Raw genomic sequence first — 115343 nt, 5'->3', positions numbered from 1 at the left:
CCCCCTGAGCAAATGTCGGGCCGGACACCCCAGCCCCCTCGCTCCCCGTGCAAGGCGCCCGCGACCGTCTCCGGCCTCGTCCTCACCGTCTCCTTCCGCGGCAACCACGTTCTCGAGACTCACCACCCTGCCCTGGGCGTAGACAATGCAATGGGACCGTGGAGCCGTGCTCAGGAGTGGCTGTCGTCCGGGCCGTGGCGAGGCAAGGCTTCGCGGAGCGCGGCCGGAACGTGACGGCGCATGTGAGCCTCCGCGGAGACGGCGGCGGCGCAGACGTTGGCGTCGCGTAGCACGTGGGGCACATCCACCAGGGCTTCGGGATTGATGGCGACCACCTCGCGGCAGGTCTTCGCGTCACGCAACGCAAAGGGAATGTGGTCCAGCAGCCGTATTCCACGCCATCGGCTCTCCTGGCCTCCCCCCGGCATGGCGGCTCGGCATATCTCCTCGTCCCGCAGCTCATCCGGAACGTCACTCAACTCACCGCGCATGGCCTTGAATGGCGTCCCCCTGTAGCGAACGGCCTCCAGGCAGAGCGCGCGGTCTCGGAGCGCGAAAGGGACATGGGACAGCGCCTCGCTCGCGGAGGCGACGGCGGCGCGGCACATCTCCTCGTCCCTGAGTGGCTCGGCGACGAAACACAGTTGCTCGCCAAACCCGCGCACGGCCGCCAGGCACATCTCACGGTCGCGCAAATCCTCGGGAACGGAGGCGAGCGCGTAGGGATCTCGCGCCACATTCGGAAGACAGACCTCACGGCTCCGGAAGTCCTCGGGAACCTGGTCCAATAGGATCCCCCTCGCCGCGATCTCCAGGCACGTCTCACGATCGCGCAGGACGTCGGGCGCCTGGCCGGCTTCGAACTGCTGCTCCCGAGCGGCTTCCAGACAGCGCTCGCGCGTCCGCTCGGCGAGCGGGAGGAGCGCGAGCCCGCTGAACATCACTTGGAGCTGCTCAGCATCCAGGTCCACGCCCGTGGCGGCGGCGAGCGCCGGACGCAGTTCCGGGGGAGTGAAGCGCCAGGCGTGTATCTCCGAGCGCACCGCCTCCACGCAGACGTCGAAATCCCGCATCGCGAGCGGCACGAACTCCAGGGTACAGCCCCGCCGTTGGACCGCCCCGCGGTAGAGCTCGAGGTCCCGGTGGCGCTCGGGCACGAAGGCGAGCTGATACCCATCGCTGTCCAGTGCACGGACGCAGGTGTCCCGGTCGCGCAGCGCCCAGGGGATGTGCTCGAGCCGATCCGGGCCGGACTCCATCGCCCGGCGGCACAGCTCCGCATCACGCAAGGCGAAGGGAACGAACTCCAGCACGCCCCCACCACGCCTCGCCGCCGCCAGGCACACCTCCTGGTCCCTGATGGTATCGGGAACGTCGCTGAGCCTGGCCCCATGCTCGATGGCAGTGAGGCAGAGTTCGTGGTCCCGCAGGGAGAAGGGGACATATCGCAGGGCTCTGCCATGACTCGACACAGCCAGGCCGCACAGCTCCCGGGTGCGGAGCGCATCGGGAACGAAGGAGAGGCCTTCACCGTCACGCATGACGGCCAGGCGGCACAGCTCCGCGTCGCGGTGCTCCTCGGGAACGAAGCACAGGGGCATTCCCCACTCGGTGATGGCCGAGCGGAGTCTCTCTCTTGGAAGGATTCCCAGCTCCTGGGCCAGGGGATCCAGGGCAAGAACGAGGCTCTGGAGCCCCGCCGCCTCGAGTCTGGGGAAGAAGGGCGCGAGCACGCCAGCCTCCACCGGCCCGTCGGCATCGTCGTGGAAGCTGTCCGAGGGCGCATGGAACTGGAACTTCGCCCCGTTCGCGATGAAGACAACGAGCGGCCCCTGCCGGTGGTACGCCTCGAACGCATTGTCCTCCTCCGCTGCGGTGCACCACCGCGTCCCCCTGCCCCACCACTGGGCTGAGGCCCGGGTCAGCGGAACGGCAACGATCAGCTCCCCGTCTTCGTACAGGACCCGGCTCTCCGCGCGGGCCTTCTCTCGCTCCCCGGCCGAGCGGGTGCGCTTGGAGGGAGACCGGGCATGGGGAGCGATCGTCCGCCACAGCGATGGTAGGTCCTCGTAGGTGTTGAGCTGGCGGGCACGCTCGGGAAGATGGCGTCGCACGCGCCGGAACTCCTGGAGCGTCTCCGTTACCTTGTAGAGGTCCTCGGCCCGGAGACGGCCCGACAGATACAGCCGCAGCACCCACTCGAGATGCGGCTTGCCCGCTGCCGGATCGGCTTCGGCGAAGCGGGTGAAGAGCGCCCCCTCGCCTCCGGAAGCCCAGCTCCGCTCCGGCCCGTGCTCCCGGGACAGGAACTCCCGGAACAGCGCCGCCGCATGGGTCCCGCGAAGACGCTCGAGACGGTTCATACCCGGGTCCTCATCATGGCCGGATGGGTGAGAGGGGCGACTGGTCGAGCCGCGAGCCGAATTACCAGGGCGTTCAACCCTTCATCCGTGATCGACATCCAGGACGGCTCGCAGGAGCAGACTCTCTTCGGAAGAAGCCATGGCGGGAGGATATCCCGCCCCGGCCCGTCCTACTTCCCCGCCTCAGTCGAGGAAGAAGTCCTGCATCGGCTCCGTGCCAGGCTTCACCAGGTACTTCGAGAAGTCCGTCACGCCGTTCTCGCGGAGCAGGTCCTCGTCGATGAAGAAGTTGCCGGTGGCCGCACGGCTGTCGCGGGTGAGGATGAGGTGGGCCGCATCGGCCATGATCTCCGGAGTGCGGCTGGCCTCCATCATGTCCTGGCCGCCGATCATGTTGATGGCCGCGGTGGCGATGACGGTGCGCGGCCAGAGCGCGTTGAAGGCCACGCCCTGGTCACGGAACTCCTCCGCCATCCCGAGCACGCACATGCTCATGCCGTACTTGGCCATGGTGTAGGCCACGTGGTTCTCGAACCACTTCGGCTTCATGTTGAGCGGCGGCGAGAGGGTGAGGACGTGCGGGTTCTTCGACTTCAGCAGCTCGGGCAGACAAGCCTGGGTGGTGGCGTAGGTGCCGCGCACGTTGACGCCGAACATCAGGTCGAACTTCTTCATCGGCGTCTCCAGCGTGCCCGTCAGGCTGATGGCGCTGGCGTTGTTCACGAGGATGTCGATGCCGCCAAAGCGCTCCACCGTCTGCTTCACCGCGGCGTGGATCTGATCCTCGTAACGGATGTCCACCATCAGGGGCAGCGCCTTGCCGCCCGCCTTCTCAATCTCCTCGGCGGCCGAGTAGATGGTGCCGGGCAGCTTGGGGTGGGGCTCAGCCGTCTTGGCGGCGATGACGACGTTGGCGCCGTCTCGCGCCGCGCGCGTCGCGATGGCCAGGCCAATACCCCGGCTCGCGCCGGTGATGAACAGGGTCTTGCCCTTCAGCGTGTTCACAGCAGGTCCTTTCTCCCGCCCGGAGGAGCGGGCCATTCAGTGCCTTGCGTACTTCGTCCCGACGTGGAGCGCCAGCACCATGGGCGGAGCCCCTCCCGCGGCCATGCCGGGACCGGGACAGGGCTCACCGCCGCGCGCCTGGAGCCTGGCGGCGGGCGAAGCCCATGGCGGTGTGGATGAGCGCCACGTGGCTGGAGGTATGGGGGAAGGCACCCACTCCGCGCCGGCGCTGGAGGTTGTACTCCTCGGGCAGCAGTCCCACGTCGTTGCGCACGAGCAGCAGTCGCTCGAAGAGAGCCTGGGCCTCCTCCCTCCGGCCAATGAGCTGCAGGCAGTCCGCCAGCCAGAAGCTGCACGGCAGCGAGAGTCCGCTGTCGCGCGCGCTACCACGGCGCACAAAGTCCCCCTCGCTCAGCTCCCGCTCAATGGCATCCACGGTGCCACGCACACGCGCATCCTCTGGCGGCAGGAAGCCCTCGAGTGGAATGCGCAGCAACTGCGCGTCGAGCGCCCTACCTCCGTACTCCTGCACGAAGGTGTTGCGGCCTGCGTCGAAGCCATCTCGGCACACCTCGGCGTGAATGTCCGCTCGCAGCTGCTTCCAACGGTCCACCGGCGCGTCCAGGCCGAAGCGCGCGGCGCTCGCCAGGGCCCGGTCCACTGCCACCCACGCCATCACCCCGGAGAGCGTGGTGGGACGGCCTTCGGGCGGGCGCTTCCAGGCGCCTTCCAGATGCTCCAACAGGGCGCGCTGCAACGACCACATGTCACCGGCAGGCGACAGTCCCAGGCGCTCGGCCTCGTGGAAGCAGTCCATCAACTCGCCGAGCGCCTCGACGTGGAGCTTCCGCTCGGCTCTCCGGCCAATGCGCACCGGAGCGTGGCTCTCGTAGCCGGGCAACCACGGCAGCTCCTGCTCGGGCAGGCGGCGCTCACCGGCCACGCCATACACTGTCTGCACTTCGTCCGGCTCACCGGCCACGGCCAGCACCAGCCAGTCACGCCAGGCGCGGGCCTCGTCCAGGTAGCCCGCGTCCAGGAGCGCCTGCAGCGCCAGGGTCGCATCGCGCAGCCAGCAGTAGCGAGCGTCCCCCCCAGCGCCTCCTGGCAACGAAGTGGTGGGAGCCGCAACGATGCCACCGGTGGGCGAGTACGTGAGGGCCTTGAGGGTGATGAGCGAGCGTTGGACGTGCTCGAACCAGGGAGTGGTGGCGGGCAGGCGCGAGGACCACTCCTTCCACCAGGCCTCGGTATCGTCGGCGGCAGCGAGGCCATCGATGACGCGCGGCATGGGCTGGTGCGAGGGGAACCAGGAGAGCACGAAGGGGACGCGCTCCTGCGGGTTGACGGGGAAGTCCGCGCTGAGGACGGACTGGCTGCGCCTCATGACCACGGGGGTGTGCAGGGCCACCGCGTCCGGGCCAGCCTTGACGACAGCGTGGTTGTCTCCGAAGCGCAGCCAGGGCGTCCGGTCGCCATAGCCAAAGCGGACGGACAGTTCCATGCGCATGGGGACGGTGCCTTTCAGCCCATGCACCACGCGGACGACATCCGGCTCGGCACCCCGCGGGGGCATGCAGTCCACCACGCGCACCGAGCCGTAGTCTGTCTCGAAGTCCGTCTCCAGCACGAGCGAGCCGGGACGGTAGCGACGCGTCACCTTGCGGATGTTGCCCACCGGCGCGAGCAGCCATCGTCCGTGCGAGGAGTCTCCGAGCAGCGCGGCGAAGCACGCATCCGAGTCGAAGCGCGGCCAGCACAACCAGTCGATGGAACCATCCTTGCCCACCAGGGCAGCACTCTGGGTGTCACCAATGAGGGCGTAGTCTTCGAGAGGCAGAGGCATGGGCAGGGCTCCGCGGGCTGGAGACGCGCCCGGAGTGTAGACCGGCACCGGCGGGCCGGTTTGACGAAAGCAGGAATGTGACTACGTTAGGGCTCAATGTCCGGCCCTCTGCACCACATGGCTCGCTGGCTGAGGCTGGCGCTGGCGTGCCTCGCGCTCGTCGGGGCCAGCGCGTCGGCGCATGCGCCTCCGACCGCCGCGGCCGTGGTGTCCGTCTGGGTCGAACGGCACGAGCCCGAGAGGCCTCGCCTGGTGGCCCAGGCTCCCGTGTATCTCGGGAAGGAGACCTCGGAGAGGGCACGGCCCGCCTCGCCTCCTTCCTCCACGGGTGGCATCCACGAGGCCCGAGCACCCGGGCCACCGCGCCGCCTCTTCATCGCGCATCGCGCGCTCCTCCACTGAGCCTCTCCGAAGTCCGCTTCCTGGAGAGTCTCTCAGCTGGAGGAGTACGCCATGACCTTGCTTCCCAAGGCCGTGCGCACCTTCGTGCGCGCCTGCCTGCGCTTTGCCTTTCGTCTGATCCGCTTCCTCTTCATCCTCGGCCTCATCGCCCTGCCCGCCCCCCTGACTGCCTGGGTGGTCATCATCCTGGAGCCACTCCGCCGCAACCTGCCGGCCGAGGTGCTCCGGAAGGAGGATCTGCCTCCTCAATGACCTGCGACATCGGCGCCTTCGGACCGCACTCCAGGTACGACCCTCACCCCTTTCCCTCGCCCAGAGGGAAAGGGAGCAGGCGATTCCTGAGGCCGCCTGCCCCCCCATGCCCATATATGTAGAGCATGCTCCATGTGATTCCCCTCGGAGGACTCGGCGAGATTGGCCTCAACGCGATGGTCATCGCCTGCCGCGGGGAGATGCTCCTCATCGACTGCGGTCTGATGTTTCCCCCCATCGGCACCCTGGGTGTGGACATCATCCTCCCGGACTTCACCTACCTCCGGCGGAATGCCGCCCAGCTCAAGGGCATCGTCCTCACGCACGGCCACGAGGACCATGTCGGAGCCCTGCCCTTCCTGCTCAACGAGGTGTCCGTCCCGGTCTACGCCACCCGCTTCACGCTCGGCCTGGTGCGCCACCGGCTCCAGGAGCTGGGGGTGAAGGCGGACCTGCGGGAGATAGAGCCCCGCAATCCCTTCCCCGTGGGCACTCAATTCAAGGTCGAGGCCACCCGCGTCACCCACACGGTGCCCGACGCCGTGGGGTACGTCGTCCACACCCCCGAGGGCCCCATCATCCACACCGGGGACTTCAAGCTGGACCCGGACCCCATCGACGGCCTGCGCACCGACCTGGAACGCTGGGGCGAGCTCGGAGACCAGGGCGTGCTCTGCCTGCTGTCCGACTCCACCAACTCCGAGCGCCCCCATGAGACGGGCAGCGAGCGGCTGGTGGAGCAGACCTTCGAGCGGCTCTTCCGCGATGTGCGCGGCCGCATCGTGGTGAGCATGTTCGCCTCCCACCTGCACCGCATCCACCACGTGCTGGACCTGGCCCGGACGCTGGAGCGCAAGGTGGTGATGATGGGGCGCAGCCTGATGCGCAACATCGAGATGGCCCGCGAGCTCGGCTTCCTCCCCTCCGTCACCGACGGGCTCTTCGTCCCGCTCGAGAACGCGGCCACCCTTCCTCCAGAGCGCCTGCTGGTGCTCGCCACCGGCTCCCAGGCCGAGCCCCGTGCCGGCCTCTCCCAGCTCGCCGCCGGAGAGGGCCCTCTGCGCCTGGGCCCCGGGGACCTCGTCGTCCTCAGTGCCCGAGCCATCCCCGGCAATGAGCGCGCCGTGTCCGGCCTCATCGACCAGCTCCTCTGGCGCGGCGCCCGCGTCGTCTACCCGGACGTGGAGCCCGGGGTGCACGTGTCCGGCCACGCCGGCCAGCCCGAGCAGCGGCGCGTGCTGGACCTGGTGCGTCCCAAGAACTTCGTCCCCATCCATGGCGAGCTGCACCACCTCCACCGACACCTGGCTACCGCCAAGGACTCCGGGCTCTCCCCCGCGCAGCTCCTGCTGGCCCAGGATGGAGATCTGCTCGTCTTCGAGGAGGGCCAGGGCCGCTTCTCCGGCAGCGTCCCCACCGGCCGCATCTACCAGGACCGCTTCGGTCAGGGTGTGGTGACGCCCGACATCCTCCAGGAGCGCACCCGGCTGGCCGAGACGGGCTTCATCGTGGCCGCCCTCGTCATCGAGCGAGCCAGCCTGTCCCTCCTGGCGGGCCCCCAGCTCACGGGCCAGGGGCTCAACCTGGACGAGCAGGTGCTGCTCTCCCGGGTGGCCGAGGACGCCCGGGGCTTCTTCCTGGAGATGTCCCACCAGCTGAGGGGGGATGACGCCCGGGTGCGGGAGGAGCTGGCCAAGGCGGTGCGCCGGGCCTTCAAGCTGTATACATCCAAGCGGCCCGTCGTGGTGCCGATGGTCATCAAGGTGTGATAAGGGCGCGAACTGCCATGCCTTCCTTCGACGTCGTCTCCAAAATCGATATCGCCGAGCTCGACAACGCGGTCAACCAGGCCAAGAAGGAGATCTCCACCCGTTACGACTTCCAGGGCGTCAACGGGGACATCGTGCTCGCGCCGGATAAAACCTCCATCACGGTGAAGGCCAACAGCGAGGACAAGGTCCAGGCCGCCAAGGAAGTCCTCCTCAGCAAGCTGGCCAAACGCGGCATCTCGCTGCTGGCGCTGGAGTACGAGCCCATCGAGAAGACGGGCCTGTCCAACGTGAAGCAGCTCATCAAGCTGCAGCAGGGCATCCCGGTGGAGAAGTCCAAGGAACTGGTGAAGCTGCTCAAGGACTCCAAGATGAAGGTCCAGGGCTCCATCCAGGCGGATCAGCTCCGCGTGACGGGCAAGAACAAGGATGACCTGCAGGCCGCCATGGCGCTCTTCCGCAAGGAAGCGGACCGGCTGCAGCTCGACATGCAGTTCACCAATTTCCGGGACTAGCCGTGCGCTCACTCGTCGTCTCTGCCCTCCTCGCGGCGCTCATCCCCGGGGCCGCCTTCGCCCAGGAGCAGGAGCAGGCCCCCCCGAAGCCCCGCCCGGTGAAGTCCGTGCCCTCGCTGTCGCGCGCGCCCAAGCTCGACGGCAAGCTCAAGGACTTCTCCTCCTCGCTCACCCTCAAGCCGCCTGCCTCCGTGGACGCGAGCGCCTCCTTCACCGCCCGGGCCGGGTGGCGCAAGGACACCCTCTACGTGGGGGTGGAGGCCACGGATGATCAGCTCCAGGCGGGAGATCTGCTCACCCTCTCCCTCTTCTTCCCGGACGCCGGAGCCACCGCCACCGGCCATGTCTTCCGCTTCGCCTTCGATGGCAAGCGCGCCTCACCGCCGGAGAGCGGCACCTCCCGGTTCGCCCAGCAGCTGGTGGAGGTGGGCGTGCAGCGTCAGGACAACACCCTGGCACTCGAGGTGGCCATCCCCGCCCGCGCCCTGCCGCGCTTCCCCGCCGAGGATCCGCTCGTCCTCGATCTGTGCCTCACCTACGAGGACGTGGACGCGGCGGGCTCCAAGCCCCCGGCCGTCTCCAACTGCAAGGACGGCGGCATGGTGGGCGAGGCCCTCCGGCTGCCAGACGACTTCCGCAAGGGCCTCAAGCTGAAGCCGCCCAAGGGAGTGATCGCGCTCGAGGGGCAGCCGGACGGCTGGTTGGGCTATGGCGTCCTCCACTACCCGGACTGGGTGGAGGCGGACGAGCCCCTGACGCCTGATCTGCTGGAGGTGCTGGTGGCCCCCAGCACGGTGAATGCGGCGTCGGCCGGGGTGAATGTCCCGGAAACGCTCATGCTGCCGAATGGAAAGACCCTGCTGGTGGTGTTGTCGGGCGACAACCCCTACACCTCGGCCGGCACATGTGACTCGGACAAGGAATTGCGCCTCGGCCTCTACCTGGTGAAGGGGAAGACAGCGCAACGGGTGCTCGAATGGCCGGCCGCTACGTGTGCGCTGGGACGAGCCACCTCTGTAGTGCTCGATGAAGAGGGCGCGTTGAGCATTGGTTACTCGAACGGCCCGACCATCAACTTTGCTTGGAGTGGAGACCACTTCGAGCGGACCGAACTCGGAAAGCGGTAAGCGCTGTGCAGAAGACCCCCCAAGAGACCAAGAGCCTCTACATGATGACCCTCGGCTGCCCGAAGAACCGGGTGGACTCCGAGGTGATGCTCGGCACCCTCAAGCAGCGGGGTTACTCGCTGGTGCAGGACCCCGCCGAGGCCCAGGTCATCGTCGTCAATACCTGTGCCTTCATCGGGCCCGCCAAGCAGGAGTCCGTGGACTCCATCCTGGAGATGGCCGAGTACAAGAAGTCGGGGGAGTGCAGCACCCTCGTCGTCACCGGTTGCCTCTCGCAGCGCTACGGCGCCGAGCTCTCCAAGGAGATGCCCGAGGTGGACCACTTCCTGGGCACGAGCGCCTATGCGCAGATTGGAGATCTGCTCGCCGCCGAGGCCAGCCCGCGCCAGGTGATTCCGGACCCGGACTACATCCACGACGCGCAGACGCCGCGTGAGAACTCGATGCCGTCCTACACGGCATACCTGAAGATCTCCGAGGGCTGCGACAACGCGTGCGCCTTCTGCATCATCCCCACGCTGCGCGGTGGCCAGCGCTCGCGCCCCATCGCGGACGTCGTCACCGAGGCCCAGCGCCTCTCCGAGCAGGGCGTGCAGGAGCTGAACCTCGTGGCGCAGGACCTGACGGCCTACGGGCATGACCTGCCCGGCAAGCCCAAGCTGCATGATCTGCTGCGCGAGCTGGTGAAGGTGGACGTGAAGTGGATCCGCCTGCACTACGCCTACCCGCGCGTCTTCACCGACGAGCTCATCGAGCTGATGGCGACGGAGAAGAAGATCGCCCGCTACCTGGACATGCCGCTGCAGCACGCCAGCGACAAGCTGCTGCTGTCGATGAAGCGTGGCCGGGACAGCAAGTTCCTCAAGGAGCTGCTGACGAAGCTGCGCGCCCGGGTGCCGGGGCTGGTGATGCGCACCTCGATGATCGTCGGCCTGCCGGGCGAGACCGAGGAGGACTTCGAGCTGCTCAAGGAGTTCGTGAAGGAGCAGCGCTTCGAGCGGCTCGGTGTGTTCCAGTACTCGGACGAGGAAGGCACGGCGGCGTACGATTACGAGAACAAGGTGCCGAAGCAGACCATCGAGCGCCGCTGGCGCGAGGTGATGGCCATCCAGAAGCGCATCAACCGCGAGCAGAACAAGAAGCTCGTGGGGCAGCGGATTGAAGTGCTGGTGGAGGGCCCGAGCGAGGAGTCCGAGCACCTGCTGGTGGGCCGCTACGAGGGCCAGGCGCCGGAGATCGACGGTCTGGTCTACATCAACGACGGTCTGGCCTACCCGGGCGAGTTCGTCACCGTGGAGGTGACGGAGGCGCACGACTACGACCTGATCGCCAAGGTGGTCGAGCGCCCCAACCCGAAGGACCGCGTGCTCAAGCCCCGCGAGTCCTTCCCCATGCCCGTGGTGACGTCGCAGCGCTGACGTCTCCCGAGCACCCATGAAGTCGCCAGGCCCGGTGTCTCCTCGAAGCCACGAGGAGCCCGGGCCTGTTCGCTTCTGGGATGCCGCGTGTCACATCCGGACACGCTCTGGCGCCCGGGGGCGGGCCATGCCGTAGGCCGAGGGGTGGCGCTAGAGTTGCACGGGCCAGTCCATCCCCATGTCCCAGCTCCTCCAGGATGTGCGCTTCTCCCTGCGCCAGATGCGGCGCGAGCTCGCCTTCACGCTGGTGGTGGTGGCCACACTCGCCCTGGCCATCGGCGGCGCCACCGCCGTCTTCAGCGTCGTCTACCAGGTGGTGCTGCGGCCCCTGCCCTACTCCGAGCCAGAGCAGCTCGTGCGCCTGTTCCAGTCCACGCCCCAGCGCGAGCGTGGAGGGGTGTCCTATCTGTCCCTGCAGGCCTGGCGTGAGCGTACTCATGCCTTCCAGGGCCTCGAGGGAATCACCCTGACGGATTTCACGCTCACCGGAGAGGGGGCCGCGGACCGGGTCTTCGCGGCACGCGCGACGGCCGGTCTGCTGCCCCTGCTGGGAGTGAGGCCGGTGCTCGGGCAGGCCTTCGGCGCGGAGATGGAGGTGCCCGGGAGGGATCTCGTGGTGATGCTCTCGCATGGGCTGTGGCAGCGCCGCTTCGGGGGAAGCCGGGACGTCGTGGGCCGGACGCTCACCCTCAACGGACAGCCCCACACGGTGGTGGGAGTGCTGCCCGCCTCCTTCCGTTTCGCGCCCGATGTGGACCTGTGGAAGCCCCTGGCCCCCAACCCGGCTGAGACGGAGGGCGGCCCCCGGCACATCTTCATGCGCGTGGTGGGGCGGCTGCGGCCCGGTATTTCGGTGGAGCAGGCGCGGACGGAGCTGGAGGGACTGGCCGCGGCCCTGGTGCGCGAGCCCGAGTACGCCGGGGAGGCGCCGGGGGTGCGTGTGATGCCGCTGCACGCCCATGTGGTGGAGGGCTCTCGGCAGCAACTCTGGTTGCTGGCGGGAATCATGGCCCTGGTGCTGCTCGTGGCCTGCGCCAACGTGGCCAACCTGATGCTGGCCCGCGCCAGCGCTCGCGAGCGGGAGGTCTCCGTGCGTGCCGCCCTGGGCGCGAGCCGGTTGCAGTTGATGCGGCAGTTCCTCGTGGAGAGCGGGCTGATGGCGCTCCTCGGTGGGGCCGCGGGCCTGTTGCTCGCACTGTGGGGAATGGACTTGATGCGGGCCCTGGTGCCTCCCGAGGTGCTGTCACCGGAAGCGGCGCGGCTGGATGGGCACGTGCTGACCATCGCCGCCGGCCTGTCCCTGCTCACCAGCCTCTTGTTCGGGTTGGTGCCTGCATTGAGGGCGGCTCGGGCCGATGGACGTGGGGTGCTCGGAGGACTGCGAGGAGGCCGGGGCGCCACGGGGCGCGGCGGTGCGATGGCTCTGCTGGTGATCGCGCAGGTGGCGCTGGCGCTCGTTCCATTGGTGGGAGCGGGGTTGATGCTGCGCACCCTTCATTCGCTGCAGACGGTGCCGCTGGGCTTCGAGCCTCGGGGCGTCACCATCGCGAACATGTACCTGTCCAAGGACAAGTACCTGGACGACGAGCGCCAGCGACTCTTCTTCTCGGAGCTGCTGGAGCGGGTGCGGGCGCTGCCCGGGGTGCAGTCCGCGGGCGTATCCAGCACGGTGCCGCTGTGGGGTCGCACGGGTGTCGCGCCGGTGCTTCTGCCGGGCGAGCCCGACTCGGTGGCTGATGCCCGCGAGCTCACCAACTTCCGCACGGCGAGCGAGGATTACTTCGTCACGATGGGGATTCCGTTGAAGGCGGGGCGGCTCGTCGAGGCCATGGATGGTGCGGGCTCGCCCCCGGTCCTGGTCGTCAACGAGGCCTTCGCACGGCGCTATTTCCCCGGGGGGAAGGCGCTGGGGCAGCGGGTGCGGCTGGCGCTCGACGGAGAGTCCTTCCGCGAGGTGGTGGGCGTGGTGAGCGACGTGCACCACGACAGCCTCGGCGAGGCGCCGTCCTCCGAGGTGTACATGCCGATGGGACAGTTCTCCGTGCTGCGCATGCTGCTCGCGGTGCGCTCCACGCAGGACGCGGAGGCGCTTGCCCCCATCCTGCGCGAGCAATTGCGCGCGGTGGATCCGAATGTGCCGCTCATCCAGGTGCGCACCATGGAAGACCTGGTGGATGCGAGCCTCGGGCGCACACGGGTGATGGGGGCACTGTTGTCGGCCATCGCCGTGCTGGGATTGGGGCTGGCGGGGCTGGGGTTGTACGGCGTGCTGGCGTACTCGGTGAGCCAGCGCACCCGCGAGATGGGCATCCGCATCGCCCTGGGCGCGAGGGACAATCAGGTGCTGTGGTTGGTGGTGGGGCGAGGCCTGCGACTCGCCGCTGCCGGTGTGGCCCTGGGCCTGGGAGGAGCGGTCGTGCTCGCCCGCGGCCTGTCCAGCATGCTCCATGGAGTGGGGGCGCTCGACGCCGTCACCTTCATGGCGGTGCCCGCACTGCTCGGGGCCGTGGCGCTACTCGCGAGCTGGCTGCCCGCCCGGCGCGCGCTGCGCGTACCGCCCCACGAAGCGCTCCGCTCGGAAGGGTGAGCCCTCTCAGCGCCGCTCCAGGCGGCGCCACGAGCCCGCGCGCCCGGTCTCCTCGAAGCCCGCGAGGGCCCCGGGCAACGACCCATCCCCGTACACCAGGAGGCTGTTGAAGGGAGCCACCTGCTCCACGGAGACGGAGCTGGCGTCCATCCACATCGGCAGCGATCGACCTGGGCGGAAGCGCACCGGCAGGTGGTCCGCATCGGCGAAGAAGTGGTGCCCCACCCCGCCCTGGGTGGCCGTCCACCACTGCCCGAGGTGCTCCAGGTAGACGAGGCGGCTGCCTCGAGACCGGTTCCCGGCGAGCGAGAGGTAGCCGTGCACCCCCGGTGGCGGAGGACTCGCCACCAGCGTCTCGAGTCCCTCCACCTCCTGCTTGAAGCGCCAGTGGTAGCGCGCCGTCTCGGCGAGCGAGGCCACCACCACGAGCAGCATCAGGGCCCGCACCGGCCGGGCAATGCGCGCCGGGTCCACCAGCACGAGGGCCACAACGCCCGCGAGGACAGGCAGGCGCACGTGGATGAGCCAAGCGCCCGAGATCGCCTTGGGCGTCACCAGGAAGAGGGCCCCCAGCGAGAGGAAGAGCAACCACGGCGCCCGGGGCTCCTCACGGCGGTGGCGCAGGTACGCCACGACGAAGACCAGTGTGATCAGCACCGGGCCCACGACGGCGAGACGGCCCTCGGGGCGGTAGTTGCGCAGGAGCCAGTTGAAGTGAGAGCCCCACCCGTAGTCCGTGGGTAGGTGGTTGCCGGGAGTGACGGCTCTGGATGCGAGCGTCACCACGCGGGCCGCACAGAGGGCCAGGGGAAGCGCCAGGCCCGCGGCGGCGAGCCCCACCGCCCGGCGCCGGGAGTCGGAGGTGAGCGCGAGCGCGGCCACGCCGACACAGAGAGCCCCGAAGGCAACCAGGTGCGAGAGCATTGCCGCCGTGGACAGGAGCGCGAGCCCCACCACCGCGCCCACCGCGCCCACCGCGCGCCCGGTGCCGCGCAGCGCGTGCAGGTAGAGCGCGAGCGAGAGCAAGGCGAGCGGCAGGGAGAAGAAGCTCGGCAGGAAGCCGAACCAGTAGGAGATGTTGAAGGCGAGCGGGAACCCGAACACCACTGTCCACGAGGGCCGGCGCAGGACACGCGCGAACGCCAGGTGGGACAGGGGGAAGAGCATCAATCCCGTCCAGGCGGCCAGACGCGCCGCGAAAGCCCCATTCGTCAGCAGCGTCACCGGCAGGAAGAGCCAGATGGGCAGCCCATAACCGAGCGGGATGTGCGCCTCGTACAAGGCAGACACCTGGGGATTGCCCCGGACAAGCTCCGCGAGCGTCTGCATCTGGGCCGCGTGGGCGGGCAGATCGACGGAGGGAGGAATGCCGTTCATGCACCAGGCGGCGAAGCACCCCCAGGCCACCAGCAGGATGACGGTCTTCCAGGGCTCGTGTGAGGAGACGGGTGCGGCCTGCGGCTCTTGGGACATGTTCCGGGCCCCTTATAGCGCCGTTCCGCTACTTCGGATCCTCGGGCTCCTGCTCGCGCTCCTTCTTCGTCGGCGGCTTCGACGTCTTGCTTCGCTGAGGCGTGGCCACCGCGTCTCCCAGTGGCGTCGGCTGGCACTCGCAGAGCGTGCGCCGAGTGCTCCCCTGGTGCACGAAGATGCAGGCATTCGGGCACTCCTGGAACTGCCCTTCCTCGAACAGCGCCAGCGCGTACCCGTGCACCGACTTCAGGGCCTCACTGCACTCGGGCATCGACTGCGCCAGCCTGGGCCATGGCACCAGGTGCTGCGTCGTCACGCCCCGGCTCGTCGGCGAGAACGAGAAGCCCACCTGGCAGTCCTGCGTCAACGGCTTGCCGTCCTCGCCCAGTAGCTCCAGGTGCAGTCGCCCGCCCTCGGGCAGGTCGCGGAACACCGCCCCCGTGAGGGCCACCCGCCCGTCCGCCCCCCGCCGCACGTGCAACCCGAAGCAGGACTCCTCGCGCGCCTCCTCGGGATTCTGGGAGCCCGGACGTGCGCAGCGCTGACGGCCGTCGACGGTCTGCACGCGCGGCCGTCGCAACACCAACGTGTCGCCCTGCACATCCACCGTGGTACGGAAGCGGCCCCAGACGTCTGGCCCCAGCCGGCCCAGAGTGGTTGGGTTCCTCCACCCCACCCCGGCCTCCAGCACCATGGGACTCACGCCCACGCCCGAGGTCACCTCCACCGCATCCACCAGGTAGGCCCTCGGCGGCAGGTTGGCGGCCGTCTCCAGCGGTTGGAGTCCCTGCGCCTCCGCGGCCCCCATGGCGAGCCGTGAGAAGGGCTCGCGCGAGCCCAACACGAAGGGACCCGTGAGCGCCAACTCCCCCTGCGTCACCCGCGCCACCAGCAGAGGCCAGTCGCCCACTGGGTCTCTCGCGAGCTCGAGCCGGTGCACCTCCTCGGCCGAGTCCGAGCCAGGAGCAGTCGCTTCAACCAGGTGTTCCGCGCGCGGGCGCGATTTCTCGAAGGTCACCTCGCGCCGCAGCGGGTCCACCGTGAAGGCATAGGCGGAGAGCACGTCAGCCCCTAGCGTCACCGCACAGGCGCGCTCGTCGGTGAGCCCTATGCCCCGAGGCCCCAAGGGAACACCGCCCACGCGCAGACCCGACAGGCGAATCAGCGGCCAGTCCCGCAGGCCTCCTGGGACGGCATAGACGTCCGGCACGCGCGCCGAGCCCACCACGGGAGGAGGAGGCCGCTTCTCATCCCAGCAGGCCGAGGACACCGCGGAGAGCGCCCGGGCCACATCCATCACCACCGGCACCGGGCGCCCGTTCAACTGGCCCTCCACCACGAGCCTCAAGTTGGGCGAGGGCAGCAGGGGCAGCGTCTGGCCCGCGAGACTGCCCGGGGCCTCGGGCGCGGCGGGGCCCGCCCCCCGGTGACACCCGGCGAGCAACAGCAGCAGGGCCCCGAGTCGCGCGCTCCGCACAGGCTACTTCCGCGGCTTGGTGAAGTCGTCGATGCGCGTGCCGTCGGGGGGATTGATCTTGAAGGCATCCGCCCCGACGCCCACGTTCGTCTTCAGGTTGAGGAAGGCGATGGCGTTCTCGCTGCCGTCCGGATCCACCACCGTGCTCTTCAGCACCTGCGCCGTCTTCGAGTCCACCTCCAGGCGCACCTGGCGGAAGCGCGGATCCTCCTTGAGGGGATCCAGCACCAGCAACGTGCCCTTGCAGTCCTTGCACGCGCCCTTGCTGATGGAGAACTCGTCCGCCAGCTTCCCCTGACCGAAGAGGAACGTCACCGACGCGGAGAGCTGGCTGGTGTCGATCCGGCCCACGCTCAGCGTCTGCGCCTCGGGGTCGTACGCGTACACCTTCTCACCGGCCAGCACGAAGGTGCGCGTAGAGGGCTTCTGGTACTCCCAGCGCATCAGGCCCGGCTTCTTGTAGATGACCGTGCCCGTCGAGGTCTGCGTGCGCCGCAGGGCCTTGTACTTGTAGTCCTGCTTGAAGTCGGCCGAGAAGTCCTGCGTCTTCTCGTAGAAGGCCTGCATGCGCTCCACCAGCTCCTTCACCTCCGGAGCGACCTTCTTCTCAGGGGCCTTGGGGGCCGCGGTGGCCTTCGGCGCTTCCGCCTTGGGGGCCGCAGGGGCAGGGGCCGGCTGAGCGGGCGCCTGGGCAACCACCTGGTGAGCAACAGTGGTGGGTACCGGAGCAACCACCGGCGCGGCGAGCAGGGTCACGAGCAGCTTCTCGAGGTACATGGCTTGAGCTCTCTCCAGGCGGGCGAGCCGCCCGCGATTCCAACTGTACCTACAGACGGCCCCCCCGGGCCGGCATTCAAGGCTTGGAGGGGGGTGGCTTCTTGAAGATGCGCCGGCGCTGTTTCACAGCGAGCATATAGAAGCGGTCGCGCAGCACCTGGGCCTCCGCCTCGGTGAGGTCTCCCACGCGCCCGAGGTGCTCCTCGCGCCAGGAGATGGCCCGGGTAACACAGGCCGATGCCGCGGCGGAGATATTCAGGCTCTGGCTGAAACCGCGCATCGGAATCCAGAAGGTGCCGTCCGAGCCGTCCAGCACCTCCTGGCTCACCCCATCCCGCTCGTTGCCGAAGATGAGGGCGACCTTCGAGTCGAAGCGCATCGTGTAGAGGCTGGTGGCGTCCTCGCGGATGGCCGAGGCGTACAGCGAGAAACCTCGGGACTTGAGGTGCTCACGGCACGAGGCGAAGTCCTTGTAGAGCTTCACATCGAGCCACTTGTCGCACCCCTGCCCCACCCGCGAGTTGGGCATGAAGGGCGCCGCGGGGTTGACGATGACATGCACCTCCTGGAGGCCATTGGCCTCGCAGGTGCGCAGCACCGCGGCGATGTTGAAGCTGTCCTCCAGCCGATCCAGCACGATGGTGAAGGTGCGCGTGCGCTGGGAGATGACCTTGTCGATCTTCTCCTTGCGCACATCGAGCAGGAGGGACTCCGCGTCGATCGGAGCCTTCTCGAGCTTCTCGTAACGGGGGCCGCCACCAGCCATCGCGTCAGGACCTCCGGGCCCGCTTCGGCGCGGCCTTCTTGGCCGCCGCCCCGCGCGCCGGAGCCTTCTTCGCCGCGGCCTTCTTCGTCACTACCCGCTTCGCCGCCGCCTTCTTGGCGGGAGCCTTCTTCGCAGGCGCCTTCTTGGCAGCGCTCTTCTTCGCCGCCGCCTTCTTGGCGGGAGCCTTCTTCGCCACCACAGGTGCCTTCTTGGCGGGAGCCTTCTTCGCAGGAGCCGTCTTCGCCGCTGCAGCGGCCTTCTTCGCGGGGGCCTTCTTCACCGCCGCCGCGGCCTTCTTCGCGGGGGCCGCAAGAGCCTTCTTCTCCGCCCGGGGCTTGGGCGGCGGCTCCACGTGCAGCTTGTCCCTGCGTCCGGTGAAGAGCACCTCGGCCACGGCGTCCAGCAGCGGCTGCATGCCCAGGCCCGTGGCGCACGAGACGGGGAACACGGCGATGCCGCGCTTGCGCAGCTCCTCCGTCAGGCGCCCGAGCCGATCCTGCGCGTGCGGCAGGTCCAGCTTGTTGGCCGCCACCACCTGGGGCTTGCTCGACAGCTCCTCGCTGTACTTGCGCAGCTCCTCATTGAGGATGTCGAAGTCCTTGAGTGGCTCGCGGTCCTCGGTCTCGGTGCCCATGTCCAGCAGGTGGATGAGCACCTTGCAGCGCTCCACGTGCCGCAGGAACTGGTGCCCCAGCCCCACGCCCTCGCTGGCGCCCTCGATGATTCCGGGGATGTCCGCCATCACGAAGGACAGGCCGTCCTTGTACTGGACCAGGCCCAGGTTGGGCACGAGCGTGGTGAACGGATAGTCGGCGATCTTCGGCCGAGCCCGGCTCACGACGGAGATGAGCGTGCTCTTGCCCGCGTTGGGGAAGCCCAGCAGCCCCACATCCGCCAGCAGCTTCAGCTCCAGCCGCAGGGTGCGCTCCTCGCCCTTGGTGCCGTCCTGGGCGAAGCGCGGCGTCTGCCGGGTGGAGGTGGCGAAGTTCATGTTGCCCAGCCCGCCCCGGCCGCCCTTGCACACCACCATGCGCTCGCCGGCCGTGTTCAGGTCCGCCAGCACCTCCTCGGTGTCCACGTCACGAACGAGCGTGCCCACCGGCACCTTGAGGACCAGGTCATCGGACGCGCGGCCATTGCAGTCGCTGCCCATGCCGTTCTCGCCGCTCTTCGCCCGGTGGTGCTGTTGATAGCGGTAGTCCAGCAGCGTGGTGAGTTGGGGATCGGCCTCGAAGATGACCGAGCCGCCGTTTCCTCCGTCTCCACCATTGGGGCCGCCGCGATCGACGTACTTCTCCCGGCGGAACGCAACGGCCCCGTTGCCCCCGTCCCCGGCCTTCACGAAGATGCGGACTTCATCAACGAATTTCATCCCAGACCCCAGAAATGCGGAACGGGCCGCCTCCACGTCCAGCGCCAAAAGGCGTATGGACCGGGAGCGACCCGCTCACGAGGCAACTGGGGAGCCAGCGAAGACCGGCTCCCCTTTCAAACGAAACGCGAACTAGGCGCTCGTCTGGGCCGGGTACACGGAGACCTTCTTGCGGTCCCGGCCCTGGCGCTCGTACTTCACCACTCCGTCCACCGTGGCGAAGAGCGTGTAGTCACGACCGAGCTTCACGTTGGAGCCCGGGTGGATGACCGTGCCGAGCTGCCGCACGAGGATGCTCCCCGCGCTGACGGTCTCGCCGGCGTACACCTTCACGCCACGGTACTGCGGATTGGAATCGCGACCGTTGCGCGAAGAACCTTGTCCCTTTTTATGAGCCATGACACCGATTCCTGATGAGGCCGGCGCGCCTCACAGCGCTCCGGGAAGTTGTGACCCGGACTAGCCGGAGATGGAGGTCACCTTGACCTCGGTGTAGGGCTGACGGTGGCCACGGCGGCGCGTCCAGCCCTCCTTCTCCTTGCGGAAGTGCAGCACCTTGCGGTGCTTGTCCTGGGCGAGAATCTTGCCCACGACCCTGGCGCCCGACACGGTCGGCTGCCCCACCTTCGGGCTGTCCGAACCACCGAGCATCAGCACGTCGTTGAAGGTCACCTCAGCGCCGACAGCTCCCGTGACCTTCTCGATCCGGAGCACGTCGCCCTCGGCCACGCGGTACTGCTTACCGCCCGTGCGAATGACTGCGTACATCGTTGAACCCCTGAGTTTGTTCCGGGTTGATTCAACCCGTGAAAGGCCGGCGTGCATTTCGGACGTGAAAAACCGTCCTACGATGCAAAGGTCGCCCGATCTACGGGAGAAGGACAGGGGAGTCAAGGCAGATAGCAGGGGGTGGTGCATAGGGAGCACGCCCCAGCCTCCCCCTCTCCCCCCTGCCCACCCGTGGACACGCGACGCCCCTGGCCCGCCCGACCGCCTGCCCGGCCGGTAGGATGGGCCCTTTCCCCTCTCTTACAAGGAGTGCTCCCAATGCGAAAGTCCGGATGGATGCTCGCCCCCCTGGCGGCAGCGGCGGTCCTCAGCGGGTGCCGGAGCACGGCCTGCGAGGATCTGGCGGCGGCCTACGCCGACGTGGCCCAGAAGTCCCAGCCCTGCGTGGAGCGTGCCCCCCTCCCCGCCTTCGATGCGGCCCGATGCGAGCAGAACCTCCAGGCGTGCGGCGGGGAGGACCTGGATCAGCTCGACGCCCAGATCGAGTGCTACCTGCGGCTCGGCACCTGCCAGCCCGGACAGCAGGAGGCCTTCTTCCAGAACATCACCAACTGCGACAGCAACGTCCTCAGCAACACCTGTGAGGCGGCAATTTTCTAAGCAACCTGTCCTCTGCGAAGGAGCGGCCCCGAGATACCCGCTCGGGGTGGAGACATGCCCTCTGGCGATCCTCCATCGGGCCGCTAGGATGCGCCCCTCTCTTCACGCCATGCGTGAAGCACCAGAGGGGGAAGCACACATGAAGACGAAGATTTTCGGAGTGGTGGCCGTGGCGATGCTGGCCCTGACCGGCTGCGGCAACGTCTGTGACGAGTTGGATAACGCCTTCGAGGCGGTCGAGGAAAAGGCTCGGCCCTGTGCTTCGGCGGGCGAGGAGCCGACGTCCTTCAACACCAACCAGTGTTCGGACAACCTCGAGGACTGCACGGACTCGGAGAAGAAGGCCATGTCCGACTTCGCCAAGTGCCTCCGGGAGCTGCCGGAGTGCACCCCGGCCACCCAGGAGAACTTCTCTAACGCGACGCTCGGCTGCCTCCTCAGCCTGTCCGGCAAGGTCGGCGAGACCTGCGGCAACGCCATCATCGGCGGCTAGTCAGCCCTCGCGCGGATCGGGGTCCAGAGTCTGGCCCCGGTCCGTGTCGTTCACTGTCAGGCAGTTCCCGTCACACCCAGATGACGGCTAGAGTGCGCGCGCTATGTCCCGCTCCACTCGCCGCATCCCCCTCGTCAACCTGTCCCACTATCGCTCCGGCAGCCCCGAGGAGCGTGCCCGCTTCGTCCGGGTGTTCGGAGAAGCCCTCAAGGAGTTCGGTTTCGTCTCCGTCGAGGGTCACGGCATCGACGACGGGCTCATCCGCCGCACCTACGCGGACGTGGAAGCCTTCTTCCGCCTGCCAGAGCAGGTGAAGCAGCGCTACCACGTGCCCGAGTTTGGCGGCCAGCGCGCCTACACGCCCTTTGGCAAGGAGCACGCGAAGAACCGCACCGTGGGCGACCTCAAGGAGTTCTGGCACGTGGGGCGTGACCTGCCCGAGGGCCACCCGCGCCGCCCGGATACCGCCGCCTACAACGTCTGGCCGGAAGAGGTTCCGTCCTTCCGCCCGAACACGCTCGCCCTCTTCAACGCGCTGGACGAGGCGGCGGCGCTGATGCTGCAGGCCGTGGCCGAGTACTTTGGCATCGAGCGCAACACCTTCAGCGACATGGCGCAGGACGGCACCTCCGTGCTCCGCGTCATCCACTACCCGCCCCTGAAGGAGAAGTTCATCCCCGGTGCGGTGCGCGCCGCCGAGCACGAGGACATCAACCTCATCACCCTGCTGTGCGAGGGGACCGCCTCGGGTCTGGAGCTCCTCACCCGCGACGGCGAGTGGATTCCCGTGGACACGCTGCGCGGGCAGATCGTCGTGGACTCGGGCGACATGCTGAGCCGGGTGACCAACGGCGTCATCCCCGCCACCACCCACCGCGTGGTCAACCCGCCCTCGGCCGCCGAGGACAACACGCGCTACTCCATGCCCTTCTTCGTGCACCCCTATCCGGAGTGCGTGCTCCAGCCGCTGCCGGGCACCGTGACGCCGGAGAAGCCGGGCCAGCCCCCCATCACCGCTGACGCGTTCCTCAAGCAGCGCCTGCGGGAGATCGGCCTCATCAAGTAATGCTGGGCAGAGGGGTCCGCGCAGGAGCGAACCCGAACATGTCCCTCCCCGCCCTCTCCCACTGCCGGACCCTGCTCCTGCTCGGCGGGTGGGTGCTGGCCTCCGGTGGGGCCGCGGCCCAGGAACGGCCCCCTCCCCTCCTGCGCCCGGGCAACGTCGACCTGCGCGTCGAAGGCGCGGCCTCGCTCCTGCCGCTCTCCCTCGAGGCCGGTGCCACGGTGGACGTCGGCGTGCTTCCGCTCGCCACCGGCACGCTCTCCCTCGGCGCGGAGCTCAGCGGCAACCTGTGCGCGCTCGCGTGCTGGGTCCCCAATCTCTTCCTCGACCGAGACACCTCGCGCTGGGAGCTCTCCGCCGTCGGCCGCCTGGGCTACCACTTCACCCTGGCGAATCGGAACTACAGCAAGGTGGACCTCTTCGGCGTCCTGCTCGGAGGCGTGCTCGAGCCACACACCACCGTCACCACGCCCGCCTACCGCTTCGAGGGCCGCGGCCGGGGCCCCGTCTTCGGCCTCGGCATCGGTGGGAATTACTTTCCCTCCTCCTCCCGCCTCTTCGTGGGCGGTGAGGCCCGGCTGCGCTTCTCCACCGGCGCCTATGAGTTCACCCTCAGCCGAGGCACGCACGAGTTCACCGACGACGAGCGACGGTGGGTTCGACTCGGCCTCAGCACCGCCTTCTTCGTGGGGGTCCGCCTTTTCTGACGCACGAGGTCAACCCAAGCGCCCCGTCCTCCGTCTCAGTGCACGAGTCTTCCGGGCGAGGATGACGGCTCCTCGTGCACGGAAGCACCTCCCGTTTCGAGCAGCTGGAGCAGGTCCTTCGTCGTCAGCCGCGCCGCGGCGTTCGACCCCTCGAGAATGCCCGCGACGAGAGCGCGCTTGTCCGCGTGGAGCGAGAGAATCTGCTCTTCAATCGTTCCGCGGGTGACGAGCCGATACACCGTGACGGGCCGCTCCTGCCCGATGCGATGGGCTCGATCGGTGGCCTGATCCTCCACCGCCGGGTTCCACCACGGATCGAGGTGGATGACGTAGTCCGCCGCGGTCAGGTTGAGTCCCGTTCCGCCCGCCTTCAGCGAGATGAGGAACAGGTCGCCCTCGCCCCGCTGGAAAGCCTCCACCCGCTTCGCCCGTGCACCCGCCGGGGTCGAGCCCTCGAGGTACTGGTAGCTGAACCCCGCCCGGTCGAGCTCCTCCCGCACCAGGGCGAGATGTGAAGTGAACTGGCTGAACACGAGCGCGCGATGGCCCGCGCCACGGAGTTCCTCGACCAGCTCGAGCAGGCGGCGCATCTTGGAAGAACCGACACTCGACTTCCCATCGTAAAGCCGCGGATGGGAAGCCAGCAGCCGCAGGCGCGTCAGGGCCGCGAGCACCTGGAACTGCTGCTGCTCGTTGCGCACGCCCCTGCCCTCCTTCGAGACCTCAGCCACGGCGGCGAGGCGCGCATCCTCATAGAGCGCCCACTCCTCCTCTGAGAGTGCGATGGGGACCTGGATCTCCGTGCGCGACGGCAGCTCGCGTGCCACTTCCGCCTTCGTGCGCCGAAGCAGGAAGGGCTTGAGCACACGGGCGAGCGCCTCGCGCGCCTCGGGGTCCTTGCCGCGCTCGATGGGCCCGGCGAAGCGCTCGCGGAACTGCTCCCAGCTTCCGAGCAGGCCGGGGAAGACGATCGAGAAGAGGCTCCACAGCTCCCCGAGATGGTTCTCCAGGGGCGTACCCGACATCGCGAGCCGGAAATCAGCCTTCAGTTTCCGTGCAGCGCGAGCCCGATACGTGGTCGGGTTTTTCAGCGCCTGCGCCTCGTCGATGACGAGGGTGGCGAAGGTGACCTCGCTCAGGCTGGCGATATCACGCGTGAGCAGGCCGTAGCTGACGATCAGCACGTCCTTCTTCGTGAGCTTCTCGAGACAACCCGCACGCTCCGATTGCTCGGCATAGAGGATGGGACGCAGGTCCGGTGCGAACCGGCGCAGCTCCTCCACCCAGTTGAAGCCAACCGACGTGGGGACGAGGATGAGCGCAGGCCCCAGGCGAGACCGGTCGACCAGCACCGAGATCGCCTGCACTGTCTTCCCCAGACCCATGTCGTCGGCGAGGCAGGCTCCGGCCCCCCACGCGGCAACCCGGCTGAGCCACGCATGTCCCTCCACCTGATAGTCGCGGAGGGTCGCACGGAGCGCGGCAGGAGGCTTCGGCCGAAGCGACAACGAGGCCGCGAGCCGCTCGGTGAGCAGTTGCCAGGAAGGCGCTGCCTCCACCTCCGCCCCCGCACCGCCGAGCGCCTCGATGGCGGGGACCGCGCCAGGTGACAGCTCCACCCTTCCATTTCGAGCGAAGGAATGATCGGCGACGGCCTGGAGGCGGTGGCGCAACGTGTCGCTGAGCTCGACCCAACGCCGCTCATCCACCCGCACGAAACGCAGCTGCCGCCGCGCCGCATCGAGCAACACCGCGAGCTCGATCCGACCCAACTCGACCTTCAGCTGGCCGTTGATGCCAAACCAATCCCGCTTCCGTTCGATGTGGACCTTGAGCGCCTCGGGGCCAACAGCCGCCGAGACCCTCGGCTTCTCATCGAGCCACTCGACGGCGAGTCCACGGGGTGGATTCTGCAGGGCGGCGACGAGCGCCAGCGCCGAGTCGGTGTCCCGCATCCGGAAGCAGAAGGTGGGACCCTCCTCGGCGTCGGCGAGCGGAAGGGTCGCGAGCATCGCGCGCGCCCGCTCTTCCTCGGTGAGCAGGGAACGCCGCACGTACGCGCGCTCGGCGCCTCGCAGCAACAGGACGTCCCTCGGACCCACGCCCGGATGGTAGAGCGGTGCTCCGGGACCCGGACGCACGAGCAGCTCGAGCTCGAGCGACACGTCCGGCAGCAGCCTCAGCCGAACCACCGTCTCGGACTCGGAGACGAGCTCGCGGCCCTTGAGGGACTCCGGGACGACCAGCGGGAGGCGGGCCTCCAGCCGAGAGAGCCGCTCGAGCAGCGGCTGCTGCGCCTCGGGTGGAAACCGCGTGCCGTGCTTTTGCAGGAGCTCGAAGAGCTGGCGGGCCTCGTCGCTCACGTCGATCAGCAGGCACCTGCCACGCTGCTCCTCGGCGGTGAAGAGCGGCTCGCCCGGCACGAACGACTTCATCAGCGATGTGAGGAGGCGTGCGTCGAAGACCTCGCCGTCAACGGAGGGCTCGAGCCGGATGTGATCGCCGGCCGGGACCGCGATGAACCCCAGCCGTACCCGCTTCAGCTCGAGCGGCTCTTCGGGCGCGACATCGAGCGCCACCCTCGGGTGCCCCACCAGCGCAAGAAAGGCACGCGCCGCATACGTGCTGCCCCTGGCGCCCGCTCTGGCCGACCACGAGGCGAACAGCTCGGCGACACGCAGGTCCTGCTCGGAGAGGGAATCGCGGTGCTCGTCGAGCAGGCGCGCCGGGGTCGTGCGCGCACCAGAGGTCAACATGCCGCGGCGGTTGCGCTTCTTCACCGACGGCACCGCGGTGAGCGTCCCGAGCTCATGCTCGATGCGCCACCACACCTCAATGAAGGCACGGGGCTCGGCGAGCTTCGCCTCGAACAGGTCGAGCGCCTTGAGCGCGCGAGCCCAAGAGGGCCTCAAGAGCTCATCGGCCAGCACACGCGCCTCGTCGCGCCGCGAGGGGTCCTCAAGGAGATCCAGCGTGGCATCCACCAGCGCGAGGGCATGCGTGCAGCCCCCGCGGGCCTCACAACTGCACTCGAGCCGGGGCTCGCCATCATTCGGGAACGACAGTCTCGATTCGGCCGCGAAGGAGCCGTACGTCGGCCCCCCGCGGACACGCCGCCACCGCTCCTTCCAGGCTACGGCGCAGGGCTCGGCGAGAAACGACCAGGTCCCGGAGGCACGCGCGGCACGGGAGCGAGGAGTTGCACGCGCGCGCAGGCCATGCCGGAGCTGCAGCAGCCGCGTCCAGAACACCGCGAGTGAGGGATCCTCGTTCGACTCCGGGCGTGACGCTTCCTCGAGAACTCCGAGCCGAACGGACTCCGCCTCATCGGCCAGGAACGCGACTGCCGCGAGGGGCACCGCCTCCACGAGGACGCCGCGAGCACGAGCACCCAGGTAGCGCGAGGCGCCCTCACGAGAGCCAACATCCCGAACCGACAGGCCGCTGAGCGCATAGCGAAGGTTGTTCTTCTGTGCCTCATCGACGGCGAGCGCGGGCAGCAACACCTCCGCCGAGGTCGTGAGTGCATCCTGGAGCGAGTGGGACTCCGCCCATTGCTCCAGCTCCTTCCGGGTCCCGAAAGGCGGAGGAAGAACGAGCGGTTCTGGGGCAGCGGAAATGCGCGGTGTGGGGAGTGACACGGAGGCGGCGGAGTGTAATCGCGAGGGAAGACCGGATCAGCACCGGTTCTGGGGCCTGGAGAGCGAGGGAGCAAGCCTGCCAGGGCGTGGATGCCATGGCAGCCGCGTCATGCTGGGGGCCCCGCGAACCGAGGCACGTGCAACCCCTCGGAAATCCAGAGGAGCGGAAGTGGCCTGGGGGCTGCAAGGGCGGCGGCCAACAACAGGAGGATGTACCCATCATGAAGAAGCTCTCCCTCGTTCTCACCCTCTCGCTCATCGTTGGCTGTGGCGCCGTGCAGAACTGGTCGGGAACCTACGAAGGCACCTCGAAGCGCGCGGCGAGTGCCACGGAGCTGGAGGCCGCGACGGCCGTGAAGGAGACCTGGAAGATCAGCGAGGACGTGAACAAGGACGTCCTCTCAATCACCCGCGAGCGGGCCGGAGACGCGGCCTGCGCCCTGCTTGGGAGCCGCGCGGGCTCGGAGCACGGCGGATACGGTGCAAGACTCAATGCGGACCAGAAGTGCGTCATCAACGGCACCGAGCACATCCTGGTCAGCGGCGAACTGCAGTACCTGGGCCCGGATGTCGAGTTCGATCTCCAGTGGAAGACGTCCGCCGCCGGAGGCGTCGTCCTGGTCGAGCAGGGCACCTTCGCGAAGAAGTAGCCCCCCTCCGCGCGACGGCGTTGGCGCAGGATCCGGGCGCGCCCAGGAGCAACTGGTCCGACCATCGGACCAGTTCGCTCGGCGCGCGCGCCTACAGGTCCTGGTAGGCGCAGGGCACGGACTACTCGCCGATCTTCTTCTTCAGCAGCTCGTTGACGAGGGCCGGGTTGCCCTTGCCCTTCATCGCCCGCATCACCTGGCCCACGAAGAAGCCGAAGATGTGCTTCTTCCCGGCCTTGTACTTCTCCACCTCGCCCGCGTTCTTCGCCAGCACCTCGTCCACCACCGCCTCGATGGCGCCCGTGTCGCTCACCTGCGCCAGGCCCTTCTCCGCGATGATGGCCTCCGGGTCCATCCCCGTCCGGAACATCTCTCCGAACACGTCCTTGCCCGCGTTCGCCGAGATGGTCCCCTTCTCCACCGCCGTCAGCAGGTTGGCGAACTGCACCGTCGAGAAGCGCAGCGTGGTGACGCTCCCGCCCTCCTCCTTCAGCAGCCGCAGCAGCTCTCCGAGGAACCAGTTAGACAGCCGCTTGTAGTCCTTGAAGTGCTGCGCCACCGCCTCGAAGTAGTCTGCCAGCGGGCGCTCCGCGCACAGAATCTTCGCGTCATACGCCGGCAGCCCGTACTGACTCGTGAAGCGCGACACCTTCGCCCGTGGCAGCTCCGGCAGGGACTTCGCCACGTCGTCGATCTGCGCGTCCGTCAGGTGCAGCGGCGGCAGGTCCGGCTCCGGGAAGTAGCGGTAGTCGTGCGCCTCCTCCTTCGAGCGCATCGAGCGCGTCACGCCCTTGTTCGGGTCGTACAGCCGCGTCTCCTGCTCCACCTTCCCGCCCGACTCGAGCAGGTCCACCTGCCGGGAGATCTCGTACTCGGTGGCCTGCTTGATGAACCGGAACGAGTTGATGTTCTTCAGCTCCACCCGCTGGCCGTACGCCGTGGCGCCCTTGCGCATCACCGACACGTTGACGTCGCAGCGCAGCGAGCCCTCCTCCATGTTCCCGTCGTTCACCCCGAGGTACACCAGCACGTCCCGCAGGGACTTGAGGTACTCCACCGCCTCGTCCGCGCTGCGCAGGTCCGGCTCGCTGACGATCTCCAGCAGCGGTACGCCCGCGCGGTTCAGGTCCACCAGGCTCTCGGCCGCCGAGGCGTCGTGCACGCTCTTGCCCGCGTCCTCCTCCATGTGGATGCGGCGAACGCGGATGACCTTCTCACCCTCGGGAGTATCGATGGTGAGCTGGCCCCACTCGCAGATGGGCTGGTCGTACTGCGTAATCTGGTAGCCCTTGGGCAGGTCCGGATAGAAGTAGTTCTTCCGGCTCCACACGCTCGTCTTCTTGATGGTGCAGCCGAGCGCCAGTCCCGTGCGGATGGCGAACTCCACCACGCGCGCGTTGAGCACCGGCAGCACCCCGGGCAGGCCCAGGCACACCGGACAGGTGTTGTGGTTGGGCTCCGCGCCGAAGCTGGTGGAGCAGCCGCAGAAGATCTTCGTGTGCGTCAGCTGTTGGGCGTGGACCTCGAGCCCGATGACCGGCTGGAAATCGCTCAGGGGCATGGCGTCTCCGGAAGTCCTCTCTCAGATGGGGGCCAGGCGGCGCACGTAATCGTGCTCACGCTCGAAGGCCCGGGCGATTCGCAGCAACTTCGCCTCGTCGAACGGGCGGCCCATGAGCTGCAACCCGATGGGCAGGCCCGCCTTCGTGAAGCCGCACGGCAGAGACAGGCCAGGCAGTCCCGCCAGGTTGCACGGCAGCGTGCACACGTCCATGAGGTACATGGACAGCGGGTCATTCACCTTCTCGCCCAGCTTGAAGGCCGGCACCGGCGAGGTGGGCGTCACCAACGCGTCCACCTGCGTGAAGGCCTTCGTGAAGTCCTCGCGGATGAGCGTCCGCACCTTCTGCGCCTTCAGGTAGTAGGCGTCGTAGTAACCCGCGCTCAGCGCGTAGGTGCCCAACATGATGCGGCGCTTCACCTCGGGGCCGAAGCCCTGATCGCGCGTCAGGCCGTACATGTCCTTGAGGCCCTTGGCCTCGCGCGCCCGCAGGCCGTAGCGCACGCCATCGTAGCGGGCCAGGTTGCTCGACGCCTCCGCCGGGGCGATGAGGTAGTAGGTGGCCAGCGCGTACTTCGTGTGCGGCAGCGAGACGTCCACCAGCGTGGCGCCCAGCCGCTCGTAGGCCTTCAAGGCCTCGCGCACCGACGCCTCCACCTCGGGGTCCATGCCCTCGACGAAGTACTCGCGCGGCACGCCCAGCTTCAGCCCCGCCACCCCGTGCTCCAGGTCCGCCAGGTAGTCCGGCACGTCCGCCGGGGCCGAGGTGGAGTCCAGCGGATCATGCCTCGCCAGCACCTGCATCAGCGCCGCCACGTCTCCCACCGTGCGCGCCATGGGGCCCGGCGCGTCCAGCGAGGAGGCGTAGGCGATGACGCCGTAGCGAGACACGCGCCCGTAGGTGGGCTTGAGGCCCACGGTGTTGGTGAGCGCCGCCGGCTGACGGATGGAGCCGCCCGTGTCCGTGCCCAGCGTGCCAAACACCTCGCGCGCCGCCAGCGCCGCCGCCGAGCCTCCCGAGGAGCCTCCTGGCGTGCGCGTCACGTCCCACGGGTTGTGGCAGGGGCCATAGGCGCTCGACTCGTTGGACGAGCCCATCGCGAACTCGTCCTGGTTGAGCTTGCCCAGAATGGGCGTCCCCGCCTCCTTCAACAGCCGCACCGTGGTGGCGTCGTACGGGGGGCGGAAGCCCTGGAGAACGTGCGAGGCACACGTCGTCTCCACGCCCTCGGTGAGGAAGATGTCTTTGACGGCGACGGGCACGCCATCCAGCGGCCCGAGCGGGTTGCCTTGCTTGCGGCGAGCGTCGCTGGCCTCGGCGGCCGCCAGCGCACCGTGCTCGTCCAGCCGCAGGAAGGCCTTCACCTTCCCGTCCACCTGGGCGACGCGCGCCAAGCACGCCTGGGTGGCCTCTACGGAGGTGGTTTCCCCCGAGGCCAGCTTCGCCGCCAGCTCCAGCAGGGTGAGGTCGGTCAGCTGCATGGCTTCACTCCAAAATCTTCGGAACGGCGAAGCTGGTGCCCACCTTGGCCGGCGCATTGGCCAGCGACTTCTCCGGTGGCAGCGAGGGCCGCATCACGTCCTCGCGCAGCAGCGAGGACGCGAGCGTGGCGTGCGAGGTGGGCTCCACTCCGCTCACGTCGAGCTCCTGGAGCTGCGCCACTGCATCGAGGATGGCAGAGAGCTGCGTGGCATAGCGCTCCTCCTCCTCGGACGAGAGCGACAGCCGGGCCAGGGTGGCCACATGACGAACCTGCTCGACGGTGAGCTTCATGGAGCGGGCCTCCTACCGAACTACTTGCCCTTGAAGAGGTTGAGGACGGCGCCCATCCACCGGCCATCCTTCTCGTGCGACATCTGGTGCTGGAGCCGCTCCAGCTCGCCCCCGTCCAGGAAGATGCCGTGGCAGTTGAAGCAGGTGTCGATCTCGACATCGCCCCGCTTGAGCGCCTGCAGGTCCATGCCGCACTTGGGGCACTTCATGTAGTGCAGCTTCTTGAGCTCCTCGCGCTGCTGGGCGGCCAGCGACTGGGACTGCTCGATGGCCAGCTTGCGCTTCTTTTCAATCTCCTCGCGCGCGAAGTACTCCTCTTCGGTCGACGACGGCTTGTCCTGGGTGGCCATGATGTAGGTCTCCTTGGCTTGGTACTCGGCGAGGGCACCATACATGCTCCGCCCCCCGCTGGTGCCTCAAAGTGGTAGCGACGTGTACCTCTGGACGACCAGCCGGAAAATTGACCGGCCCCCCTCCCTCCCTACACTCCGCGGACGGCTGCTACAGCCCGCTACGGGGAGTGTGAGGAAGTCATGGCGGAACGGAAGGCCAGAGCGGAGAAGTCGGTCCTTTCGCGGCAGGAGATCGCCACGCGCCGCAAGGCACTGGCGGAGAAGAAGGCGCAGAAAGGAATGGAAGAGGCAGGGCCCGGCCAACGGGCGCTGCTGGGCCTGTTCCTGCTGGCCGTCTCGATACTGTCGTTGGTGTCGGTGGCCACCTTCAGCGCGAAGGATCGCAGGGGCCCCGGCTTCGAGAACGCGGTGGGACCCATGGGCCACCTCGTCGCCGAGGGCCTGCGGGGCATGCTCGGAATGTGGGCCTATCTGCTCCCGCTATGTGGCGTCTATGCCGCCATGGTCGTCTTCGTCGGCAGCCGGGAGCGGCGCCGCTGGCCGCAGCTGGTGGCCTTTGTCCTGCTCACCCTGAGCGGCGCGGTGCTGGCCCAGCTCTTCATTGGTACCCAGCCCGGCCAGGCCCATCCCCCTGGGGGCTTCGTCGGCGCCACGCTCGGCGGCATGCTGGTGGGGCTGTTCTCCACCGTCGGCACCATCATCCTGGTGACCACGGTGTGCGCCGCCGCGCTCATCGTTGGCACCCAGTACACCTTCCTCAAGCTGTGCTCGCTGGCGTGGGCCGGGGCCAGTGTGCTCGGCCGGCGCGTGCAGGAAAACGCCCTCGTCTTCTGGGAGCAGCAGAAGGAGGCCTACAAGGAGCGCCAGGAGCGCGCCGCCAAGGATAAGGAGGAGGAGGACGCCTTCCTCGCGCAGCTCGAGGAGGAGGAGGCCGAGCTGGAGGAGGCCGAGCGTCTGGCTCTCGAGGCCGAGGAGGCCGAGCAAGAGGCCATGGCCGAGGAGGCCGTGCGGCTGGCCCGCCAGGAGGAGAAGGAGCGCACCACCGCGGCGAAGCAGGCTGCCAAGGACGTGCGCGAAGCCACGAAGCAGGCCGCTCGCGAGGCGCGGGAGAAGAAGCTCGAGGCTCCCGTTGGTCAGCCCGTCATCGTGACCCCTCCGGCCGCGCCCGCGCGCCCGGCGCAGGGAGCAGATCCGGTATGGGCGTCCTTCTTGTCGCCCTCGACTGCCGCCAACGCGGTGCCCAACGTCCCCGCCGCGCCTACGGCGACTCCGGCCGACGCCGCGAAGGGCAAGCGTGGCAAGCTGCCGAACATCGTCACCGGCCCGGCCTCCGAGACGCCCGCCGCCGCGCAGGTCTCCGAGCCCGCGGTGGCCGCTCCGCCCGTAGCTGCGGCGCCCGCTCTGGCGGCCCAGGCTCCGGCCTCGCCCGCTGCCATCATACCGGCTCCGCCCTCGGCGCTGGCGGCGCGTACACCGCTCATCGTGGAGCCCAAGGCTCCGCCCAAGCCCACCGCTGTCGTCAAGAAGAAGGACCAGGAGCAGTTCCAGTTCGTGGGTGGCCGCACCAGCTTCTCGCTGCCCCCGCTGGACGTGCTGGAGATCGAGAAGAAGGAGCGCTCGGCGCTCGACAAGGAGGCCTTCCTCACCACGGCGGAGAAGCTGCGCGCCAAGCTGGCCGACTTCGGCATCTCCGGCGAGGTGGTGGAGATCCGTCCCGGTCCCGTGGTCACCATGTACGAGTTCCTCCCGGGGCCCGGCATCAAGGTGAGCAAGATTGCCGCGCTCCAGGACGACCTGGCCATGGCCATGGAGGCCATGCGGGTGCGCATCGTCGCGCCCATCCCCGGCAAGGGCGTGGTGGGCATCGAGGTGCCCAACCGCGACCGCGAGACGGTCTACCTGAAGGAGATCGCCGAGCAGGACGTCTTCCAGAAGTCGGCCAGCAGGCTGACCATGTGCGTGGGCAAGGACATCGAAGGCATGCCGTACGTCTTCGACCTGGCCAAGGCGCCCCACCTGCTCATCGCAGGTACCACCGGCTCCGGTAAGTCCGTGGCGGTGAACTCGATGATCATGAGCATCCTCCTGAAGTCCACGCCGGAGGAGGTCCGCTTCATCATGGTGGACCCGAAGATGCTTGAGCTCTCGGTGTACGAGGGCATTCCGCATCTGCTGCTGCCGGTGGTGACGGACCCGAAGAAGGCGGCGCTCGCGCTGCGCTGGGCCGTGGAGGAGATGGAGCGGCGCTACCAGATGCTGTCCGAGGCGGGCGTGCGCAACATCGCCGGCTTCAACAAGTTCGTGGAGACGCAGGACGCCGAGAAGTCCTCCGCGAAGCCGGCCGAGGAGTCCGCGAAGAAGGCCGCGCCGAAGAAGCCCAAGAAGGTGGTCGTGGTGGACGTGGCCACCCCGGAGGACGCCATCATCGAGGAGCCGGTGTCCGCCAGCGCCAGCACGGGCCCTGGAGTCGCCGCGCCCAAGGATGACCTGGAGGACCTGCGCGAGGCCCTGCCCGAGCCCGAGGAGGAGCCGGAGAGCGTCCAGGCTGCGGGCGAGGACGAGGACGACGATGGGATGTCGGACGCCGTGGAGGCCGCGCTCGAAGCCGCCGGGGAGTCGGAGTCGTCGCGGGAGGAGAAGAGGGAGTGGAAGAAGCTGCCCTACATCGTGGTCATCATCGATGAGCTGGCGGACCTGATGATGGTGGCCAGCCGCGAGGTGGAGACGTACGTGGCACGCCTGGCGCAGATGGCTCGAGCAGCCGGCATTCACTTGATGGTGGCCACGCAGCGCCCGTCCACGGACGTCGTCACGGGCATCATCAAGGCCAACTTCCCCACGCGTATCAGCTTCATGCTGCGCTCGAAGCCGGACTCGATGACGATTCTGGGTACGGTGGGTGCCGAGGCGCTGCTGGGCATGGGCGACATGCTCATCATGCCGCCCACGAGCGCGCACCTGCAGCGCGTGCACGGCGCCTTCGTCTCGGAGCATGAGATCAAGCAGGCGGTGGACCACCTCAAGGCGCAGGGCAAGCCCGTCTACGACGAGTCCATCCTCAAGCCGCGCGAGGAGGAGGGCGAGGGCGGCGGTGGAGAGGAGGACGAGCTGTCCGACGAGCTGTACGACCAGGCACTGGCGACGGTGAGCGAGATGAGGGCGGTGTCCATCTCGATGCTCCAGCGCAAGATGCGTATCGGCTACAACCGGGCGGCGCGAATGATCGAGCGCATGGAGCGCGACGGAGTCGTGGGCCCAGCGGACGGGGCCAAGCCGCGCGAGGTGCTCATCCGTGGCGTGGGCGAAATGCCCGGAGCCGGGGCCATCTAACCCGGAGCCCCCCTACTCTCTCTCCCAACTTCTCCCTCTCCCCTCGGGAGAGGGTCGGGGTGAGGGTATCTGGACCCCAGGTTGGCTCACTGTAAACCCCCTCTCCCTCTGGGAGAGGGTCGGGGTGAGGGTCAACCTGGGCCTACCCCGTCCGGCGCACGCTGCGAGCCGCCGACTGCATCTGCGGCAGCATCTCGTTCCTCGCAACCGCGCTGGCCCGGCCCTGGACGAGCACGAAGCCCGCGGGGCCCGCCAGCAGGAGCTGATAGACGACGAGGGCACGGCCCGTATCGCGCTCCCTGCCGAGGGCCACCAACTCGTACCCGCGCATTCCGCTCGCCAGCACGGGCCCGGCCGACTCGAGTTCCACCGCCTCGACGCCCGGCATGCGCTCCAGCGATAGCTCAGACAGCTCGCGTGGGGAGATCGAGCTCGAGGGAACAGACAGCGGGGTGACGATGAGATAGGGGGCCTCACTGCCGGGACCGGGCACCCGGCCGCTCTGGGTGAAGAGCACGCCATGCTGGATGCGCTGGGCGGGCTGGAAGCCAGAAGGCGCGTCGAGCAAAAAGGGCGGAAGGCCGGGCGAGTCCGACTCGGGCTCCCAGCGGGCCGCCATGACCAGGGCGCGCAGCCAGGAAGAGAGCGAGGAGGCACGCTCCGCACGGCAGCTCGCCACCACCATCACCGAGCTGCGCATACCGCCCAAGACAGCCATCCACTTGTCGAAGAGGATGCCCCGCTGCTCCTGCTCGACGTGAAGGAGCGTCCCCTCATGAACTCCCGCTCGCAGTGGCTCACGGGTGAGCAGCCGGATCCCCTGGGACGCCAGCTGCTCACCTGTGAGCCCCCTGGCGAGCGCTGAGTACGGATCGGGCAGCTCCGTCACCGCGATGACGGCGCCGCTGCGCGGGTCACCCATTCCGGGGAACTGGGGGGTGTCGACGAACCCCTCCGGCCGGGGCAACCAGACGTGCGTGCCGTGCACGCGGGCCATGGGAGGGAGGACTTGAAGGCTCATGCGCGTGGGGGAGTATAGGCAGGATACAAATCCCGCTCATGACCGTTGCTTCCACGATGATCGTCACCATCAATCGCTTCCGGACGTCCGCGGAGGAGGCCGAGCGCCTGGAAGCCTCGTTCCGGGAACGCTCGCGCAAGGTGGACCAGTACGAGGGGTTCCTCGGGCTGGAGGTGCTGCGCTCCTTCGAGCCGGAGCCCGAGTTCCTGCTGGTGACGCGCTGGAGGGACCGCGAGTGCATGAAGGCCTACTTCCAGTCGGAGGATTTCAAGGCGACCAAGGCGGCCAGCGCCCGGCAGGACGCCACCTTCAGCATGTACGAGGTGGTAGCGCGGTGAGCAGCTTGATAAGGCGAGCGCCCTATGGCTGAACGTCTCGCCCTCTTTGCGACCACCGCCCGCGGTACCGAGGACCTCCTTGCCGAGGAGCTGAAGGAGCTCGGAGCGCGCCGTATCCGGCAGGACCGGGGCGGGGTGCGCTTCCTGGCCTCGCTCGACGAGGCGCTGATGGTATGCCTCTGGTCGCGCATCGCCATGCGCGTGCTGTACCCACTGGGTGAGTTCGAGGCCCATGGCGCCGAGGGCCTGTACGAGGCGGTGGCCAGCGTCCCTTGGGAGGAGCACCTCACGCCGGAGACCACCTTCGCGGTGGAGGCGACGCTGAAGGACAGCGAGCACAGCCATACGGGCTTCGTGGCGCTGAAGGTGAAGGACGCGGTGGTGGACCGGATGCGCGACAAGATGGGAGCGCGGCCGGACGTGGACCCTCGGAATCCGGACGTGCGCGTGGTTGCCCACCTGGTGCGCGAGCGGCTGTCGCTCTCGCTGGACCTGTGTGGTGAGCCCCTGCACCGCCGAGGCTACCGGGTGCGCCCCACCCCGGCGCCGCTGAAGGAGACGCTGGCCGCGGCCCTGCTGCGTGCAGCGGGCTACACGGGCGAGGAGGCGCTGGTGGACCCGATGTGCGGCTCGGGGACCATCCTCATCGAGGGCGGCCTCATCGCCCGCAGGCGCGCGCCGGGCATCGCCCGGGACTTCGCGGTGGAGAAGTGGCCGCACCTGGGTGCACGGGCCCGGGAGCTGCTCGAGGATCTGCGCGCGGATGCCCGCCGCAACGAGCGCAAGGTGACCGTCCCGATTCTTGGCTTCGACAAGGACCCCGAGGCGCTGGAGGCGGCACGGCGCAACGTGAAGGCGGCGAAGCTGGCCGAGGAGATTCAACTCGAGGAGGGCGATGCGACGAAGCTGCCTCCCCTCCCCGCCTCGGGCGGCCTGCTCATCACCAATCCGCCCTATGGAGACCGGCTGGGCTCGGGCGGGCAGAAGGGGATGAAGAGCTTCTACTTCAAGCTGGGGGACAGCCTGCGGGCGCAGGCGGGCTGGCGCGTCTGGGTGCTCTCGGGCAACCCGGCCTTCGAGAGCGCATTCCATTCACGGCCCCGGAGCCGCCGCGATCTGTGGAACGGCCCCATCGCCTGCACGCTGCTGGGCTATTCGCCGCGCGGGGGCACCGAGAAGTCAGAAGCGCCGCTCGGTGCGCCGGAGGAGCCGCTGAATGTTGCTGCGGTGCGTCCAGAGGATGAGGGCGAAGAGCAGCGCTGAGAGCCACGCGTACTCGGGGGCACGGGCGGTGAGGGAGGCGACGGCGACGGCCGTGACGCCCCCAGCCAGGGAGCCGATGGAGCTGACGCGCCAGGCCGCCACGAGCCCGGCGTAGACGAAGGCCCCGGCGAGCGCCCCCAGCGGCACGAGCACGGCGAGCACTCCGAGCGCGGTGGCCACGCCCTTGCCACCGCTCAGCTTGAGCCAGACGGGGTAGACGTGGCCGAGGAAGGCGGAGAGCCCCACCGCGGCGTGAACGCGAGGAGCCTCGGGCATGAGCCAGAGCGCCAGGGCTACCGCCAGGGCCCCCTTGAGCGCATCCAGCAGGAGAACTACCGCGCCGAGCTTCTTGCCGGCCACGCGGGTGACGTTGGTGGCGCCGATGTTGCCGCTGCCGCTCTGGCGGACATCCACGCCGCGGAACCAGCGGGTGAGCAGCACGCCGAAGGGCACGGAGCCCGCCAGGTAACCAAGCAGGAGGAGGGCGGCGGCGTGCACGGGAGCGTCCTAGGCGAGCAGGTGGGGGAACTTCGTCTTCACCACCACCCAGGCGTAGTTGAGCAAGATGACGGTGACGGCGGCGATGCGGGCCCGGTGCCACTCGGTGGGAGACAGGTGAAGCTGGGGGATGGGCATGGCGAAGACGAGGTGCAGTACCGTCACCACGACCATGAGGGCGAAGAAGAGGGCGGCCAGCGTCCCGAGCGGGTTGGCATCCCAGGCTCCGGGAAGGTTGAAGTGGGCCACCCGGTCGGCCACCCGCGTCAGTCCGCAGCCGAAACACGGCCAGCCCGTCGTCTCGCGCAGGGCACAGCCCCAGAAGGGGATGAGCCTGGCCACAGGGATGTAGCGGGCGATGAGCAATCCAACGAGGCCCACGAGACCGAGCATGTCGGCCGGGCCGAAGGTGCGGTTGGGCTTGGGGAGGGTGACCTTCACGTTGGGTAGTGTAACCGGGATGGCGGGCGCCTTGCCCGGACAAAGGCTTCGAGCTATCGGTGGGGGATGAAGACCTTCCGCTCTGCCCTGCTGACGCTGTTGGCCCTTCCTCTCGTGGCTCTCGCCGAGCCTCCGGCCGCGAAGCCCGCCGTTCAAGAGGACTGCCCCCACCCACCGCCGCCCGCCGAGGCGAAGCCCACCGCGGGCTGGACGCTCACGCGCGGCGAGGCGTTGAAGGGGGCTCCGGCGGTGAAGCTCTCCGAGCTGCTGGCGAAGCCGCAGACGCATGAGGGCAAGACGGTTCGCGTGGAGGGGGAGGTGCGCAAGGCGTGCGCGAAGAAGGGCTGCTGGATGGAGCTCGCCGAGGGCGCGAAGGGCGCCGGGGTGCGGGTGACGTTCAAGGACTACGGCTTCTTCGTGCCGCTGGACTCGGCCGGCTCGTCGGCGCGGGTGGAGGGGGTGGTGAAGGTGACGGAGTTGAGCGAGCCGATGGCGAAGCACTACGAGGCAGAGGGCGCCATCGTGCCGCGCGGCACGGACGGCAAGCCGCGCGAGGTGCAGCTGGTGGCCACGGGTGTGGAGCTGCGCCGCTGAGCGATGGCGCGCGGCTTCAGCATGAGGGGCGTGATGGGCGCGGCCGATCGGGCCGTGCAATACGCCCGGAACTGGTTATTGGCGACCGAGCCCAGCTCCCGCGTCCATGACGTGCAGGACGACCCGCGCTTCCAGCACCGCGGGGTGGACCTGCTGTGGGAGCTATCCTCGGGAGAGGTGCGCGGCATCGAGGTGAAGGGAGACCGGCAGCCGCGCCGCCGGCGCTACTTCTTCGAGCTGGTGTCCAACCTGGAGCGGGACACGCCGGGCTGCTTCCTCTACAGCGGCGCGGATCTGCTGGTGTACGTGTTCCTGGCGCAGGGGGAGCTGCACGTGCTGCCGTTGAAGACGGTGCGCGAGTGGTTCCTTCCGAGGGCGAAGTCGTACGAGCTGCGGCACACCTTCACGCAGACGGGAGCCATCCGCTACACGACGGTGGGGGCGGTGGTCCCGGTGAAGGACGTGCAGGAGGCGGTGCCGGAGGTGAAGTACATCCCCCTGCCCCGCCGGGGACAGACGGCCGAGGACATCCAGGCCGCACAGGCCGCCGGAGAGGCACAAGCGGCTCAACCGCCCCCGGAGGAAGACGTCCCGTATTGAGGACGACCCTCACCCCAACCCTCTCCCAAAGGGAGAGGGAGCCTACACGGTGAGCACTCGGGTCAGACCCTCTCCCCTCGGGAGAGGGACGGGGTGAGGGTATCGGGACTCCGAGGTTGAACCCGTGGCCCCACTTGGGGACCACGGATGGGAACACCGTGACGGGTACCCTCACCCTGACCCTCTCCCGAAGGGAGAGGGGATATTGGGGGCAGAGGGTATGACTCCCGGTCAGTGCTGATGCTGGTGACGGCGGTGGCCCGGGTGGGCCTCGTCGTGGGCCTTCTCGACGCGGGCGCGGTCCTGGGCGAGGGTCGCGAGTGCGGTGCTATCGCCGAGCTGCTTGTAGGCGTGCTCCAGGCGGGCGACGAGATCCAGCGCGAGGTGCCAGTCCTGGATGCGCTCGGCCTCCTCGAGGAGGGGGCGGCCCACTGCGGCGACCTTGTCGTTGGCCTTGAGGTGCAGCAGGCCCTCCACGGCGAGCACGCGCGAGATAGGCGTACGCGAGCTGTCCGTGGCCGCCTTCTGCAGGTCCTCGAGCGCCGCGTCGCGCTCACCGCGGGAGGCCCGGATGATGGGCTTGGCGATGCCGCGGCGATCCGGCAGGAGGAACTCCTCCAGGTCGGCGAAGGCCTCGGCGTGCTCGGCGTGGCCCGCCTTGGCGAGCATCTCGGCCAGGTCGTCGAAGGTGCGGGCGGCGCGCTCGTCGAACACGCTCAGGGCCTCCTGCATGAAGCCGAGGTCGGGCTCGCCCTTGTCATTGACGGGCACGCTCTTGCGCACCTCGTTCATCCGCTCGAAGGAAGAAGCAACGGGAGCCTGCTGCAGGCCCTGGAGGAGCTGCCCGAGGGCGCCCATGAGCTGGGCGAGGCTCTCGGAGAGCTCGTACGGGGCGAGCCGACCGGACTGCCAGCGCTTCCACAGCTCTCCTGCGGCGGCATACGGGAAGGGGGCGAACTGACCGGTGCCCTTCCACTGAGGCAGCCACGCCTCGGCAATACTGGCCGGGTACTGCTTCTCGGCGAGCTGGCGGAAATCCGCCTCGCTCACCGTCACGCCGTAGTGGCCGAGCGTCCCGACAATGGCCTCCGTCGAGTAGTCCTTCAGCCCCTTGCGCTGCCACGCCTTGTCCACGCGATCCGTGCTCACTGCCGCAGAAGCCTCCTGGCGCCTGGAAACGGCGCATGCGGCCTTCTAGCAGACAGCGGGCGGCCCGGGGCAAGGACGGGCCGCACCAGTGTCAGACGTAGGGCGGAGCCACGTTCTCCACGGTGGGCCATTCGGTGGGCCGGCGCCGTCCATCCTCCACCCGGCGGGCGACGAAGGGTTGGCAGTCACGCTCTTTGAACGCGCGCTTGAAGGCCGCGAAGCCGCCACCGGCCTTCCAGGCGTCCATGGCGGCCAGACCCGCCTCGGGGCCGCACTGGGCCAGCATGTACTCCACCCAGGCCCAGCGCGCCGACGTGGGCCGCACCTCGGCGCGTCCCTTGAGACCCTTGCGCAGCCGCTCCAGCCGGCCCTCCACCTCGCGAATGCCGGCAAAGGGGGCCCCATCCAGGGGCGTATTGCGCTTGGCCACAAAAGGCGCCACGCCCAGCGCCACCGGGAGGATCTTCGACAGCTCCACGGTGAAGCGAGCCAGCTCGTCGACGTCCGCGTCCTCCTCCAGCGGCAGGCCGACGACGTTGTACACCTTGAGCTGCCGCATCCCCGCCGTCTTGGCGAAGTTCGCCGCGCGGATGATCTGCTCCTCGGAGTGCTTGCGGTCCACCAGCTCGCGCATGCGCTGCGAGGCCCCATCCGCGGCCACGGTGAGGTTGGTGGCGCCTCCGCGCCGCAGCTGATCCACCAGCTCCTGGGTGAGTCGGTCCGCACGCAGCGAAGACACGCCCACCGCCCGGCCCGAGTCCACCAGGGTGCGAAGCAACTCAACGATGCGGGGATGGTCCGTCACGGCGGCGCCCACGAGTCCCACGCGCTTCGCATGCTCGGGGATGAGCGACAGCACCCGCTCGGGCGGAACGGTGCGCATGCCGCCGTTGGTGGTGCGCCGCATGACGCAGTAGTGGCACCCGCGCGAGCAACCGCGCTCGGGCTCGATGAGGAACATCGAGCGCAGCTCCGTGTGCGGGGTGACGATGGCCGAGCGCGCCGGCAGCCGTGAGTCCGTGGCCTTGGCGACGTGGTAGCGCTTGCCCCCTCGCCCGGCCACCCGGAAGCCAGGGATGCTCGCCAGATGTGTCAGCAGCGCGTCCTTCTCCATGGACGCCGCCGCCTCCAGCAGAACGTGGATGAGATCATCGGCCTCACCTTGCACGAGCACGTCCACGAAGGGCTCGAGCGGATCCGGATTGGAGAAGGTCAGCGGCCCGCCAGCCACCACGAGGGGATGGCGCTCGTCCCGCTCCTCCTTGAGGACGGGGATGCCGGACAGCTCCAGCATGGAGAACAGGCCAGTCAGCTCCAGCTCATAGGCCACGGAGAAGGCCAGCATGTGGAAGCTGGAGACGGGGGTCTGCGACTCGAAGGTGAAGAGGGGCGTACGCGTGCGCCGGTACACCTCCACGTCATCGGGCAGAAAGGCTCGCTCAGCGGTGGCCCCTGGGTGGGCGTGAATCTCGCCGTACATGGCCTGGTAGCCGAGCGAGCTCATGCCGACGTGGTAGGGGCTCGGGTAGCAGAGGGCCACCCGGTAGGGCGCTTCCTTGTGGAGCGTCCCCTGTTCATCGCCCAGCAGCGCCTGGACGCGTTCAATCAGTGTGTAGCGACCCTCCATGCACCTTCCCAAAAAGCCCCCACGCGGGGCATCAACCGTCCATAAACACCGCGGCCCCGGGCCGCCACTCCCACGTGGGGGAGGAGCAACCGGGGCCGCGATGGACTTCAGATCAGCCTCGGAGAGGCCGAGCCCTTACTTGAAGGAGGGAACCTTCTTGGAGGGCACGCAAGCACCCTTCCAGACGAGCTTGTTGCCGTCGTCGTCCACGTCCTGGAAACCATTGTGATCGTCGTCACGCATGGTGTCCGGCTGGGACTCGTCGCACCGCACGTCGAAGTCCGGGTTGATGCCCGAGCCTTCGCCGCACTTCTCAGCCGAGTCCTCCGCGTCTGCATTGCAGAGCACCTGCGGCCAGATCGCGTTCACCTCGTACTCCACCGTGCAGCCAGGACCGTCCGAGTAGGTGAACGTGCCAGTCAGCTGGGTGCCAGGTGCCGACGCGGCCGAGTACACCTGCACGTTGCTGTACGTGTAGGTGATGGTCTCCGCAGGCGCGAGCAGCGCGTTGGTCTCGTGGTGGCGCGCCTCTGCCGCGTTCACAGTGGCCGGCCGCGAGAAGTCCTTCGCCGTGCACAGACCTTCGGAGTTGGCCTCCATGTCCAAGGATGCAGGACCGGTGTTGGCCGCCTTCATGACCTCGAGGGCCTGCCCCTCCCGCTCCTCTTCCAGCGCATCCAGATCGACGCGCGTGATCTCCTTCAACTTCTTGACCGGGTTGCCCTTGGCGTCCGTCGCCATGTACTCGTACGTGTAGGCGAACCGGGAGGCAGTCCCTTGCGGCCGGATGACCAGCACGTTCTTGGGGGTCCCGAGCGGATCCTCCACGTACTTCCAGACGCCCAGCGCCTCACCCTTCAGTTGGCCGCACGACTTGGTCGCGTCATCGGCGTTCTTCAGGGTGTACACGGCCTGCCAGGGAACGTCGGAGTCCTGGACCTGGCACCCGGGCGAGGGCTGCTCAAGGACACAACCGGAAATGACGCCGGCAGCACCGAGGACAGCTACAGCAGTTGCAATACGGTTGCTCATTTCTTGAAGTCCCAATCCGGCTGGAGGTCTTAGAACGTGTACTTCAGTCCGACGCGAATCTGCCGCGGGGCCTGGTACTGGGTCGGGTTCTTGTAGTTCAGGTTGCGATCAGCCTCGGTCAACGGGCCCGAGCCATCCGCCTTGTTGACCTGATCCGGCGACAGCTCACCATTCGCCTTGCCACCTTCGATCGGCAGAACGGCCACGTTGGTGTAGATCTGATCGACTGCGGTGACTCCCTGGAAGTTGAAGATGTTGAACACGTCCAGGCTGAGCGACACCACGTTCGTCTTGGAAACGCGGTAGTTGACACCCAGGTTGGTGTCGATGTTGTTGACCCATGGGGTCCGGCCCATGCTGCCGCGGTTAACGATGAACGCCTCGCTCGGACCGTAGAGCTCGTGGGCTCCGATGGCGCTGATGGGCGTACCGGAGTTGCCGCGATAGGACAGACCGATGCTCGCGCTCAGATCATTGGTGAAGCTGAACTCCTTGGCACCGAAGATCTTGATGGCGTGGGTCCGGTCGTAGGGCAGCAGACCCGAGCGGTTCTTCAGCAGGGAGATCAGGTCGAAGTCCGAGAGAATGTTCGGATCGAGCTGGGAGTTCTCCGGCCGGAAGAGGCCAGGGTAGTTACCCTCGAGGCGGGACCAGGTGTAGCTCGCCTGGGCCAGCCAGCCGTCGCTGAAGGTGCGGTTGAGGAACACCGTCACCGCGTCGTAGTTACGCACCGGCTTCGGGAACTCCTTGGCGAAGCCTTGGCCCGGGTTGCCCAGGAAGTAGGTGTTGCCATCGTCACGGCTCATGTCCTCGATGACCGAGTTCATGTAGCGGTGCGTGTAGTTGGCACCCAACCGGATGTTGGCCAGCACCTCGTACTCGGCGCCGAGGAGCAACTCGTCCGAGGACTGGGCCTGGAGGTTGGGGTCCACCGGCGACCGGTCGACCTTACCACCCGCGTGCGTGAAGCTCGGGTTGAGCTCACCGGGCCCGTGCTGATCGAGCAGGTTGCCTTCCTGGTTCTTCGGGTCGGCCTCACCCGTCCGCGGATCGATATAATCCGGGTCGTAGAGGCACTCCTGCTGGCCATCACGCGTCGCCATGGTGGCCGGATCGCAGGAGCCGGCACCGGTGCCAGCAGCGCGGAAGACGGAGTAGCGGCGCTCACCCGGGAACTGGCGGTCCAGGAGGTTGAGCGGAACCTGCTCGTAGTAGCGAGCGAAGTTCGCGTACACCTTCATGCGGCCGTTGGCGAACGGATCGACGATCACACCCAGGCGCGGCGAGAGCTGGTTGCCGAGCACGAAGGCCAGGCTGTTGTCCGCACCGTACAACCACTGGGTGTCATACCGCACACCCACGTTGAACGTCACCCGGTTGGCGATCGTCCAGCTGTCCTGGATGAAGCCACCCACCGTGGTGCTCGTGGTGGAGGAGCTCTGCAGGAACTCGGAGACCGCGCTGTCCGGTCCTTCCTGGTAGCCGTAGCGGCGGAAGTCCTGCCAGTAGGAGCCGTCGGTCGCCTCGCGCAGGAAGATGCGGTTGGTGTAGGCCTTGTCCAGCTTGTAGCTGAGCAACTCCACGTCACCGCCCGCCTTGATCACGTGGCTGCCGAGCAGGTCGAGCAGGTACGTGCCCTTGGCGTTCATCTGCACGCGATCCAGCGTGCCATCGGTGACGAGACCCGGACCACCCTCACGGTAGTTCGTGGTCGGGCAGGCAACCGTTCCAGAGCTCGCTTCCGAGACGCCCGGCACGTTCTCGTTGCAGTAGGCCCGGATGCCCTCGATGTCGCTCTCGTACTGGTAGTACCAGATGGGGCGCCGCTGGCGGTACTGCACGGCCGCCAAACCCGACATGCCCTCCTCGGAGCCCAGCTGCGAGCCGTCCGACGGCAGCGTGGAGGCCGTCTGGTGGAACCAACCGACGTTCGCGTCCACCAGGACCTTCTTCTCCGCGAAGGCACCTGCGTACTTCAAGGCCACGGACGTGGCGCTCGACAGCTCCACAAGGTTGGCCAAGCTCGCGGGGTTGCCGTTGAGCGTGGCGAACAGACCGCCCGTCTGCGGGTCGATCGACAGGACCCCCGTGGAACCGGACGTGCTCGGCGTGCCCGCGACGGACAGCGACACGTTGTGGTCCTGGTTGACGAGGTAGGTCAGCTTGCCCATGTACTGCAGGCTCTGAGCCTGGGCCCCGAAGGTGCGCTCGGACCCGGGGATGGTGGTGTACTTGTTGAAGCCGTTGGCGTCCTTGACGACACGGGCCCGGATCACGTCGTCCGGAGTGCCCGCCACGCCATCCGTGCCATTGGCGGTGTAGAGCTCCGTGTCGAACCGGTTGAGGGTACGCGTGTGGGTGTAGTGGCTGTAGGACGGGGCCACACCGGCGAAGAACCAGAGCTTGTCCTTGATGATCGGACCGCCCAACGTGGCGCCGACATCACCCATGAAGTCCAGCGCGTTGCGGCCGCTGACGACCGACTGGGCGCTCACCACCTGCTGGCGCCGACCCTCGAGGAAGCCAGGGGTGACGGTGCCATAGACGGAGCCATGGAACTCGTTGGAACCGGACTTCGTCACCGCGTTGAGCACGCCGCCAGTGGAGCGGCCGTACTCCGGCATGTAGCCACCGGTGATGATGTTGACATCACCCACGAACTCCACGCTCAGCGGGCTGGCGTTGATGCCGAAGGCCGGGTCGTTCGTGGACAGACCGTCCACCACGTACCCGTTCTCAGGCGACGTGGTGCCGTTGATGGACACGCCGTACGCGTCGCTCTGCGCGCCCGGGGCCAGCTCGGCCAGGGACTCGAAGGAGCGGGTCGCACCGGCCTTGCCGCCAGGGCGGTTCACCGAGATGCGCTTGATGAAGTCCTGGTCGACGTTCATGCCGACGCTGGTCGAGCCCACGTCGATGGTCGGCGGCCGGGCCGTCACCTCGATGACCTCGGTGAAGGCCTCGGGCAGCATCTCCACGTTCACGCGGATGGTGCGGTCCAGACGTAGCTGGATCTCACCACGCGAGAACGGCTTGAACGATTCCTTGTCGAACCGGAGGGTATAGATACCCGGCGGCAGTTGGGGAATGCGGTACTGACCCTGCGCGTCTGTCACCACGACCTGCTCGCCCTGAAGATTGGGCGATGTAGCCGTGACGACCACATCAGAGACCGGCTTCTTGGTGTCGGCGCTGACAACCGTACCGACAATCACGCTATCCGCATAGGCCGCAGTCCCGTACGACAGACCCGCGACCACAACCACTCCAGTTGCCCGGAGCATCCGTCTTACTTGCATGCTGGGAACCCCTCCAAGGTGGGCTTGCACTGCAACTAAAATGGTACGGGAAAATACCTGGGGTCCTCCAGTTGTCAATATGCCGTTGCTTTTTGGTGACTTGTGGGGCATTGGCCGATCACGCAGGTGGCCTTCCAGGGTGGGGTCACTTGCACCCGTCCCCGGTTTTTGTAATGTAGCGCGCCTTTTGTGATCCGGGCGGGACGTGGTGGGTGTCCACCGGAGTTCAGGAGCGTTACGCATGTTCGACTCTGTCCTTGACCGCGGACAAGGCCCCAAGACGCGTTTCGGCGTGGGCACCTTCATCTCGGTCGTGCTGCATGTCGGTCTCTTCGTGTTCGCCGTCTGGATTTCTGCGCGGCCTGCCAAGGAGAAGGAGAAGGAGGTCGAGGTGACCTTCAAGCAGGCGATGGCTCCGCCGATGGCGGCTGCCCCGCCGCCGCCTCCGCCTCCTCCACCGCCTGCGTCGAAGAAGAACCCGACCAAGAAGCCGGTGGTGAAGAAGCCCGACGTCATCGTGCAGCCCAAGGAGATCCCCCAGGAGAAGCCGCCCGAGGTGGAGCCTGATCCGAACGCTGGCGAGGAAGAGGAGGCCAGCGAGGAAGAGGTGGAGGGTGGCGTCGAGGGTGGCGTGCCCGGCGGTGTGATCGGCGGCGTGGTGGGCGGAGTGGTTGGTGGAGTGCTCGGTGGCCAGGTGGGCAGCACTGGAACGGACGTGCTTCCGTTCGGCGCGGGAATGACCCGCCCGGAGAAGATGTCTGGTCCGGCACCCCAGTACACCCGCGAGGCCCTCGAGGCGCGCGTTCAGGGCCTGATGATCGTCAAGTGCGTCATCACCACCGAGGGAGCGATCGAGCGCTGCCGCATCATCAAGCCGTTGCCCCACATGGAGCAGGCGGTGTTGGATTCGCTGTATGCTCAGCGCTACAAGCCCGTGACGTTCCAGGGCCGGCCCGTTCAGGTCGACTACACCTTCAACATCCGTCTGAGCCTGCCCCGCTAGTCTGGGCTCCGCCACATCTGCCGTAACTGACGTACCCTTACCGCGCTCGAGGAGGAGCGCATTCCCCCACCATGGATCATTCAGCTAATTTCACGCTTGCTGGCATCTGGGCATCCACGGGTCTTTTCGCCCGTTGCATCATCTTCGCCCTGGCGATCATGTCCGTCGCGTCGTTGGTCGTGATGGCGGAGCGCATCATCGTCTTCCGCAAGACCCGCAAGGACTCGCGTAACTTCGCGGCCAAGATGGGCGCCATCCTGGCCAAGGGCGATCTCCAGCAGGCCGCCAACACCAACATGGGCAAGGACATCGGCCACCTGGGCCGCGTGATCGGCTCCGGCCTGACCGCGTACCGGATCAGCCCTTCCGACAAGGAAGTGGCGGTGGAGTCGGTGGCACGCGCCCTCGAGCGCCAGGCGCAGCGTGAGGTGCAGAGCCTCAAGCGCGGCCTGGGCGTGCTGGCCACGGTGGGCTCCACGGCTCCGTTCGTGGGTCTGCTGGGCACCACGATGGGTATCGTGAACGCCTTCCAGCTCATGGCGGCCGCTGGCTCGGGTGGTCTGGGGACCATCTCTGCCGGTATCGCCGAGGCGCTCATCACCACGGCCTTCGGTCTGCTGGTGGCCATCCCGGCGGTTATGGCCTACAACTTCCTGTCGGGCTGGGTGGACGCTCGCTCGGTGGACATCTCCGAGTCCTCCAACGAGTTCCTGGACGTGGTCGCGCGCAACCTGGGTGGTTCGCACGCCCCCCAGGCCTAGTCCTCCCGAGAGCCAAAGGCCCGCCTCCTCGTGCAACGGGTCTCCGCGTAACGGAGACCCCACGTGGGGCGGGCGCTCTCTTCTCCAGGAACAGGTGCACGCATGGGAATGTCCACAGGCGGCTCCCAAGGGGGCCCGAAGAGCGACATCAACGTCACGCCGCTGGTAGACGTGGTGCTGGTGCTCCTCATCATCTTCATGGTCGTCACGCCCATGCTCCAGCGTGGCAAGTCCGTCACCCTGCCCAAGGCAGCCAAGGTGGAGGACGACAAGGGCAGTACGAATGATCCGGATCCGATCATCCTCTCCGTCACCACGGACAAGAAGATGTTCGTGGAGCAGGACGAGTACGACGTGGCGGGGCTGGAGGCGAAGCTGAAGGACACGCTCTCCTACCTGCCCAACAAGAAGATCCTCCTCAAGGGTGACAGCGCCCTCACCGTTGGCGATGTGCGCCAGGTGATGGAGGTCACCCGCAAGGCGAAGGCCAAGAAGATCTTCCTGGGTGTCGAGGAGCAGAAGAACTAGCCATGAGCACCAAGCGCAAGTTTGTCAAAGCTTCGACTCCTCCCAACTCGGAGATCAACGTCACGCCCCTCGTGGACGTGGTGCTCGTGCTGCTCATCATCTTCATGGTCGTCACGCCGCTCCTCGAGAAGGACATCGAGGTGCGCATTCCGGAGACGGAAGACGTGCCGGTGGAGCAGATGCCGCAGGACAACAGCCAGCTGATCGTCAAGCTGGACGCCGACGGCACCTACTCCATCAACACCGAGCCGGTGAAGAAGGACGAGTACGTCAACAAGCTCAAGCGCATGCTGGCCGCCAAGACGAAGGAGGACCGCATCGTCTTCTTCGTGGCGGACGACAAGGCGAACTACGGTCTGCTGGTGGCCGCCTTCGACGGCGCCAAGCAGGCCGGTGCCTTCGTGCTGGGCATGGCCACCGAGGACATCCCGGCCGCCGCCGCAGGTGCCCCGGTGGATCCGAACGCGCCCCCCGCGCCGGCTCCGGCCCCGTAGTCATAGTGGGATTCACAACTACGGAGCTCGTCGGCTAGAGTGTAAAATTCTCATGGCCGACGAGCTCCTGGTATTTGAACAGACCATCGAGGCGGTCTTCGTGCGGGCGCTGCACGGACGCCTCACGCCCGCCTGCAAGACGCGTCTGCGCCAGGCCGGGCTGGACCTGAATCAGAAGCTGCGCCCCGCCTACCCGTTCGACGCGTGGATGATGTTCCTGCGCATCGCGGCGCAGGAACTCTACCCCAACGAGCCGCTGGACGAGGGAGCCTTCAAGATTGGCGAGGCCTGCATCGACGGCTTCCGCGAGACGATGCTGGGACGCGCGGTGCTCTCGCTGCTGCGCGTGCTGGGGCCGCGGCGGGCCCTCATGAGGGCCACGCAGAACTTCCGGGCGGGCAACAACTACACCGAGTCCCGCCTCAAGGAGCTGAGCCCGCGCCAGTTCGAGCTGTGGATGAACGAGGTTGGCCCACTGCCCACGTTCACCGCGGGCATCCTCCACGCGGGCCTGCGGACGGCCGGTGCGGAGAACATCCGCATCGACCTGTCCGGCCATGACGGCCACGCCTGCACCTACTGCATCAGCTGGAGCGAGGCCTCCGTCTCCTCGGGCGTGGCCGGCAAGGGCGACTCCAAGGCCGCCACCAGGTCCGGGTCCATCAACTCCCTGTAGATGAACTCCGCGATCAGCCCCGTCACCATCCAGATGGGCAGGATGTAGAGCGACGTCATCTGCCAGAGGATGGCGCCGCTGTCCGCGTAGTACCAGATGCGGTAACCCGTCAGCTTCTCCAGGAACAGCCCGCTGAGGCCCTCGAAGAGGAGGATGGCGAGGCCGTAGAGCACCGCGCGCAGCAGCGTGTTCTGGCGGAAGGTGCGGCGGTAGATGGCCTCGATGAAGTAGAAGCAGGCCACGCCATAGATGAGGAACATCCACAGCGAGCACTGGCCGTACGCCGCGACGATGGGCGTGTCCCACATGTCGTTGAGGGGCAGCCGGTCATCCACCCGCCACTGGAAGCGGAAGAGCATCTCGAGCAGCGGCACGTGCCGGGCGATGCGGACCAGGTTGTAGAAGAAGATCTCCGACGACAGGCCCACCATTCCGTAGAGGCAGAAGCGGAAGATGGCGAACGTCAGCTTCAGCCGGGCGTTGCGCTTCAAATCTGCGCGGCGGACGTGGACGGACCGGGAAGCGCTTCCCGAGTGTGGGGCCTGAGCGGTGTGTTCCATGGCGCCCTAGAATAATCGATTTCCACGTTGGCTGTCCGCTTCCTCTCCTACGGTACGAGCGAGGCGACGGATGAGGCCCCTCCACCCTGAGACGTGCCATCCCGGCCCGGGGACCCAGCGGCATGGGGTCTTCCTCGAAAGAACGCCGGTACGCGCATTGCTCCTGCCTGGTGAGAACCATTTGGAGGGCAGAACATGCTGGCGCGGGTGAGGTCGGGCGCGTTGATGGGAATCGACGCGGTGGTGGTGGAGTGCGAGGTGGATATGGCGCTGGGATTGCCCTACTTCAACGTGGTGGGGCTCCCAGAGGGGGCGGTGCGCGAGTCCAAGGTGCGCGTCATCTCCGCGCTGAAGAACTGTGGCTTCGAGCTGCCTTCCAAGCGCATCACCGTGAACCTGGCCCCGGCGGATATCCGCAAGGAAGGCGCGGCCTTCGAGCTGCCCATCGCGCTGGGGGTGCTGGCGGCGGCGAAGCTGATGGAGGAGGAGCCCCTGTCGCGCTACCTCTTCGGCGGGGAGCTGTCGCTGGACGGGGGCGTGAAGCCCATCAAGGGCGTGCTGCCCCTGGCGGTGGCGGCGCGGGACGAGGGCTACCAGGGAGTGATGGTGCCCGCGGCGAACGCGGCCGAGGCGGCGCTGGTGGCGGGCATCCACGTGCTGGCCGTCCATCACCTGCGCGAGGCGGTGGACCACCTCACCGGGGAGAAGCCCCTGGCCCCCTTCACCCGCGAGGAAGGCGCCCCTGCCCTCTCGCGCGGGCGCCTGGCCCCGCTGGACATGTCCGACGTCCGGGGTCAGGCGGACATCAAGACGGCCATGGAGCTGGCCGCAGCGGGTGGCCACAACATCATGCTGTGCGGTCCTCCGGGCTCGGGCAAGACGATGCTGGCCCGGAGGCTGCCCGGCATCCTCCCCGCGATGACGTTCGACGAGGCCTTGGAGGTGACGAAGATCTACTCCGTGCTCGGACTGCTGGGAGACGAGCAGACCCTGATGCGCGAGCGGCCCTTCCGCGCACCCCACCACACCATCTCCGACGCGGGGCTCGTGGGCGGCGGCCCAGCAACGAGACCCGGCGAGCTGTCCCTGGCACACCACGGAGTGCTCTTCCTCGACGAGCTGCCCGAGTTCCGCAAGAACGTGCTGGAGGTGCTGCGACAGCCACTGGAGGAGGGCACCATCCATCTGGCGCGTGCGACCCAGCACGTGACCTACCCCTGCCGGGTGATGCTGGTGGCGGCGATGAACCCGTGCCAGTGCGGCTACTTCAACGTCCCCGGACGCAAATGCACGTGCCTGGAGAACCGCGTCCACGACTACCACGCGCGGGTGAGTGGGCCGCTGCTAGACCGCATCGACATCACCCTGCAGACGCGCCCCGTGGAGTACCACCACATCGCCCGGAACGAAGGGGAAGAGCCAACGAGCGCCCACTACCGTGAGCGAGTGGAGGCCGCCCGCGAGCGGCAGCGGTTCCGATTCCGCGACGCCCCTGGGGTGTACTGCAACGCGCAGATGCCGACGCAGCTGCTGCACCGCTACTGCAAACTGTCTTCGAAGGCTGGCACGCAGCTGGAGAGGGCCATGGAGCAGTACGGCCTGTCCGCGCGCGCCCATGACCGCATCCTCAAGCTGGCGCGGACCCGGGCGGACCTGGAAGGGCGCGAGCACATCGCGGATGCGGACGTGCGCCTGGCCATTGATTGCCGGCAGATCGACCGGCGAAGCTGGCTGCACACCAATACCCTCGGAGGCCCGCCGCCCTGGCAGGGGGCCGTCAACCCACCGCCGCGTCCCCAACGGGACTCTCAGCCCCCGGATGACTTCTGAGTGAGCCCTCCCCTGCTCTTCCCGGCCGCACCAACTCGGGCAAGGGGCCGGTGATGAGGCGGGCCGAGCGCTTGAAGGCAATGAACGAGTACGCCCAGTTGATGAGCACGGCCAGCTTGCTGCGGAATCCGATGAGGAAGAGCACGTGGATGCCCAGCCAGGCCAGCCATGCGCTGAAGCCCGAGGACTCGAAGCGCCGGAAGGCCACTCCCACCGCCTTGCCACGCCCGATGACCGCGTAGGTGCCGCGGTCCCAGTAACGGAAGGCCTCCATCGGCTTGCCTTGCAGTTGAAGGCGGAGGTTGCGCGCGGCCTGCTTGCCCTGCTGCATGGCCGCGGGCGCCACCCCCGGAATGGGTTCGCCATCCTGGATGAAGTGCGCCAGATCGCCGATGACGAAGACATCCTGACGGCCAGGAAGCGTGAGCTCGGGCGCCACCTTCACACGGCCCGCTCGGTCCAGTTCCACGCCCAGCGAGCGAGCCACCGGAGAGGCCGCCACTCCCGCGGCCCAGATGATGCTCCGCGCCCGAATGTGCTCCTCACCAATGTACACGCCCGTCTCGTCGATGTGGGTGACCCGCGTGTCTGTGCGGACCTCCACTCCCAGCTTCTCCAACGAGCGGCGGGCCTTCTCCGAGAGGTGTTCCGGATAGACGGGCAGCACGCGCGGCAACCCCTCCAACAGGAGGATCCGAGCCTGCGAGGGGTCGATGTTGTGGAAGTCCCTCGTCAACGTGTGACGGGAGATCTCCGCGAGCGCCCCGGCCATCTCCACCCCCGTCGGCCCCGCGCCGATGATGACGAAGGTGAGCAGCTCGCGGCGGCGCACCGGGTCGGTCTCACGCTCGGCCATCTCGAAGGCCAGCAGCACCCGGCGGCGGACCTCCAGCGCGTCGTCCACCGTCTTCAGTCCCAGGGCATGCTTCGCCCACTCGTCATGGCCGAAGTAGGAGTGCGTCGCTCCCGTGGCGATGATGAGGAAATCGTAGGTCAGCTCACCGTCCGCCAGCAGGACACGCTTGCCCGCCACGTCCACGCCCGTCACCTCGGCGAGCAGCACCGTCACCTCCCTGCCCAACAGGCCACGGATCGGCGAGGCGATCTCTCCCGGGCTCAGCGTGGCCGTGGCCACCTGGTACAGCAACGGCTGGAAGAGATGGTGGTTCTGCCGGTCCACTACGGTGACTCGCACCGGAGCGTTGCGCAGCGAACGCGCCGCGTACAGGCCGCCAAAACCACCACCGAGGATGACCACGTGGGGAAGCGTCTCGCGTGAGCCTGTCATGTTCAGGAAGTTCCTCCCAGCGGGGGGAAGTTCAAGGCAATCAACGTCCCCTTGTCTACCCCGTACCCGGCGGCGGTTGGGCGAGCTAGAAGACCGGGTGATGAAGCTCCTGTCACCCCTCATCGCACTCTTCCAGGCCGTCTTCCTCACGTTGTGGCTGGTGTTCTGGATTACCGTGTCCGGGCTGGCGGCCATCCTCACCCTCAACGGAGAGGTGCCGCTCATGATGGCGCGGCGCTTCTGGGCTCCCATTCACTGGCGCATCACCGGCTCGCCCCTGCTCGTCGAGCCCCTGCCTGACGTGGACTGGAGCAAGCCCCACATCTTCTTGATGAATCACCAGTCCGCCTTCGACATCCCCGTGGCGTTCGCGGTGATTCCCGTGAACATCCGCTTCATCGCCAAGCACGCGCTCAAGTGGATTCCCTTCCTCGGCTGGTACATGGCGGGAACGGGGATGATCTTCCTCAACCGCTCCAACCGACGAGAGGCCATGCGCAGCCTCAAGCTGGCGGGCGAGCGCATCCGCGCCGGATCCAACATCCTCGCCTTCCCCGAGGGCACTCGCTCGCTGGACGGGCGCATCCTCCCCTTCAAGAAGGGCTCCTTCGTGCTGGCCGTGGAGGCAGGCGTGCCCATCATCCCCATCGCCATCGAGGGCACGCGAGGAATGCTCCCCCGAGGCAGCGTCCGACTGCAGCGCCACCCCATCCGGGTGAAGATGGGCCAACCCATCGCCACCGTGGGGCGCAAGGGGCCCCAGCGCGAGGTCCTCATGAACGAGGTGCGCGACATCATCATCCAGCTCCACCGCGACATCGGCGGCGAAGGCGGCGTGCCCCTGGACTCTCTCCCGGCTGGAAGCGACGAGAGCCTCTCCGAGACTCCTGCCTGAACCGCCCTCCCCTCGTCCGTGAGTCACATGGCTCCGCCGTGCGAGACGCCTCGCGCGGAATGAGACGCCCGCGCACCACTCGCTCCGAGTGAGCCGGGTGCGGCACGGCTGTTGCTCATGCTCCCCGCGGCACGCCCGGGCCATTCCGGCTCCGAGGCGAAGCCCCACTCATCAAGGGCGGCGAGGAGCGACGATGAACAAGCTGACGGAGAAGCTGAAGGCAGTGGCGGCGGCGGTGGCGGCGATCGAGAAGCAGTTCGGCAAGGGCGCGGTGATGCCCCTGGGCGGAGAGGTGCGCGAGCAGCGGGTGGCTGTCATCCCCACGGGCTCGGTGGGGCTGGACCGGGCGCTCGGGGTGGGCGGCTACCCGCGCGGACGCGTGGTGGAGCTGTTCGGCAACGAGTCCTCGGGCAAGACGACGCTCACCCTGCACGCCATCGCGCAGGTGCAGGCGCAGGGCGGCGTGGCGGCCTTCATCGACGCGGAGCACGCGCTGGACGTCAACTACGCGCGCAAGCTGGGCGTGCGCGTGGAGGAGCTGCTCATCTCCCAGCCGGACACCGGTGAGCAGGCGCTGGAGATCACCGAGCAGCTCGTGCGCTCGGGGGCGGTGGACCTCATCGTGGTGGACTCGGTGGCGGCGCTGGTGCCGCGCGCGGAGATCGAGGGTGAGATGGGAGACGCGCACATGGGCGTGCAGGCGCGGCTGATGAGCCAGGCGCTGCGCAAGCTGACGGGCGCGGTGAGCCGCTCGGGGTGCTGCATCATCTTCATCAATCAGATCCGCATGAAGATCGGCGTGGTGTTCGGCAACCCGGAGACGACCACGGGCGGCAACGCGCTGAAGTTCTACTCCTCGGTGCGCATGGAGATCCGCCGCACGAGCAATCTCAAGGACGGGGAGAGCGTGGTGGGGACGCGGGCGAAGGTGAAGGTGGTGAAGAACAAGGTGGCCCCGCCCTTCCAGGAGACCGAGTTCGATCTGCTGTACGGCGTGGGCATCAACCGCCCGGGCGAGGTGCTCGACCTGGGAGTGCAGGCGGGGCTGGTGGACAAGTCCGGCAGCCACTTCAGCCTGCGCGGGGAGCGCATCGGCCAGGGCCGGGAGCGGGCCTCGGAGTGGCTGCGCGAGCACCCGGAGGCCCTGGAGGCGCTCGCCCGTGAGGTGGTGGGGATGACCCTGCCCGGCCCCGTTCCGAATCCGGCGGCCGAGCTGGAGGCCCCAGCCGCGATGGCCTAGGCGCCCAAGGCTTCGAGCGCCACAGGCACCGCGAGACGGCGCTGGCCAGCGCGCAGGTACAGGTGGCCACCCTCGTCTTGTTCCATCAGCTCACCGAGTTGGTACTGGGCATCCCGGGAGAAGCGCGCCTTCGCCCGGCCGCCCTTCACCCGGCAAGTGAGGACGCCCTCGGAGTCCACGGCGAGAGTGACTGGGTCGAGCGCCTCGGCGGTCCGGTCACTCAGGCGCACGGACACCCTCTCGTCCGGCGTGACGTCCACGGTGCGCACCTCGTAGGCGGCGTCCTCCACCTGGACGTAGCACCAGTCCTGGCCAATCTGGAGTTGGTAGCGGCCTTGCTCGTCCAGCACCAACGAGGTGTTGAAGAGCTCGATGATGCGCGGGTGCTGGATGGGCTCGTCGTCATGCCACCAGCGCAGCCGTGCATCGAGCCGAATGCCGCTGTCCTCGCGGGTGTGCCAGCGCTTACCGGGAGGCGGCGGTCCCGAGGGGGGAGTGGGTCCTGAGGGCGGTTGTGTCACATCCCGTTATCTGCTCGCCCAAGGGCGGCTGGTCAAGCCAACGTGCCCAGCCCTACCAGTTCCGGACAAGCTCGGTGTAGCCGCGGAAGGCCACCGCGCCCCAGAAGTTCACCAGCACCCCGAGCGTCACCGCGGCCAACACCGCGCGCTGGCGCAAGGACCAGCCACCGATGGCGAAGAGGAGCAGCAGGTAGGGCGTGTAGTCGAGGCTGAACCGGAAGCCGAACTGCATGTACCCGGTGTTCTGGTAGAAGAGCCCGGGCAGCGCCGTCACCGCCACGGTGAGCCACAGCGGCCAGTGCAGACGCGGCCTCAGCTTCGGCACCACCAGGAAGACGAGCAGCGGCAGCGTCAGCAGCAGCGTCAGGCCGTGCGGGTCGTACCCCAACCGCAGCGGGTTGAACGAGACCTTCGGCAGCTTGAGGAAGGCCGCCTCCAGGTTGCGCGACAGGTACGACAGGTCGAACAGGCCCCAGCGGTCAATGTCCACGTTGACGCGGTTGTTGTAGAGGAATGCGTGGCCGAACTCGCTCGGGCTGCCGAAGCGGTAGAGGTTGTAGGCCGCCGCCAGCAGCGCGAGCGGCGCGGCCCCAAGGGCGAACAGCCCCAGCTTGCGCAGCGCGGGCTTCCAGTGGGCGCCCAGCGCCTTGAGCTGTCCGAGCCGGTCCGGACCAGGACACAGCGCCTCCAACACGAAGAAGAGCCCGGCAAACAGCAGCGGCGTGCGGGTGAGCGTGGCCATGGAGAAGAAGAGGCCCGCGAGCACCGGGCGGTGTGCCCGCACCGCGTTGCGCACGTAGAGGCACGTGAAGGCCACGCCCATCACTTCCGCGCTGAACCACACCTCACCCCGGATGGCCGCGTAGAAGAAGAGCGTGCCGAAGGCCAGCACCAGCGCCAGGCCCACGTTCTCCGTGCGCTCTCGCCCCGTCTCCCCCTCCTTCGCGAGGAAGCGCAGCAGCGAATAGAAGAGCGCCACCGCCAGCGCCCCGACGATGACCCCAAATGAGGTGTCGTTGAACTGGTAGCCGTGCAGCGCCACGAAGGGCAGCATCACCACCGCGGGGAACGACGGGAAGCTCACGAACCAGCGATCCCCCGGCCTCACCCGCCCCTCGCACCGCACCTTCTTCCCCTCCACCTCGCGCACGCACGCCCAGTCCTCCAGGTTGGGCAGCACCTCGGGGTCCAGGTCCAGCCGCCCCTCCAGCCACGCCTTCGCCTGGTACACGAAGTGCGGCGCCTCGCTCTGCCGCAGGAAGCGCTGCGAGCTGAAGCTGGCCAGCACCGCGAAGCTCACCAGGAAGAGCACCACCTCCACCCGGTACGCCGCGAGCCAGATCCTCAGCGCGGCTCCCACCACCCCGCCTCGCCCCCCTGTGGACCCGGAGGACTCCACGGGCCGCTCCGACGCCCCCGGGACAACGGGACGCTCGGGAGCGGGAGACTCGGGTGGGGCCGTCCGAGACTCGCTGGCCGACGCGGGAGATGACTCGGACACGTGAGCCTGGACGGGGGACTGCTTGGGATGCTTGGACTTGGAGCGGCTCATGGGGCGGAAGGCGGGGTCAACAGGCGCTCACGCAGCAGCTCGAGCGCGTAGGAGGCGGCGAACAGACGCACAAGGTCCCGATCGCCAGAGATGGAGAAACGCTCGCAACGGGTGGGGGCTCCCTCCGCGGCGAGCGCACAGTAGACAGTGCCCACGGGGTCCTCGGCGGTCCCTCCCGTTGGGCCCGCGAAGCCCGTCACGGACAGGCCGTAGGTCGTCTCGCAGGCCGCGCGAATGCCCTCGGCCATGGCTATCGCCACCGGACTCGATACCGCGCCATGACGGGCCAGCAGCTCGGCCGGCACCCCGGCCCAGGCCGTCTTCATCTTCTCGGTGTAGACGACCGCGCCGCCCAGCAGAAAGCTGCTCGCACCGGGCACCCCGGTGAGCTGCGCCGCGATGAGGCCCCCAGTACAGCTCTCGGCGAGCGCCAGCGTGGCCCTCGCCTCCGTCAGCAGTTTCGCCAGCACGATGGGATAGGAGTCCCCGTCCGAGCCGTATACCGCCAGGCCCAGCTCCCGGCGCGCGGCGGTCTCAGCAGCGGCCAGGGCAGCCTCGGCCTCGGCCTGGGAGGGGGCCTCCGCCATCAACTTGAGCTGGTTCTCCGGCGCGTGCGTGCGGAAGCCGAACACCACCCTCGGGTGCGCCGCAGCCAGCGGGGCCACACGCGTGTCGAGCACGGACTCGGGGATACCCACCGTGCGCAGCAGGCGGAAGGCCCGGTACGTGCGCTCCGGCCGTTTCTCCAGCTCCTCGCGCACCCGAGGCAACACTGCGCCGTCCACCAGCGCCCGGTACTCGCGCGGCACGCCCGGCAGGAAGAAGAGCCGGCTCCCCCCCACCCGGACGATGAACAGGGGCGCGGACCCCACCGGGTTGGGCACTACCTCCGAGCCCTCGGGCACAAGCGCCATGCGCGCCACGTTGGGCGTCAGCTCCCGGCCCCGCTTCTCGGCGCGCTCGCGGAGGAAGCGGAGCGTCCCGGGGTCCTCCACGAGCGGCACACCCGCGGCCACCGCGGCACACTCGGCGGTGAAGTCATCCGCGGTGGGGCCCAGCCCCCCCGAGACGATGACCACGTCCGAGCGGCTCGCGGCCTCTCGCAAGGCCCGGGTGATGTCCTCACGAACGTCCCCTACCAGCACCACCCGCGTCACCTTGATGCCCAGCTCGAAGAGCCGCGCCTCCAGGTACGGACTGTTGGTATCGGGGGTCAGTCCGGTGACGAGCTCGTCACCGGTGCACAGCAGCTCGACGCGCATGGGCGGCGCATCCTAGCCGCACGCGCCGCCTCCGGCACGTGCCACGAGACGCGCGCGGCTTACGCTACCTTCTGCTCGTCCTCGTCCTCGTCGTCCAGCTCGTCGTCCTCCGCCTCCTCCTCGAGGACGGTCGCGACGCCCGCGCCCGTCCGCACCTTCCGGGCCACGAGGCGGTTGCGCACCAGGAAGGCGGACTCCACCAGACCGAAGGCCAGGTAGGCGAACGAGTAGGCCACCAGCACATAGGCCGGGTGGAAGCGGGTGCCGATGACCACGCCACTGGCGAGCACCAGCAGGAGAATGAACGCCGAACGGCGGGACAGGCGCAGGTCCTTGAAGGTCCGGTACCGGACGGTGGACACCATCAGCAGCGCGAGCAGGGTCGCCGCCACCGCCACAGGACCCCGAACCGAACCCTCGAGCACCTCACCGCCCGTGGCAGCGTGGTGGGCGATGATCATCGAGACGAGCACGCCGGCGGCCAGCGGGATGGGCAGACCGACGAAGAAGCTCCCGCCACCGCCCTGGGGGCTGCGCATGGCGATCACGTTGAACCGCGCGAGCCGCAGCGCGCCGCAGGCGGCGAAGGCGAAGGAGAGGAAGAGGCCCAGGAAACCCAGGGGCTCGAGTGCCCACTTGTAGACCAGGAGGCCAGGTGCGGCGCCGAACGAGATGACATCCGCCAGGCTGTCCAGCTGCATCCCGAAGTCGCTCTGGGTCTTCGTCAGGCGGGCGACACGGCCGTCGAACCCGTCGAAGAACATGGCGAAGAGGATGGACAGGGCCGCCTGGTTGAACTGCGCCGGGCCCGGCTGCCCCGCACAGAGGATCATGGCGTAGAAGCCACAGAGGATGGAGGAGACCGTGAACAGGTTGGGCAGGACGAACATCAACTTGTGGGGTCTCATCGTTCTCCTGACTCCAGGTGTCGGCCACTGGCTGTTCCAGTGAAAGCCGAGGGGAAACGGAGCATATCAGGGTTTTATTTGCCCGGTCTTCGGGAGGGTTGATGGACGCGGTGCGTTGGACCCTGTGGATATTGCTCGCGGTGCTTGCCCTGTTGGGTGTGAATGGTCTGTGGGTGCTCGCCGTGCGCCGGTGGTACCGCCTGCACACGGCCGAGCCCGAGCTCCTGAAGGTCCGCTGTCAGGATGGTTGGGAGCTGACCGTGCACGTGCGGCGCGCCGCGAACCGGCGCTTCGAGGAGCCGGTGCTGCTGTGCCACGGGCTCGCCGCCAACCGGTGCACCTTCGACTTCGAGCCGCCCTACTCCCTGGCCCACGCCCTGTCCGAGGCCGGCTTCGACTGCTTCAGCGTGGAGTGGCGCGGCATTGGCCACTCGCGTCTCCCACCCCGGGGCCGCCGCTGGCCCGACGTCACAGTGGATGACCTGGTCACCCAGGACGGGCCCGCGCTCATCGAACAGGCACTCGCCCAGACAGGAGCCCGGCGCGCCTTCTGGGTCGGCCACTCGCTGGGAGGACTGGTGGGCTACGCCGTGGCGCAGGGCCCCGCGGGGCCAAAGCTCGCGGGACTGCTCGCGCTGGGCTCGCCGGTCTTCTTCCCGGCGGATCCTCTCATCCGCCGGCTCATCTATGTGGGCAGCAAGGCGGCCTGGCCGCGCGGCTTCCGCAACGAGTGGATCAGCCGCACGCTGGCGCCCTTCCTCGGCTATGTCACCCTGCCCCTGTCCGACGTCATCATCAACCCGAAGCACATCCTCCCGCCCACCCAGCGCAAGGTCTACGCGAACATGATGGCGTCGATGAGCCGCAACGTGCTGCGGCAGTTCCAGGATTGGATCGACCACGACGCCTTCCGCTCCTTTGATGGAAGCGTGGACTGGCGCGCGGGGCTGGCACGGCTCTCGATGCCGGTGATGGTGATGGGCGGGAGCCTGGATCGGCTGGCCTCGCCGAAGAACCTGCGCGCGCAGTACGAGCTGGTCGGCTCGCCGGACAAGCACCTCCACGTCTTCGGCTGCGAGCGCGGCGACAAGATGGACTACGGGCATGGAGATCTGCTCTTCGGCACGGGCGCCCCGCTCGAGGTCCACCCGGAGATCCGCGGCTGGCTGGCCGCCCACGCCACGCCCCTGCGTCAGGGAGAGGGACTTGTCACGACACAGGCCAGCCCGGGCCCCGTTGCCGTCCCCACGCCCTGACCCGTCACGCGACTCAGCGTCACCCCCGTCGCGCCCTGACAGTCCGCCTTCACGAGCCCCGCGGCGTTGTCCCGCGCCGTGAGCGCGTCCACCCGCAGCACCCCGTCCTCCAGGGCGACCAGCGCGGGCCCGCCCGAGCCGCGCACCTCCAGGCCCACCGCCGTCACCTGGCCCAGCGTCTCCGCCCAGACCCCGGCCTCCCGGCAGGCCTCCAGGGATACCTCGCGCAGCACCACCTGGGAGCCCTGCGCCGCCAGCACGCCCACGCCCGCGACCTCGCGCACCAGGAGGCCCTCCACTTCCACCTGGGCATCGCGCAAGTGCAGCCCATCCCCTGCGTCTCCGTCGCGCGTCTTCAGGCCGGTGATGACCGCCCGCTCCAGCTGGAGCCGCCCGCGCGAGACCGAGACGCCATACTCCTCGCCCCCCTCCACTCGGAGGCCGCGCAGCACCGTCTCCGAAGCCAACAGCGACACTCCACCGAAGCCGCCACTGTCCAGCACCACCGTGTCCTCCAGCTCCACCTGGGAGCCGACGAGCGCAAGGCCCGCCCGGAGCGCTCGCACAGAGGTGAAGCCCCGCCCCTCCAGCGTGGCCTTCATGGACTGGAGGCCATACTCGTGCCCGGTGACGGTGACGTCCTCGAGCCGCAGCGTGCCCCTCTGGACGAAGAGCCCGGCCTCACTCCCTCCCTCCACCGACACGTGCCGCAGCCGCACCCGTCCTGCCTCCTGGTAGAGCGCCGTCACGAGCCCTCGGAAGCGCACGGACTCCAGCTCCACCTCCGCGTCCCGAGCCTCCACCCCCTTCTTGAAGGCGCCAGTGAACGTGGCCTCACGCACCTCCGCTCGCGAGCCCCCCACCAGCAGCACCCCCACCGCCCCCTTGCCCTCCGCCTCGAACGCCAGGTCCTTCAAGAGGACTCCGCCAGGCGCCCGGATCACCGGCTCCGCCCCCTCCCCGTACAGCACCGAGCCCTCACCCGCCCCCACCAGCTCCAACCCGGCGGGCAGGACGAAGGGTCCCCGGTAGCGCCCCGGCGCCAGGTGCACCCGGACAGGAGGTCCCCCTTCCTGCACCCGTGCCAGCGCCTCGGACAGGGAGGCGAAGGGCCGTGTCCGCGAACCGTCTCCCGCCTCGCTCCTCGTCCCGTCCACCCACACCTCAGCCCGCCCGGCTGGCTCGCCGGTGGGGATCATCCCGGAGGATGCACAGCAGGGCACAAACGTCAGGCAGGCGATCATCAGCAGGCAGCGGAGCATTCGATCGCACACACTATTACCTGCCAGCCTTCCATGCCCATCTGGATCAGCGGAAGCCTCGCAAATGATCGAAATGACAAAGAAAAACCTGCTCAATCGATCACATCCATCCCCCACGCGACACCAGGGCCTCACGGCGCTCGGGCCCGAGCAGCGGAGCAGGCTTCTCCTCTCTAGAGGAGCCAGGCGATCCGTCAAATTCCTCGCGAACCGCGCGCAGGCCGATCTACCGGCCTCGCAACGGTTGTCAGCATTGACAGACAAAAGAGCGATTTGTTACCAACCTCGGACTTTCGAATTCGCTGACGGAGGAGAGCGCGGATGACCAAGGCAGAGCTCGTGGAGGCGGTGGCGGCGCAGTCGCGGCTGACGAAGAAGTCGGCGGCGGAGATTCTCGACATCGTCTTCGCCAACATCGGCAAGGCGGTGAAGAAGGACCAGCGCTTCAGCTACCCCGGCTTCGGCACCTGGTCGGTCCGCTCTCGCAAGGCGCGGAAGATCCGCAACCCGCAGACCAACGAGATGATGAAGCTCAAGGCCTCGAAGACGATCGGCTTCCGGCCCGCCAAAGAGCTGAAGAACTCGCTGTAGTCCGCAGGCGCTCGCGAGCGCGCTCCGACCTCACCGGGGGCGTCGTCCGATGGGACGGCGCCCCTCTCGTTTGGAGGCCTCAGCCGACGTCTCCCGCTGCACGAAGGAGGGCTCCTCGCCAGACTCGGTGGGGCCCAGCTCGTCGAGCGGATCACACGGCCGGCCATTACGCCACAGCTCGAAGTGCAGATGCACCCCGGTGGCCAGGCCCGTCCTGCCGGCCGCGCCCACCACATCCCCTTCCTCGACCACCTCTCCAGGCGTCACCAGCACGCGCGACAGGTGGCTGTAGCGGGTGGTGATGTCCCCGTCGTGCTCGACGACCACCTGGTTGCCATGGGCGCCGTTCCACCCGGCGCGCACCACCACCCCTCGCGCCGCTGCCGTGACAAGCTGGCCCCGCTTCGCCGCGAGATCCAGGCCCAGGTGGTCCCGCTCCTCGCCAGTGATGGGATGCACCCGGCTGCCGAAGACGCTGGTGATGACGACCGGGTCCACCGGCCAGGCGAACTGAATGGGCTTCTTCGAGGGCTTGAGTTGCAGCATGCGCAGCTCGGCCATGCGCACCGCGAGCTGATCCATCCGGGCGAGCACCGCATCGGCCAGGTCGGCGGGCATATCCCCGTAGGCGCGCGCGTCCTCCTCCAGCTCGGCCTCCAGCGTCACCCGGGCTCGCACCACATCCAGCGAGGACGTCTTGCGCGCGGACTGCGCCAGGAAGGCGTCCAGGGTGGTGTTCATCTCCCGCCAGTTGAGCACCTGCTCGTCCGGCATGGCACTGCCCCGCTGCACCTGTGACCGCGCGGCTCGCGCCTGCGTAGCGAAGGTGGCCAGGGCCGCTCGGAGCTCCTCGGAGATCGGCGCATCCACCAGCGGCGCACTCTGCCTCCTCGCCCGCTGCGACTTGCCGGAATTTCCACCCGGGGACGCAGCGGCAGCCCCCGCGTCCACCCGTGATGGCGCGGGCTTGGACGCGTACAGCTCGTCGAAGCTCATCTTCTGCCGTGCGCGAGGAGAGGCACACGCCGACAGGATGAGCAGCATGAGGGCGGCAAGACGACGCAAAGCGCTGACCAGTCTACCAACCTCCCGGGATTCGGCCAGCCAACGCCCGGCGGAGGTGTCGCGACCCCTCGTCGAGTGCGTCAGGACAGCTCCCTGTGTGTCACCCGGCGGACGGAACGGAGCCCGGCCTCCGAGGTTCCATGCAAGAGGGAAATCAGGTGACATGTCCTGAGAGGTAGTGGAAACCCCTTTACGTCGGAGGTCGGTTTGTCATACAGAGTCCCTGTGTCGCGCGAGTCGATGGAGTCGAGGCGGAAGCGGGCAGTGGACGTGCTGGACCGGCTGGAGGAGTCCATGCCGGACGTGCGCATCGAGCTGAACTATCGCAACCCCATGGAGCTGCTGGTGGCGGTCATCCTCTCCGCCCAGTGCACGGACAAGCGGGTGAACATGGTCACCCCCGCCCTCTTCCAACGTTTCCCGGATCCGTACTCGTACGCCCGGGCGAGCCCGGAGCAGCTGGAGCCGTTCATCCAGACCTGCGGCCTGTACCGCGCCAAGGCGAAGAACATCGTCGCCGCAGCGCGGGCGCTGGTGGACGAGCATGGGGGCGAGGTGCCGTGCTCACGGGCCTCACTCGAGGAGCTGCCAGGTGTAGGCCGCAAGACGGCGGGCGTGGTGTGCATCCATCTGGGCGGCGACGATGCCTTCCCCGTGGACACCCACGTGAAGCGGCTGGCTCACAGGCTGGGCTTCTCCCGCCACGAGGACCCGGACAAGGTGGAGCTGGACATGCAGGCGCTGCTGCCGCCGGAGCGGTGGGCCAAGGGCCACCAGCTCCTGGTCTGGCACGGGCGGAGGACCTGCTTCGCGCGGGCGCCCGAGTGCGAGCGCTGCCACGTGGCGGACCTCTGCCCCAAGAAGGGCGTGCGGACTAGACCGACGGCCGGTCCTCGCGCGAGGCCTTGACGCGCTTCATCCGCTTGCGGATGAGCTCCCGCTTGAGCGTGGAGACGTGGTCCACGAAGACGGTGCCATTGAGGTGGTCCGTCTCGTGCTGCACCGCGATGGCCAGCAGCCCGTCGCACGTCAGCGTCTGCTCCTGGCCCTCGGGGTCCAGGAACTTCACCGTCACCACCGCGGCGCGGTCCACGTCCTCGGCCTCGCCGGGGATGGACAGGCAGCCCTCGGTGTAGGTCATCTTCCCCTCCAGCGCGATGAGCTCCGGGTTGATCATCGCCAGCGGCTGGGACTCGGGCTGGCGCGGCCGGGTGTCCAGGACGATGACGCGCTGCAGGACGCCCACCTGCGGCGCGGCGAGCCCCACGCCATCGGCGGCGTACATGGTCTCGAACATGTCCTTGACCAGGGTACGGATGGAGTCGTCCACCCGAGCCACGGGCCTGGCTTTCTGCTTCAGGATGGGATCGGGCCAGATGAGGATTTCGCGAACCATGGCGCCCCTCTTAACTCCGCGGGAGAGGACGGGCAACCAACCCGGGCAGCCCGTCCGCCTGCTCTGTCACCCGGCGGCAGTACCCCACGCGCCCCCCTCTGCTCCGACTCCTGCGAGGGAGCTCATCCATCGACTGCCGGACAACGCGTTCTTTTCTTCTCCACTCTGAGTTCAATTTTTCAGTACCGTGGCTCTGTTGGGGAAGCGCGACACGAAAGCGCCACCGGGTCACTTTCCACCGAGCCAGGGGAAAGGCACACTGGCGTCAGTCTGTATTCCCCGGTAGACCGGTTCAGGAGGGATTAGCCGTGCTCCGGAAAATCACCCTGCTGTCGACCTTGTTGCTCTGCGCTTGCGAGCCCTACGCGTCGCCCGCGCCGAACATCGTCTCCATCGAGCCCGAGGAGGTGGTGAGCGGCGAGGCGGCGACCATCGTGGTCACGCTGGATGCCCCTCTCCCGGTGAAGGTGGACTACGGCCAGCAAACGGCGACTCTGGTGACGCCGACCCTGCTCATCGGCGAGCAGGAAGTGACCATCACCCGCGTGGAACAGGATGGGACCCTGCTGGCCAACGTGCCCGGGAGCCTGTCGGCCGGACCGCAGGATGTCCGGCTGGAGCTGGGGGACGGAAGCGGCTCGGTCAGCGAGCATGGCCTCACGGTGCTCCCGCTCCCCCCGGAGCTCGAGTCCCGGACCGTGGACGGCGGCCCGGAGAACCCTCAGCCAGAAGAACCAGGCCAGGGTGGTGGCAAGGACAAGGAGCCGCTCGTCACCGGCCTGCGTATCGATCGCATCTCGGAGCAGGTCCGCGGCGTCCCCTTCACCATCACCCTGCGGGCCGAGGGACCGGAGGCGGCGCTCTTCGAGGGACAGGTGCAGCTCTCCGCCAACAAGGGGCGCGTCGAGCCGAACCTGAGCAACCCCTTCAGCAAGGGCGTGCGGCAGGAGCAGGTCGTCATCTACAAGCAGGGCGGCAACGTGGTGCTCACCGTGCGCGTCGGGCGCCACATCGTCGCCCAGTCCAATCCCTTCAAGGTCTCGGCCAGGTAGGGCGGACCGGCGGCACGCGGCCGCCCCTCAGTCCAGCAGGCTGCGGGCATACTCCTCGCGCAGCCGGTCATCCGCGAGCGCCCGCGCCGCCTCGGCCAGGGCCGTGGAGATCTGCTGGGCACGGTGCTGGAGCGCAGGATCCGGGTGCCCCGCGAAACGCAGCGGGTGGAACTCGGTGGTGAGCAGCGCGTAGGCGCGCTTCACCTCCTCGCCACCAGCGGAGCGCGAGAGCCCGAGCACGGTGAAGTAGTCCGCCTCTTGGATCTCCTCGAACTTGGACTCGAGCCGGCGCACGTCCAGCTCCCCTGGAGCCTCCTGCTCGGAGCCGGAGGCCGTGGCAGCGGGACGCAGGGTGATGAGGCCCAAGGCCCGGGCCACGGCGAGCACCTTGAGCGCCGTGTCCTGCGGCATGCCCGCCCCCAGCAACAGCTGATCGAGCGTCTGCTCGCCGTCGATCTCCTCGAGGAGCCGCAGCTCACGCGAAGAGAGTCCGAAGGACTCCGGTGAAGGCTCGGGCTCGCCACGGACAACCACGGCGCGCAGCCCTCCGGCGGCCTCCACGAAGGACTCGCTGGAGACACCGTTGCGCAGGGACTCGGCCAGCAGGTGCAGCAGAGGCCGGGTGGAGGCGGCGAGGGCCACCTCGTGCGGAGGCGGCTCCTCGGTGAGTCGGTACAGAGAGGAGGACTCCGAGAGCGCGTCCAGAGCCACCTGCTCGGTGTAGCGCTGCACGAGCGGGACAAATTCGTTCTCGCGCAGGTAGCCGCGGCTGCGCATGGCGTCGAGGAGCGCCCCCGTGGAGGCGCTGCGCACCAGCCGCAGCTCATTCTCCTGGCGCGCATCGATGAGCCCATCCGCCCGGGCCCGGTCGACGAGCGACTCGTCCGGGGCGGAGGAGACCGCGCCCACCAGCGCCCCATCCTTCAACCAGAGGATGCGCAAGGCCCCGGCCACCTTGAGCTCGAGCCGGACCTGGGCACGCGCCTCCTGGAGACGGGTGACGAGCCGCGCGAGCCCCTCCTGGTTGACGCTCCCGGAGCGGGGGATGTCCACCTCGAACCGGCCAGGCACCTGGATGGAGACGATTGCCGCCCGAGCCCGGGCCGCCAGCTCCTCGGCCTCGGCACGGGCCTTCGCGAGGGCCGCCTCCGTCTCCGCGCGCACCCTGGAGACAGTCTGCTCGGCCTCGCGCAAGGCCTTCTCCTCGGCCTCGCGGCGGGCCTGCTCGGACCGGGCGAGGCGCTCGACCGTCTCCGCCTGCGCCTGCGCCCTCGTCGCCTCGAGCCGCTCCACCTCCTGGGCGAGGAACTCGCGCTCCTCCCGCTCCTGGACCAGCGCCTGCGTCAGCCGCTCTGCCTCAGCATGTGCCTCGCGGACCTGCGACGCATGCAGCGCCGCCTTCTCCTCGAGGTGGGCCAGGCGCGACGCCAGCTCGGCGCGCACGCGGGATAGCTCCTCGCGCGCCTGGGACGCCGTGCCGGAACGCGCCTCCGCCTCGGCGCGCGCCTGCTCCGCGGCCTCGACACGCTCCTCCGCCTCGGTCCGAGCCAGCTTCTCCTCCGCGGCCCTGGCCTGCGCGGCAGCACGCGCCTTCTCCGCGCGCTCGAAACGGGCCTCCAGCTCGATGCGCAGCCGCTCCGCCGTCGTGGCCCGCGTCTCCGCGTCCACCCGCGCACGCTCCAGCTCCTCGGCGTAGCCGTCCGACGTGCTCCGCTCCTTCTCCGCACGCGCGACGCGGGCCTCCAGCTCGACACGCAGCCGCTCTGACGTCTCCGCGCGAGTCTCCGCCGCGGCACGGGCGCGCTCCTGCTCCTCGGCACGCGCGAGCGCCTCGGTACGCTCCTGCTCCGCCTTGACGGCACGCGCCTCCGCCCGAGCACGGGCCTTCTCCATCGCCTCGACGCTCAGCTCCGCCTTGGCCCGGGCACGCCCCTCCGCCTCGGCTCGCGCTTCCGCCTCGGAGCTCGCCTGCTCCGCTGTCTCGGCGCGAGACTCCGCCTCGGTGCGAGCCTTCATCTCCGACTGCACGCGCGCATCCGCGCTCGAGCGCGCTCGGGCCTCCACCTCGGCCCTCGCCTTCTTCTCGGCGTTGACCCGGGCCTCGGCATCGGCCAGGGCCTTCTCCACGGCGGCGAGGCGCTCCTCGGCCTCCACCCGAGCCTGGGACTCGGCCTGCAGACGGGACTCGGCCTGGGTGCGCACCTGGCGCTCCGCCTCGGCTCCCGCCTCCGCTTCCGCCCGAGCCTTCGCCTCCTTCTCGGCGCGCGCCGTCACTTCCTTGCGCGCCTTCGCCTCCCCATGCGCCCGCCCTTCCCACTGCTCGCGGGACTTCGTCTCCTCCCGGGCCCGAGCCTCCACCTCCGTCCGCGCGGCCTTCTCCGCCTCGAGCCGCGCTTCCGCCCGAGCGCGCGCCTCCGTCTCGGACGCGGCACGCTGCTCCTGCGCCTCGGCCTTTGCCCGCCACTCCGAGAGCTGCTGCTCGAGCGCCTCGACCTGCTTGCTCAGTTGGGAGAGCTGCTCCTCACGCCGCGGCTGCAGCCGGGCCTCGCGCTCACGTACCTCAGCCGCCTCGGCCTCCAGCTCCTGGCGCCGCCGAGCCTCGTCCGTTCGCGCCTGCTCGAGCTCCGCCGCTCGCGCCCGCGACGCCTCCAGCTGCCGCTCCACCTCGAGCCGCAGCGAGGCCTCCTGTCCCCGCACCTCCGTCAGCGCCGTAAGCTGGGTCCGCTGGGCCTCGGCCTCGCGCCGCAGCGACTCCTCCCGAGCCAACGCCTCCTGCTTCAGCCGCTCCACCTCGGAGCGCAGCGAAGTCTCGCTCTCGCGCGCCGTCTCCAGCTCACGCCGCAGCGACTCCAGCCGCTCCCGGGCCTCTCCGGCCTCGCGCCGAAGCGCCTCCTCCTGGGCGTTCGGCACCTCCACCTGCGTCGGCGGCGAGGCACGGAGCTGTGCCACCTGCTCCTCCAGCTCCGCAATCCTGCTCTCCGCCTCGCGCCGGCGCGCCACCACACCATCCCGCTCGGTCAGCACCTGGGAGATCCGGCGCTCCGCCCGCATCAGGCGCACTTCCAGGACCGCCACCGCGTCATCCGCCGACAGCGCAGCCACATCCGACGCATCCGCGGCCCCTGGCACGGGCCTCAACGGGAACTTCGCCGTGGTCTCGAGCGCCTTCTTCGACGCGGATCTGTCTCCCTCCCCGTCCTCCCGCTCCCCCTCCGGTTCCGGCCCAGCCTTCACTGGCTCCGCGTCCGAGGACTCGGCCTTCAAGGGCGCGGCCTTCACCGACTCGACTTCCACCGGCGCGGCCTTCACCGGCTCGCCGCGAGGCGCCCCGGCGGGCTCCGCCGAGTCGAACCAGTCCGAGCCCACACTCTCCTGGTGCGGCTCCTCCCACCCTTCCGGCGCGTCGCCCTCGGGCAGCGGCGCATCGGCCGGCACGGGCTCCAGGTCCGAGCCATCCAGTTGCCGCGCGGACGTGGGCTCCGTCTCCTCCCGTGGGAGGGCCGGAATGGGCGCGATCGGGGTCGGCTCCACGTCGAAGAAGCCTTCGTCCCCGAGCTGCGGCACCCCCTTCTTGGGCGGTTCAACGAGAGGCGTCGCCCCCGTCCCTCCCGACGACGCCCGCTCGCGCGCCAGCGCCGCTTCAATCTCCTGCTGCGCGAGGTGCTCGGCCTCCGCGCGAGCCTCCGCCTCGACATCGACCACCTTCACCGCGGGCAGCGGAGGCAGCGAAGCCAGGGGCGCAACCGGCTCCGGAGCCATCCCCGCCACGGACCCCAGCTCGACGGGAGTCGGGGCCGTGATGAGGGGAATCGCCATCCCCATCGCGGGAGTCCGCGCGAAGAGCCCCGCCGGAGACGACTCGGGCAACGAGGCGTCCTCCTGCTTCAGCCGGCGCCGGGCGGAGGCCTCACGGCGCACCTCCTCCTCCATGCGCCGCATCTCGCTCTCCTCAGGGCCAGCGGGCGCCTGCAGCGGAACCTGGACCGAGCCGGTCACCGCCTGCTCCGTCGCGCCAAAGAGCGACTCCGCCTCGACACCCGGGTCCAGCTCGGCCACCGCTGGAGCCTTCGGACTCGGAGCCTCCACCCCAGACGCGGGCACCGAAACGGTGGACACCACCGCCTGCTCCGTCTGCGAGAAGAGTGCCTCGGCATCGAGCGAGGACTGGGCCCGCCGAGGCTCGTCCACCTTCGGCAGGTCATCGAAGAGCGCGTGCTCCAGCGCGGCGTTGCGGCCTGGCGCGGAGGACTTGTGGACGAGTCCCGGCGGACCGGACGGCACGGGGGCCGGCGCCACCACCTCCACCTCGTCCTTCACCGCGAACCAGGCCTCCGGGCCCGCGGGCGAAGCGATGACCGTGGCCACCTGCTCCACGAAACCCGAGCCATCCAGGGGCAGTGGCACCATCGGAGCGGCGCTGCCGGGAACGGACTCGCCGAGCAGCAGCACGCGGGCGAGCCGCATGTCCGGGTGCAGGCCGAGCTCATCCAGCACGAGGTGGCCGCGTCCCCCCTCCATGCCTGGTGCGAGAATCATCAGCACGGGCAGGTGGTGGCCAAAGGCAATGAGGGCATCCGCCACGGAGGTAGCGAGAATGACCTCATAGCCCTCGCGCGCGAGCAGGCGGCGCACGGTGGCGATGGTGGCAATGTCGTCGTGGACGAGGAGGACCGATTCGGCCATTGGAATCGCGGGCGAGTCTACAGCATGGCTGCCGGATCCACGTCGATCGTGACACGCACGGAGGAGGGAATGTCGACCAGCTTCGCCTCCAGGCGAGCGAGCAGCGGGGCGAGGGCCGCGTGGGTGGGGGCCTTCAGGAGCAGCTGCCACCGGGTACGGCCCCGAATCCGGGAAATGGGCGCCACGGCGGGCCCCAGCAGGCGCACGCCCCAGGAGGCCGGGGGCATCTGGCGGGAAATGAAGTCCCCGAGCTGCCGGGCCACGCTGGCCGTCTGCTCGGCGCTCTCCCCCTCGAGCCGCACCGCCGCCATACGGGTGTAGGGCGGCCAGGCGAGCACCTTGCGCCGCTCCAGCTCTCGCTGGGCGAAGCCGTCGAAGTCATGGACGAGCATGCGCTTCACCGGGTCCGCCTCCGGGTTGTACGTCTGCACGAGCACCCGCCCCGGGTCCTTTCCGCGCCCGGCCCGGCCCGCCACCTGGGTGAGGAGGTGGAAGGTGCGCTCGGCGGCGCGGAAGTCCGGAATGGCCAGTGAGGTGTCCGCCATCACCACGCACACCAGTGTCACCCCGGGAAAGTCGTGCCCCTTGGCCACCATCTGCGTGCCCACTAGCACGTCGATCTCCCGGCGGGCGAAGGAGGCCAGCAGCTCGGTGAGGCGCTCGGCGCTGGTGGCCGAGTCCCGGTCCAACCGGGCCACGCGGGCCTGGGGAATCCGCTCGGCAACCTCGGCCTCCACGCGCTCGGTGCCGACGCCCAACTTGAGCAGGGGCCCGGTGCACTCATGGCAGTGCTCGGGCACGGAGTGGGCCACGCCACAGTAGTGGCACACCACCCGGTTCTGCGAGCGGTGGTAGGTGAGGCACACGTCGCACTCGGTGCACTTCACCGAGGTGCCGCACACCTCACAGATGAGGAAGGTGCTGTGACCGCGGCGGTTGAGGAAGAGGATGACCTGCTGGCCCTTCGCGATGGTCTCCGCCATGGCGTCGAGCAGCGGCGGCGAGAGGATGGGCGACTCCTCTTGCACGAGCGGCTCGCGGGGGCGCTCCTGGCGCAGGTCCACCAGCGCGATGGTGGGCATGGGCCGGTCATCCACGCGATTCTTGAGCTCCAGCTTGCGGTAGCGCCCGCGGCGGGTGTTTTCCAGCGTCTCCAGCGAGGGCGTGGCCGAGCCGAGCACCACCACGGCCCCCGCCTGCTTGGCGCGCACCACGGCCAGGTCGCGCGCCTGGTAGCGCAGCTTGTCCTCCTGCTTGAAGGACGGATCGTGCTCCTCGTCCACCACGACGAGCCCGAGGTTCTCCACGGGAGCGAACACCGCCGAGCGCACCCCCACGGCGATGCGCACCGTGCCCTTGCGCAGGGCCTGCCAGTGGAAGAGCCGCTCGCGGTCCTTGAGGGCCGAGTGCAGCACGGCCACCTCCGCGCCAAAGCGGCTGCGGAAGCGGCCCACGAGCTGCGGCGTGAGGGCGATCTCGGGCACCAGCACGAGGCTGCCCTTGCCCCGCTCGAGCGTGCGCTCCACGGCGCGTAGATACACCTCGGTCTTGCCGCTGCCGGTGACGCCATGGAGGAGGAAGGGCTGGAAGCCGCCGGTATCCACGGCCGCGTGGAGCTCTTTCACCGCGGCATCCTGCTCAGGGGTGAGCAGCTCAGGACGGCCCTGGGCGAGCCCCTCCTTTACGCCGGGGGCGATGACCTCCTCGTCAATGCGGACGAAGCCCCGCTCCACCAGCTTGCGCAGCGTCTCGCGCGCACCGGGGATGGCGTGGGCCACCTCTTCGATAGGGGCCCGGCCCCCCACCGCGAGGAGATAGGCCAGCGCGGCGGACTGGGCGGGAGCACGACGGAGGACCGCAGGCGCCTCGGGGACGAGCGCCACGGCGAACTCCTGCACGTCCGGCTTCGCCTCCTTCTCCACCTCGGCCTTGGTGAGCCCGGGAGGCAGCGCGCTCTTGATGACCTCGCCGAGTGGATAGCGGTAGTGCTCGGCGGCGAAACGCAGGAGTGCGATGAGGTCCGGCGGGAGGGAGGGCGAGTCCTCCAGCACCTTCATGATGGGCTTGAGCTTGACGCTCTCAGCCTCGGGAGGAGGCGTGGCGGGCCCGAGGAAGAAGCCGAGCGACATGCTGCGGCCGAAGGGCACGAGGATGCGCTGACCCGGCGATAGCCTCCCAGAGAGACCATCGGGGACGACATAAGTGAACTCGCCCCGGACGGGACGGCCGACTGCGACGGAGGCGAGGTTCGAGGGGCTCACGGCGACCAGGGAACCACTGTAGCGGCGCTCCCTGACACCGGTAGTTTCTGGCCGGAGAGAGCACAGTGGGCGCACGGGTGCGCTGTCCGGGACCGCACTGCGGGTGCTGGAGGCCGCAGCGCTGCTACGGAAGTCCGTAGGAGAACGAGATCGGCGCCAGTGTGCCGGCGTCGACATCCCAGGGCCAGTACACCCTCGCCTCTCCTCCCTCGGCGATCACCTCCCCCTCCACCTCACGAACCTGCATGGAGTGGAGGACGTACAAGGCCATCTTGCTCTTGTTGCACCTTGCGAACTCAACCTCGCTGCTGGTCAGCAGGACACGAGCGCCGCCCGACTGGGTGCCCTTCACCTCGATGAAGACCTCGCGCTCCACGTCCTTCCCATGAAGATCAAAGGACTCCTTGCGCGAGACATCCTCAATCCTCGTGAAGCCCGCTCTTTGGAAATGCTCCCGAGCCCGCCGCATGGCCTCAAGCTCAACGGCCTTGCGAATCCGTGGGTCGGAAGAGAACCCCTGTCCCTCGGACCTGATGTCCTCGGCCGCCCATGGTACCTCCATGGAATCAGCCTCCAGTTCCACGGAAGCAGAGGTGTTGGCTCCCTGAACCCATGCGGTCCAGCTCGCGGGGGCTCCTCGCAAGGCCTCCTCGGGAGAGCCCGCACTCCTTCGTGAGTGCAGCCATGCGACCGGGACCTGATCCGGGCCAAGGATACGAAGCTGACAGCGGTAGTTGGCGACGCGCTGCCCCTTCTCCTCGAAGTGGCTTTGCGACAGCTCCGTCAGCTCACAGAGCCCCGTGAAGGTGACCCAACCACTCTCGTACTTCATGAAGTGGAGAATCGGTGGCAGCTCGTCCCGCCTGCCCTCATTGACGGCATCCCAGAGTTTCTTGAGCGTGCGGTTGCCAGGAAAGTCGGTGAAGTGCTTCTCCGGATGCAGCTTCGCGTCACCCCAATAGGTGACCGTCTTGTGCTCCGGATCGAAGTTGTCATCCCAGGGGTTGTAGCTACCGCCCGTGGATGACTTCTTCGTCACCAGAATCAAGAAGGCGGGGAGGTCCGTAAACGGCCGCCGGGAGAGATACCGAAGCGGTCGAATCCCCGGAGCGTTCGCCATCCCGCTGCTCGGAAGATTGATCCACCGCATGAACTGGTCCTCGGGGTCCTTTGGGGCTCCCTTGTCGCGGTAGCGATGCCCCGGTCTGAAGAATTCGTCCCTGGCCATGTTCCTGGTGGAAATCGGGCCTGACCTTAGCCCGACCCGCCAGTGCCGCAAACCCACGTAGGACCTACTGCGTCCTCACGGGCTGTCCCATGCCTGAAAACGCCGACGCGGCGAGCCAGGCTCCGAAGAGCCCAACCCGCCGCGCCCGAAGCGACCCGCGCACGGGCCGCACTTTCACTTCGTCATGCCCTCAGCGGCTTCACGTTCTGCGGGCACTCCCAATAGGTGTACTCGCACGTGGACGCCGAAGGATCGCACGGCACCCGCATCACCGTGACGAGCTCGCACGGGTGCTTCGGCTCGTCGAGCACTGGGCTCGCTGGCACCTCGACCGGCGAGAGCGGCTCGGTGGCATGGCCATCGAAAAGCTGGCCGGCCTGCCGCGACACGCCTCCTCGCGGCTGCTCCTCCTTCGTCTCTTGCGCCGGAACCTCCGGCAGGCACACCACCGGCAACACCGACGCCGTCCCCAACACCGCCCCCAACACGCACAGCTTCGTTCGCATGAAACCCCCTTGCCGACTGACACCCTCCTTCACGCCCATGGCGCGTCGGTTCCGGTTCAGCGGCAAGGACGCAAACTACTCGATGGGTCTGACATACCCTCCGGCATTCGACACCGGAGAGCCGCCCCCTCCCACGGGCCAGATGGGACCCACAATCCCTGTACTTCCAGACACTTATGAACCAACCCCAAGAGGGCGGGCTCACATCACCCCACTCCAGTGGTCATGTCCTTCGTCGGCTGGCTGACGGTGAGCCGCGTTGAACGCCCGGCCATGGAGAGCATGCACTGGACACGCGCCCGGCTCCCGCGCCACTCGTGACATGGTGGGCCCACAGCCAGGACACAAAGTGCACCGCGCATGACCCTCCGCCCAACTCCGAGAAAACTCGTTGCCGCAGCCCTCAGCGTGCTGCTCGTCTCATGTAGCGCCACTCGCTACACCACGCCTACCAGCGCGGAAGAGCTCGCCGGACTGGTGCTCATCCTCAACGAGCTGCCTGACGGCCAGATGACCCACTCCTGGCAACGTGCCGAGGATTTCGATCTTGCTCGCTACAGGCCTCAATCGAGCAACCACAGCCCTTACGGGCGCATCGTCCTCGTTGCGGCCCGGCCACGCGATTGCGACCAGGAACTGCAGGACTGCTACCAGGATTGCATGCGTCGGCCTTTGGCCCCGGGTTACGGACACGTCAAGACCCCGCGCAAGGGAGGTGGAAAGTCAGAGTATTGCCGCGACGCGTGCTGGCAGGCCTATCAGGACTGCGTAGAACTGCAGAAACTCCAGCCCCAAGAATTCACGGCCGTGGACAGCGCCATCGATTGGTTGAAGCGCAACCACAAGATGATCCTGGTGGGCAGCGCCGTCATGATCGCTGGGGTAGTTTTCGTCGTGGTGTCTGCCGGTGCGGGCGTCGTCGTCCTCGCTCCCATCGCACTTGTGGCCTCGCCAGCCATCCCCTCCGAGCCCTACATCGTGGGGGTATTGCCATGAACAAGCGCCTTCTCACCACGGAGGTGATGGACCTTCTCGCGCGGATTCGCGCCAATACTCCATCCGCAGAAGAACAAGCGCTCCTCGAGACCGCCATCAACGCGATTCTCTTCATCACTTCGACGGGCCAGCGGTACGCCTTCGCGGACTTTCTCAAGTACCTCGAGTCCAACGCCCCACCGCCCGTGGTGGCCTCGTTCAAGACACGCCAGGAGGCGGAATCCTGGCTGAACAGCCACCCGGAACCACCCGATTCGACGCTCGTGCTGATTGCGGACCAGTACCACACCGTCGCGTACATCCGCGAAATGAACCACCGTCGCCTGCTCCCCCTCGCCGTGCTCGAAGCCCATCTCGGCAGGCTCAAGCGCGAAGGTCTCCCTCCAGCCGCAGCCTCTTTCAATACACGCGAGGAGGCAGAGGAATGGTTCATGAATCAGTCCGCGCCGCCTGAGCAGACCTTCATCAAGATCGCGGGTAACGACTACCTCGCGGTGTACCATCGCAACGTCAACCACCGCGCGATCTACCCGTTCTCGATTGCCCTGGATGAAGAGGAGCAGGAAGAGGACAACTCCTGAGCCCCCTCACCCCCGGAGCATCGCGAGCGCACGCTGGAAGTCCTCGGGCAGCGGCGCCTCGACGCCCACCACCCCACTCGTGGCGGGGCTCGGCAGGGACAGCCGGACCGCGTGCAGCGCATGACGGCCAATCTCCTTCGCCGCCGGGTGCGCCCGCGTCTCCTCCGTCCCGTACAGAGAGTCGGCGAGCACGGGGTAACCCGCCTCGGCCATCTGCACGCGAATCTGGTGCGTACGCCCCGTCTCCAGCTTCACCTCGACCAATGTCGCGCCCTTCAGCCGCTCGCGCACCTCGTACGAGAGCGCCGCTCGCCGCGCCGAGCGCACCTTCGTCGTGAAGAGCCTCGGGTTCTTCGGGTCCCGCCCATACGGCGCCTCGAGCCTGTCGCGCTCGGGCGTCTCGCCCAGCACAATCGCCCAATAGCGCTTGTCCACGCGCTTCTCCTGGAACGCCCTGTCCAGCGCCGCCACGGCCTCATCCGTGCGCGCCAGCACGAGGCAACCGCTCGTCTCTCGGTCCAACCGGTGCACCACGCCGGGCTGCGCGAGGCCCTCCACGTCGAACGGCGGCAGCCTCGCCGCCAGCAGCTCCACCACCGAGGGCACACTTCCCCCCGCGGGCTCCACCACCAGGCCCGTCGGCTTGTTCACGATGACCAGGGAGGCATCATCGTGGAGCACGGGCAGCGTGGGCCCCTCGGCGGAGCGGCTCATCGAGGCGCGCGTCGGGGGTCGCGGAGGGGGACGGCTGAGCTCAATCTCCTCTCCACCCCAGAGCTTGCGCGTGACCTGGCACTTCTTGCCGCGAATGAGCACGTGGCCCTTCTCAATGAGAGCGCGCGCCCGCTCCAGCGAGAGCCCGGGCACGTGCGCCGATAGAAACTTGTCGAGCCGCTCGCCGGCGGCCTCGCGAGGGACGGAAATCTTCTGGGGCGACATGGAGCCCCCCTTCTACGGCGGAGCCTTCCGAGAAACCACCGGGACCGCCGGACACCACACGACTTGGGTGGGTGGAGGCGAAAGAAGGGCCGCCGGCCTAACATCCTGGGCTACGACTGGGGCCTCAACGGCCGTCAGGAGAGGGGCATGGCACGCGGCATCGGGCGATGGGCAGCGGCGGTGGCGGCAGTGACGGCGCTGGTGCTCGCCATCACGCTGCTGCCCGTGGACACGTGGTTGTTGGGGCTCGTCGAGCGAATCCGCGGCATGGGGATGGCGGGCGCGGTGCTCTACGTCGTCGTGTACGTGGTGGCGACGGTGCTGATGATGCCCGCCTCGGTGCTGACGATGGGAGCGGGCTTCGTCTACGGGCCCGTGTACGGCTCGCTGCTGGTGATGGTGGCGAGCAACCTCTCGGCCCAGGCCTCCTTCCTGCTCGGGCGAACGGTCCTGCATGAACGGGTGGGCCACCGCCTCGCGAGGGAGCCGAGGTTCACCGCCGTGGACACCGCCGTCGCCGGACAGGGCTTCAAGGTGGTGTTGCTGCTGCGCCTCTCACCCGTCCTGCCCTTCAGCGTGCTCAACTACTCCCTGTCGCTCACCCGGGTGCGCCTGCGCGACTACGGGCCCGCGACCTTCCTCGGCCTGCTGCCCGCCACGGTACTCTATGTGTACCTGGGCTCGCTGGTGACGAGCGTGGCCCAGCTCTCCCGCGGCGAACGCCCCGACGCTGGCCCCGCCGGGCAGCTCCTCTTCTGGGGCGGGCTGGCCGCCACCGTCCTCGTTACCGTGTACGTCACCCACCTGGCGCGCCGGGCCCTGAATGCCACGCTCAAGGGAACCTCCACGTGAGCGTTCCGCACCTGCTCGAAGGTGACGCACACGATGCCGCGCTCGCTGCGCTCACCCGCCCGGCAGGAATGTGTGCGTCACGGTGCTCACTCCCTGCGCTGCCTGAGACGCTCCAGTTCAGCCTGTGACTCCGCGAGGCGTCGCTCCAGCTCCTCGCGCCTCCGCGTCTCTTCCTCTCGCCTCCGCGTCTCTTCCGCCAGACGCTGCGTCTCTTCCTCTCGCCGCTGCGTCTCTTCCGCCAGACGCTGCATCTCTTCCGCCAAACGCCGCTCTGTTTCCTGGCGCAGCCGCTCTGCCTCCGCCAACTGCTGGGCCTCCTCGTCGGCTCGCTGCTGCAGCCCCGCCATCGACTCCTGCATCCGATCGATGAGCTCCTCGTACTCCAGCAGCAGCGCGCTCCCCGCCCAGAAGCGCAATCGCCCCTCTTCTATCTCCAGCTCCAGCCCCAGCACCTCCGAGCTGTACCGGCCTCTCTCCGGTGTGATGGGGACGTACTCCCTCGCCTCGGGCGAGGGCAGCCGGTAGCCATACAGCCGCTGACGTGCCCGGTCGTAGATGAAGTATTCGGGAATGCCCACTCGGGCGTAGCGCTTCACGTTGTACTCGGCGTCCTTCTTTCGGTCGCCGCCAACGTGGACCTCCAGCACCCAATCCAGCCCCTTGCCCTCGTGACTCACCACCCACTTGCTGCGCGGGTGCGCCTCCGCGTCCAGCACCACCACCAGGTCGGGCGCGAAGCGGCGCTCGGCGGGGTAGTACACCGGCAGCTCCGAGCCCAGGTACACCCGCCGCCGTTGCCGCGAGAAGTACCCCTTGAGTGCCTGCAACGCTCCCATCTTCGCCTGGGAGTGCAGGTCTCCCTCGGGCATCGCCATCTCGTCCCACGTCACCTCCCCGGGCAGCTCTTCCACCACCCGGGCCCTCTCCGCCTCGCTCATCCTCGCCCACGCTTCCCGTGAGGGCGCCCGGGGATAGGCGTCCTCCCGCTCTCGTTCGTCCCGTGCCATGCCCGTCAGGGTGCGGCACATGACCTGTCAGGTCAATCTCCCCGACGCGGCCAGTGAGCAAGCGGTGGGCCAGGCAACACAGGCGCGCCGCTCCGAGTGAGCGGTGGTACGGAGTGCGGCGTTTGCCGTCCCTCTCGGGTCCGGCACGTCTCATCCCCCGGACACTTCTGAAAGGCTCAGGCCCTCGCCACCAGCCGAGCCTCGTGCCGCCCTTCCTCGGTCCACCCTTCGGTGTACGAGACGATCTCCAGCCCCTGGACCAACCCGGGCAGCTCGCCGTCCTCCAACAGGAAGCGAGCCGAAGGATGTGCGTGCCGTTGCAGGTTGCTCCGCGTCGGTTGGGCGAAGACGAGGAGCCCGCCCGGAGCGAGCACCTTCGGGAAGCCGGCGAACAGCGGCCGCCAGAGGAAGTTCAGGCAGAGCACGAGCTCGAAGGGTCCGGGAGGGAGCGGCTCCGTCTCCACATCCAGCCGCTGGAGCCGGAGGGAGACTCCTGCTGCGCGCGCGGCCTCCGTGGCCCGTTCGAGCGCGACATCCGAGACATCCGCCAGGGTGACGTCCAGGCCACGTCTCGCGAGCCACAGGGCGTCACGCCCGGCGCCTCCCGCCACGTCGAGCGCACGGCCTGACTTCGGTAGCAGGTCCGCGAGCGAGCGGAGGAATGGGGAGGGTTCCCGGGTCCCCTCCTGTTGGCTGTAGCGGGTGTTCCACCTCTGCCGGTCTTCCTCGGACATCGTTCCTCCGGTGCAAGAGTGGGCGCGAGCGAACACCCTCACCCCAGCCCTCTCCCAGAGGGAGAGGGTGCATGCACGGGCTCAGCCCGGGGCCCGTGGCACCCTCACCCCGTCCCTCTCCCGGGGGGAGAGGGGTTCTTTGGGAGTTCTTTGGGGGTTCTTGGGCTCAGAAGAGCGTGTCGGCCAGCTTCGCCCTCGTGTCGCCCGTGAGCACCGTGAAGCGCATCACCCGCTCCTCCCCTCGCCAGACCTCGATGGTGCGCGGCAGCATCTCGCCCGTCGCCGGCGAGGTGTAGTCCAGGAAACGCACGTCCCACGCCGTCCCCTTCCCGTCCTTGTACTTCAGCCGCGCCGGCCGGAAGCCGTCCTTGTACACCCAGAACTGCGGCTTGCCCTCAACCTGCTGCCCCAGCACGTACACCACGTCCCCGCCAAAGCGCGCCAGCGACGTCGTGCGCGACTCGATGCCCAGCGAACGCAGGTGCGTCTCCACCACCTCGCGCCCCTCTATCGCCGACTCCGCGCGCACTCCCAGCACCGCGCACACCTGCTGCACCGCCTCCGACAACGCCGGAATCTCCGTGCCCTCTACCCGCTTGCGGCCCCCGGAGGACACCGAGGCCACCGTGTTGCCCTCCCGCGCCTTCGCCTCGAAACGGCACCGGCCCGGCAGCCTCAGATACACCGTGCCGTCCGCCTCCAGATCCGGCCGGTCCGTCGGCAACCCCAGCGCCCCTCCGGCCTCATTCACCACCGGTCCGTAGAAGTGCAGCGAGCCGTCCGCCTTCAGCGAAGAGAACGGCAGTTCCTCGCGAGCCGCCATCATCCGGCGCAGGATGGATCCGCCCGGCAACACGTACGCGCCCGCGCTCATCGCCGCCAGGACTCCCAGCAGGAAGACCGTGCGCTTCATCGCGGCCGCTCCGGATGGCATCACACTCTTGCGGTTCAGTGGCTCTTTCATGGGGCGGCGAATCTAGTGATGGCCCTCCCCTCCATCAAGGCAGTTAGGATGCGCCCCCATGCGGATGTGGCATCGTCTGACGCTCCTGTTCGTCCTCCTGCTCGCCCCCTTCTCCTACGCCCAGCAGGGCTCCGGGACCGATACCTCGCGCCAGCCGCGCTCCGAGGATCTGCGGGAGCTCCTGAGCGCACGCGCCTACGGCATGGGCGGCGCCTGGCGGGCCCTCGGCATCGGGGCCGAGTCGGGCACCGGCAACCCCGCCGCCCTCGCCGCCTTCCGCAGCTACCGCATCGAGCTCACCGGCGCCTGGGACTGGGTGGGCCAGGATGCGTTCGGCTCGGTGGCCCTCGCGGACTCGGCCACCAGCCCCCTGGCCGCCGGCGTGAGCTATCAGCTCGTCTCCCTCGGGAAGGGCGTCGAGCGCGCCACCGGACACCTCAACACCGTGGGCCTCGCGGTGCCGTTCGGCGAGGCCTTCATGATCGGCGTCAACTCGCGCTACCTGCTGCTGCGCGGCGCCCGCGAAGCCAATGCCATCACCGGTGACGCCGGCATCCTCTTCCGCCCCAGCCCCGTCATCGCCATCGGTGTCTCCGGCCATAACCTCATCGGCACCGGCAATGCCGAGCTCACCCGCTACTACTCGGCCCATGCCGGTGTGTTCGCCGGGCTGCTCACCCTCGCCGCCGACGTGCGCGCGGACTTCGAGACGAACAACCAGACCACGCTCACCTACAGCGGCGGCCTGGAATACATCCTCGGGCAGAACTTCCCCATCCGTGCCGGCTACACCTGGGATGGTTTCACCCGCTCCTCCCAGGTCGGCGTTGGCATCGGACTGCTGACACCGGGAGGTGGCATCGACCTGGCGTACCGCCACGACTTCGGCGGAGAGAACGGACGGCTCGTCGCCCTCACCTTCAAGGTGCAGGTGCAGTGAGGCCTCAGCCGCGCAGGGGCAGGTAGCGCTCGGAGGCGGAGAAGCGCACCAGCTCCACCAACTCCTGCTCGCTGGACTTGAGCGCTCTCAGCGCCGCCACGGCGGGCCCAGGACCCCCACACGCAACGAGCCCCGCGCGATTGGCCGAGTGGCGCGCCGCCTCCGCGAGCGCTGCCGCATCGAACTCCCGCTGAGCCGACTCCAGCAAAGCCAGGGCCCGGGCGCGAGCGTTGGGGTGCAGGGCCTCGCGCACCACCCGAGCCTCGGGGCCGAACTCCGTCCCGCCGCGCAGCACCGAGGCGAGGATGGCCACCGCGCGCAGCAGCTGATCCTTCTTCAGGCAGCGCAGCGCGAGCAGATCCGGTCCGAGGCAGGACAGCGCCCGCCCCGCGAAGAAGCGCAGCTCCGGCTCCGGCAGCACCTGGCGCACCGCGAGTCGGCCCACCAGCAGGCGCGGGGCTCCCGGGTGCACGAGCGAAAAGGGCGGACCGTCATCCTCGGAGAGAATGATCTCCGGGAGCCGCACATCGAGCATGCGGGCAACGGACTGCAGCACCTCCAGGGCGGCGCGCGCTCCGGGGCCCGAATCCGGCCGGAGCGGCTCGGAGGAGCCCGAGGCCCGACCGAAGGTGGGAAAGAGGCGGCAGAGCGCCTGGCCCACCGAGGCGAGCAGCTCACCCGCCGGATTGCGCAGACCGGGGTGGCGCAGGCCCGCGCGCTCCTCGGGAGTGAGCGTGCGGCGCGGAGGCCGGGAGACAGTGTCCTTCTCTCCCATGAGCGCCGAGGCCACCTCCGCCATCAGCGAGCCGCGCGCTGCGTCTCCACGGCTCGCGAAGAAGGCCGAGAGCTCCCGGTAGGCCGCCGCGTCGAGCGGACGCTCGCGCACGCGCTCGATGGCCGCCGGTCGGGTGCCCTCCAGCTGCGCTGGAACTGGTGCTGGGGCCGGAGCTGGAGCAGCAGCCGGGGCCGGAGAGGGAGCGGGCTTGCCGGAAGAAACGGAGGGGGTGAGCGGCTCGGGAGAGGAGACCGAGCCCGTCCCTCGGGCCCGGCGGCGCACGGGGTCCATCTTCCCCGGGGGCGCCTCCCAAGCGATGAACCGGGTGCTCTCCACGGGCATCGGTGCGTCGGGAGGCTCCTCGGGCGCAGCCGGAGGCGGGCTCGCGGGTGCGGCCTCGCGAGCCGGTGAGGGTGGACGACTGGCGGCGATGGGTAGGACCACCGCGGGCATCTCGAGGACCGTAGGCGCGGACTCGGAGCCAGCAGTGGATGCGGCCGCAGCCGGAGTGGGCGTGAGTTCTACCGCCCCCGGCGGCGGGATGAGAATGGAGGTGCGCGAGCCGCTCTGCTCCCGCTTGGGGGCGGCACTGCGCGGCGGCTCGGGGTGCAGCGCGGGCGCCACACGCTCGGCGATGGCCTTGCGCAGGTTCTCCGCGCGGTTGGCGTACACCTGCGCGCGAGTCGCGTCTCCGAGCACATCCCGGCAGAAGCGCGCCAGGCGCTCCCAGGTGCCGAGGCGCTCATCATCATCCTCGGTGGCGGTGGCGGCATGCTCCATTCCCCACGCGGCCTCGCCGTTCTGCCCAAGCGCGATGAGGCGCTCCACGAGCAACAGCCACGCTTCCTTGTGTCCGGGCTCGAAGCGCACCGCCTGGCGCAGCTCGGTGAGCGCGGTCCCACGCTCTCCTGCGGCCTCCAACGTGGCCACCAGCTCCAACCGGACCTTGCGTGCAGTCAGTCCCCGCGGCTCTCGAGCGAGGCTGGCGCGCAGCAGACGGCTCAACCCGTCCTTGTCGCCGAGCTGCCGCGTCAGCTCCAGGAGCTTCTCCTGCGCGAGGACGTCCTCGGGATGCTCCGCGAGCACCTCGGACCAGGCCCAATGGGCGAGCCGCGCATCGGCCAGCGGCCCTCCGGCGAGTTCCGCGAGGCACCGCAGCCCCTCGGCGCGATGAGGCGTGCGGCGGGGCACGGCGGCGAGCGCGGCGCGCAGACGCTCGGCGGCCGAGGCACGGTCCGCCTCGGAGACACACCGGGCGAGCCCCATCAAGGCCGGCAACGAGTGGGGAGAGATGGCTACCGCGGCCTCGAAGTCCGCGCGGGCGCGGGCGGACTCACCACTGGACAGCAGCCGCTCGCCACGAGCCAGGAAGGCGGCGGCACGAGCCCGGGGATTGCTCGCGCGCTGCACCGCCTCGTCGAGCACGCGCCACACCGCCCAGTCATCACCATCGGCGCGCTGGGACACGAGCCGCACCTGCTCCGAGAGCGCGGCGTGGTCTCCGGTGAGGGCAACAATCTGGCCGTACACCCGGGCGGCACCCGCGGTGTCCTGCAGCTCGTTCTCCAGCAGCTCAGCAAGCCGGGTGAGAATCTCGGCGCGGAGCCCCAGGTCCTTCGAGGCATCGGCACGGTCCAGGTAGAACTGCGCCAGCTCGCGCCAGGCCCGGCGCGCGATGAGCTGGGCCTCCTGGCGCGTCTCCTCCAGGTTCTCCTGCCGGGGCACCATGACCCGGGAGGGCTCGGTGTCCTCGTCGCCGCTCCAGGGAACGGGAGCATCCGTCCTCACCCCAGCCGGTGGAGGGATGAGAGGGGACTCGGGCCGGAAGACGGGCGCATCGGTGGAGGTGTCCTCGTCCTCCGGGAAGCGATCGACGACCTCGATCGTCGTGCGCCGATGGCTGGAGGCGTCTCCGGTGGAGTCGTCCCGGGGAAGAGCGGCAGGAGCCCCAGCGACCGTGAAGGGCAGGCCGGACATCTCGGAGGTCGCCTCCTCCTCGTCGTACGGCCAGACCTCGGGCAGCGCGAGCTCAAGGATGGTGCGGTGCCGGTCATCCACAGGCGCCGCGGCAGCGGGTGCTGGGGCAGCGGGCGCCGGAGCAGCGGGTGCTGGGGCCTTCTCGGCTCGAGGCTGGGGAGCACGCGGCACGAACCGCGCATCCGGCGGGCCCGAGGCCTCCACGGTGTGCTCGTCCTCCAGCCAGGGCGAGGAGAACTCGACGGTCTCACTCCGGTGGCTCAACTCCTCGGCGGAGAGCGCATCCCGGGGCGCCGGCTCCTCCTGGAGGGCCGCTCCCTGCACGATGGGGAGCGCAGAAGGCTCGGGCGCGGGCCCGCCCTGGCGGGAGAGGCGGCGGAAAAGGACATCGAGCAGCCGGCGGGCGCGGCGGTCCTCGGGGGCCTCGTCAATGATTGCCTGGAGCGCCTCAACGGCCCGAGGGAGCTGGTCCACCCGGCGCAGCACGCGGGCGAGCTGCAGCCGCACGGCGCGGCGGGTCTCCCCGCGGGTGTTGCTGAGCGCGGACGAGAGAAGCGCAATGGCGGCGGCCTCAGTCCCCGCGCGCAGCGAGAAGGTGACGAGCACCGAGGCCAGACGCGGCGTCATGGGCAGAGCGCGGCTGGCCCGCGCCAACTCACCGAAGGCCCGGGCGGCGTATCCCTCATCCAGCAGTTGGGCGGCGCTCTGACGGTGCCGTTCCACGAGCTCGGACACGCCGGTGCCCGGCCCAGACGGGGGCGAGCCAGCGGGCGAGCGCTGGCGCGTATCAGCCGACTCCGGCGAACCGGCGTCATTGCCGTTTCTCACGCCACCCATGGGTGCGGCAGTCTACACAGGATGCCGCCTCCGGTCGTCACCGTCCTCCTGCCCGCCCGAAACGCCGAGCGCACCGTGACTCGCGCCGTGGAAAGCCTCCTGGAAGGCACTCTGCGTGAAATCCGGGTGCTGGCGGTGGATGACGGCTCGACGGACGGGACGCGCGCGGTGCTCGAGGGGCTGGCGGCGAGGGACACCCGGGTGGAGGTGCTGGAGGGGGGTGGCCGCGGGCTGGTGGCCGCGCTCAACCTTGCCCTCTCGCATGCCACTTCCCCCTACGTGGCGCGGATGGACGCGGACGACGAGGCGCTGCCCCGACGCCTGGAGGCGAGCCTCGCGGCCCTGGAGGCAGACCCGAGCCTGGGAGGCGTTGGCACCGGCGTGGAGCTGTTCCGCGAGGACCAGCCAGTAAGCCCCTCGATGAGGGACTACGCGGCATGGCTCAACGGGCTCACCACGCCCGAGCGGCTGCACCGCGAGCGCTTCGTGGAGAGCCCCATCTGCCATCCCTCGGTGTGCCTACGGCGAGAGGCGGTGGTGGCGGCGGGCGGGTGGGAGCACGGCGACTTCCCGGAGGACTACGACCTGTGGCTGAAGCTCATCCACCGGGGCCACCGGATGCACAACCTGCCGGAGGTGCTGTTTCGCTGGAGGGACAGCACGGAGCGGCTGACGCGCACGGACCCGAGGTATGCGCACAAACGATTCATCTGGGTGAAGGCGCGCTACCTGGCGCGGAGCCGGGAAGTGGCGGGGCGTCCCCTGACGGTATGGGGCACGGGCCCGGGAGGGCTCATCCTGACGCGCTTCCTGCTGGCGGAGGGGGCCCGGGTGAAGCGCTTCATCGACGTGCACCCGCGCAAGGTGGGCACGCTCATCCATGGGATTCCGGTGGACGCGCCGGAGTCCCTGGGAGCACCGCCGGAGGACACGCACCTCATCGCAGCGGTGGGAGTACGGGGTATCCGCGACGAGATTCGAGCAACCCTCACGGCGCTCGGTTGGCTCGAAGGCGTGCATTTCACCTGTGCCGCGTGAGCGCGGTGACACGATGCACGCTTCGCGCTTACTTCTTCAGCCAGACCCGCAGGGGGCCAATGGGCTTGAAGCCCAGGTCACACCACGCGGCCAGCTCGTCACCGTGCTCGTAGCCCACGACCGGCAGGCCCGGGAACGCAGCCTGGAGTTGCACGAGCAGTTCCGCGCGCAGCGCCCCAGCCTCCGCGGCCGTGAAGAAGGTGTTCGACAGGCTCACGACGCCTGCGGCTCGATACGCGATGGCTCCGGCGACAAGGGTGTCGTCGCGGTACGCAGCGAGGAACGTCGTGCTCGCGTCATCGAGAAGGCCAGGACGAAACACGGCGTGCGCAGGATCCGGCCCGGCAGTCCCGGGCTGGCCACTCCAGGCCGCCTCCCACGCGGTCAGTGCGGCTGTATCGCGGACCCGGACCCAGCGCGCGCCACCGGAGTGGGCAGGGACCCGCCTCTCGGAGGGGAAATGGATCCACTGCGCGGAGAACAGCTCCACGAAGCCCAGCGGTGCGAGGTCGAGCGTCGCGAAGCTGTCCTTGACCCCCCAGCGACCCGGTAGCTCGAGCGCGGAGATCTCGTCCACCTGCTGAGTCTCTCCATCCGGAGTGAGTGTGACGACGTTTGGGTAGAACCGTGGCACCTCGGCGCGATTCAGCCACAGTGCTTCCGCGAACTCGCCTGGGCGCCCATGCGTACGGCACACCGCATCGCACCATGCCGCGTTGTTGAAGGTCGCGGCGGCCACACTGTCTCGAGTCATGACGCGAATATAGACAACCCATCACTCCGGGCATGCTGGCAGGGAGAGAAGGTTGCCTGCATCCGCACCGGGAAGGGCGTGCGGTAACATCACCCGGCGGGCCTCCGCATGGTGCCCGCGCGAATCACAAAACAACTCCATGAGCATCCCCGACCGCGGCACCAGTTCCACCGTCCTCCTTGTTCCCGTCCTGCTCCTGCTCACCCTGGGAGCCTGCGGAGACAACCCCAACCCGACTCCGGATGGGGGCGTGGGCGATGGCGGCACGGAGCTGCCGGACGCCGGCACGAATCCACCCCTGTGTGGCACCGGCCAGACGTTCGTGGAGGCGGTGGCGAACAAGGCCCTCCTCCAGAATCCAACGGTGGACATCCTGGAGCGGCTGCGCGCCATCCCCGGGCTCACCGTGCAGGAGAACCCCAACGGGGTGCCCTCGGGCTACCGCTTCTTCATCATGGAGTACGACCAGCCGGCCGATCACTCCCGTCCGGAGTGCCAGCGCTTCAAGCAACGTCTGACGTTGCTGCACAAGTCGGACACGGCGCCCATGGTCCTCTATACCGGTGGCTACTACGTCTCCACGCGCCCGAGCCGGCGCGAGCTGACGGCCATGCTGGGAGCCAACCAGCTCTCCGTCGAGCACCGCTTCTTCCTCCCGAGTCGCCCGGAGCCAGCGGACTGGAGCCTGCTGACCATCCAGCAGTCCGCCGCGGACTTCCACCGCATCGTCCAGGCCTTCAAGCCCCTCTACGGCAGGCGCTGGCTGTCCACCGGAAGCAGCAAGGGCGGTGAGACGGTGGTGTTCTTCCGGCGATTCTACCCGCAGGACGTGGACGGGACGGTGGCGTACGTGGCCCCCATCGCACGCCGCGATGACGAGCGCTTCCCCGCCTTTCAGGACGCTGTCGGTGGCGACGCCCAGGCCGCCTGCCGCGAGCGCATTCACACCTTCCAGCGGACGGTGCTGGAGCGGCGCGAGGAGAGGCTGGGGCTGTTGCGAACCTATGCACAGAACAACGGGCTGACCTACTCACAGCTCGGCGACGAGAAGGCGCTGGAGCATGCGGTCATCGAGACCTACTTCGCCTTCTGGCAGTACGACTCCCCGGCCAACTGCGACCAGTTCCCGGGGAACGAGGCCACGGGCGCGGAGCTGCTCACAGTGATGAACCAGCAGGTGGGCCTGGCCACGTTCGCGGATACGGGGACCAGCGGACTCGGCCACTACGCGCCCTATTACTACCAGGCGGCGGTGGAGCTGGGCTGGCCCAGACCATACGAGGCCTTCCTGGGAAGCCTCATCCACTTCCCGGGGACGGACTCCGCGCTGGTGTATGCGCCGCCCGGCGTGCCCCTCGTCTTCCGAGAGCAGGCCATGCAGGACATCCAGGACTGGGTGTCCACGCAGGGCGAGCGGTTGATGTTCATCTATGGCGAGCTCGACCCGTGGAGCGCAGCGGCCTACTCGCTGGGAGGCGCCAGGGACTCCTACCTGTACGAGGTGCCAGGCGGAAACCACGGCAGCAGCATCAGCCAGCTCCCCGAGCCGCGGTACTCGGAGGCCTTCGACACAGTGCGCCGCTGGGCTGGTGTCACCCCCACCGCGCTGAAGCGCGCGCCACCGGAGCGGGTGGAGCCGCAGTTCGAGGAGTTCGCGCCGCACCTCCCGCCGCGCCTGCGCGAGGGCGGCACCCAATAGGCGACCGGGCTCGAGAAGCTCACTCCCAGGAGAACTCACACACGATGTCGAGCTCTCCCGTCGAGCGCGCGGCGGCCTGAATCCCCCGGGCCCGCGCCGCCTCGAGCATCTGCCGCACCATCCCCTCGTGGAATGGGGGAGGCATGTAGCTGCACTGCGCGTGGAGACGACCCCCGCGTGGCCCTGTCCATTCCACCTGGGAGCTTCCAAAGCTCATCCCCACGCGGAAGGCGGCCGGCATGCTGTTGATCAACGACTGGGGCCGCGCCTGGTTCAGCATCAGCAGCGCCCTGCCGGCCACGGACGCCAGGAAGTCGATGGAGGCCCGCTGCCCTATCTGCCGCAGCGCGACCTCGGCTCCACCATGCCGCTCGGCGAGCGTGGGCAGCGCGGTGAAGAAGATGGGGAACAGCAGCTCGACGGAGTAGCTGAAGAAGTCCAGGAAGCGCTCCTGGCTACACGCTTCCCGGCAACGCGCCACCAGCGCCTCGTCCCCGAGCGTCCGGAGGTTCTCCAGGATGCCATTGAAGAAGAAGCCGCGGATGGTGTGCTCCGGCTTCACGAAGGTCCGGCGCCGCGCCAGATCCTGGAGCCAGAACTCCAAGGGCTGCTCGATACTCCCCATGCAATCTCCACGAGCCCACCCAGCCGGGCGCACGGTGCATCGTACCGTGCATCGAGCCGTCCCGTCCGCCTACCCCCGCCCCCCCTCCTCCAGCGGGCGGATGGTGCCCGAGGGAGCGGCAACACCCGCCGCCGCGAAGAAGCGCGCGAGGTCCTCCGGCACGGGAGCCTCGAACCGCACCAGCTTCCCCGTTCTCGGGTGCCCCAGCTCCAGCGCTTGTGCATGCAGCAGACACCGCGGAGCCGGAATCCCGCCCGCCTGCGCCGCTCCTCCGTAGCGCTTGTCCCCGAGAATCGGCGCACCCAACGCGGTCAGGTGCGCGCGCAACTGGTGCGTCCGCCCCGTCTGAGGCAGCAGCTCCACCAGGCAGAAGTCCTTCCCCGCGTGCAGCACGCGATACTCCGAGAGCGCGGGTATCCCATTCGCCGCGCGGGTCGCTCGCCAACGCCCCGGCCGGGACGGGTCCTTCGACAGCGGCAGATCAATGATGCCCTGTGACGGCAGTTCCACCGGCCCCACAGCGGCAAGGTAACGCTTGCGAGCCCGGCCCTCGCGGAACTCCTCCGCCAGCGCCGTTGTCGCCTGGGGCGTCTTGCCGAACACCGTCACCCCGGACGTCTCCCGATCCAACCGGTGCACCAACCCCGCGGGCCGCTTCAGGTGCTCGCCCACCCGGTCCACCAGGCTGTCCCCTACCCGTCCCTCCGTCGGCTGCGCAGTCATCCCCGCCGGCTTGTCCACCGCGATGACGTCCGCGTCCTCGTGGAGGATCCGCAACTCCAGCGCCGAGGCCGGCGCCGCCGCGAGCGGGCTCTGTCCACCCTCCTCCAGCACCACCGTCACCACCTGCCCCGCCGCCAGTCGCGTCCCCGCGTCCCGGCTCCGACGCCCGGCGACGTACACCGCTCCCACGCTCACCAGCCGCTCCGCCTCCTCGCGCGGGACACCCAGCTCCGCCGCCAGCGCCTCGCCTAGGGAACGGCCCGTGAGGGCGACTTCGACTCGGAAGGTGCGGCGCTTCATCCGCGGGTGACTACCGCGTTTCCGACTCGGGCTCCAGGGGCGGGAGGTCTCCGGCCGTCTTGAGGAAGACGACAACCTGAACCCATCCCCCTTCCTGCGAGAGCGACAACCGGAACTCCTGCTGCTGCCGACGGAACAACAGGGGCGACTCCTCCTTGAATCCGGCGTGGATGAGCCGCTCGCGATACCAGCCCCGCACCGCGTCCGCCTTCGCCGGAGCCCGATAGGTGAGCGTCCGAGCCCCCTCGAGGTCCGCGTAGAGGACATTCATTGCCCCGGCGTACACAGGAAGGGTACCGGGGGCCGCGGCCGGTTGGGACTCGCCCAACTGCGCCTGGCCGAGTACCACCGTCGTGAGCCCTCCGGCCTCGGGCGTGAGGATGACGGTGTACGAGGTGAAGGTCCGCGTATCCAGCGCGGTGAGGTGGGGCTCAGCAGCCAGCCGTGGCTGGTGGCGCTGGAGGTAGAAGCCGGCCTCGTCGAAGGCGGTAGCGAAGTGCTGGAGGAGCCGCTCCAGCCTCTCCCGAGAGGTGTACACGCGGATGCGGACGGGAATACCTCCCACGTTCATCTGGTCCGGCACGTCCACCGTGGACACCAGCCCTGGCACCTTCCACTGGAATGGCTCCCGGGACACCTCCGCGGGCGCCGTCGCCAGCAACAGCTCGAGCACCAGCAGAGAGCTCAGCATTCCTGCATCCCCAGGAAGCACCTGTTGGACCGGCGGCGATTGGGCGTCGGCTTGTGGTCCACACCGCCGGTGTTCCGCGGCCGATCCATTTCGTCCTGGGACTCGCCGCGGGGAGTGTCCCGCTCGATGTAGTCGTCCTCCTCGCCGCGGTAGCTCATGAAGAAGCCGCTCTCGTCGATGGGGCTCTGACCGACGAAGAACTCGGCGAACTCGGAGGCGTCGCGGCCGGCGGCGCGCCCGTTGTTGTCGAACACCTTCATGGCCGCGTAATAGAAGGCCTGGTTCTCCGAGCAGGGAACATCCGGCCGCTCGGGCTGAAGCGGACAGTGCCCACTCACCTCGGGGTCCGAGAAGCCGAAGTCTCCCAGCAGGATGCCGTAGCGGCCCTTGCAGGTGCCTCCCACGGCACGCCCCACTCCGCACGCCTTCATGCGCAGGCGCATGGAGTGCTTCTCCTCGAAGAACCCCCCCTGCCCCTCCAGGAAGCGGGAGGGCAACGTGGGAAGTCCCTCCAGGTGGGCCTCCGCGGAGCAGCTCATTCCCCCCAGGTTCTCGTAGACGCCATCGAGCACGCTGTCCGTGGGGTTCCCCACGTCCTGTCCAGGCGGAAAGGTGCCCCAGTTGCCGGGCTGGGGTGAACGCAGCGCCGGGCGCCGGCTGCGAGGAAGATCGAACTCCACCTCGTCGTCCTGGGCGCATCGCACCCGCATGTCCTCCACCCGGGTGAAGACCTGGGTCATGTGAGGGCGGGGCTTCGCGGTGGAGCTGCGTCCGTCGAAGTCACGGTAGCGCTCGCCGGCATTGGCCATCACCCGGGGGGCGATGGAGGAGAGGGCGCCGAAGTCACCGATGGACTCCTCTTGCTCCCTCATCCGATGCACCCGGAACGCCGTGCTGTCCCAGAGCGGAGAGACGGCCGCCTCGTGCACCTTGAGCGACAGGTAGCCCACCTCGGCGAAGTGGATGCCAAACATCACCACGGTGATGAAGACGAGCATGCACAGCGCCAGCTCCACCGTGGACTGACCCCGAGGGCCTCGGCGGGAGGCCCTCATCAGTGCACTCCCTTGTAGCCAGCCTGGATGAGCTGACGGTAGGCCTCGGCCGCGGGGCCTCCCACCGTGTCCGGGATGTCGGTGCCACCGCGCCGCAGGTCTCCCCCGCTGTCGATATCCGCGGAGACGAGGGTGGCACGCCAGAAGGGATTCCACAGGTTGGGCGGCTCATTCCAGCGTCCACGCCGGTGGTAGTAGGCCAGCCCGGTGGCGAGCGCGGACTGCATGCTGATGTCCGTGCCATTCGCCAGAACCAGGCCCTGGCTGTCGAACGTGCTGGCGCGCTCGGGGGTAAAGCGGAAGCGGAAGAGGAGGTTCCAGGGATCGCTCCTCGGGCCCCGCACCTTGTAGTCCCGCTGGGCGAGCGCGAAGAGCTTCGGCTGAGCCCAGAGGTTGCCCTCCGAGTCATCTCCCGTGTTGTACGTCATGCCGCCGATGAAGGTGCTCGGGCAGTTGACGCGCGGCTGACAGGACAACAGCGTGTGCCGGAACTGCTTCTCCATGCCCGGATCCGCGTCTCCGAGCCGCGGGCTGGCCGGCGTCCACCAGTGGTTGTCGCTCCCATCCTCGAGGTCGGTGGCCTTCACGCCGGCCGTGGCCCTCACGCGAAAGGGAGCACAGCCCGGGAAGGCGATCTCCACCAGGGCATGATCCTCGGCCCAGGTGAAGAACGTCTTGTCCGCCCGGCCGCCATGTCCGAGACCCGTCCCCCAATAGGCACTGCCACCGCCGTTGAGGATGCGCACACTGCCTCCCGCCGCGCCCAGCGCCCCCAGGATGCCCCTGTCTCCCACGAAGGAGGGCATGCCCTGGCGGCGGGTGATGAACTCGTAGCCCCGACTGGCCATGGCCATGTCCAGGGCATGACCGCTGCCTCCCGACGTGGCATGCACCAGCTCGTTCACGGACACCTGCGTGGCCCCCGCGCGCAGCTCATTCTTGTAGCGGCTGCCCTCGCTCGCCATGGACGCCAGCTGCGCCACGAACGAGGTATCTCCTCCAGAGACTTCCTGCTGCAGCCGGCCGAACATCTCGCCCTGCATGCTCGCCAGGTGCCCGCCGATGAGCTGGATGTTGTAGGCCTGCACACCGGCCCGGGCATCCAGGTCATGCCACCTGCGCTCGATCACCTCGTTCTGCTCGTCCAGCGCCGCCAGGGCATCGGCGGCGGCCGGGCAACCCGCTGCGGCCAGGCGCGCGGCGTTGAGGTTCGCGCGCATCATGCTCGTCCAGCTGGTGAGGCTAAGCACTCCGGTCATGGCCACCAGGTGCCCCGTCTGGGCGCGGCGCATGAGCGCGATGCTGTTGAAGGTGCGCGCGGTGGCCACCGCACTGCTGTAGGCAGCCAGGTCCGCGACGCTCTGGGCCTCCATCTTCTCGCGCACCTTCATGGAGAACGAGAGCGTGAGGCACACCATCACCGTGACCAGCAACATCGTCAGGCAGAAGAGCACCATCGCCTGGCCGCGGGTGCGATGGGCTCTCATAGGCCCTCCGGCGTGAGGGGACAGTTCTGGGTCCGGAAGTAGCGGGGACGCGCCGGCGTCATCATCCGCATGACGTAGCTGGCCTGGAGCGGAAAGACATACTCGTGGCGGGCGGCGCGCTCGAGCAGCTCCTGGCGGATGGCCACGTCGAGCGCGGGAGGAGCCCGGCCACCCCAGTGCGCCGTACGCGCTGGTTGGAGTGGATCCACCGAGGAGTACTCACGCAACCCGAGCTGGGCGAGGAACATCCGGCCCAGCACCCAGTTGGCGAAGGGGATGCGCATGGGGAACCAGAAGACGAGCCGCGCCTCCAACCGCACCACGTCGTCTAGACGGGCGTAGCGGTTCACGTCGTCGAAGGACTCTTCCTCATTCGCGGGGATGGCGGTGCGCAGCGGGCGCTCCCGAGCAATCCACACGATGGAGCCAGTGTGCCCCGCGTCCTGCCTGGCGTGATAGCGATTGTCCCGGTGGATGCGGAAGGCCGCCCCGAGCGCCGCCGGCGAGTCCGTCCGCGCAAAGACAGGCAGCAGCACCCCGAGCGCCGCATGTGTCATGGCCTCGCAGTCCCCGTGCTTCACGCTGCCCGTGCGCACCGCGCGGAACGCCGCGTACTCCGTCAGCGCCCGCGCCTGCAGCAGCAGGAAGAGCTGAAGCGTCCCCAGGAGGAGGAAGAGCGTCAACGGCAGCGTCAGCGCCGCCTCGACGGTCGCCTGGCCGGACTCTCTGCCCATGGGGCGCTTCCTACGACACATGGCGGCGCACTCTGAGTCGCTCCGGCCTCGAAATCCACACGTAATCAGGCCAGAGCTGTATTCTCTGAATTATCGGAATGTGAAAGGGATTCCTGTCCGACTCAGGAAGACTCACGCCCGAAGCGCGACGACTTGGAGCCACCGCCCGGGGTAGTGCCGAGCGCCTCCACGTTCTTGCCGGACTCCTGGGCCAGCACCGACTCGGGCGCGGTATCCTGCGCGTTTTCCACGATGAGCATGCCGCCGGCCTGGTGCTGGCTGCGCCCCGAGTCCATGGCCTTGTTCAGCTCCTCGGGCTTCACGAAGTAGCTGGAGCCGTTCCCCGGGTCCTTCACCATGTAGCGGCCCTTGTCGTCCATGCCGTCGATGACGACCCAGTGCGCCTTACCGGCCTCCTTCGCGTTCCCCTTGGTGGAGATCTCATTGGAGTCCACCATGGCCACGGCCTTGCCGCCGTTCTTCAGGGCCCCGTCCAGCGCCCCCTTGTCCAGCTTGGAGTCGCCGCGCTTCACCGCCATGCCCTCGTGCGCCAGCATGTCGGACAGCTGCTTGGGCGTGGTGCCCTCCTTCGTGGCGAAGCGCGAGTCCAGCTCGTCCATCAACTGCGCGTCGGACACCGCCTCCTTGCCGCCCTTGGCCTTCGTCAGCATGGCCACCGTCGCCGCGCCACAGTTGGCGTCCTCGGTCTGCTGGAGCACGGGCGTGGAGCTGCCCCACTTGCCCTTCTCGAGCTGATCGTCGGCCACCACGTTGCGCGTCTCGTTGACCGAGTTGGCCAGGTCCTTCAGCGACTTCGTCTCCAGCGGGGCCAGTTCCTCCAGCTCCGGGGCAATCGCCTGAACCACATCCGCGAACTTCGCCTCCCACTGCTGCTGGGCCTTGGAGACCTGCTCGAAGACGTCGGCGCTGCCCGGAATGGCCGGGCTCGGCGTGCTGGCCGCCGGAGACGGCGTGGGAGACGTGGGGGCCTGGACCCTAGACTCCGAGGGAAGCTCCAGCGCCCGGGGGAGCGCAGCACCCACCTTCGAGAACAATTTCACGCTCATCTCAAAGCCCACCTGAAGTTGGAAAACCAAGAAGCTTGCGTATTTATCGACGCGTGTCGTCAGATGTTTCTTCGGACGCCGCACAATGTAGCACTTTTGCAAAGAAGCGGTCTAGGTGGAATCCTGGGAATCTCATGAGAGACCCGAAGAGCCGGAGCAAAGGGAAGGGAACGCGCGAGTCGGCGCCGAATACTGGCCGGTCCCGGTCCCAGCGAATCCGGGCGCCGGAGGACGTCCCGCCCGTCTCACAGGTAGGGCGCTACCTCCTATTGGAGCGGCTGGGCCAAGGCGGCATGGGGGTGGTGTACGCGGCGTTCGATCCGGATCTGGATCGAAAGGTGGCCCTCAAACTGCTCCAGACGGAGGGGCAGATCATCTCGGAGACGGCGCGGGCTCGGCTGCTGCGCGAGGCGCAGGCCATGGCGCGGGTATCCCACCCCAACGTCATCCCCATCTTCGACGTGGGCGTGTGGGGCGATCAGGTGTTCCTCGCCATGGAGCTGGCGGATGGGGGCACGCTGAGCGGCTGGTTGGAGGAGGAGCACTCCTGGCGCGAGGTGCTGGAGCAGTTTCTGGCCGCGGGACGGGGACTGCAGGCGGCGCATGAGGCGGGGCTGGTGCACCGGGACTTCAAGCCCGCCAACGTGCTGGTGAGCCAGGCCGGCCGCGTCTACGTCACCGACTTCGGCCTGGCCCTGCAGGTGGGGGCGTCGACGCGGGACGACGACCTGTCCGAGGAGGCTCGGGAGTTGATGACGCCCGAGCGCCGGTTGCTGGAGACCTCGCTTACCCAGACGGGCGTGGTGATGGGCACGCCCAACTACATGTCCCCGGAGCAGTACCAGGGGCGCGAGCTGGACTCCCGCTCGGACCAGTTCAGCTTCTGCGCGGCGCTGTACTGGGGCCTCTACCGCAAGCGCGCCTTCGAGTCCTCGCGCATGCGGGCGTTCGCGACCTCGCGCTCGAAGGAGCTGGCGGATCGCACCGAGCCCATGGAGCCGGAGGTCATCCCCACGGACCTCATCCAGGAGCCGCCGAAGGACAAGAAGGTGCCCGCCTGGGTGCGGCAGGCGCTGATGCGCGGGTTGGCGCTCGACCCCGCGGCGCGCTTCCCCTCCATGAAAGAGCTGCTGGAGGCGCTGTCGCAGGAGCAGCGGCGCGTGAAGCGACAGCGGTGGGTGGTGGCGGCGGCGACGGCGGCGGTGGGCCTGGCGGTGGTGGGAGGCACGGCGTACCGGCAGTCCCAGGCCTGTGCGGGCGTGGGAGAGCTGATGGCCGGAGTGTGGGAGCCGGCAACGCGAAGCAAGCTGGAGGCGGCCTTCCTCGCCACCGGCAAGCCCTTCGCCAAGGAGACGGCCTCGCGCGTCTCGCAGGTGCTGGACGAGTACGCGTCCGCGTGGACACGGCAGCGCACCGAGGCGTGCGAGGCCACGCGCGTGCACGGGGTACAGCCCGAGGAATTGCTGTCACGGCGAGTGGTGTGCCTGGAGCGGCGGCGCAAGGACCTGGGAGCCCTGGTGGGGCTGCTGGCCGAAGGGGACGCGGCGCTGGTGGAGAAGGCACTGGACGCGGCGCACGCGCTGCCCGCGTTGCAGGAGTGCGCGGACGTGGAGTCGCTCTCCGAGCAGCAGCGGCTGCCGTCGGATCCATCGAAGCGCGCCGACATCGCCCGGCTCGAGGAGCGGCTCTCCGGGGTGAAGGCCATGGTGGATGCCGGCCGCTACCCGGTGGCGCTGGAGAAGGCTCGCGAGCTGGAGGTGCCGGTGCTGGCCACCGGGCACCTGCCGCTGGTGGCTGAGTTGCGCTACCACCAGGGCTGGCTCCAGGAGCAGCTGGGCGAGCCCGCCGAGGCCTCGAAGCTGCTGTCGCAGGCCGTCTACGACGCCGAGGCAGGACGGGCGGACCGGCTGAAGGTCTCCATCCTCAACAAGCTGCTCTTCGTGGAGGACGGGCAGCAGCACTTCGATCAGGCGGCGGACTGGGCCGGGCTGGCCGGAGCCACGCTGAAGCGCCTGGGTGGCGAGCCGCTGCTGGAGAGCGACGTGCTCGTGAACCGGGCCAACCTGGCGATCTCCCAGGAGCGGCTCGCGGAGGCGCGCGCGCTGCTGGAGCAGGCGCGGCAGATCCACGAGAAGGTGCTGCCCGCGGGCCACCCGAAGCGGGCGCGTACCACCTTCCTGCTGGGGCGCGTGATGCGAGACATGGGCGAGTACGCCCAGGCCCTGGCCCTGCTGGAGGTGGCACTGAAGCAGACCGAGGCCTCGGTGGGCCCGATGCACCCGGACATGGCGCGGCGCCACGTCATGATGTCCTGGACCCTGCGGGACATGGGAAAGCACGAACGGGCGCTGGAGCATGCGCGCGCGGCGAACAGCATCCGCGAGGCCACTTTCGGCAAGGACAGCCTGCCGACCGCGGAGACCCTGGACGAGGTGGGCATGTGCCTGCTGGAGCTCAAGCGCTACGAGGAGGCGCTGACGGTCTATCAGGAGGCACTCGCGGCCAAGCGCAAGGCGCTGCCCCCCGAGGACGAGCTGCTCCAGTACTCCTATGACGGCGTGGGACAGGCGCTGCTGGGACTGGGACGGGCCCAGGAGGCGATCGAGCCGCTGAAACAGGCGATCACCTTCACCTCGGCGGGAGACGATGTGCTGGCAGTATCGGGCTTCGCCCTGGCCCGTGCGCTCTGGGTATCTGGCCAGCAGCCGGAGGCGCGCGCCGAGGCGGCTCGGGCCCGCGAGCACTTCACGAAGGCCGAGCTGGCGCCGCGCGTGTCCGAGGTGGACACCTGGCTCGAGTCCCTCCCGAAGGAGGAGCCCAAGAAGGAGCCGACCAAGCGCCGTCCGAAGCGAGCCACCCGCCGCCCCGCGCGACTCTAATTGTGTTGCGCATGCACCCTCTCCCTTTGGGAGAGGGCGGGGGGTGAGGGTCGTGCCCTACGTGTTTCCACCCGGTCCGCCATGGGGGAAACCCTCACCCTAACCCTCTCCCAAAGGGAGAGGGGATATCCACGGGCACCTGCACAGTGACAAGGCGTGTCGCGTGACCGGTGAGCGTGGTAGCGTCCACCCCGTGGCGGCGTCGCACGACGAAGACGAGAACTCGGGAGCAACAGCGACTCTGCACCGGGCCGGTCCTGGCCGAGTGCGGCTGAAGCTGCTGGTGCTCTCTGGCGCGGAACAAGGTCGCAGCTATTCGCTCGAGCGTGGCGAGTACACGGTGGGCAAGGCCCCCTCGTGTGACGTCGTCCTGAGCGACAAGACCATCTCGCGGCAGCACCTGAAACTGCAGGTGCACGAAGAGCACGTGCTCGCGGTGGACCTGGACTCGCGCAACGGCTCCTTCTGCGAGGGGCTGCGCTTCTCCCAGCTCGAGCTGCGCGCCGGGAGCGTCATCACCCTGGGCACCACCGAGCTCAAGCTGGTGCCAGAAGACACTCGGGAGCGCTCGCTGCTGCTCTCGTCGCGCGAGAGCTTCGGCGCCCTGGTGGGCAACAGCCGCAAGATGCGCGAGGTCTTCACCCTGCTGGAGCGCATGGCGCCCGGCGGCTCGGACGTGCTCATCCAGGGCGAGACGGGCACCGGCAAGGAGCTGTGCGCCGAGGCACTCCACCAGGAGAGCCGGCGCGGCAAGGGGCCCTTCGTCATCGTGGACCTGGCGGGCATTGCCCCCTCGCTCATCGAGTCGGAGCTCTTCGGTCACGTGAAGGGGGCCTTCACCGGCGCCCAGAGCGACCGCGCCGGAGCCTTCGAGCGAGCCAGCGGCGGCACCGTCTTCCTCGATGAGGTGGGCGAGCTGCCTTTGGATTTGCAGCCCAGGCTGCTGCGCGTGCTGGAGCGCCGGCAGGTGAAGCGGGTGGGCGCCAACGACTACCGCACGGTGGACATGCGGGTGGTGGCGGCGACGCACGTGGACCTGGAGGGCGCGGTGAAGGAGGGGAAGTTCCGTCGCGACCTGTTCCACCGGCTCGCCGTGCTGCGCGTCACGCTGCCGCCCCTGCGCGAGCGGCCCGAGGACATTCCCCTGCTCGTCGACGCGGTGCTGGGACGGATGGGCAAGCCGCCCAGCGCGCTGTCGGCGCAGACGCGGGCGCTGCTCTCCCAGTACCCGTGGCCGGGCAACGTGCGCGAGCTGCGCAACGTGGTGGACCAGGTGGTGAACCTCGGCGAGGAGGCCCTCCCGGAGATGCCCCCGCTTCCCGGTGGGGGTGAATCAGGCGAGCCGCGCACCACCACGGCCGAGCTGGAGCTGCCCTTCAAGGAGGCCAAGGAGCGCCTCATCGAGGGCTTCGAGCGCGACTACCTCAAGAGCCTCATCGAGCGCTGCGAGGGCAACATCTCCCGCGCCTCGCGCGAGGCCGGCATCGACCGCGTCTACCTGCGCAAGCTGCTGCGCAAGCACGGGCTCGAGGACCGGGACGGCGGCGCTTGAGGTGGTGACACCCGTCACCATCCCGTGACAGCAGTCACCAGGAGGAACACGGCCCGGCGTGGTGACGTCTGTCACCAGCTCCGGCGGTGCCGTGCGGGCAGGACGTGTGAAATCAAGGACTTCGAGCTCGGGTGGCCATGATGCGGCGCATGGCACACATCCTGCTCTTCCCTGCGCACGATACCCATACAGGGTCCACGCTTCCTACCCGAATACGAAGGCACCGCCATGCAGATCTCCACCCGCGCCCAGAAGCCGTCCGTTGGCTCCACGCAATCCCTCGCCCGTGAGTCCGCGGTGTCCACACTGAAGGGCCAGGCGCGTCCCGCCTCGGGTTTCGAGTCGGCCTCGAGCTTCGCGCCGGCCAGCGCGCGCAACACGGTGGCGCTCACCGCGCAACAGGCCGCAGCCCCCCGCCCCACCGGCCCCCTGGCGCTGAGCAGCCCGCAGGCCCAGGCCGCCATCCAGAAGTCGCTCGACTTCCTCCAGCAGCAGACGGGCTCCCTGGCCCGCGGCGTGGCGCCCGGCGCCGGTATCTCCAAGTCCGTCACGCCCCGCTCCGTCGAGCGTGACGCACTGGGCATGACGCACGTGCGCCTGGATCGCACGCACGAGGGCGTGAAGGTCTTCGGCGAGCAGCTCATCAGCCACCTCGACGCTCAGGGCAAGGTGTCGGGCCTCACCGGCAACGTCTCCACCATCCCCGCCGGGCTGGGCTCGGAGCCGGTGAAGCTGTCGGCCAACGACGCGCTGGCCATCGCCCAGAAGGACTTCGCCGACAAGACGGACCGCGCGCCCACCGCCGAGCGCGTCGTCTTCCAGGGCAAGGACGGCAGCTACCACTCCGCCTACCACGTGGAGCTCACTCACACGAAGGGCCTCGAGGGCAACGAGCGCCCCCGGCGGATGAACTACCTGGTGGACGCCAACAGCGGCGAGATGCTCACGAGCTTCAACCAGATGGGCGGCATCGAGCTGCCCCAGGCCCGGGCCGGTAGCACCACGGGTAGCGCCACGCCGGCGCCCGCTCCCACCACGCCGACCACGCCTGGCACGCCGGCCACGGGCAAGACGGATGACACCAGCCTCTACAGCGGCAAGGTGGAGCTCTCCACGACGAAGAACAAGGACGGCACCTTCAGCCTCGAGGACGCCAGCCGCGGCAAGGGCGTGGTGACGCTCGACGCGCAGAACAAGGAGCAGGCCAGCAGGCCGGTGAAGATCACCGACAAGAACGACGTGTGGGGCGAGTCGACGGACCCCACGCGCAACAAGGCCGCGGTGGACGCGCACTACGGCGCGCAGATGACGTACGACTTCATCAAGGACGTGCTCGGCCGCGACTCGCTGGACGGCAAGGGCGAGAAGCTCGTGTCCAACGTGCACATCAGCAACAACTTCGTGAACGCGTACTGGGACGGCACGCAGATGAACTACGGCGACGGCGACGGGAAGACCGCCGGCCCGCTCACCACGCTGGACATCGCCGGCCATGAGATTGCCCACGGCCTCACCGAGCGCACCGCGGGCCTCATCTACGAGGGCGAGTCCGGCGGCCTCAACGAGGCGATGAGCGACATCATCGGCTCGGGCGTGGAGTGGTACGCCGCGCAGAAGAACAAGGCCGTGGAGTTCGACTGGAAGGTGGGCGAGGACGCCTGGACGCCGGCCAACGGCAACGGGGACGCACTGCGCTACATGGACGACCCGACCAAGGACGGCTACTCCGTGGACAACTACAAGAACTACCCGAAGCAGACGGAGGTGCACGGCTCCAGCGGTATCGCCAACAACGCCTTCTACCTGCTGGCCAACGGCGGCAAGAACCGCACCTCCGGCCTCGAGGTGAAGGACGGCATCGGGATGGAGAAGGGGCTGAAGGTCTTCTCCCGCGCCCTGGAGCACTACATGACGCCCAAGACGACCTTCGCTGAGGCCCGCCAGGCCACCCTTCAGGCCGCCACGGACCTGTACGGCGCCAACTCGGCCGAAGCGAAGAAGGTGCAGGAGAGCTGGACCGCAGTAGGCGTGAACTGAGTCACTCATCCATGGGCGTGGAGCGCTTCGCCCGAATCACAAACAGGAAAAAGACATGAACCGAAACAACGTCATTTCGCGCCTTCTGGCCGCGAGCTGTCTCGTCGCGCTCGCAGGCTGTGCACCCGACCTCGTGGAGCAGGAGACCGAGGCACTCGGAATCCGAGAGCAGGCGGAGCTGGGCTACAACCCGGGAGCCGGCTGGAACCTCGTGTGGCAGGACGAGTTCGACGGAACGAGCCTGAACACCAACAACTGGACCGTCCTGACAAGCAATTGGGACCCTGTCACCAACAACTGCAACTTCGGCACGGGCGAGCTGGAGTTCCCCCGGGCGCAGAACGTCACGGTGGGCGGCGGCAAGCTCGTCCTCACGGCGGAGCGCACGAGCGACAACCCGGTGGACTCGCGATGCACGGGTTATGGCCCGCGCTCGTTCTACTCCGGCCGCATTCACACCAAGGGCAAGGTGGAGCGGCAGTACGGGAAGATCGCCGCCAGCATCAAGATTCCCTCCGGGTACGGCATGTGGCCGGCGTTCTGGACGCTGGGCGCCAACATCTCCGGAGCCGGGTGGCCGGGCTGCGGGGAGATCGACATCCTGGAGTGGACCTCCAATGAGCCCACGTGGATGAAGTCCGCCACGCATTGGTACAACGGCGGGCAGGCGGACTGGGGCACGGGCCAGAGCGGCGGCTACAACCTGGCCGACTCCTTCCACACCTACGAGGTGGAGTGGACGGCCAGCAGCATGGTGTTCCGGCTGGACGGGAACATCGTGGGCGGCACGTACTACCACAACGAGACCGAGTTCCAGCAGCCGCACTACCTCATCCTGAACCTGGCGCTCGGCGGGAACTGGTACGGCAACCCGAGCCCCGCCAGCATCGCGCTGCCCGCGGGCACGAAGAAGACGATGGAGGTGGAGTGGGTGCGCTGGTACCAGCAGGGCGGCTCCAGCGGCGTCTCGCTCACCAACCCGGGCTTCGAGTCGGGGATGACGGGCTGGGCCACCTGGAGCCCCAACGGCACCGAGGCCGCGGACCTCTCCGAGACGTACAACGGCGGGCACTCCGGCGCGTACCACCTGACGCACTGGAACAACGCGTCGCCGTTCGAGGTGTGGACGTACCAGACCCGCACGGGGCTCGCGACGGGCAACTACAAGGTCCGCGCGTGGGTGCGCAAGGGAGGCGGCTTCGACCTCGCGCGCCTCCAGGCGAAGACGTGCGGCTCCTGCGGGCCTGTCTTCACGGACCTGGGCACGTACGGCAACTGGACGCTGGTGGAGACGCCCGCCATCTACGTCTCTGGCGGCAACCTGGAGCTGGGCTTCCACACCCGCGCCAGCGCGGGCAACTCGGGCAACTACATCCACATGGACGATGTGGAGCTGATTCGCCTGTGATGTAGCTCCGCCCCCGCCCTCTCTCCGGAGACGGCGGGGGTTTCACAACCGGAAGTCCGAGAGGGCTGCGCACCCGCCCCGGCGACGATAGATATCCGCATCTCGTCTCCTGGCACCTCCTTCCCGCACAGCCCCCATGAAATTCCTCTTCTTCCCCATGCAGGCCCACGGCCACGTCAACCCGATGCTCCCGCTCATCCAGGAGCTGGTCTCCCGGGGAGACGAGGTCATCGTCTATGTGACGCGTGAGTTCGAGGCGGCCGTCCGTAACGCCGGAGCCTCGCCCCGGTTGCTCGATGATGCGCTCGCCGTTCCCAGCACCGTCTCGGTCCTACCGGGCGCGGGAGGCGCACCCTCGATGATGCAGATGATGCCGGTGCTGCTAGGCATCATGCGCAAGAGCCTGCGTGAGGCCCCCAGGGTAGTGGAGCGGGCGCGGACAGAGCAGGCGGACTGCATCGTCTACGACCCGATGTCCGTCTGGGGCCGTGCCGCCGCCGCGAAGCTGCAACTGCCGGCGGCCATCTTCCAAACAAGCTTCGCGCTGAGCCACTCTCCAACGATCCAGCAGGAGATGCGCAAGGGGATGAAGGGCGTTCCGCCCCCGCGAGCCCTGCTGGCCATCGGTCGGCTGTTGTTGACCTCGGAGGTGATGCACTGGCGCCACGGGATGCCGCGCATGAGCCTCGGGTCGGCGTTCACGTCCGTCGAAGACCTGAACATCATCCCCGTCCCTCGGAAGTACCAGCCCGATGCCGAGAGCTTCGACGAGCGCTTCCTCTTCGTCGGCCCGTCCGTGCTGTCGCGCAACGACCGGGGAGACTTCCCGCTCGAGCAGCTCGACGGCAAGCCCGTGCTGCTCATCTCGCTGGGCACCACGCCCATCAACCAGCAGCCCGGCTTCTACAAGGCCTGCTTCGAGGCTTTCCGCGATACCCGCTGGCAGGTGGTGATGGCCTGCGGCAAGGGCCTGGACCCGGCCACGCTCGGCCCGGCACCGTCCAACATCCTCGTGCGCCAGCGCGTGCCCCAACTCGAGGTGCTCGAGCGCGCCCGCGTCTTCCTCACCCATGGCGGCATGAACTCCACCATGGAGGGTCTCTGGCATGGCGTGCCGCTGGCCGTCTTCCCGCAGTTCGGGGACCAGCCGTTCAATGCCGCGCGCGTGAGCGGGCTCGGACTCGGCGCCACGCTCTCCGCCCAGGACGCCCTGAACCCGAAGGCGCTGCGTGAGGCCATCGAGCGCCTCGACACGGACCCGAGCTACCGCTCGCGCCTCTCGGAGTTCCAGAGGGAGTTCCGGGAAGCGGGAGGCCACCGTCGCGCGGCGGATGCACTCCAGCAGTACGCCACCACCCGCCGTGGCCCGCGTCAGAAGGCGGCCTGACTCCTCTCCAGCGGCTGCACCCAGTCCCGCTGGAGGGTGAAGGCAGCGCGGGCGCGAAGGTCTCGCGAGGAGCTCCCCACGAGCACCTCGAAGCGGCCCGCCTCGGCGACCCAAGCGGCCCGAGCGTCATCGAAGTACGCGAGCGCACGCATCCCGAGCGTCAGCGTCACGGTCTTCGTCTCGCCGGGCCGCAGGTCGACCTTGCAGAAGCCCTTCAGCTCCTTCTCGGGGCGCGGCAAGCTCGCCCGCTCGTCGCGCACGTAGAGCTGCACAACCTCCTGCCCCGCTCGCTGCCCGGTGTTCGTCACGTCGAGCGTCACCGTCAGCGTGTCACCGGGCTGAAGGGACTCGGCGCTCATGCGGAGGCCGCCGTACGCAAAGGTCGTGTAGGACAGGCCGAAGCCGAACGGGAACAGCGGGGCGATGTTCTTCGTGTCGTGGTGGCGGTATCCGACGAAGAGGCCCTCGCCGTAGCGCACCTTGCCGTTCCCACCGGGGTAATGGGCATGGGCGGCGTTGTCCTCCAGCCGCACGGGGAAGGTCTGCGGGAGACGGCCGGAGGGATCGGCCGCACCGAAGAGCACATCAGCGATGGCGTTGCCGGCCTCCTGCCCGGGATACCAGGCCTGCAGCACGCCCGCGACCTTGTCCAACCACGGCAGGGAGACGGGCGAGCCCGTCTGCAGCACCACCACGGTGTTGGGATTGGCGCTCGCCACCCGTTCGATCAGCTCGTTCTGGCGGCCCACCAGCTCCATGTGAGAGCGGTCCTGCCCTTCCGAGTCCCACTCTCCGTTGTGACCCACGAACACCAGGGCCACGTCACAGGAGGCGGCAAGCTGCGCGGCACGCTCGAGGTGCTCGGTGCCCAGCGGCAGGGTGACGCCCGCGCGCACGGCCCGGAGACCCATGACGCCCTCCGCGGGGGTGGCGTACTCGATGGTCACGTCATACGCATGGCCGACCTGGAGGCGCAGCGTCCCGGTGGCCTCCTGGCTGCCAGCGCCGAAGTAGGTCTCGCCCTGCTTCCACGCCCCCCAGTTGTCCACGACGAGCTGCCCATTCACGAACAGCCGGCTGAGGCCCGCGCTGACCAGGCCGAAGTGGTGCTCACCGTCCTCGACGGGAGTGAAGCGCGTGGACAGGCGCGCGGAGAAGCTGTCGGCGTTGACGCCCGGCGCGGGCTCGGTGGACCACATCACCTCTGCCTGGGCCACGCTGGGACCGGACACCGCCTCGCCCGAGAGGTCGCGGTTGCTGAAGTACTCGGCGGAGAGCTGCCCTTGCAGCAGGGGCAGCAGCTTGTGGTTCGAGCAACCCGCCTCGTACGCGAGCTCGACACCCTCGCCGAGCTGAGCCTGGATGCCCTCGTAGGGGCTGACACGGTAGTGCGCGTTCACCTGCGCGCTGCCGCCTCCCATGATCTGCGCGGTCTGGACGTTCGGGCCGATGAGGGCGAGCTTCTTCAGCTGCTTCGGGTCGAGCGGCAGCACGCCGTCGTTCTTGAGCAGTACGGTGCCTTCCACACCCGCGCGACGAATGAGGGCGCGGTGCTCGGGCCGGTCGATGGCCTGTTCCTCGGCGGGCGCGGGGCGCTCGAAGGCCCCGACGCGGGTGAGGAGGCGCAGCACGCGCCGGGCACTGTCCTGGAGGGTCTCGGCGTGGACCTCGCCCGCGCGGACAGCCTCGAGCAGCTTCTGGCCCCGGTGTTTCGTCGGGCCAGGCATCTCCAGGTCGAGCCCCGCGTTCACGGATTCCACCGTGGTGTGCGTGGCGAACCAGTCGGACATCACCACGCCATCGAAGCCCCACTCGCGCTTGAGGATGTCCGTCAGCAGGCGCCTGTTCTCGCTGGCAAACGTGCCGTTCAGCTTGTTGTAGGCGCACATGACCGCCCAGGTGCGCGCCTCCTTCACGGCCGCCTCGAAGGGAACGAGGTAGAGCTCGCGCAGGGCCCGCTCGTCGATCTCGGAGCTGATGGACATGCGCTCGAACTCCGACTCGTTGCCCACGTAGTGCTTGACGGTGGCGCCCACGCCCTCGCCCTGCACACCCTGGATGTAGGCGACACAGACCTGGGCGGACAGGAAGGGGTCCTCGGAGTAGCACTCGAAGTTGCGGCCGTTCTGGGTGGAGCGGTGCAGGTTCACGGTGGGCGCGAGCAGCACCCGTGCGCCCTTGGAGTGCGCTTCCTGGCCGAGCGCCTGGCCCACCTGCGCGACGAGCGCCGTGTTCCAAGTGGACGCGAGGGAGATGGCCACGGGGAAGGAGGCGGCCTTCACACCGCCCACGAGACTGCCGCCGCCGCGTGCGCCGTTGGGGCCATCACTGACCTTGATGGCGGGGATGCCGAGCCGCTCCACGGGAACGGTCATCCAGAAGGAGGCGCCAGCCAGGAGCGAGACCTGCTCCTCGAGGGTCATGGCGTTCAGGAGCGTGTCGATGTGCTGCTCGTTCATGGTGGACTCCGTGAAGGTGGTGCCCTCGTCACATTCGGAAGCCGGCAGGGTAACGGAGACCCGGGCCGCTGCGCAGTGCGTCAGGAGATCGGCGCGCGTGCGCGAGGGCAGCAGATGGCTTTCGAGTGCAGCCCTGTGCCAATCTCCCGCGCCGGGTGAAAGTCGCTCACGAGGTGATGCATGCCCCCTGCAGCCGCTGCCGCTTCGCCGCAACCCGCCCCTCGGCGGATGCGTTACGCCCCATTGGAAGGCCTGTTGCGGAGCCTGGAGATCCACGAGCGCTCCGCCGAGATGAAGGAGATCATCCGGCTCAGTGGAGGGACTGACTACGTCCCCTCGGAGATCGCCGTGGAGCGATTCGCCGAGGTGCTCCTCTTCCTGGCTCGGACCCGCTTCGCGTCGCTGTCTCCATCCGAGGGGCTCTTCCGCGTGGGCGCGTGTCTCTTCGAGGGCTACCGCAAGACGCTGCTGGGGCAGATCCAGCTCGCCGCGCTGCACCTGCTCGGTCCGGATCGCCTGATGCGCAAGATTCCCGAGTTCGTGGGCCGCAGCAGCAACTTCGGGACGCGCGCGGTGGAGCAGCTCGGCCCGAACACCTACCGGGTGGATTTCCGCGGCGTGCCCCTGCCAGGCGACTACTACAACGGCATTCTCCATGCCGCCCTGCGCGCCACCGGGGTGAGCTCGCCTCAGAGCAGCTGGGAGCAGACGGGCCCCGAGGACATGACGTTCGAGGTGCGCTGGTAGCCCTGCGCGTCCGGGCGTGATAGCCCCTGCCGTGTGAGCAACTCCTTCAAGTCCCTCGGCCTCTCTCCTGAGTCACTCGGTGCGGTGCGGCGTGCCCGCTTCGCCTCGCCCACCCCCATCCAGGCCCAGGCCATCCCCCCGGCACTCGCCGGGCGGGACGTCATCGGTTGTGCTGCCACCGGCACGGGCAAGACCGCGGCCTACCTGCTGCCCCTCGTCGAGCGACTGGCCGGTGAGCAGGGCCCGGTCGGGCTGGTGCTCGCCCCCACGCGCGAGCTGGTCCAGCAGATCGCCCAGGAAGCGGCCTTCTTCGGCGAGCCGCGGGGTGTCACCCGGGCGGTGGTCATCGGCGGCACGGACATGAGCGCCCAGGTGGAGGCGCTCCGCCAGCGTCCCACCCTGGTGCTCGCCACGCCGGGCCGGCTGGCCGACCTGCTCCAGGCGGGCGCGGTGAACCTCTCGGCGGTGCGCACGCTCGTGCTGGATGAGGCGGACCGGATGCTGGAGATGGGCTTCATGCCCGAGCTGCAGCGGATCCTCGCCGCCCTGCCCCGCGAGCACCAGACGCTCCTGTTCTCCGCCACCCTCGGCCACAACGTGACCCTCTTCGCACAAGAGGTGCTGCGCCGGCCCGTTCGGGTGGAGGTCACCCCCAGCGGCACTCCCGCCGCACGCGCGGTGCAGCGGATGTACGAGGTCGACTCGCTCGAGAAGTACCCGCTGCTGCTCAGCCTGCTGGCGAGGGATCAGCTCAGCGCGCTGGTCTTCACCCGCACCCGCGAGCGCGCCGAGAAGGTGCAGGAGGTGCTCAAGCGCGCGGGCTACAAGACGGCGCCCATCCACGCCGACCGCACGCCGGGACAGCGCCGCCAGGCACTCGAGGGCTTCCGGCGGGGGCAGTACCGCTGCCTGGTGGCCACCGACATCGCGTCGCGCGGGCTGGACGTGGAGGACGTTGGGCACGTCATCAACTTCGACCTGCCCCACTCTCCGGAAGACTACGTGCACCGGATCGGCCGCACGGCGCGAGCCGGTGCGAGCGGGCGCGCCTCGACCTTCGTCACCGAGCGCGACGAGGAGACGGTGCGCGCCATCGAGCGCATCATCCGCATGCCCGTGCCGCGCGCCGAGGTGCCGCGCCAGGATCCCGTCTTCCGCGAGGAGCTGGAGACGTTCCAGGCCGGGCAGGAGCAGGATGAGCTGATGGTGCTCGAGGACCGTCCCCGCCCCCGCGCGAGCGGAGCGAAGAGCAAGGCCGAGGGAGCGAGCCCCCGGCGAGAGGGAGCAAGCCCCCGGCGAGAGGGAGCAAGCCCCCGGCGAGAGGGTGCGAGCCCCCGGCGAGAGGGTGCGAGCCCCCGGCGAGAGGGTGCGAGCCCCCGGCGAGAGGGTGCGAGCCCCCGGCGAGAGGGTGCGAGCCCCCGGCGAGAGGGTGCGAGCCCCCGGCGAGAGGGCTCGGAGCGCCGCGGTGAGGCCCCCCGCCGTCGTGAGGCCACGGGCCGCGCTCCTGCCCGTGGGACGGAGCGCTCCTTCGACAGGGAGGGAGCGCGCGAGCGCGGCCCTGGTCGGGGCACGGCTCCTCGCCGTGGGAGGGAGGACGCACGACGTGGGGAGCGGACCTTCGACCGCGAGGGCGCCCGTCCAGGAAAGCCGGCACGTCGCGGTGAAGGCGGGAGCGGCCGGAGCACCACCCGTGGAGCCAGGGACACGCGAGCAAAGAGCACCGGCCAGGGGAGGAGCGGTTCCCGAGGCACCGGGCGTCCGGGCGGCAGGGCTGGAGGCCCCAAGGGCGGCCGTGGCGGTGGGGGCCGGCGCGGCCGGTAGGCAAGCTCCCAGCGGGAGAGCACCCCAAGGAGAACGACGGGGCAATGAGCCCCTTGCTCGCCTGGTTTCTCGTTAGGAGAAGCCCGGATCCGGATCAAAATGTCACCTCGAGCCGTCGAGGGCCTTTCGCCCTCGCCATGGCTCCCCTGACATGGCGCTCCCTTCTGATTCCGAGACAAGCCAGGACCGTCCCAAGCCACCCGAGCTCCGGGGAGTAACCTCCCCGAGCCCTGAGAGGGCGTCGGGGATTCTGGGCTGGCTGGACATCTTCCTGTCGGAGCCCCTGCGCAACGCACCTCCCGCGGACCTCGTCCGTCACCGGGTGCTCGTGGCCTCCGCGTTGTTCATGCTCACGCTCGCCGCGCTGTACCTGGTGAGCACGCTGTTCTCGCCGTACTCCCCCGCCCCAGGCATCGCAGGTGCGCTGTACCTGACGACCCTGGTGGCGACACGCAGGTCCACCACCATCGTGGTCCCCGCGGTGGTCATGCTGGCGACCCTCACGGCCGGCTTCGTGGGAAGCCTCTTCTCGAACCAGGTCAACCTCGAAGGCGGCGTGCATGCCCTGACGTTGCTGATGCCCGCCCTCGCCGTGTACCTGCTGGGACCGCGCCGGGCACTGTTCTTCACCCTGAGCATCGCCCTGGTCATGGACGTGCTCCACCCGCTCTACATCACGTACGTCGCCGACCTGAACGTCGAGGGCTTCTCGCTGTCCCGGTACTGGGTCCGGCACGCCATGGCGGCCATCGCCTTCCTGGGCATCTGGGGACTGTGCTCGTTGCACAGCACCGCGCGGGACGCGGCTCACCACTCGCTCGAGCAGGCCTTGAAGGAGCTCCGGGGCAGCGAGAGCAAGTTGAGCAGCATCATCGAGAGCACCGATGACCTGGTGGTCGCCCTGGACGCCAAGGGGCGCCTGCTCGTCGCCAACTCGGCCACGAGGAAGTTCTACCGGCGGATCTTCGGCACGGACCCCGAGCTAGGACAGACACTCTTTCGCTTCTCGGACCCGGAGCGGATCCAGCGCTGGGAGAACCGAATCGTCCAGGTACTTGGGGGCCAGCGGCTGCGCCTCGAGGAGACGTACGAGGTCGGAGACTCCCGCCTCGTGCTGGACATCAGCATCCACCCCATCCTGGCGGAGGGCGGCCAGATTGTAGGGATGACGCTCTTCGGCCGCGACATCACCGGCCGCAAGGAGGCCGAGACGCGGCTGGGGGAGATGCACCGCACCCTGGTGGATGTCTCCCGCCAGACGGGCATGGCCGAGGTCGCCACCGGCGTGCTCCACAACGTGGGCAACACCCTCAACAGCGTCAACATCTCCACCACCCTCGTCACCGACCAGCTCCGCCGCTCCCGCGTCACCGGCCTGGCCAAGGCGACCGCCCTCCTGCGTGAACGCGCCGCGGATCTCGCCTCCTTCCTCACCCGGGATCCCCAGGGCCAGCAGCTGCCGCCCTATCTCATCGCGGTGTCCGAACAGCTCGTGGAGGAGCGCGAGACCATGCTCAAGGAGATGCAGGCGCTCGGCCAGAGCGTCGAGCACATCAAGTCCATCGTCAGCATGCAGCAGAAGCACGCGCGCTCCGCGGGCGCAGTGGAGCAGGTGGCCGTGCCGCAGCTCATTGACGAGGCCCTGCGCCTGCACGCCGTCTCCTTCGAGCGGCTGGCCATCCGCATCGTTCGGGACTACTCCGACGTGCCGCTCATCTTCGTGGACCGGCACAAGCTGCTGCAGATCCTCATCAACCTGCTGAGCAACGCGCGCCATGCATTGGTGGACAGCGCGCAAGAAGACAAGCGTCTGAGCATCCACGTCCAGCTCGCGCCCGGGGGAGAGCGGCTGCTCATCGACGTCATGGACAACGGCGTGGGCATCGCCTCGGAGAACGCGGCGCGCCTGTTCACCCAGGGCTTCACCACCAAGAAGTCGGGGCACGGCTTCGGCCTGCACATCAGCGCCCTGGCCGCCGAGGAGATGAAGGGCCGGCTCACCTGCACCAGCCCCGGCCCCGGTCTGGGCGCCACCTTCACGCTCGAGCTGCCCGTGAAGGGCGAGGGTGTCTAGCCGCGTCACCAAGCAGCTATTCGAAACCGTGGACGGCCGTCGCGCATGCGAGACGGCCGAGGCCCGGCGCTCCACAGGTAGAACTCTCGCTCGTCTCCTGGCTGCCCTCTTGCACAGCGCCTCGTCGCGTGTGGGAGGGCAATGAAGCCCTCCAGAACGGAGCGACGATGGAGAGCCAGGGAGTGAATGAGTTGCTGGAGCGTGTGCTGGGACTGGAGGGCCTGTCGGTGCTCGGCGCCAGCCTCCAACACCACGGGTTGGAGATACAGGTCCAGCCGCAGCTGACTGCGCGCCGGTGCGGAATCTGTAACGACTTCTGGCGCGGTTACGATCAGCTGCCCATGCGCCGGTGGCGCCATCTCTCGTTGGAGCGCACGCCGGTGTGGTTGAGCTATGCGACCCGCCGCGTGAAGTGCCCCAACCACGGTGTCCGCGTGGAGCGCGTGCCCTGGGCGACCCACGGGTCCTTCTTCACCACTGAGCTCGAGCAGATGATGCCCTGGCTGAGCCACCGCCTCGGCCGCCCTGCCACCTGCCGGATGCTGGGCTTGTCGTGGCACACCGCCGAGCGCCTCCTGCATCGGCCCGTCGTCCTCATGCCGGACCTGAAGCGCATCGAGGAGCGCTACGTCATTGGCGCGAACACGCTGTCCCTCCGGTGCCATTCTCAGGACCTGGCCACGGTGATGGCTCGACTCGAGGTCCCGGGGATGAACGGGACAGTGGGCCCGTCGCTCGCCTGCTGAGCTGGAGCTCTTCAGGGTCCTGCGCGGCACGCTCCGCCGACTCGGCTCTTTCCCCCCGTGGCCGAAGTGTCTACCTTCCGCCACGCCATGGACCGCCCCCTCCCCTCCCTGCGCGCGAGCCTGGACGACTTCCTCGCCGAGCTGGCCTCCCTCCAGTACCGCCATGCCGCCGGCTTCGCCCAGGACCTTCCCCTGCGCGCGCTCTACGAGAACTCGCCCGAGATCGCCTCCCCCGAAGCCTTCGCCGCCGTCACCGAGTCCGTCCCCAAGGCCCAGGCCAAGGGCGACTTGCTTGGCGTGCGCCGCCTGCGGCTGCTGCGCGACTTCATCGCCACCCAAATAGAGGAGGCCCTCGCTGCCCCCGCCGCCGAGGCCATCGCCCAACTCGAGGCTCGCTCCCGGCTCCCCGTGGACGACCAGACGCTCTCCTTCGGCGAGGCGCTCGGCCAGCTTCCCCACGAGCCAGAACGAGGCCGGCGCGCCCTGCTCGAGAGTGCTACGGGTGGCTTCCTCTGGGACAACCGGGGCCGCTACGGCGATCGTCGCGAGGCCTCCTTCCGCGTCACCGAGCAGCTGCGCGCCTCCAGCTACACCGCCCTGCGCGAGGACGTCTCCGGCATCGAGCTCAAGCCGCTGGTCGAGGCTGCCGAGCAGACGCTGCGTCTCACCGATGACGCCTACCGCGATGTGCTCGGCTATGTCCTCAAGAAGGTGGAGCCCACGCTGCGGTCCCTCCCCTCGGGCCATGCGCGCAGGCATGACCTTCAAGCGGCCACTCAGGTGTCCTGGCTCAGCGGCTTCTTCCGGCGCGAGGACGGGTTGCCCGCCGTGGTCCGCTGGCTGAGCGAGTGGGGCTTCCATCCGTCCGCCGAGGGCCGTATCCGCCTGGATGACGAGGAGCGGCCCGGCAAGGCCTCGCGTCCCTTCACCACCGCGGTGCGCATACCCGGCGAGGTGCGCCTCGTCCTCCAGCGGCGCGCGGGCTTGGACGCCCTGGGCAGCCTCCTGCACGAGTACGGCCACGCGCTGCACCACGCCCACGTGTCGGACCAACTCCCGCTGGAGCTGCGCCGGTTGGAGGACGCCTCGGTGACGGAGGCCTTCGCCACCCTGTTCGAGCGGCTCCTCACGGACGAGGAGTGGTTGAAGCGCTACCTGCGCCAGCCCTCGGCCACCGCGCGCGATGCCTCCCGCATGGCGGCCTTCCAAGCGCTCACCGTGCTGCGCCGGCACTGCGCGAAGCTGTCCTACGAGCTGTCCCTGTATGCGCGCGGCCCCTCGCCCGAGCGGGCCGAGGAGTACGCGGATGCCCAGCGGCGCGCCCTCTTCGTCGAGGCCCACCCGGGCTTCTTCCTCTTCGACGTGGATCCCCAGCTCTACGTGACGCGCTACCTGCGCGCCTGGGCCCTGGAAGCGCGGCTCACCGCGCACCTCACCGGGCGTTTCAACGAGGACTGGTGGCGCAACCCCACCGCCGGCCGATGGCTCCAGGGGCTCTTCGCCCGGGGCGGTACCGACGACGCCGAGGCCCTCGCTACGGAGCTCTCGGGAATAGCACTGACGCTCCCCGAGGCGGGGGCCCGCCTCGTGGCTCTACTCGACCGCTGAGCGCCGTCCCCTGACGGTTGTCGGGGGACTACTTCTTCTTGCGCAGCGCGCGGACGATCTTGTCCTTCGTCGCGTTGGCGCCGGTGGCCGCCGCCTTGGGCTTGCTGGCCGACTTCGTCTGGCCCGTGCGCTCGCGCATGGCCTTCATCAGCTGCATCTCGATGAGGAGCAGCTCGTCACCCAGCTCCTGGTTGTTGCCCGCAGCACGAGGGAGCGGCGCGCTCTTGCTACCGGCACCGGCACCGTGCCGCAGCCGCAGCACCTTCTCCTCCTCGGACGTCAGGGTCTGCGTCTTCTCCAGCGCAGCCTTGACCTCCTTGGACGTCACCGTCGTGCTACTGCCGACCTTGCGCTCCATCTCCGCTCCCTTGCAGTGGGTACCTGAACATCCGCTCATGTCGGATGCGTCTGGTCCGCAACCAGCGAGGATTCTAGAGATCGCAAGAGGACGGTCAAATTTTCTTCCAACAGGCCGCTGCCTTCCTGTAGCGGCCTGCCACCCTTGCAACACCTGCCAGGTCAGTTGCCCTCTTCGTCCGCGGGCTCGTCCGCGGGCTGGGCTGCCCCCGCCCCGGTGGTGCCCTCGGGCTTGTTGCGGGGGATGCCGAAGCGGTCCAGCGCGTCGGCGATACCCTGCGGCTTGTCCGCGTCCGGCAGAAAGTTCTCCGGCGGCTGCAACCGGGGGTCCTGGCCGATTTCACTCAACGCGGACTCGAGCACCATCCGCAGCTCGGCGGCGCCCCCCGCGTCATTGCCGGGGACGACGATGCGCCCGTCCAGCCGCGTCTTGAGGACGACGGACGTCTCGGAATCCACCAGCACCTCGCCGCTCAGCGACTTGGGGGTGCGGTGCTCGAAGAAGGCCAGGCGGCGCTTGGTGGTGTCGTCGCGGCCGCCCTTGGGCTCCGAGAGCGCGGGCAGCTCCACCGGCGTGGTGCCAGTGTTGCCTTCTGGACCAAGCGACACGACATAGCGCCAGGCGGTGCGGCCCTCGTGGGTGATGGTGCCCTGAGGGCTGAGCTGCAGCCGGCCCCGGAAGAGCGCGTCCACGTCGCGGATG

General features: G+C 68.7%; 96 protein-coding genes (1 of these 96 cut by a window edge). 45 read left to right on the top strand and 51 right to left on the bottom strand.

Annotated elements, in window-relative coordinates; all coding sequences use genetic code 11:
• Window positions 1–170 precede the first annotated feature (170 nt).
• From OV287_RS12380 to OV287_RS12370, 3 genes are all read right to left on the bottom strand, one after another.
• Complete coding sequence (locus tag OV287_RS12380) at window positions 171–2363, bottom strand: DUF4116 domain-containing protein (RefSeq protein ID WP_267534231.1); 2193 nt, start codon at window positions 2361–2363, stop codon at window positions 171–173.
• Between the two features lie 183 nt (window positions 2364–2546).
• On the bottom strand, window positions 2547–3368 hold the full coding sequence (locus OV287_RS12375) for an SDR family oxidoreductase (RefSeq protein ID WP_267534230.1): 822 nt from the start codon (window positions 3366–3368) through the stop codon (window positions 2547–2549).
• Between the two features lie 124 nt (window positions 3369–3492).
• Entirely contained in the window at window positions 3493–5214 is a 1722-nt protein-coding gene (locus OV287_RS12370) for a glycoside hydrolase family 15 protein (RefSeq protein ID WP_267534229.1), read from the bottom strand.
• Between the two features lie 96 nt (window positions 5215–5310).
• On the opposite strand from OV287_RS12370, the gene OV287_RS12365 reads away from it, so the two are divergent.
• The 7 genes from OV287_RS12365 (at window position 5311) to OV287_RS12335 (ending at window position 13284) form a co-directional block, all read left to right on the top strand.
• Window positions 5311–5616, top strand: coding sequence for a hypothetical protein (locus tag OV287_RS12365; RefSeq protein WP_267534228.1), 306 nt, complete (start codon window positions 5311–5313; stop codon window positions 5614–5616).
• Window positions 5617–5667: 51 nt separating this feature from the next.
• Window positions 5668–5868, top strand: a complete 201-nt coding sequence (locus tag OV287_RS12360; RefSeq protein WP_267534227.1) for a hypothetical protein — start codon at window positions 5668–5670, stop codon at window positions 5866–5868.
• 125 nt (window positions 5869–5993) lie between these two features.
• On the top strand, window positions 5994–7637 hold the full coding sequence (locus OV287_RS12355; protein ID WP_267534226.1) for a ribonuclease J: 1644 nt from the start codon (window positions 5994–5996) through the stop codon (window positions 7635–7637).
• Window positions 7638–7654: 17 nt separating this feature from the next.
• Window positions 7655–8152 carry a YajQ family cyclic di-GMP-binding protein gene (locus tag OV287_RS12350; RefSeq protein ID WP_267534225.1) on the top strand — a complete coding sequence of 166 codons (498 nt, stop codon included), beginning with the start codon at window positions 7655–7657 and terminating at the stop codon, window positions 8150–8152.
• Between the two features lie 2 nt (window positions 8153–8154).
• The gene (locus OV287_RS12345) at window positions 8155–9279 is read left to right on the top strand and encodes a DOMON domain-containing protein (RefSeq protein ID WP_373371824.1); all 1125 of its coding nucleotides are present in this window, start codon (window positions 8155–8157) and stop codon (window positions 9277–9279) included.
• Window positions 9280–9323: 44 nt separating this feature from the next.
• A complete protein-coding gene (gene rimO / locus OV287_RS12340) occupies window positions 9324–10697 on the top strand; it encodes a 30S ribosomal protein S12 methylthiotransferase RimO (protein WP_267542334.1) in 1374 nt (457 codons plus the stop codon).
• 178 nt (window positions 10698–10875) lie between these two features.
• Window positions 10876–13284, top strand: coding sequence for an ABC transporter permease (locus OV287_RS12335; RefSeq protein ID WP_267534224.1), 2409 nt, complete (start codon window positions 10876–10878; stop codon window positions 13282–13284).
• A gap of 6 nt (window positions 13285–13290) precedes the next feature.
• Here OV287_RS12335 and OV287_RS12330 read toward each other — a convergent pair whose 3' ends face one another.
• The 7 genes from OV287_RS12330 to rplU all read right to left on the bottom strand — a co-directional run bounded on the left by OV287_RS12330 (window position 13291) and on the right by rplU (window position 19917).
• Window positions 13291–14757, bottom strand: coding sequence for a hypothetical protein (locus OV287_RS12330; RefSeq protein ID WP_267534223.1), 1467 nt, complete (start codon window positions 14755–14757; stop codon window positions 13291–13293).
• A 28-nt stretch (window positions 14758–14785) separates the two neighbouring features.
• The gene (locus tag OV287_RS12325; protein WP_267534222.1) at window positions 14786–16234 is read right to left on the bottom strand and encodes a hypothetical protein; all 1449 of its coding nucleotides are present in this window, start codon (window positions 16232–16234) and stop codon (window positions 14786–14788) included.
• 3 nt (window positions 16235–16237) lie between these two features.
• On the bottom strand, window positions 16238–17011 hold the full coding sequence (gene lolA, locus OV287_RS12320) for an outer membrane lipoprotein periplasmic chaperone LolA (RefSeq protein ID WP_267534221.1): 774 nt from the start codon (window positions 17009–17011) through the stop codon (window positions 16238–16240).
• Window positions 17012–17087: 76 nt separating this feature from the next.
• The gene (locus OV287_RS12315) at window positions 17088–17777 is read right to left on the bottom strand and encodes a TrmH family RNA methyltransferase (protein ID WP_267534220.1); all 690 of its coding nucleotides are present in this window, start codon (window positions 17775–17777) and stop codon (window positions 17088–17090) included.
• 4 nt (window positions 17778–17781) lie between these two features.
• On the bottom strand, window positions 17782–19149 hold the full coding sequence (gene obgE / locus OV287_RS12310; protein WP_267534219.1) for a GTPase ObgE: 1368 nt from the start codon (window positions 19147–19149) through the stop codon (window positions 17782–17784).
• A 132-nt stretch (window positions 19150–19281) separates the two neighbouring features.
• On the bottom strand, window positions 19282–19548 hold the full coding sequence (gene rpmA, locus OV287_RS12305; protein WP_267534218.1) for a 50S ribosomal protein L27: 267 nt from the start codon (window positions 19546–19548) through the stop codon (window positions 19282–19284).
• A gap of 60 nt (window positions 19549–19608) precedes the next feature.
• Window positions 19609–19917, bottom strand: coding sequence for a 50S ribosomal protein L21 (gene rplU, locus OV287_RS12300; protein ID WP_267534217.1), 309 nt, complete (start codon window positions 19915–19917; stop codon window positions 19609–19611).
• A gap of 279 nt (window positions 19918–20196) precedes the next feature.
• On the opposite strand from rplU, the gene OV287_RS12295 reads away from it, so the two are divergent.
• The 4 genes from OV287_RS12295 to OV287_RS12280 all read left to right on the top strand — a co-directional run bounded on the left by OV287_RS12295 (window position 20197) and on the right by OV287_RS12280 (window position 22801).
• A complete protein-coding gene (locus OV287_RS12295) occupies window positions 20197–20538 on the top strand; it encodes a hypothetical protein (RefSeq protein ID WP_267534216.1) in 342 nt (113 codons plus the stop codon).
• Between the two features lie 139 nt (window positions 20539–20677).
• Window positions 20678–21031: a hypothetical protein gene (locus OV287_RS12290; RefSeq protein WP_267534215.1), complete on the top strand. Its 354-nt coding sequence runs from the start codon at window positions 20678–20680 to the stop codon at window positions 21029–21031.
• 103 nt (window positions 21032–21134) lie between these two features.
• Window positions 21135–22097 (top strand): isopenicillin N synthase family dioxygenase, encoded by a 963-nt coding sequence (locus OV287_RS12285; protein ID WP_267534214.1) that lies wholly within the window; start codon window positions 21135–21137, stop codon window positions 22095–22097.
• 38 nt (window positions 22098–22135) lie between these two features.
• On the top strand, window positions 22136–22801 hold the full coding sequence (locus tag OV287_RS12280) for a hypothetical protein (protein ID WP_267534213.1): 666 nt from the start codon (window positions 22136–22138) through the stop codon (window positions 22799–22801).
• A 35-nt stretch (window positions 22802–22836) separates the two neighbouring features.
• Here the strand turns inward: OV287_RS12280 and OV287_RS12275 are convergent, their stop codons facing one another.
• Complete coding sequence (locus OV287_RS12275) at window positions 22837–26442, bottom strand: DEAD/DEAH box helicase (protein WP_267534212.1); 3606 nt, start codon at window positions 26440–26442, stop codon at window positions 22837–22839.
• A gap of 221 nt (window positions 26443–26663) precedes the next feature.
• Here OV287_RS12275 and OV287_RS12270 point away from each other — a divergent pair, with 221 nt between their 5' ends.
• Entirely contained in the window at window positions 26664–27092 is a 429-nt protein-coding gene (locus tag OV287_RS12270) for a hypothetical protein (RefSeq protein WP_267534211.1), read from the top strand.
• A 121-nt stretch (window positions 27093–27213) separates the two neighbouring features.
• On the opposite strand, the gene gatB is transcribed toward OV287_RS12270, so the two are convergent.
• From gatB to OV287_RS12250, 4 genes are read right to left on the bottom strand one after another with little or no spacing between them, the layout of a single operon-like run.
• Window positions 27214–28653, bottom strand: coding sequence for an Asp-tRNA(Asn)/Glu-tRNA(Gln) amidotransferase subunit GatB (gene gatB, locus OV287_RS12265; protein ID WP_267534210.1), 1440 nt, complete (start codon window positions 28651–28653; stop codon window positions 27214–27216).
• Window positions 28654–28674: 21 nt separating this feature from the next.
• The gene (gene gatA / locus OV287_RS12260; protein WP_267534209.1) at window positions 28675–30135 is read right to left on the bottom strand and encodes an Asp-tRNA(Asn)/Glu-tRNA(Gln) amidotransferase subunit GatA; all 1461 of its coding nucleotides are present in this window, start codon (window positions 30133–30135) and stop codon (window positions 28675–28677) included.
• 4 nt (window positions 30136–30139) lie between these two features.
• Window positions 30140–30427 (bottom strand): Asp-tRNA(Asn)/Glu-tRNA(Gln) amidotransferase subunit GatC, encoded by a 288-nt coding sequence (gatC, locus tag OV287_RS12255; protein WP_267534208.1) that lies wholly within the window; start codon window positions 30425–30427, stop codon window positions 30140–30142.
• Between the two features lie 20 nt (window positions 30428–30447).
• Window positions 30448–30777 carry a TFIIB-type zinc ribbon-containing protein gene (locus OV287_RS12250; protein WP_267542333.1) on the bottom strand — a complete coding sequence of 110 codons (330 nt, stop codon included), beginning with the start codon at window positions 30775–30777 and terminating at the stop codon, window positions 30448–30450.
• Window positions 30778–30960: 183 nt separating this feature from the next.
• On the opposite strand from OV287_RS12250, the gene OV287_RS12245 reads away from it, so the two are divergent.
• On the top strand, window positions 30961–34110 hold the full coding sequence (locus tag OV287_RS12245) for a DNA translocase FtsK (protein WP_267534207.1): 3150 nt from the start codon (window positions 30961–30963) through the stop codon (window positions 34108–34110).
• A gap of 142 nt (window positions 34111–34252) precedes the next feature.
• Here the strand turns inward: OV287_RS12245 and OV287_RS12240 are convergent, their stop codons facing one another.
• Window positions 34253–35107 (bottom strand): hypothetical protein, encoded by an 855-nt coding sequence (locus OV287_RS12240; protein WP_267534206.1) that lies wholly within the window; start codon window positions 35105–35107, stop codon window positions 34253–34255.
• Window positions 35108–35169: 62 nt separating this feature from the next.
• Here OV287_RS12240 and OV287_RS12235 point away from each other — a divergent pair, with 62 nt between their 5' ends.
• Window positions 35170–35469, top strand: a complete 300-nt coding sequence (locus tag OV287_RS12235; RefSeq protein ID WP_267534205.1) for an antibiotic biosynthesis monooxygenase family protein — start codon at window positions 35170–35172, stop codon at window positions 35467–35469.
• Between the two features lie 24 nt (window positions 35470–35493).
• Window positions 35494–36732, top strand: a complete 1239-nt coding sequence (locus OV287_RS12230; protein ID WP_267534204.1) for a THUMP domain-containing class I SAM-dependent RNA methyltransferase — start codon at window positions 35494–35496, stop codon at window positions 36730–36732.
• On the opposite strand, the gene plsY is transcribed toward OV287_RS12230, so the two are convergent.
• Window positions 36649–37230 (bottom strand): glycerol-3-phosphate 1-O-acyltransferase PlsY, encoded by a 582-nt coding sequence (plsY, locus tag OV287_RS12225; RefSeq protein WP_267534203.1) that lies wholly within the window; start codon window positions 37228–37230, stop codon window positions 36649–36651. The genes OV287_RS12230 and plsY overlap by 84 nt on opposite strands.
• 9 nt (window positions 37231–37239) lie before the next feature.
• Window positions 37240–37671: a DUF2752 domain-containing protein gene (locus OV287_RS12220; RefSeq protein ID WP_267534202.1), complete on the bottom strand. Its 432-nt coding sequence runs from the start codon at window positions 37669–37671 to the stop codon at window positions 37240–37242.
• Between the two features lie 66 nt (window positions 37672–37737).
• On the opposite strand from OV287_RS12220, the gene OV287_RS12215 reads away from it, so the two are divergent.
• The gene (locus OV287_RS12215; protein ID WP_267534201.1) at window positions 37738–38265 is read left to right on the top strand and encodes a DUF4920 domain-containing protein; all 528 of its coding nucleotides are present in this window, start codon (window positions 37738–37740) and stop codon (window positions 38263–38265) included.
• A gap of 3 nt (window positions 38266–38268) precedes the next feature.
• Entirely contained in the window at window positions 38269–38865 is a 597-nt protein-coding gene (locus OV287_RS12210) for a hypothetical protein (RefSeq protein WP_267534200.1), read from the top strand.
• Window positions 38866–39096: 231 nt separating this feature from the next.
• On the opposite strand, the gene OV287_RS12205 is transcribed toward OV287_RS12210, so the two are convergent.
• The 4 genes from OV287_RS12205 to OV287_RS12190 form a co-directional block, all read right to left on the bottom strand.
• On the bottom strand, window positions 39097–40014 hold the full coding sequence (locus OV287_RS12205; protein WP_267534199.1) for a hypothetical protein: 918 nt from the start codon (window positions 40012–40014) through the stop codon (window positions 39097–39099).
• A gap of 91 nt (window positions 40015–40105) precedes the next feature.
• Entirely contained in the window at window positions 40106–41641 is a 1536-nt protein-coding gene (locus OV287_RS12200) for a radical SAM protein (RefSeq protein WP_267534198.1), read from the bottom strand.
• 135 nt (window positions 41642–41776) lie between these two features.
• Window positions 41777–42550 (bottom strand): hypothetical protein, encoded by a 774-nt coding sequence (locus OV287_RS12195; RefSeq protein ID WP_267534197.1) that lies wholly within the window; start codon window positions 42548–42550, stop codon window positions 41777–41779.
• A 152-nt stretch (window positions 42551–42702) separates the two neighbouring features.
• Window positions 42703–45972 carry a TonB-dependent receptor gene (locus tag OV287_RS12190; protein ID WP_267534196.1) on the bottom strand — a complete coding sequence of 1090 codons (3270 nt, stop codon included), beginning with the start codon at window positions 45970–45972 and terminating at the stop codon, window positions 42703–42705.
• A gap of 241 nt (window positions 45973–46213) precedes the next feature.
• On the opposite strand from OV287_RS12190, the gene OV287_RS12185 reads away from it, so the two are divergent.
• From OV287_RS12185 to OV287_RS12165, 5 genes are all read left to right on the top strand, one after another.
• Window positions 46214–46975, top strand: coding sequence for an energy transducer TonB (locus OV287_RS12185; RefSeq protein ID WP_267534195.1), 762 nt, complete (start codon window positions 46214–46216; stop codon window positions 46973–46975).
• A gap of 71 nt (window positions 46976–47046) precedes the next feature.
• Entirely contained in the window at window positions 47047–47736 is a 690-nt protein-coding gene (locus OV287_RS12180) for a MotA/TolQ/ExbB proton channel family protein (protein ID WP_267534194.1), read from the top strand.
• A gap of 102 nt (window positions 47737–47838) precedes the next feature.
• A complete protein-coding gene (locus OV287_RS12175; RefSeq protein WP_267534193.1) occupies window positions 47839–48264 on the top strand; it encodes an ExbD/TolR family protein in 426 nt (141 codons plus the stop codon).
• A gap of 2 nt (window positions 48265–48266) precedes the next feature.
• Complete coding sequence (locus OV287_RS12170; RefSeq protein ID WP_267534192.1) at window positions 48267–48758, top strand: ExbD/TolR family protein; 492 nt, start codon at window positions 48267–48269, stop codon at window positions 48756–48758.
• 52 nt (window positions 48759–48810) lie between these two features.
• Window positions 48811–49434, top strand: coding sequence for a DUF2378 family protein (locus OV287_RS12165; RefSeq protein ID WP_267534191.1), 624 nt, complete (start codon window positions 48811–48813; stop codon window positions 49432–49434).
• Here OV287_RS12165 and OV287_RS12160 read toward each other — a convergent pair.
• Window positions 49335–49994: a hypothetical protein gene (locus OV287_RS12160; protein WP_373371823.1), complete on the bottom strand. Its 660-nt coding sequence runs from the start codon at window positions 49992–49994 to the stop codon at window positions 49335–49337. The genes OV287_RS12165 and OV287_RS12160 overlap by 100 nt on opposite strands.
• A 195-nt stretch (window positions 49995–50189) precedes the next feature.
• On the opposite strand from OV287_RS12160, the gene OV287_RS12155 reads away from it, so the two are divergent.
• Window positions 50190–51824: a YifB family Mg chelatase-like AAA ATPase gene (locus OV287_RS12155; protein WP_267534189.1), complete on the top strand. Its 1635-nt coding sequence runs from the start codon at window positions 50190–50192 to the stop codon at window positions 51822–51824.
• On the opposite strand, the gene OV287_RS12150 is transcribed toward OV287_RS12155, so the two are convergent.
• Window positions 51772–53112: an NAD(P)/FAD-dependent oxidoreductase gene (locus tag OV287_RS12150; RefSeq protein ID WP_267534188.1), complete on the bottom strand. Its 1341-nt coding sequence runs from the start codon at window positions 53110–53112 to the stop codon at window positions 51772–51774. The two genes, OV287_RS12155 and OV287_RS12150, sit on opposite strands and share 53 nt — an antisense overlap.
• A 100-nt stretch (window positions 53113–53212) precedes the next feature.
• Here OV287_RS12150 and OV287_RS12145 point away from each other — a divergent pair, with 100 nt between their 5' ends.
• Window positions 53213–54007 (top strand): lysophospholipid acyltransferase family protein, encoded by a 795-nt coding sequence (locus OV287_RS12145; RefSeq protein ID WP_267534187.1) that lies wholly within the window; start codon window positions 53213–53215, stop codon window positions 54005–54007.
• A gap of 193 nt (window positions 54008–54200) precedes the next feature.
• Window positions 54201–55247 (top strand): recombinase RecA, encoded by a 1047-nt coding sequence (recA, locus tag OV287_RS12140; protein ID WP_267534186.1) that lies wholly within the window; start codon window positions 54201–54203, stop codon window positions 55245–55247.
• Here recA and OV287_RS12135 read toward each other — a convergent pair.
• The 4 genes from OV287_RS12135 to pssA are packed head-to-tail and all read right to left on the bottom strand — an operon-like array spanning window position 55244 to window position 59490.
• Window positions 55244–55768: a DUF1285 domain-containing protein gene (locus OV287_RS12135; RefSeq protein WP_267534185.1), complete on the bottom strand. Its 525-nt coding sequence runs from the start codon at window positions 55766–55768 to the stop codon at window positions 55244–55246. The genes recA and OV287_RS12135 overlap by 4 nt on opposite strands.
• A 52-nt stretch (window positions 55769–55820) precedes the next feature.
• Window positions 55821–57320, bottom strand: a complete 1500-nt coding sequence (locus OV287_RS12130; protein WP_267534184.1) for a hypothetical protein — start codon at window positions 57318–57320, stop codon at window positions 55821–55823.
• Entirely contained in the window at window positions 57317–58582 is a 1266-nt protein-coding gene (locus OV287_RS12125) for a competence/damage-inducible protein A (RefSeq protein ID WP_267534183.1), read from the bottom strand. Before OV287_RS12125 ends, OV287_RS12130 begins: the two co-directional genes overlap by 4 nt.
• Window positions 58583–58641: 59 nt before the next feature.
• On the bottom strand, window positions 58642–59490 hold the full coding sequence (pssA, locus tag OV287_RS12120; protein ID WP_267534182.1) for a CDP-diacylglycerol--serine O-phosphatidyltransferase: 849 nt from the start codon (window positions 59488–59490) through the stop codon (window positions 58642–58644).
• A 101-nt stretch (window positions 59491–59591) separates the two neighbouring features.
• Between pssA and OV287_RS12115 the strand changes: the two genes are divergently transcribed.
• Complete coding sequence (locus OV287_RS12115) at window positions 59592–60746, top strand: alpha/beta fold hydrolase (RefSeq protein ID WP_267534181.1); 1155 nt, start codon at window positions 59592–59594, stop codon at window positions 60744–60746.
• On the opposite strand, the gene OV287_RS12110 is transcribed toward OV287_RS12115, so the two are convergent.
• Window positions 60683–62008 carry a right-handed parallel beta-helix repeat-containing protein gene (locus tag OV287_RS12110; protein ID WP_267534180.1) on the bottom strand — a complete coding sequence of 442 codons (1326 nt, stop codon included), beginning with the start codon at window positions 62006–62008 and terminating at the stop codon, window positions 60683–60685. The two genes, OV287_RS12115 and OV287_RS12110, sit on opposite strands and share 64 nt — an antisense overlap.
• A 321-nt stretch (window positions 62009–62329) precedes the next feature.
• On the opposite strand from OV287_RS12110, the gene OV287_RS12105 reads away from it, so the two are divergent.
• On the top strand, window positions 62330–62599 hold the full coding sequence (locus OV287_RS12105) for an HU family DNA-binding protein (protein WP_043394050.1): 270 nt from the start codon (window positions 62330–62332) through the stop codon (window positions 62597–62599).
• 30 nt (window positions 62600–62629) lie between these two features.
• Here the strand turns inward: OV287_RS12105 and OV287_RS12100 are convergent, their stop codons facing one another.
• The gene (locus OV287_RS12100; protein WP_267534179.1) at window positions 62630–63664 is read right to left on the bottom strand and encodes a M23 family metallopeptidase; all 1035 of its coding nucleotides are present in this window, start codon (window positions 63662–63664) and stop codon (window positions 62630–62632) included.
• A 240-nt stretch (window positions 63665–63904) separates the two neighbouring features.
• Here OV287_RS12100 and nth point away from each other — a divergent pair, with 240 nt between their 5' ends.
• Complete coding sequence (nth, locus tag OV287_RS12095) at window positions 63905–64573, top strand: endonuclease III (protein ID WP_267542332.1); 669 nt, start codon at window positions 63905–63907, stop codon at window positions 64571–64573.
• On the opposite strand, the gene def is transcribed toward nth, so the two are convergent.
• On the bottom strand, window positions 64539–65060 hold the full coding sequence (def, locus tag OV287_RS12090; RefSeq protein WP_267534178.1) for a peptide deformylase: 522 nt from the start codon (window positions 65058–65060) through the stop codon (window positions 64539–64541). The genes nth and def overlap by 35 nt on opposite strands.
• A 308-nt stretch (window positions 65061–65368) precedes the next feature.
• On the opposite strand from def, the gene OV287_RS12085 reads away from it, so the two are divergent.
• On the top strand, window positions 65369–66112 hold the full coding sequence (locus OV287_RS12085; RefSeq protein WP_267534177.1) for a hypothetical protein: 744 nt from the start codon (window positions 65369–65371) through the stop codon (window positions 66110–66112).
• Between the two features lie 27 nt (window positions 66113–66139).
• Here the strand turns inward: OV287_RS12085 and OV287_RS12080 are convergent, their stop codons facing one another.
• The 4 genes from OV287_RS12080 to OV287_RS12065 all read right to left on the bottom strand — a co-directional run bounded on the left by OV287_RS12080 (window position 66140) and on the right by OV287_RS12065 (window position 74790).
• Window positions 66140–70795, bottom strand: a complete 4656-nt coding sequence (locus OV287_RS12080; RefSeq protein WP_267534176.1) for a hypothetical protein — start codon at window positions 70793–70795, stop codon at window positions 66140–66142.
• Window positions 70796–70812: 17 nt separating this feature from the next.
• Entirely contained in the window at window positions 70813–73056 is a 2244-nt protein-coding gene (gene priA, locus OV287_RS12075) for a replication restart helicase PriA (RefSeq protein ID WP_267534175.1), read from the bottom strand.
• Window positions 73057–73180: 124 nt separating this feature from the next.
• Window positions 73181–74284, bottom strand: a complete 1104-nt coding sequence (locus OV287_RS12070; RefSeq protein ID WP_267534174.1) for a protein NO VEIN domain-containing protein — start codon at window positions 74282–74284, stop codon at window positions 73181–73183.
• A gap of 182 nt (window positions 74285–74466) precedes the next feature.
• Window positions 74467–74790: a hypothetical protein gene (locus OV287_RS12065; RefSeq protein WP_267534173.1), complete on the bottom strand. Its 324-nt coding sequence runs from the start codon at window positions 74788–74790 to the stop codon at window positions 74467–74469.
• Between the two features lie 360 nt (window positions 74791–75150).
• Between OV287_RS12065 and OV287_RS12060 the strand changes: the two genes are divergently transcribed.
• Window positions 75151–75786 (top strand): hypothetical protein, encoded by a 636-nt coding sequence (locus tag OV287_RS12060; RefSeq protein ID WP_267534172.1) that lies wholly within the window; start codon window positions 75151–75153, stop codon window positions 75784–75786.
• Window positions 75783–76367, top strand: coding sequence for a head protein (locus tag OV287_RS12055; RefSeq protein WP_267534171.1), 585 nt, complete (start codon window positions 75783–75785; stop codon window positions 76365–76367). Before OV287_RS12060 ends, OV287_RS12055 begins: the two co-directional genes overlap by 4 nt.
• A 6-nt stretch (window positions 76368–76373) precedes the next feature.
• Here the strand turns inward: OV287_RS12055 and OV287_RS12050 are convergent, their stop codons facing one another.
• Window positions 76374–77306: an RluA family pseudouridine synthase gene (locus OV287_RS12050; protein ID WP_267534170.1), complete on the bottom strand. Its 933-nt coding sequence runs from the start codon at window positions 77304–77306 to the stop codon at window positions 76374–76376.
• Window positions 77307–77453: 147 nt separating this feature from the next.
• Between OV287_RS12050 and OV287_RS12045 the strand changes: the two genes are divergently transcribed.
• A complete protein-coding gene (locus OV287_RS12045) occupies window positions 77454–78158 on the top strand; it encodes a TVP38/TMEM64 family protein (protein ID WP_267534169.1) in 705 nt (234 codons plus the stop codon).
• An 86-nt stretch (window positions 78159–78244) separates the two neighbouring features.
• Here the strand turns inward: OV287_RS12045 and OV287_RS12040 are convergent, their stop codons facing one another.
• From OV287_RS12040 to OV287_RS12030, 3 genes are all read right to left on the bottom strand, one after another.
• Complete coding sequence (locus OV287_RS12040) at window positions 78245–79165, bottom strand: Uma2 family endonuclease (RefSeq protein ID WP_373371907.1); 921 nt, start codon at window positions 79163–79165, stop codon at window positions 78245–78247.
• A gap of 176 nt (window positions 79166–79341) precedes the next feature.
• Window positions 79342–79899 (bottom strand): class I SAM-dependent methyltransferase, encoded by a 558-nt coding sequence (locus tag OV287_RS12035; RefSeq protein WP_267534167.1) that lies wholly within the window; start codon window positions 79897–79899, stop codon window positions 79342–79344.
• 166 nt (window positions 79900–80065) lie between these two features.
• A complete protein-coding gene (locus OV287_RS12030; RefSeq protein WP_267534166.1) occupies window positions 80066–80812 on the bottom strand; it encodes a hypothetical protein in 747 nt (248 codons plus the stop codon).
• 109 nt (window positions 80813–80921) lie between these two features.
• On the opposite strand from OV287_RS12030, the gene OV287_RS12025 reads away from it, so the two are divergent.
• The gene (locus OV287_RS12025) at window positions 80922–81803 is read left to right on the top strand and encodes a hypothetical protein (RefSeq protein ID WP_308809560.1); all 882 of its coding nucleotides are present in this window, start codon (window positions 80922–80924) and stop codon (window positions 81801–81803) included.
• A gap of 4 nt (window positions 81804–81807) precedes the next feature.
• Here the strand turns inward: OV287_RS12025 and OV287_RS12020 are convergent, their stop codons facing one another.
• Window positions 81808–85392, bottom strand: a complete 3585-nt coding sequence (locus OV287_RS12020) for a tetratricopeptide repeat protein (RefSeq protein WP_267534165.1) — start codon at window positions 85390–85392, stop codon at window positions 81808–81810.
• 21 nt (window positions 85393–85413) lie between these two features.
• On the opposite strand from OV287_RS12020, the gene OV287_RS12015 reads away from it, so the two are divergent.
• The gene (locus OV287_RS12015) at window positions 85414–86430 is read left to right on the top strand and encodes a glycosyltransferase (RefSeq protein WP_267534164.1); all 1017 of its coding nucleotides are present in this window, start codon (window positions 85414–85416) and stop codon (window positions 86428–86430) included.
• A 28-nt stretch (window positions 86431–86458) separates the two neighbouring features.
• On the opposite strand, the gene OV287_RS12010 is transcribed toward OV287_RS12015, so the two are convergent.
• Window positions 86459–87184 carry a hypothetical protein gene (locus OV287_RS12010; protein ID WP_267534163.1) on the bottom strand — a complete coding sequence of 242 codons (726 nt, stop codon included), beginning with the start codon at window positions 87182–87184 and terminating at the stop codon, window positions 86459–86461.
• A gap of 139 nt (window positions 87185–87323) precedes the next feature.
• Between OV287_RS12010 and OV287_RS12005 the strand changes: the two genes are divergently transcribed.
• Window positions 87324–88883, top strand: coding sequence for a S28 family serine protease (locus OV287_RS12005; protein WP_267534162.1), 1560 nt, complete (start codon window positions 87324–87326; stop codon window positions 88881–88883).
• A gap of 19 nt (window positions 88884–88902) precedes the next feature.
• Here OV287_RS12005 and OV287_RS12000 read toward each other — a convergent pair whose 3' ends face one another.
• From OV287_RS12000 to OV287_RS11970, 7 genes are all read right to left on the bottom strand, one after another.
• Entirely contained in the window at window positions 88903–89508 is a 606-nt protein-coding gene (locus tag OV287_RS12000) for a TIGR02265 family protein (RefSeq protein ID WP_267534161.1), read from the bottom strand.
• Window positions 89509–89577: 69 nt separating this feature from the next.
• The gene (locus OV287_RS11995; protein ID WP_267534160.1) at window positions 89578–90531 is read right to left on the bottom strand and encodes an RluA family pseudouridine synthase; all 954 of its coding nucleotides are present in this window, start codon (window positions 90529–90531) and stop codon (window positions 89578–89580) included.
• A gap of 10 nt (window positions 90532–90541) precedes the next feature.
• Window positions 90542–91222, bottom strand: a complete 681-nt coding sequence (locus tag OV287_RS11990) for a hypothetical protein (protein ID WP_267534159.1) — start codon at window positions 91220–91222, stop codon at window positions 90542–90544.
• Window positions 91216–92277, bottom strand: coding sequence for a TadE family protein (locus tag OV287_RS11985; RefSeq protein WP_267534158.1), 1062 nt, complete (start codon window positions 92275–92277; stop codon window positions 91216–91218). The genes OV287_RS11990 and OV287_RS11985 overlap by 7 nt, the downstream gene beginning before the upstream one ends.
• A complete protein-coding gene (locus OV287_RS11980; RefSeq protein WP_267534157.1) occupies window positions 92277–93764 on the bottom strand; it encodes a Tad domain-containing protein in 1488 nt (495 codons plus the stop codon). The genes OV287_RS11985 and OV287_RS11980 overlap by 1 nt, the downstream gene beginning before the upstream one ends.
• Entirely contained in the window at window positions 93761–94498 is a 738-nt protein-coding gene (locus OV287_RS11975) for a TadE/TadG family type IV pilus assembly protein (RefSeq protein ID WP_267534156.1), read from the bottom strand. The genes OV287_RS11980 and OV287_RS11975 overlap by 4 nt, the downstream gene beginning before the upstream one ends.
• Before the next feature lie 122 nt (window positions 94499–94620).
• A complete protein-coding gene (locus OV287_RS11970) occupies window positions 94621–95565 on the bottom strand; it encodes a cysteine peptidase family C39 domain-containing protein (RefSeq protein ID WP_267534155.1) in 945 nt (314 codons plus the stop codon).
• A gap of 134 nt (window positions 95566–95699) precedes the next feature.
• On the opposite strand from OV287_RS11970, the gene OV287_RS11965 reads away from it, so the two are divergent.
• From OV287_RS11965 to OV287_RS11945, 5 genes are all read left to right on the top strand, one after another.
• Window positions 95700–98444 carry a serine/threonine-protein kinase gene (locus tag OV287_RS11965; RefSeq protein WP_267534154.1) on the top strand — a complete coding sequence of 915 codons (2745 nt, stop codon included), beginning with the start codon at window positions 95700–95702 and terminating at the stop codon, window positions 98442–98444.
• A 193-nt stretch (window positions 98445–98637) separates the two neighbouring features.
• Window positions 98638–99996 (top strand): sigma 54-interacting transcriptional regulator, encoded by a 1359-nt coding sequence (locus OV287_RS11960; protein WP_267542330.1) that lies wholly within the window; start codon window positions 98638–98640, stop codon window positions 99994–99996.
• Between the two features lie 228 nt (window positions 99997–100224).
• Window positions 100225–102033 carry a M4 family metallopeptidase gene (locus tag OV287_RS11955; protein WP_267534153.1) on the top strand — a complete coding sequence of 603 codons (1809 nt, stop codon included), beginning with the start codon at window positions 100225–100227 and terminating at the stop codon, window positions 102031–102033.
• Between the two features lie 55 nt (window positions 102034–102088).
• A complete protein-coding gene (locus tag OV287_RS11950; protein ID WP_267534152.1) occupies window positions 102089–103441 on the top strand; it encodes a glycoside hydrolase family 16 protein in 1353 nt (450 codons plus the stop codon).
• Between the two features lie 136 nt (window positions 103442–103577).
• Window positions 103578–104828, top strand: a complete 1251-nt coding sequence (locus tag OV287_RS11945; RefSeq protein ID WP_267534151.1) for a macrolide family glycosyltransferase — start codon at window positions 103578–103580, stop codon at window positions 104826–104828.
• Here OV287_RS11945 and OV287_RS11940 read toward each other — a convergent pair.
• Complete coding sequence (locus OV287_RS11940) at window positions 104813–107287, bottom strand: beta-glucosidase (RefSeq protein ID WP_267534150.1); 2475 nt, start codon at window positions 107285–107287, stop codon at window positions 104813–104815. The two genes, OV287_RS11945 and OV287_RS11940, sit on opposite strands and share 16 nt — an antisense overlap.
• 180 nt (window positions 107288–107467) lie before the next feature.
• Between OV287_RS11940 and OV287_RS11935 the strand changes: the two genes are divergently transcribed.
• The 5 genes from OV287_RS11935 to OV287_RS11915 all read left to right on the top strand — a co-directional run bounded on the left by OV287_RS11935 (window position 107468) and on the right by OV287_RS11915 (window position 114283).
• A complete protein-coding gene (locus OV287_RS11935) occupies window positions 107468–108034 on the top strand; it encodes a DUF2378 family protein (protein WP_267534149.1) in 567 nt (188 codons plus the stop codon).
• 33 nt (window positions 108035–108067) lie between these two features.
• Window positions 108068–109855, top strand: a complete 1788-nt coding sequence (locus OV287_RS56405; RefSeq protein WP_373371822.1) for a DEAD/DEAH box helicase — start codon at window positions 108068–108070, stop codon at window positions 109853–109855.
• Window positions 109856–110006: 151 nt separating this feature from the next.
• Window positions 110007–111929, top strand: a complete 1923-nt coding sequence (locus tag OV287_RS11925; RefSeq protein WP_267534148.1) for an ATP-binding protein — start codon at window positions 110007–110009, stop codon at window positions 111927–111929.
• A gap of 167 nt (window positions 111930–112096) precedes the next feature.
• Window positions 112097–112675 carry a helix-turn-helix domain-containing protein gene (locus OV287_RS11920; RefSeq protein ID WP_267534147.1) on the top strand — a complete coding sequence of 193 codons (579 nt, stop codon included), beginning with the start codon at window positions 112097–112099 and terminating at the stop codon, window positions 112673–112675.
• Between the two features lie 87 nt (window positions 112676–112762).
• Entirely contained in the window at window positions 112763–114283 is a 1521-nt protein-coding gene (locus OV287_RS11915; RefSeq protein WP_267542329.1) for a peptidase M3, read from the top strand.
• A 28-nt stretch (window positions 114284–114311) separates the two neighbouring features.
• Here the strand turns inward: OV287_RS11915 and OV287_RS11910 are convergent, their stop codons facing one another.
• Window positions 114312–114641 (bottom strand): hypothetical protein, encoded by a 330-nt coding sequence (locus OV287_RS11910; protein ID WP_267534146.1) that lies wholly within the window; start codon window positions 114639–114641, stop codon window positions 114312–114314.
• A gap of 161 nt (window positions 114642–114802) precedes the next feature.
• On the bottom strand, window positions 114803–115343 hold the 3' portion of the coding sequence (locus tag OV287_RS11905; RefSeq protein WP_267534145.1) for a hypothetical protein. It continues 500 nt past the right edge of the window; the window shows 541 of its 1041 coding nt (coding positions 501–1041); the start codon falls outside the window, past its right edge; it ends in the stop codon at window positions 114803–114805.

The sequence above is a fragment of the Archangium lansingense genome, assembly GCF_026626635.1.
In the GTDB taxonomy this organism is placed as follows: Bacteria; Myxococcota; Myxococcia; order Myxococcales; family Myxococcaceae; genus Archangium; species Archangium lansingense.
This window is presented reverse-complemented; position numbering and strand designations above follow the sequence as displayed.

Coding starts and splice junctions, on each gene's coding strand:
- OV287_RS12045 (WP_267534169.1), top strand. CDS start 77,454: ATGGCACGCGGCATCGGGCGATGGGCAGCGGCGGTGGCGGCAGTGACG.
- OV287_RS11990 (WP_267534159.1), bottom strand. CDS start 91,222: ATGCTGAGCTCTCTGCTGGTGCTCGAGCTGTTGCTGGCGACGGCGCCC.
- OV287_RS11940 (WP_267534150.1), bottom strand. CDS start 107,287: ATGAACGAGCAGCACATCGACACGCTCCTGAACGCCATGACCCTCGAG.
- OV287_RS12060 (WP_267534172.1), top strand. CDS start 75,151: ATGACCCTCCGCCCAACTCCGAGAAAACTCGTTGCCGCAGCCCTCAGC.
- OV287_RS11920 (WP_267534147.1), top strand. CDS start 112,097: ATGGAGAGCCAGGGAGTGAATGAGTTGCTGGAGCGTGTGCTGGGACTG.
- OV287_RS12355 (WP_267534226.1), top strand. CDS start 5,994: ATGCTCCATGTGATTCCCCTCGGAGGACTCGGCGAGATTGGCCTCAAC.
- OV287_RS12170 (WP_267534192.1), top strand. CDS start 48,267: ATGAGCACCAAGCGCAAGTTTGTCAAAGCTTCGACTCCTCCCAACTCG.
- rplU (WP_267534217.1), bottom strand. CDS start 19,917: ATGTACGCAGTCATTCGCACGGGCGGTAAGCAGTACCGCGTGGCCGAG.
- OV287_RS12125 (WP_267534183.1), bottom strand. CDS start 58,582: ATGCGCGTCGAGCTGCTGTGCACCGGTGACGAGCTCGTCACCGGACTG.
- OV287_RS12105 (WP_043394050.1), top strand. CDS start 62,330: ATGACCAAGGCAGAGCTCGTGGAGGCGGTGGCGGCGCAGTCGCGGCTG.
- gatB (WP_267534210.1), bottom strand. CDS start 28,653: ATGCCCCTGAGCGATTTCCAGCCGGTCATCGGGCTCGAGGTCCACGCC.
- OV287_RS12020 (WP_267534165.1), bottom strand. CDS start 85,392: ATGGGTGGCGTGAGAAACGGCAATGACGCCGGTTCGCCGGAGTCGGCT.
- nth (WP_267542332.1), top strand. CDS start 63,905: ATGGAGTCGAGGCGGAAGCGGGCAGTGGACGTGCTGGACCGGCTGGAG.
- OV287_RS12190 (WP_267534196.1), bottom strand. CDS start 45,972: ATGCAAGTAAGACGGATGCTCCGGGCAACTGGAGTGGTTGTGGTCGCG.
- OV287_RS11970 (WP_267534155.1), bottom strand. CDS start 95,565: ATGAGCGTGAAATTGTTCTCGAAGGTGGGTGCTGCGCTCCCCCGGGCG.
- OV287_RS12245 (WP_267534207.1), top strand. CDS start 30,961: ATGGCGGAACGGAAGGCCAGAGCGGAGAAGTCGGTCCTTTCGCGGCAG.
- OV287_RS12150 (WP_267534188.1), bottom strand. CDS start 53,112: ATGACAGGCTCACGCGAGACGCTTCCCCACGTGGTCATCCTCGGTGGT.
- OV287_RS12350 (WP_267534225.1), top strand. CDS start 7,655: ATGCCTTCCTTCGACGTCGTCTCCAAAATCGATATCGCCGAGCTCGAC.
- OV287_RS12335 (WP_267534224.1), top strand. CDS start 10,876: ATGTCCCAGCTCCTCCAGGATGTGCGCTTCTCCCTGCGCCAGATGCGG.
- OV287_RS12270 (WP_267534211.1), top strand. CDS start 26,664: ATGAAGAAGCTCTCCCTCGTTCTCACCCTCTCGCTCATCGTTGGCTGT.
- OV287_RS12005 (WP_267534162.1), top strand. CDS start 87,324: ATGAGCATCCCCGACCGCGGCACCAGTTCCACCGTCCTCCTTGTTCCC.
- OV287_RS12065 (WP_267534173.1), bottom strand. CDS start 74,790: ATGCGAACGAAGCTGTGCGTGTTGGGGGCGGTGTTGGGGACGGCGTCG.
- OV287_RS12070 (WP_267534174.1), bottom strand. CDS start 74,284: ATGGCCAGGGACGAATTCTTCAGACCGGGGCATCGCTACCGCGACAAG.
- OV287_RS12080 (WP_267534176.1), bottom strand. CDS start 70,795: ATGGCCGAATCGGTCCTCCTCGTCCACGACGACATTGCCACCATCGCC.
- OV287_RS12110 (WP_267534180.1), bottom strand. CDS start 62,008: ATGCTCCGCTGCCTGCTGATGATCGCCTGCCTGACGTTTGTGCCCTGC.
- OV287_RS11910 (WP_267534146.1), bottom strand. CDS start 114,641: ATGGAGCGCAAGGTCGGCAGTAGCACGACGGTGACGTCCAAGGAGGTC.
- OV287_RS12210 (WP_267534200.1), top strand. CDS start 38,269: ATGGCGCGCGGCTTCAGCATGAGGGGCGTGATGGGCGCGGCCGATCGG.
- recA (WP_267534186.1), top strand. CDS start 54,201: ATGAACAAGCTGACGGAGAAGCTGAAGGCAGTGGCGGCGGCGGTGGCG.
- OV287_RS11935 (WP_267534149.1), top strand. CDS start 107,468: ATGCCCCCTGCAGCCGCTGCCGCTTCGCCGCAACCCGCCCCTCGGCGG.
- def (WP_267534178.1), bottom strand. CDS start 65,060: ATGGTTCGCGAAATCCTCATCTGGCCCGATCCCATCCTGAAGCAGAAA.
- OV287_RS11945 (WP_267534151.1), top strand. CDS start 103,578: ATGAAATTCCTCTTCTTCCCCATGCAGGCCCACGGCCACGTCAACCCG.
- OV287_RS12380 (WP_267534231.1), bottom strand. CDS start 2,363: ATGAACCGTCTCGAGCGTCTTCGCGGGACCCATGCGGCGGCGCTGTTC.
- OV287_RS12165 (WP_267534191.1), top strand. CDS start 48,811: ATGGCCGACGAGCTCCTGGTATTTGAACAGACCATCGAGGCGGTCTTC.
- pssA (WP_267534182.1), bottom strand. CDS start 59,490: ATGAGACCCCACAAGTTGATGTTCGTCCTGCCCAACCTGTTCACGGTC.
- OV287_RS12130 (WP_267534184.1), bottom strand. CDS start 57,320: ATGAGCCGCTCCAAGTCCAAGCATCCCAAGCAGTCCCCCGTCCAGGCT.
- OV287_RS12280 (WP_267534213.1), top strand. CDS start 22,136: ATGTCCCTCCCCGCCCTCTCCCACTGCCGGACCCTGCTCCTGCTCGGC.
- OV287_RS12200 (WP_267534198.1), bottom strand. CDS start 41,641: ATGGAGGGTCGCTACACACTGATTGAACGCGTCCAGGCGCTGCTGGGC.
- OV287_RS12030 (WP_267534166.1), bottom strand. CDS start 80,812: ATGAAGCGCACGGTCTTCCTGCTGGGAGTCCTGGCGGCGATGAGCGCG.
- OV287_RS12175 (WP_267534193.1), top strand. CDS start 47,839: ATGGGAATGTCCACAGGCGGCTCCCAAGGGGGCCCGAAGAGCGACATC.
- OV287_RS12000 (WP_267534161.1), bottom strand. CDS start 89,508: ATGGGGAGTATCGAGCAGCCCTTGGAGTTCTGGCTCCAGGATCTGGCG.
- OV287_RS11995 (WP_267534160.1), bottom strand. CDS start 90,531: ATGAAGCGCCGCACCTTCCGAGTCGAAGTCGCCCTCACGGGCCGTTCC.
- OV287_RS12250 (WP_267542333.1), bottom strand. CDS start 30,777: ATGGCCACCCAGGACAAGCCGTCGTCGACCGAAGAGGAGTACTTCGCG.
- OV287_RS12240 (WP_267534206.1), bottom strand. CDS start 35,107: ATGGCCCGCGTGCACGGCACGCACGTCTGGTTGCCCCGGCCGGAGGGG.
- lolA (WP_267534221.1), bottom strand. CDS start 17,011: ATGTACCTCGAGAAGCTGCTCGTGACCCTGCTCGCCGCGCCGGTGGTT.
- OV287_RS12215 (WP_267534201.1), top strand. CDS start 37,738: ATGAAGACCTTCCGCTCTGCCCTGCTGACGCTGTTGGCCCTTCCTCTC.
- OV287_RS11955 (WP_267534153.1), top strand. CDS start 100,225: ATGCAGATCTCCACCCGCGCCCAGAAGCCGTCCGTTGGCTCCACGCAA.
- OV287_RS12180 (WP_267534194.1), top strand. CDS start 47,047: ATGGATCATTCAGCTAATTTCACGCTTGCTGGCATCTGGGCATCCACG.
- OV287_RS12235 (WP_267534205.1), top strand. CDS start 35,170: ATGACCGTTGCTTCCACGATGATCGTCACCATCAATCGCTTCCGGACG.
- gatC (WP_267534208.1), bottom strand. CDS start 30,427: ATGAAGCTCACCGTCGAGCAGGTTCGTCATGTGGCCACCCTGGCCCGG.
- OV287_RS12115 (WP_267534181.1), top strand. CDS start 59,592: ATGGACGCGGTGCGTTGGACCCTGTGGATATTGCTCGCGGTGCTTGCC.
- gatA (WP_267534209.1), bottom strand. CDS start 30,135: ATGCAGCTGACCGACCTCACCCTGCTGGAGCTGGCGGCGAAGCTGGCC.
- OV287_RS12290 (WP_267534215.1), top strand. CDS start 20,678: ATGAAGACGAAGATTTTCGGAGTGGTGGCCGTGGCGATGCTGGCCCTG.
- OV287_RS12040 (WP_373371907.1), bottom strand. CDS start 79,165: ATGGCACGGGACGAACGAGAGCGGGAGGACGCCTATCCCCGGGCGCCC.
- OV287_RS11965 (WP_267534154.1), top strand. CDS start 95,700: ATGAGAGACCCGAAGAGCCGGAGCAAAGGGAAGGGAACGCGCGAGTCG.
- OV287_RS12145 (WP_267534187.1), top strand. CDS start 53,213: ATGAAGCTCCTGTCACCCCTCATCGCACTCTTCCAGGCCGTCTTCCTC.
- rpmA (WP_267534218.1), bottom strand. CDS start 19,548: ATGGCTCATAAAAAGGGACAAGGTTCTTCGCGCAACGGTCGCGATTCC.
- OV287_RS11975 (WP_267534156.1), bottom strand. CDS start 94,498: ATGGGCAGAGAGTCCGGCCAGGCGACCGTCGAGGCGGCGCTGACGCTG.
- obgE (WP_267534219.1), bottom strand. CDS start 19,149: ATGAAATTCGTTGATGAAGTCCGCATCTTCGTGAAGGCCGGGGACGGG.
- OV287_RS12015 (WP_267534164.1), top strand. CDS start 85,414: ATGCCGCCTCCGGTCGTCACCGTCCTCCTGCCCGCCCGAAACGCCGAG.
- OV287_RS12365 (WP_267534228.1), top strand. CDS start 5,311: ATGTCCGGCCCTCTGCACCACATGGCTCGCTGGCTGAGGCTGGCGCTG.
- rimO (WP_267542334.1), top strand. CDS start 9,324: ATGACCCTCGGCTGCCCGAAGAACCGGGTGGACTCCGAGGTGATGCTC.
- OV287_RS12155 (WP_267534189.1), top strand. CDS start 50,190: ATGCTGGCGCGGGTGAGGTCGGGCGCGTTGATGGGAATCGACGCGGTG.
- OV287_RS12370 (WP_267534229.1), bottom strand. CDS start 5,214: ATGCCTCTGCCTCTCGAAGACTACGCCCTCATTGGTGACACCCAGAGT.
- OV287_RS12055 (WP_267534171.1), top strand. CDS start 75,783: ATGAACAAGCGCCTTCTCACCACGGAGGTGATGGACCTTCTCGCGCGG.
- OV287_RS12025 (WP_308809560.1), top strand. CDS start 80,922: ATGCGGATGTGGCATCGTCTGACGCTCCTGTTCGTCCTCCTGCTCGCC.
- OV287_RS12050 (WP_267534170.1), bottom strand. CDS start 77,306: ATGTCGCCCCAGAAGATTTCCGTCCCTCGCGAGGCCGCCGGCGAGCGG.
- OV287_RS12160 (WP_373371823.1), bottom strand. CDS start 49,994: ATGGAACACACCGCTCAGGCCCCACACTCGGGAAGCGCTTCCCGGTCC.
- OV287_RS12295 (WP_267534216.1), top strand. CDS start 20,197: ATGCGAAAGTCCGGATGGATGCTCGCCCCCCTGGCGGCAGCGGCGGTC.
- OV287_RS12330 (WP_267534223.1), bottom strand. CDS start 14,757: ATGTCCCAAGAGCCGCAGGCCGCACCCGTCTCCTCACACGAGCCCTGG.
- OV287_RS12010 (WP_267534163.1), bottom strand. CDS start 87,184: ATGACTCGAGACAGTGTGGCCGCCGCGACCTTCAACAACGCGGCATGG.
- OV287_RS12285 (WP_267534214.1), top strand. CDS start 21,135: ATGTCCCGCTCCACTCGCCGCATCCCCCTCGTCAACCTGTCCCACTAT.
- OV287_RS11985 (WP_267534158.1), bottom strand. CDS start 92,277: ATGAGGGCCTCCCGCCGAGGCCCTCGGGGTCAGTCCACGGTGGAGCTG.
- OV287_RS11980 (WP_267534157.1), bottom strand. CDS start 93,764: ATGAGAGCCCATCGCACCCGCGGCCAGGCGATGGTGCTCTTCTGCCTG.
- OV287_RS12185 (WP_267534195.1), top strand. CDS start 46,214: ATGTTCGACTCTGTCCTTGACCGCGGACAAGGCCCCAAGACGCGTTTC.
- OV287_RS12360 (WP_267534227.1), top strand. CDS start 5,668: ATGACCTTGCTTCCCAAGGCCGTGCGCACCTTCGTGCGCGCCTGCCTG.
- OV287_RS12035 (WP_267534167.1), bottom strand. CDS start 79,899: ATGTCCGAGGAAGACCGGCAGAGGTGGAACACCCGCTACAGCCAACAG.
- OV287_RS11950 (WP_267534152.1), top strand. CDS start 102,089: ATGAACCGAAACAACGTCATTTCGCGCCTTCTGGCCGCGAGCTGTCTC.
- OV287_RS12315 (WP_267534220.1), bottom strand. CDS start 17,777: ATGGCTGGTGGCGGCCCCCGTTACGAGAAGCTCGAGAAGGCTCCGATC.
- OV287_RS12230 (WP_267534204.1), top strand. CDS start 35,494: ATGGCTGAACGTCTCGCCCTCTTTGCGACCACCGCCCGCGGTACCGAG.
- OV287_RS11915 (WP_267542329.1), top strand. CDS start 112,763: ATGGACCGCCCCCTCCCCTCCCTGCGCGCGAGCCTGGACGACTTCCTC.
- OV287_RS11925 (WP_267534148.1), top strand. CDS start 110,007: ATGGCGCTCCCTTCTGATTCCGAGACAAGCCAGGACCGTCCCAAGCCA.